General features: G+C 36.2%; 107 protein-coding genes, 6 tRNA genes, 1 other RNA gene and 1 pseudogene (2 of these 115 running past the window's edge). 54 read left to right on the forward strand and 61 right to left on the reverse strand.

Features of this window, described 5'->3' with window-relative positions; genetic code table 11:
• Positions 1–1,128: the 3' portion of a hypothetical protein gene (locus tag STA7437_RS09205; protein WP_015193113.1), read on the forward strand. 999 nt of this gene lie to the left of the window's left edge; 1,128 of the gene's 2,127 nt are visible here — the last part of the coding sequence; its start codon lies beyond the left edge, outside the window; it ends in the stop codon at positions 1,126–1,128.
• Positions 1,129–1,180: 52 nt separating this feature from the next.
• On the opposite strand, the gene rpsU is transcribed toward STA7437_RS09205, so the two are convergent.
• The 7 genes from rpsU to ftsH form a co-directional block, all read right to left on the reverse strand.
• Entirely contained in the window at positions 1,181–1,387 is a 207-nt protein-coding gene (gene rpsU, locus STA7437_RS09210) for a 30S ribosomal protein S21 (RefSeq protein WP_015193114.1), read from the reverse strand.
• A gap of 250 nt (positions 1,388–1,637) precedes the next feature.
• A complete protein-coding gene (locus tag STA7437_RS09215; protein WP_015193115.1) occupies positions 1,638–1,958 on the reverse strand; it encodes an RNA recognition motif domain-containing protein in 321 nt (106 codons plus the stop codon).
• Between the two features lie 290 nt (positions 1,959–2,248).
• Positions 2,249–2,785, reverse strand: coding sequence for a tetratricopeptide repeat protein (locus STA7437_RS09220; RefSeq protein ID WP_015193116.1), 537 nt, complete (start codon positions 2,783–2,785; stop codon positions 2,249–2,251).
• Between the two features lie 44 nt (positions 2,786–2,829).
• Positions 2,830–3,660 (reverse strand): transporter substrate-binding domain-containing protein, encoded by an 831-nt coding sequence (locus tag STA7437_RS09225; protein WP_015193117.1) that lies wholly within the window; start codon positions 3,658–3,660, stop codon positions 2,830–2,832.
• Between the two features lie 116 nt (positions 3,661–3,776).
• The gene (gene rplT, locus STA7437_RS09230) at positions 3,777–4,127 is read right to left on the reverse strand and encodes a 50S ribosomal protein L20 (RefSeq protein ID WP_015193118.1); all 351 of its coding nucleotides are present in this window, start codon (positions 4,125–4,127) and stop codon (positions 3,777–3,779) included.
• Positions 4,128–4,206: 79 nt separating this feature from the next.
• Complete coding sequence (gene rpmI, locus STA7437_RS09235) at positions 4,207–4,410, reverse strand: 50S ribosomal protein L35 (RefSeq protein ID WP_015193119.1); 204 nt, start codon at positions 4,408–4,410, stop codon at positions 4,207–4,209.
• Positions 4,411–4,749: 339 nt separating this feature from the next.
• Complete coding sequence (gene ftsH / locus STA7437_RS09240) at positions 4,750–6,675, reverse strand: ATP-dependent zinc metalloprotease FtsH (protein WP_150109050.1); 1,926 nt, start codon at positions 6,673–6,675, stop codon at positions 4,750–4,752.
• Between the two features lie 423 nt (positions 6,676–7,098).
• Here ftsH and STA7437_RS09245 point away from each other — a divergent pair, with 423 nt between their 5' ends.
• The gene (locus STA7437_RS09245) at positions 7,099–8,187 is read left to right on the forward strand and encodes an endo-1,4-beta-xylanase (protein WP_015193121.1); all 1,089 of its coding nucleotides are present in this window, start codon (positions 7,099–7,101) and stop codon (positions 8,185–8,187) included.
• Between the two features lie 190 nt (positions 8,188–8,377).
• Here STA7437_RS09245 and STA7437_RS09250 read toward each other — a convergent pair whose 3' ends face one another.
• The 3 genes from STA7437_RS09250 to STA7437_RS09260 all read right to left on the reverse strand — a co-directional run bounded on the left by STA7437_RS09250 (position 8,378) and on the right by STA7437_RS09260 (position 12,748).
• Positions 8,378–10,012 carry an iron uptake porin gene (locus STA7437_RS09250; RefSeq protein ID WP_015193122.1) on the reverse strand — a complete coding sequence of 545 codons (1,635 nt, stop codon included), beginning with the start codon at positions 10,010–10,012 and terminating at the stop codon, positions 8,378–8,380.
• Between the two features lie 473 nt (positions 10,013–10,485).
• Positions 10,486–11,724: a double zinc ribbon domain-containing protein gene (locus tag STA7437_RS09255; RefSeq protein WP_216087105.1), complete on the reverse strand. Its 1,239-nt coding sequence runs from the start codon at positions 11,722–11,724 to the stop codon at positions 10,486–10,488.
• Between the two features lie 247 nt (positions 11,725–11,971).
• The gene (locus STA7437_RS09260) at positions 11,972–12,748 is read right to left on the reverse strand and encodes a sensor histidine kinase (protein ID WP_015193124.1); all 777 of its coding nucleotides are present in this window, start codon (positions 12,746–12,748) and stop codon (positions 11,972–11,974) included.
• A gap of 390 nt (positions 12,749–13,138) precedes the next feature.
• Here STA7437_RS09260 and STA7437_RS27405 point away from each other — a divergent pair, with 390 nt between their 5' ends.
• The 3 genes from STA7437_RS27405 to nadB all read left to right on the forward strand — a co-directional run bounded on the left by STA7437_RS27405 (position 13,139) and on the right by nadB (position 15,643).
• The gene (locus tag STA7437_RS27405; RefSeq protein ID WP_281169264.1) at positions 13,139–13,270 is read left to right on the forward strand and encodes a hypothetical protein; all 132 of its coding nucleotides are present in this window, start codon (positions 13,139–13,141) and stop codon (positions 13,268–13,270) included.
• 226 nt (positions 13,271–13,496) lie between these two features.
• Positions 13,497–13,913 (forward strand): photosystem II complex extrinsic protein PsbU, encoded by a 417-nt coding sequence (gene psbU / locus STA7437_RS09265; protein ID WP_015193125.1) that lies wholly within the window; start codon positions 13,497–13,499, stop codon positions 13,911–13,913.
• A 95-nt stretch (positions 13,914–14,008) separates the two neighbouring features.
• Positions 14,009–15,643, forward strand: a complete 1,635-nt coding sequence (gene nadB, locus STA7437_RS09270; RefSeq protein ID WP_015193126.1) for an L-aspartate oxidase — start codon at positions 14,009–14,011, stop codon at positions 15,641–15,643.
• Here nadB and STA7437_RS25440 read toward each other — a convergent pair.
• Positions 15,640–15,861 (reverse strand): DUF29 family protein, encoded by a 222-nt coding sequence (locus tag STA7437_RS25440; protein ID WP_083856883.1) that lies wholly within the window; start codon positions 15,859–15,861, stop codon positions 15,640–15,642. The two genes, nadB and STA7437_RS25440, sit on opposite strands and share 4 nt — an antisense overlap.
• A gap of 237 nt (positions 15,862–16,098) precedes the next feature.
• Here STA7437_RS25440 and STA7437_RS09275 point away from each other — a divergent pair, with 237 nt between their 5' ends.
• Positions 16,099–17,100, forward strand: a complete 1,002-nt coding sequence (locus STA7437_RS09275; protein WP_015193127.1) for a glycosyltransferase family protein — start codon at positions 16,099–16,101, stop codon at positions 17,098–17,100.
• Between the two features lie 372 nt (positions 17,101–17,472).
• Here STA7437_RS09275 and dcd read toward each other — a convergent pair whose 3' ends face one another.
• The 3 genes from dcd to STA7437_RS09290 form a co-directional block, all read right to left on the reverse strand.
• Complete coding sequence (gene dcd, locus STA7437_RS09280; protein WP_015193128.1) at positions 17,473–18,054, reverse strand: dCTP deaminase; 582 nt, start codon at positions 18,052–18,054, stop codon at positions 17,473–17,475.
• 82 nt (positions 18,055–18,136) lie between these two features.
• Positions 18,137–18,808: an SRPBCC family protein gene (locus STA7437_RS09285; protein ID WP_015193129.1), complete on the reverse strand. Its 672-nt coding sequence runs from the start codon at positions 18,806–18,808 to the stop codon at positions 18,137–18,139.
• A gap of 28 nt (positions 18,809–18,836) precedes the next feature.
• A complete protein-coding gene (locus STA7437_RS09290) occupies positions 18,837–20,684 on the reverse strand; it encodes a type I polyketide synthase (RefSeq protein ID WP_015193130.1) in 1,848 nt (615 codons plus the stop codon).
• A gap of 422 nt (positions 20,685–21,106) precedes the next feature.
• On the opposite strand from STA7437_RS09290, the gene STA7437_RS09295 reads away from it, so the two are divergent.
• Both STA7437_RS09295 and STA7437_RS09300 read left to right on the forward strand, forming a co-directional pair.
• Positions 21,107–21,490, forward strand: a complete 384-nt coding sequence (locus tag STA7437_RS09295) for a hypothetical protein (protein WP_015193131.1) — start codon at positions 21,107–21,109, stop codon at positions 21,488–21,490.
• A gap of 16 nt (positions 21,491–21,506) precedes the next feature.
• Positions 21,507–22,343, forward strand: a complete 837-nt coding sequence (locus STA7437_RS09300; RefSeq protein ID WP_015193132.1) for a DUF3037 domain-containing protein — start codon at positions 21,507–21,509, stop codon at positions 22,341–22,343.
• A gap of 35 nt (positions 22,344–22,378) precedes the next feature.
• On the opposite strand, the gene STA7437_RS09305 is transcribed toward STA7437_RS09300, so the two are convergent.
• From STA7437_RS09305 to STA7437_RS09325, 5 genes are all read right to left on the reverse strand, one after another.
• Positions 22,379–23,827 (reverse strand): RecQ family ATP-dependent DNA helicase, encoded by a 1,449-nt coding sequence (locus STA7437_RS09305; protein ID WP_015193133.1) that lies wholly within the window; start codon positions 23,825–23,827, stop codon positions 22,379–22,381.
• A gap of 211 nt (positions 23,828–24,038) precedes the next feature.
• Entirely contained in the window at positions 24,039–25,157 is a 1,119-nt protein-coding gene (locus STA7437_RS09310; RefSeq protein ID WP_015193134.1) for a hypothetical protein, read from the reverse strand.
• 8 nt (positions 25,158–25,165) lie between these two features.
• Positions 25,166–26,239 (reverse strand): linear amide C-N hydrolase, encoded by a 1,074-nt coding sequence (locus STA7437_RS09315; RefSeq protein WP_015193135.1) that lies wholly within the window; start codon positions 26,237–26,239, stop codon positions 25,166–25,168.
• Between the two features lie 140 nt (positions 26,240–26,379).
• Complete coding sequence (locus STA7437_RS09320; RefSeq protein WP_015193136.1) at positions 26,380–27,507, reverse strand: aldo/keto reductase; 1,128 nt, start codon at positions 27,505–27,507, stop codon at positions 26,380–26,382.
• Positions 27,508–27,580: 73 nt separating this feature from the next.
• Positions 27,581–28,084 (reverse strand): bifunctional nuclease family protein, encoded by a 504-nt coding sequence (locus tag STA7437_RS09325; RefSeq protein ID WP_015193137.1) that lies wholly within the window; start codon positions 28,082–28,084, stop codon positions 27,581–27,583.
• Between the two features lie 294 nt (positions 28,085–28,378).
• Between STA7437_RS09325 and ribE the strand changes: the two genes are divergently transcribed.
• Positions 28,379–29,068: a riboflavin synthase gene (gene ribE / locus STA7437_RS09330; RefSeq protein WP_015193138.1), complete on the forward strand. Its 690-nt coding sequence runs from the start codon at positions 28,379–28,381 to the stop codon at positions 29,066–29,068.
• A gap of 333 nt (positions 29,069–29,401) precedes the next feature.
• Positions 29,402–29,911: a late competence development ComFB family protein gene (locus STA7437_RS09335; RefSeq protein WP_015193139.1), complete on the forward strand. Its 510-nt coding sequence runs from the start codon at positions 29,402–29,404 to the stop codon at positions 29,909–29,911.
• A 31-nt stretch (positions 29,912–29,942) separates the two neighbouring features.
• On the opposite strand, the gene STA7437_RS26125 is transcribed toward STA7437_RS09335, so the two are convergent.
• Positions 29,943–30,173 (reverse strand): hypothetical protein, encoded by a 231-nt coding sequence (locus STA7437_RS26125; RefSeq protein WP_150109051.1) that lies wholly within the window; start codon positions 30,171–30,173, stop codon positions 29,943–29,945.
• 72 nt (positions 30,174–30,245) lie between these two features.
• Between STA7437_RS26125 and STA7437_RS09340 the strand changes: the two genes are divergently transcribed.
• Entirely contained in the window at positions 30,246–31,403 is a 1,158-nt protein-coding gene (locus tag STA7437_RS09340; protein ID WP_015193140.1) for a glycosyltransferase, read from the forward strand.
• Between the two features lie 110 nt (positions 31,404–31,513).
• Complete coding sequence (gene glgA, locus STA7437_RS09345; protein WP_015193141.1) at positions 31,514–32,986, forward strand: glycogen synthase GlgA; 1,473 nt, start codon at positions 31,514–31,516, stop codon at positions 32,984–32,986.
• A gap of 47 nt (positions 32,987–33,033) precedes the next feature.
• On the opposite strand, the gene ald is transcribed toward glgA, so the two are convergent.
• Positions 33,034–34,119 carry an alanine dehydrogenase gene (ald, locus tag STA7437_RS09350; RefSeq protein ID WP_015193142.1) on the reverse strand — a complete coding sequence of 362 codons (1,086 nt, stop codon included), beginning with the start codon at positions 34,117–34,119 and terminating at the stop codon, positions 33,034–33,036.
• 700 nt (positions 34,120–34,819) lie between these two features.
• On the opposite strand from ald, the gene STA7437_RS26550 reads away from it, so the two are divergent.
• Positions 34,820–34,972 carry a hypothetical protein gene (locus STA7437_RS26550; protein WP_015193143.1) on the forward strand — a complete coding sequence of 51 codons (153 nt, stop codon included), beginning with the start codon at positions 34,820–34,822 and terminating at the stop codon, positions 34,970–34,972.
• Positions 34,973–35,107: 135 nt separating this feature from the next.
• Here STA7437_RS26550 and tnpA read toward each other — a convergent pair whose 3' ends face one another.
• Entirely contained in the window at positions 35,108–35,509 is a 402-nt protein-coding gene (gene tnpA, locus STA7437_RS09355; RefSeq protein ID WP_015193144.1) for an IS200/IS605 family transposase, read from the reverse strand.
• 34 nt (positions 35,510–35,543) lie between these two features.
• On the opposite strand from tnpA, the gene STA7437_RS09360 reads away from it, so the two are divergent.
• On the forward strand, positions 35,544–36,746 hold the full coding sequence (locus STA7437_RS09360) for an RNA-guided endonuclease InsQ/TnpB family protein (protein WP_015193145.1): 1,203 nt from the start codon (positions 35,544–35,546) through the stop codon (positions 36,744–36,746).
• Positions 36,747–36,940: 194 nt separating this feature from the next.
• On the opposite strand, the gene STA7437_RS09365 is transcribed toward STA7437_RS09360, so the two are convergent.
• From STA7437_RS09365 to STA7437_RS09375, 3 genes are all read right to left on the reverse strand, one after another.
• Positions 36,941–37,387 (reverse strand): hypothetical protein, encoded by a 447-nt coding sequence (locus tag STA7437_RS09365; RefSeq protein WP_015193146.1) that lies wholly within the window; start codon positions 37,385–37,387, stop codon positions 36,941–36,943.
• Positions 37,388–37,501: 114 nt separating this feature from the next.
• Entirely contained in the window at positions 37,502–38,560 is a 1,059-nt protein-coding gene (locus STA7437_RS09370; protein ID WP_015193147.1) for a hemolysin family protein, read from the reverse strand.
• A gap of 10 nt (positions 38,561–38,570) precedes the next feature.
• Entirely contained in the window at positions 38,571–41,522 is a 2,952-nt protein-coding gene (locus STA7437_RS09375) for a glycerol-3-phosphate acyltransferase (protein WP_015193148.1), read from the reverse strand.
• A gap of 534 nt (positions 41,523–42,056) precedes the next feature.
• Here STA7437_RS09375 and STA7437_RS09380 point away from each other — a divergent pair.
• The 7 genes from STA7437_RS09380 to STA7437_RS09410 all read left to right on the forward strand — a co-directional run bounded on the left by STA7437_RS09380 (position 42,057) and on the right by STA7437_RS09410 (position 49,324).
• Positions 42,057–42,455: a YtxH domain-containing protein gene (locus STA7437_RS09380; protein WP_015193149.1), complete on the forward strand. Its 399-nt coding sequence runs from the start codon at positions 42,057–42,059 to the stop codon at positions 42,453–42,455.
• 23 nt (positions 42,456–42,478) lie between these two features.
• Entirely contained in the window at positions 42,479–42,928 is a 450-nt protein-coding gene (locus STA7437_RS09385) for a hypothetical protein (protein WP_015193150.1), read from the forward strand.
• Positions 42,929–43,041: 113 nt separating this feature from the next.
• On the forward strand, positions 43,042–43,845 hold the full coding sequence (locus tag STA7437_RS09390) for a TPM domain-containing protein (protein ID WP_015193151.1): 804 nt from the start codon (positions 43,042–43,044) through the stop codon (positions 43,843–43,845).
• Between the two features lie 120 nt (positions 43,846–43,965).
• The gene (locus STA7437_RS09395) at positions 43,966–44,805 is read left to right on the forward strand and encodes an alpha/beta fold hydrolase (RefSeq protein ID WP_015193152.1); all 840 of its coding nucleotides are present in this window, start codon (positions 43,966–43,968) and stop codon (positions 44,803–44,805) included.
• A gap of 57 nt (positions 44,806–44,862) precedes the next feature.
• Positions 44,863–45,348 carry a 2-C-methyl-D-erythritol 2,4-cyclodiphosphate synthase gene (gene ispF, locus STA7437_RS09400; RefSeq protein ID WP_041619914.1) on the forward strand — a complete coding sequence of 162 codons (486 nt, stop codon included), beginning with the start codon at positions 44,863–44,865 and terminating at the stop codon, positions 45,346–45,348.
• A 169-nt stretch (positions 45,349–45,517) separates the two neighbouring features.
• Entirely contained in the window at positions 45,518–46,267 is a 750-nt protein-coding gene (locus tag STA7437_RS09405) for a peptidylprolyl isomerase (protein WP_015193154.1), read from the forward strand.
• A 12-nt stretch (positions 46,268–46,279) separates the two neighbouring features.
• Positions 46,280–49,324: a peptidase domain-containing ABC transporter gene (locus tag STA7437_RS09410; protein ID WP_015193155.1), complete on the forward strand. Its 3,045-nt coding sequence runs from the start codon at positions 46,280–46,282 to the stop codon at positions 49,322–49,324.
• A gap of 164 nt (positions 49,325–49,488) precedes the next feature.
• On the opposite strand, the gene STA7437_RS09415 is transcribed toward STA7437_RS09410, so the two are convergent.
• Positions 49,489–49,698 (reverse strand): hypothetical protein, encoded by a 210-nt coding sequence (locus STA7437_RS09415; protein WP_015193156.1) that lies wholly within the window; start codon positions 49,696–49,698, stop codon positions 49,489–49,491.
• Between the two features lie 202 nt (positions 49,699–49,900).
• On the opposite strand from STA7437_RS09415, the gene STA7437_RS09420 reads away from it, so the two are divergent.
• The 4 genes from STA7437_RS09420 to STA7437_RS09435 all read left to right on the forward strand — a co-directional run bounded on the left by STA7437_RS09420 (position 49,901) and on the right by STA7437_RS09435 (position 52,424).
• Positions 49,901–49,972, forward strand: a tRNA-Lys gene (locus STA7437_RS09420).
• A 228-nt stretch (positions 49,973–50,200) separates the two neighbouring features.
• Positions 50,201–51,052: an S-formylglutathione hydrolase gene (gene fghA, locus STA7437_RS09425; RefSeq protein WP_015193157.1), complete on the forward strand. Its 852-nt coding sequence runs from the start codon at positions 50,201–50,203 to the stop codon at positions 51,050–51,052.
• Positions 51,053–51,094: 42 nt separating this feature from the next.
• Positions 51,095–51,490 carry a class I SAM-dependent methyltransferase gene (locus STA7437_RS09430; protein ID WP_071882331.1) on the forward strand — a complete coding sequence of 132 codons (396 nt, stop codon included), beginning with the start codon at positions 51,095–51,097 and terminating at the stop codon, positions 51,488–51,490.
• Between the two features lie 382 nt (positions 51,491–51,872).
• Positions 51,873–52,424, forward strand: coding sequence for a hypothetical protein (locus STA7437_RS09435; protein WP_015193158.1), 552 nt, complete (start codon positions 51,873–51,875; stop codon positions 52,422–52,424).
• Between the two features lie 120 nt (positions 52,425–52,544).
• Here the strand turns inward: STA7437_RS09435 and glnA are convergent, their stop codons facing one another.
• Positions 52,545–53,966 carry a type I glutamate--ammonia ligase gene (gene glnA, locus STA7437_RS09440; protein WP_015193159.1) on the reverse strand — a complete coding sequence of 474 codons (1,422 nt, stop codon included), beginning with the start codon at positions 53,964–53,966 and terminating at the stop codon, positions 52,545–52,547.
• A gap of 339 nt (positions 53,967–54,305) precedes the next feature.
• Here glnA and apcB point away from each other — a divergent pair, with 339 nt between their 5' ends.
• Complete coding sequence (gene apcB, locus STA7437_RS09445) at positions 54,306–54,815, forward strand: allophycocyanin subunit beta (protein ID WP_015193160.1); 510 nt, start codon at positions 54,306–54,308, stop codon at positions 54,813–54,815.
• Positions 54,816–55,082: 267 nt separating this feature from the next.
• Here the strand turns inward: apcB and psbA are convergent, their stop codons facing one another.
• On the reverse strand, positions 55,083–56,165 hold the full coding sequence (psbA, locus tag STA7437_RS09450) for a photosystem II q(b) protein (protein ID WP_015193161.1): 1,083 nt from the start codon (positions 56,163–56,165) through the stop codon (positions 55,083–55,085).
• Positions 56,166–56,304: 139 nt separating this feature from the next.
• On the opposite strand from psbA, the gene cofG reads away from it, so the two are divergent.
• The 3 genes from cofG to STA7437_RS09465 all read left to right on the forward strand — a co-directional run bounded on the left by cofG (position 56,305) and on the right by STA7437_RS09465 (position 58,336).
• The gene (gene cofG / locus STA7437_RS09455) at positions 56,305–57,279 is read left to right on the forward strand and encodes a 7,8-didemethyl-8-hydroxy-5-deazariboflavin synthase subunit CofG (RefSeq protein WP_015193162.1); all 975 of its coding nucleotides are present in this window, start codon (positions 56,305–56,307) and stop codon (positions 57,277–57,279) included.
• A 43-nt stretch (positions 57,280–57,322) separates the two neighbouring features.
• Complete coding sequence (locus STA7437_RS09460; RefSeq protein WP_015193163.1) at positions 57,323–58,192, forward strand: aldose epimerase family protein; 870 nt, start codon at positions 57,323–57,325, stop codon at positions 58,190–58,192.
• 72 nt (positions 58,193–58,264) lie between these two features.
• Positions 58,265–58,336, forward strand: a tRNA-Lys gene (locus tag STA7437_RS09465).
• Between the two features lie 155 nt (positions 58,337–58,491).
• Here STA7437_RS09465 and STA7437_RS09470 read toward each other — a convergent pair.
• The gene (locus STA7437_RS09470) at positions 58,492–59,037 is read right to left on the reverse strand and encodes a DUF2854 domain-containing protein (protein ID WP_015193164.1); all 546 of its coding nucleotides are present in this window, start codon (positions 59,035–59,037) and stop codon (positions 58,492–58,494) included.
• 75 nt (positions 59,038–59,112) lie between these two features.
• Between STA7437_RS09470 and STA7437_RS09475 the strand changes: the two genes are divergently transcribed.
• Positions 59,113–59,301: a hypothetical protein gene (locus STA7437_RS09475; RefSeq protein WP_015193165.1), complete on the forward strand. Its 189-nt coding sequence runs from the start codon at positions 59,113–59,115 to the stop codon at positions 59,299–59,301.
• A 64-nt stretch (positions 59,302–59,365) separates the two neighbouring features.
• On the opposite strand, the gene STA7437_RS09480 is transcribed toward STA7437_RS09475, so the two are convergent.
• The 5 genes from STA7437_RS09480 to STA7437_RS09495 all read right to left on the reverse strand — a co-directional run bounded on the left by STA7437_RS09480 (position 59,366) and on the right by STA7437_RS09495 (position 61,957).
• On the reverse strand, positions 59,366–59,821 hold the full coding sequence (locus tag STA7437_RS09480; protein WP_015193166.1) for a DUF3531 family protein: 456 nt from the start codon (positions 59,819–59,821) through the stop codon (positions 59,366–59,368).
• Positions 59,822–59,857: 36 nt separating this feature from the next.
• Positions 59,858–60,013, reverse strand: coding sequence for a hypothetical protein (locus STA7437_RS26850; protein ID WP_216087107.1), 156 nt, complete (start codon positions 60,011–60,013; stop codon positions 59,858–59,860).
• A gap of 25 nt (positions 60,014–60,038) precedes the next feature.
• The gene (locus STA7437_RS26855) at positions 60,039–60,242 is read right to left on the reverse strand and encodes an NAD(P)-binding domain-containing protein (RefSeq protein ID WP_041619297.1); all 204 of its coding nucleotides are present in this window, start codon (positions 60,240–60,242) and stop codon (positions 60,039–60,041) included.
• A 111-nt stretch (positions 60,243–60,353) separates the two neighbouring features.
• The gene (locus tag STA7437_RS09490) at positions 60,354–60,575 is read right to left on the reverse strand and encodes a hypothetical protein (RefSeq protein ID WP_015193167.1); all 222 of its coding nucleotides are present in this window, start codon (positions 60,573–60,575) and stop codon (positions 60,354–60,356) included.
• A gap of 380 nt (positions 60,576–60,955) precedes the next feature.
• Positions 60,956–61,957 carry a cohesin domain-containing protein gene (locus STA7437_RS09495; protein WP_015193168.1) on the reverse strand — a complete coding sequence of 334 codons (1,002 nt, stop codon included), beginning with the start codon at positions 61,955–61,957 and terminating at the stop codon, positions 60,956–60,958.
• 607 nt (positions 61,958–62,564) lie between these two features.
• Between STA7437_RS09495 and STA7437_RS09500 the strand changes: the two genes are divergently transcribed.
• Positions 62,565–64,157: a glucose-6-phosphate isomerase gene (locus STA7437_RS09500; RefSeq protein WP_015193169.1), complete on the forward strand. Its 1,593-nt coding sequence runs from the start codon at positions 62,565–62,567 to the stop codon at positions 64,155–64,157.
• Positions 64,158–64,256: 99 nt separating this feature from the next.
• Here STA7437_RS09500 and STA7437_RS09505 read toward each other — a convergent pair whose 3' ends face one another.
• From STA7437_RS09505 to STA7437_RS09520, 4 genes are all read right to left on the reverse strand, one after another.
• Positions 64,257–65,057: an SAM hydrolase/SAM-dependent halogenase family protein gene (locus tag STA7437_RS09505; protein WP_015193170.1), complete on the reverse strand. Its 801-nt coding sequence runs from the start codon at positions 65,055–65,057 to the stop codon at positions 64,257–64,259.
• 143 nt (positions 65,058–65,200) lie between these two features.
• The gene (locus STA7437_RS09510; protein ID WP_015193171.1) at positions 65,201–65,740 is read right to left on the reverse strand and encodes a Dihem cytochrome c; all 540 of its coding nucleotides are present in this window, start codon (positions 65,738–65,740) and stop codon (positions 65,201–65,203) included.
• Positions 65,741–65,849: 109 nt separating this feature from the next.
• Complete coding sequence (gene tenA, locus STA7437_RS09515; protein ID WP_015193172.1) at positions 65,850–66,518, reverse strand: thiaminase II; 669 nt, start codon at positions 66,516–66,518, stop codon at positions 65,850–65,852.
• Between the two features lie 151 nt (positions 66,519–66,669).
• A complete protein-coding gene (locus tag STA7437_RS09520; RefSeq protein WP_041619298.1) occupies positions 66,670–68,256 on the reverse strand; it encodes a peptide ligase PGM1-related protein in 1,587 nt (528 codons plus the stop codon).
• A 314-nt stretch (positions 68,257–68,570) separates the two neighbouring features.
• Here STA7437_RS09520 and rbsK point away from each other — a divergent pair, with 314 nt between their 5' ends.
• Positions 68,571–69,503, forward strand: coding sequence for a ribokinase (gene rbsK / locus STA7437_RS09525; RefSeq protein WP_015193174.1), 933 nt, complete (start codon positions 68,571–68,573; stop codon positions 69,501–69,503).
• A gap of 2 nt (positions 69,504–69,505) precedes the next feature.
• Here the strand turns inward: rbsK and STA7437_RS09530 are convergent, their stop codons facing one another.
• Complete coding sequence (locus STA7437_RS09530; protein ID WP_015193175.1) at positions 69,506–69,721, reverse strand: hypothetical protein; 216 nt, start codon at positions 69,719–69,721, stop codon at positions 69,506–69,508.
• A gap of 113 nt (positions 69,722–69,834) precedes the next feature.
• Positions 69,835–70,806, reverse strand: a complete 972-nt coding sequence (gene nadA / locus STA7437_RS09535) for a quinolinate synthase NadA (RefSeq protein WP_015193176.1) — start codon at positions 70,804–70,806, stop codon at positions 69,835–69,837.
• 370 nt (positions 70,807–71,176) lie between these two features.
• On the opposite strand from nadA, the gene STA7437_RS09540 reads away from it, so the two are divergent.
• The 3 genes from STA7437_RS09540 (at position 71,177) to ndhM (ending at position 73,083) form a co-directional block, all read left to right on the forward strand.
• Positions 71,177–71,920 (forward strand): DUF1995 family protein, encoded by a 744-nt coding sequence (locus tag STA7437_RS09540; RefSeq protein ID WP_015193177.1) that lies wholly within the window; start codon positions 71,177–71,179, stop codon positions 71,918–71,920.
• A gap of 221 nt (positions 71,921–72,141) precedes the next feature.
• The gene (locus STA7437_RS09545) at positions 72,142–72,651 is read left to right on the forward strand and encodes an inorganic diphosphatase (RefSeq protein ID WP_015193178.1); all 510 of its coding nucleotides are present in this window, start codon (positions 72,142–72,144) and stop codon (positions 72,649–72,651) included.
• Positions 72,652–72,726: 75 nt separating this feature from the next.
• On the forward strand, positions 72,727–73,083 hold the full coding sequence (ndhM, locus tag STA7437_RS09550; RefSeq protein WP_015193179.1) for an NAD(P)H-quinone oxidoreductase subunit M: 357 nt from the start codon (positions 72,727–72,729) through the stop codon (positions 73,081–73,083).
• A gap of 128 nt (positions 73,084–73,211) precedes the next feature.
• On the opposite strand, the gene STA7437_RS09555 is transcribed toward ndhM, so the two are convergent.
• Both STA7437_RS09555 and STA7437_RS09560 read right to left on the reverse strand, forming a co-directional pair.
• Entirely contained in the window at positions 73,212–74,102 is an 891-nt protein-coding gene (locus STA7437_RS09555) for a S1 RNA-binding domain-containing protein (protein ID WP_015193180.1), read from the reverse strand.
• 36 nt (positions 74,103–74,138) lie between these two features.
• Entirely contained in the window at positions 74,139–74,885 is a 747-nt protein-coding gene (locus STA7437_RS09560; protein WP_015193181.1) for a dienelactone hydrolase family protein, read from the reverse strand.
• A gap of 620 nt (positions 74,886–75,505) precedes the next feature.
• Here STA7437_RS09560 and STA7437_RS09565 point away from each other — a divergent pair.
• The 3 genes from STA7437_RS09565 (at position 75,506) to STA7437_RS09575 (ending at position 80,872) form a co-directional block, all read left to right on the forward strand.
• Positions 75,506–78,664 carry a DEAD/DEAH box helicase gene (locus STA7437_RS09565; RefSeq protein WP_015193182.1) on the forward strand — a complete coding sequence of 1,053 codons (3,159 nt, stop codon included), beginning with the start codon at positions 75,506–75,508 and terminating at the stop codon, positions 78,662–78,664.
• Between the two features lie 124 nt (positions 78,665–78,788).
• Positions 78,789–80,192, forward strand: a complete 1,404-nt coding sequence (locus STA7437_RS24825) for a hypothetical protein (protein WP_015193183.1) — start codon at positions 78,789–78,791, stop codon at positions 80,190–80,192.
• 122 nt (positions 80,193–80,314) lie between these two features.
• Positions 80,315–80,872, forward strand: a complete 558-nt coding sequence (locus STA7437_RS09575) for an FKBP-type peptidyl-prolyl cis-trans isomerase (RefSeq protein ID WP_015193184.1) — start codon at positions 80,315–80,317, stop codon at positions 80,870–80,872.
• Positions 80,873–81,244: 372 nt separating this feature from the next.
• On the opposite strand, the gene ffs is transcribed toward STA7437_RS09575, so the two are convergent.
• Positions 81,245–81,341, reverse strand: an RNA gene (gene ffs, locus STA7437_RS25445) — signal recognition particle sRNA small type.
• A gap of 148 nt (positions 81,342–81,489) precedes the next feature.
• Here ffs and STA7437_RS27410 point away from each other — a divergent pair.
• From STA7437_RS27410 to STA7437_RS09585, 3 genes are all read left to right on the forward strand, one after another.
• Positions 81,490–81,621, forward strand: a complete 132-nt coding sequence (locus tag STA7437_RS27410; RefSeq protein ID WP_015193185.1) for a hypothetical protein — start codon at positions 81,490–81,492, stop codon at positions 81,619–81,621.
• Between the two features lie 328 nt (positions 81,622–81,949).
• Positions 81,950–83,125: a formate-dependent phosphoribosylglycinamide formyltransferase gene (purT, locus tag STA7437_RS09580; RefSeq protein WP_015193186.1), complete on the forward strand. Its 1,176-nt coding sequence runs from the start codon at positions 81,950–81,952 to the stop codon at positions 83,123–83,125.
• A 204-nt stretch (positions 83,126–83,329) separates the two neighbouring features.
• A complete protein-coding gene (locus tag STA7437_RS09585) occupies positions 83,330–83,596 on the forward strand; it encodes a YciI family protein (RefSeq protein WP_015193187.1) in 267 nt (88 codons plus the stop codon).
• Between the two features lie 215 nt (positions 83,597–83,811).
• Here the strand turns inward: STA7437_RS09585 and STA7437_RS09590 are convergent, their stop codons facing one another.
• Together STA7437_RS09590 and leuC are read right to left on the reverse strand one after the other, a co-directional pair.
• Complete coding sequence (locus tag STA7437_RS09590) at positions 83,812–84,150, reverse strand: P-II family nitrogen regulator (RefSeq protein WP_015193188.1); 339 nt, start codon at positions 84,148–84,150, stop codon at positions 83,812–83,814.
• Positions 84,151–84,371: 221 nt separating this feature from the next.
• Complete coding sequence (leuC, locus tag STA7437_RS09595) at positions 84,372–85,784, reverse strand: 3-isopropylmalate dehydratase large subunit (protein WP_015193189.1); 1,413 nt, start codon at positions 85,782–85,784, stop codon at positions 84,372–84,374.
• 477 nt (positions 85,785–86,261) lie between these two features.
• On the opposite strand from leuC, the gene STA7437_RS09600 reads away from it, so the two are divergent.
• From STA7437_RS09600 to STA7437_RS09610, 3 genes are read left to right on the forward strand one after another with little or no spacing between them, the layout of a single operon-like run.
• Positions 86,262–87,242, forward strand: a complete 981-nt coding sequence (locus STA7437_RS09600; protein ID WP_015193190.1) for a sodium-dependent bicarbonate transport family permease — start codon at positions 86,262–86,264, stop codon at positions 87,240–87,242.
• A 4-nt stretch (positions 87,243–87,246) separates the two neighbouring features.
• The gene (locus STA7437_RS09605) at positions 87,247–87,558 is read left to right on the forward strand and encodes a P-II family nitrogen regulator (protein WP_015193191.1); all 312 of its coding nucleotides are present in this window, start codon (positions 87,247–87,249) and stop codon (positions 87,556–87,558) included.
• A complete protein-coding gene (locus tag STA7437_RS09610; RefSeq protein ID WP_015193192.1) occupies positions 87,555–88,274 on the forward strand; it encodes a carbonic anhydrase in 720 nt (239 codons plus the stop codon). The genes STA7437_RS09605 and STA7437_RS09610 overlap by 4 nt, the downstream gene beginning before the upstream one ends.
• A gap of 77 nt (positions 88,275–88,351) precedes the next feature.
• Here STA7437_RS09610 and STA7437_RS09615 read toward each other — a convergent pair whose 3' ends face one another.
• From STA7437_RS09615 to STA7437_RS09650, 8 genes are all read right to left on the reverse strand, one after another.
• Entirely contained in the window at positions 88,352–90,508 is a 2,157-nt protein-coding gene (locus STA7437_RS09615; protein WP_015193193.1) for a polyribonucleotide nucleotidyltransferase, read from the reverse strand.
• A 132-nt stretch (positions 90,509–90,640) separates the two neighbouring features.
• Positions 90,641–91,891, reverse strand: a complete 1,251-nt coding sequence (locus STA7437_RS09620; protein WP_015193194.1) for a response regulator — start codon at positions 91,889–91,891, stop codon at positions 90,641–90,643.
• Positions 91,892–91,953: 62 nt separating this feature from the next.
• Positions 91,954–92,766 carry a pentapeptide repeat-containing protein gene (locus STA7437_RS09625; RefSeq protein ID WP_015193195.1) on the reverse strand — a complete coding sequence of 271 codons (813 nt, stop codon included), beginning with the start codon at positions 92,764–92,766 and terminating at the stop codon, positions 91,954–91,956.
• A 545-nt stretch (positions 92,767–93,311) separates the two neighbouring features.
• Positions 93,312–93,989 carry a response regulator transcription factor gene (locus tag STA7437_RS09630; protein ID WP_015193196.1) on the reverse strand — a complete coding sequence of 226 codons (678 nt, stop codon included), beginning with the start codon at positions 93,987–93,989 and terminating at the stop codon, positions 93,312–93,314.
• 67 nt (positions 93,990–94,056) lie between these two features.
• Positions 94,057–94,458, reverse strand: a complete 402-nt coding sequence (locus STA7437_RS09635; RefSeq protein WP_015193197.1) for a response regulator — start codon at positions 94,456–94,458, stop codon at positions 94,057–94,059.
• 128 nt (positions 94,459–94,586) lie between these two features.
• Entirely contained in the window at positions 94,587–97,733 is a 3,147-nt protein-coding gene (locus STA7437_RS09640) for a GAF domain-containing protein (protein ID WP_015193198.1), read from the reverse strand.
• Between the two features lie 171 nt (positions 97,734–97,904).
• Positions 97,905–98,384, reverse strand: coding sequence for a nitrate reductase associated protein (locus STA7437_RS09645; protein WP_245562098.1), 480 nt, complete (start codon positions 98,382–98,384; stop codon positions 97,905–97,907).
• A gap of 392 nt (positions 98,385–98,776) precedes the next feature.
• A complete protein-coding gene (locus tag STA7437_RS09650; protein ID WP_150109052.1) occupies positions 98,777–99,577 on the reverse strand; it encodes a septum formation initiator family protein in 801 nt (266 codons plus the stop codon).
• Between the two features lie 181 nt (positions 99,578–99,758).
• Here STA7437_RS09650 and STA7437_RS09655 point away from each other — a divergent pair, with 181 nt between their 5' ends.
• Positions 99,759–99,968, forward strand: a complete 210-nt coding sequence (locus tag STA7437_RS09655; protein ID WP_015193201.1) for a hypothetical protein — start codon at positions 99,759–99,761, stop codon at positions 99,966–99,968.
• Between the two features lie 302 nt (positions 99,969–100,270).
• On the opposite strand, the pseudogene STA7437_RS09660 reads toward STA7437_RS09655, so the two are convergent.
• A pseudogene (locus STA7437_RS09660) lies at positions 100,271–100,486 on the reverse strand (redoxin family protein); the annotation flags it as partial.
• A 35-nt stretch (positions 100,487–100,521) separates the two neighbouring features.
• Here STA7437_RS09660 and STA7437_RS09665 point away from each other — a divergent pair.
• Positions 100,522–100,872, forward strand: coding sequence for a phage integrase N-terminal SAM-like domain-containing protein (locus tag STA7437_RS09665; RefSeq protein ID WP_083856854.1), 351 nt, complete (start codon positions 100,522–100,524; stop codon positions 100,870–100,872).
• Positions 100,873–101,063: 191 nt separating this feature from the next.
• Here the strand turns inward: STA7437_RS09665 and serS are convergent, their stop codons facing one another.
• The 6 genes from serS to STA7437_RS09680 form a co-directional block, all read right to left on the reverse strand.
• Positions 101,064–102,347, reverse strand: coding sequence for a serine--tRNA ligase (gene serS, locus STA7437_RS09670; protein WP_041619922.1), 1,284 nt, complete (start codon positions 102,345–102,347; stop codon positions 101,064–101,066).
• 235 nt (positions 102,348–102,582) lie between these two features.
• Positions 102,583–104,187, reverse strand: coding sequence for a TROVE domain-containing protein (locus STA7437_RS09675; protein WP_015193203.1), 1,605 nt, complete (start codon positions 104,185–104,187; stop codon positions 102,583–102,585).
• Between the two features lie 295 nt (positions 104,188–104,482).
• Positions 104,483–104,612: transfer RNA gene (locus STA7437_RS26130), tRNA-OTHER, on the reverse strand.
• Positions 104,613–104,626: 14 nt separating this feature from the next.
• Positions 104,627–104,753 (reverse strand) — tRNA-OTHER (locus STA7437_RS26135).
• A gap of 96 nt (positions 104,754–104,849) precedes the next feature.
• Positions 104,850–104,980 (reverse strand) — tRNA-OTHER (locus tag STA7437_RS26140).
• 737 nt (positions 104,981–105,717) lie between these two features.
• A tRNA-Arg gene (locus STA7437_RS09680) sits at positions 105,718–105,791 on the reverse strand.
• A 70-nt stretch (positions 105,792–105,861) separates the two neighbouring features.
• Here STA7437_RS09680 and moaC point away from each other — a divergent pair.
• The 3 genes from moaC to STA7437_RS09695 all read left to right on the forward strand — a co-directional run bounded on the left by moaC (position 105,862) and on the right by STA7437_RS09695 (position 106,983).
• Complete coding sequence (gene moaC / locus STA7437_RS09685) at positions 105,862–106,368, forward strand: cyclic pyranopterin monophosphate synthase MoaC (protein WP_015193204.1); 507 nt, start codon at positions 105,862–105,864, stop codon at positions 106,366–106,368.
• A gap of 68 nt (positions 106,369–106,436) precedes the next feature.
• Entirely contained in the window at positions 106,437–106,688 is a 252-nt protein-coding gene (locus STA7437_RS09690; protein WP_015193205.1) for a 2TM domain-containing protein, read from the forward strand.
• Positions 106,681–106,983 (forward strand): DUF3181 family protein, encoded by a 303-nt coding sequence (locus STA7437_RS09695; RefSeq protein WP_015193206.1) that lies wholly within the window; start codon positions 106,681–106,683, stop codon positions 106,981–106,983. The genes STA7437_RS09690 and STA7437_RS09695 overlap by 8 nt, the downstream gene beginning before the upstream one ends.
• Positions 106,984–107,336: 353 nt before the next feature.
• Here the strand turns inward: STA7437_RS09695 and STA7437_RS09700 are convergent, their stop codons facing one another.
• Positions 107,337–107,648 carry a (2Fe-2S) ferredoxin domain-containing protein gene (locus STA7437_RS09700; protein ID WP_015193207.1) on the reverse strand — a complete coding sequence of 104 codons (312 nt, stop codon included), beginning with the start codon at positions 107,646–107,648 and terminating at the stop codon, positions 107,337–107,339.
• Between the two features lie 397 nt (positions 107,649–108,045).
• Here STA7437_RS09700 and STA7437_RS24830 point away from each other — a divergent pair, with 397 nt between their 5' ends.
• The 5 genes from STA7437_RS24830 to STA7437_RS09725 all read left to right on the forward strand — a co-directional run.
• Positions 108,046–110,895: a PAS domain-containing sensor histidine kinase gene (locus STA7437_RS24830; protein ID WP_015193208.1), complete on the forward strand. Its 2,850-nt coding sequence runs from the start codon at positions 108,046–108,048 to the stop codon at positions 110,893–110,895.
• A 571-nt stretch (positions 110,896–111,466) separates the two neighbouring features.
• Positions 111,467–112,348 (forward strand): response regulator, encoded by an 882-nt coding sequence (locus STA7437_RS09710; RefSeq protein WP_015193209.1) that lies wholly within the window; start codon positions 111,467–111,469, stop codon positions 112,346–112,348.
• A gap of 34 nt (positions 112,349–112,382) precedes the next feature.
• Complete coding sequence (locus STA7437_RS09715; RefSeq protein WP_015193210.1) at positions 112,383–112,676, forward strand: circadian clock KaiB family protein; 294 nt, start codon at positions 112,383–112,385, stop codon at positions 112,674–112,676.
• Positions 112,677–112,731: 55 nt separating this feature from the next.
• Entirely contained in the window at positions 112,732–114,249 is a 1,518-nt protein-coding gene (kaiC, locus tag STA7437_RS09720) for a circadian clock protein KaiC (protein WP_015193211.1), read from the forward strand.
• Between the two features lie 24 nt (positions 114,250–114,273).
• Positions 114,274–115,343, forward strand: partial view of an ATP-binding protein gene (locus tag STA7437_RS09725; protein ID WP_015193212.1) — the 5' portion only. 838 nt of this gene lie beyond the right edge of the window; the window shows 1,070 of its 1,908 coding nt (coding positions 1–1,070); its start codon is at positions 114,274–114,276; its stop codon lies off the right edge, out of view.

Here is a 115,343-nt window from a genome sequence, read left to right on the forward strand (position 1 = left end):
GCCGAACTATTACGGAAAACAACTGAAATTATTATTGAGGCAGTTAAACAAAACATTATTCAACCAGCAGAAATTGTCATTATTGCTCCTGGTTTAGATGAAATTGCCCGCTATACTTTAATCGAAATTTTGACCGCTAGTGGGATTGCTATCAAACCTCTTAACGAACAACGCCCCTTAATTGCTTCTCCTCTAGTTAGAGCTTTACTAACTTTACTTGCTTTAATCTATCCAGGTTTAGGGCGTTTAGTAGACTCAGATGCGATCGCAGAAATGTTAACTATTCTTAGTTCCTCATCGGTATCAGGTAAATTAGTTCCTGAAATCGATCCTGTTAGGGCTGGTTTACTTGCCGATTATTGCTATCATATCGATCCAGAGCAACCCTATCTTTTACCAATAGAATCTTTTGCTCGTTGGGATCGTTTAGGACACAAAGCAACTAACGCCTATCTAAAAATTGCTACTTGGATTGAACAGCAAAAAACTCAACAACAATCATCTTTTCTCAATCCGACAATTTTGCTAGATCGAGCAATCAATCATTTTTTAGCGCGTGGTAATCATCTTCCCTACGATAAATTAGCTAATCTTAAAGAATTAATGGAAACTACCCAACATTTTTGGGAAGTAGATCGTCGCATCAGACAAAATGAACCAAGTTTCCAAACTCAATCTGATACGATTGCTCAATTTATTTATCTCTTACGCCGAGGTACAATTACCGCTAATCCTCGCCCTACTCAAGAGCTTCAACCCCAACCTAATGCCATTACTTTAGCTACTATTTTTCAGTATCGTTCTTTACGCTCTACTCATCGCTGGCAATTTTGGTTAGATGCAGCTTCTCCTCTCTGGGAACAAGGCGGTGCAGCTACTCTGTTTGCTGCTCATTTATTTCTTAAAGAATGGTCAGGAAAAGTGTGGTTACCTGAAGATGAATACGAAATGAATCGACAGCGTTTGGAGCGCATTTTACAAGATTTAATTGCTAGAGCTTCGGAAAAAATCTTTTTGTGTCACAGCGATCTAAGTGTTAATGGCACAGAACAAACTGGTGCTTTACTGACTCTAGTTCATGCTTCTAAACAAAATCTGAGTAATGTAGCTGAGTTAAAAATTTCTTAGCAAGATAAATAGATGGGCATTGCCCATCTTTATTTAATCAATGTAGTGTTAATTAAGCTTCCTGCTTCTTGCCATAACGAGAAAAGCGACGACGTTGTTTGCGTCTTGCGATCGCTTTACGTTTGCGTTTTTCAATCGGGGTTTCAAAATGACGGTGTTTCTTTAAATCGGGAAAAATACCTGCTTTGGATACTTGTCTTTTAAATCGGCGTAGGGCTGACTCAATCCCTTCATTTTCGCCGATAGTTACTTGAGCCATTAATTAATTCCTCTCCAATAATACAATTGTGTACACTTGTTTTAGCACTTAAATGAAATCTCAAAAAATATACATAAATTCTAAAATTTATGAACAAAGAAAATCAAATAACTGCTAGACTAAAACAATTATTAAATTGAATTAGCCCCAAAAAATCCAATCTACTTTGGCAAAACTCAGTTTGTGGTTAATTTTCCCAACCAATAATCTTAATTGCTAAAAATTTTAACGACAGTAAGAAACAATTGAATTAATAACTGCGATTGTATTTGTTGCCCCAATTGCCACCACCTCTACGGTTGCCACCACCACCTTGACTTTTATTATTGTCACGGTTTCGAGCTTTATTGACTTTTAATTCTCTTCCCATCCATTCCGCTCCGTCAAGAGCTTCAATGGCAGCAGTTTCAGCAGCTTCTGTTTCCATTTCTACGAAACCAAAACCACGCATCTTACCAGTTTCCCGATCAGTTGGTAAATAAACTTTTTTTACCTTGCCATATTCGGCAAAAACTTCATTTAAATCTTCTTGGGTAACTTGGTAAGATAAATTACCTATATAAATGGACATCGAGCATCTCCTGAATCTATAAGATCGGCTTGAGATGTTAGATTCGGAGAAACAATTGTCTGATTAGGAATAAAAACAAAGCTCTAAAACCGAATGTAAATCTCAACTAACAATTATATACTAGCATTTTATTAAAGATTAAACTGTGTCAAAATCTTTTTATAAAAGCCATAGTTTTGACTTGATAACTAAAGTTTTTAGGAGATGAGGAATGTCATTATTAATTTTAATCCTCATTTCCTAATTTTGTGATCTAAAATTATTTAAAATTAGTATTTTTTTGAATTTTGCTATTTAGTATCAGGGCTAACCAATCTTTTTTTCAAAGATTCTACTCGACGTTTAGCAACAGAGTTGTTAGGCTCATATTTTAAAGCTTCTTCATAGCTTTCTAACGCTTTAACTATCATTTGTTTTTTTTCATAAACATTACCCAAATTATTTAAAGCGGTAACATAATCAGGATAAAGTTTTAAAGCTTCTTTATATTGACGAATTGCCGTGTCATATTGCTCTTGAGCAAAGTAAGCATAACCCATTGCATTATGAATTAATGCTTGATTTTCTGGTTCAAGATCTTCTTGAGCTTTTAAAGCTTTTTGAAATATATTAACTGATTGAACAAAAAGTTTTTTATCAAGATAAAGACTGCCCAACTGATAATATTCTTTTGCTGTTCCTTTTTCTTTTTTTAACTTCTTTTGTAAACGAGAAAAAAGATTTTCTTGACGGCGAGTTTTAATCACTTCTATCAAAACAAAAATAGCAGCAAAAAGCAAAATGGCAAGTAAAGCAGAAATATATGCAAGTGGCAATGTTTCAGACATAATTTACTATTTTTGATTTAAATGATACTATTTACTATTAGCAATTATTTTCTCATTGGTTGGTTACTCTCAGGCAAACCCCAATAGTTAATTCTTTCTTGCAACCACCCTGACTCTTGCCAAGCTGCGATCGCGTCTTGAACTTTTTGCCTTAACTCTTGATATTGTAAGCCTTTAGGCATCACTATACATAGAGCTTCACCAGAAAGTCTGACCGGTAATAATTTATATTGGGGATATTCTTGACTCCATCCGGTTAAAACCGTTAAATCGGCAGCAAAAGCGTCAGCTTGGTTCTGTTCTAGTAATTCCAAACCTTCTTGATAAGAATCAACTCCAATTAAGTTAGCATTGGGCAATTTACTTTTAATTACAGCAATAGTTGCCGAATTGTTCAATAAAGCAATGGTGGCTTGTTGAAGCTGCTGAATGGGATTAAGCGATCGCTTCACTGCTACCTTCGGTAGTCGCTTTTTGCTAATCAAACCAGTCCCATCTAAATAATAATAAGGACTCAAATCCACTATGCGTCTACGAGCAGCAGTATCAGAGACTCTAGCAATAACCAAATCAACTTGATCGTCTAAAATTACTTTAAGTCGGTTCTGATTGCTAACAGGTTGAAGTTTTACCGCATTGGCATCACCGAGGATTTCTTGAGCCAAACGATGCGCCAAATCTATTTCTAGACCAACTAAATTACCTTTTTGATCAATAAAACCAAGCGGACGAAGATTATCTTTAACTGCTACGATTAATTGACCACGACTTTTAATTTCTTCTAACTGAGCAGCTACGGTTAGAGAAGCTCTCATTAAAGTCAAAGCTATCAGTGTGATAGCTAAAGTCAAGGCAAATAAAGGTCGTCCTTTCATGAGATTTAGGCGTAGCAAGATTTTGTTGTTCAAAAATGGTTAAAACTCGGCTTATTTGTCAGAGAAACCGAGTTTCATTCATAAATAGTCGATTTTGTTGATTTAAGAACAAGTTTTTATGCCTGTTTGGCTAAGTCTACTACTTTACTAAAAGCTTGAGGATCGACCATTGCTAATTGTGCTAGCATTTTGCGATTCAAACCAATATTTGCTTTTTTTAGGTTACCTGTTAGTTGACTGTAACTCATGCCATGTTGACGCGCAGCAGCATTAATTCTAGTAATCCAAAGACGGCGGAAATCTCTTTTACGTTTGCGGCGGTCGCGATAAGCATTCCGCAATGCCTTCATTACCTGCTGATTAGCTGTGCGGAATAATCTTGAATGAGAACCGCGAAATCCTTTAGCTAGTTTAAGAATTTTTTTGCGACGTTTGCGGGCGACATTACCCCTTTTAACTCTGGTCATAGTTTCTCTTCTTTAGTGAATTTATTTTATTGACGACTATTTCTTTAACTATCAACGTTTGTGTTGGTTTAATAGTTAATTACATATAAGGCATCATCAAACGTACATTTTTTTCATCAGCCTCATCAACTAAAGCAATGTTAGAAAGACGGCGACGAGTACGTTCTTTGCTTTTAGGTTGTAACAAGTGATTTTTAAAAGCTTTCCGTCTAAAAATTTTTTTACCGCTACCAGTAGGACGAAAACGCTTGGCAGCAGCCTTGCGAGTTTTTAACTTAGGCATGAACGATTATTTATAATTCGACACAATTTACCATTATACCTTGATTTTGCTAGTCGTCAGCAATTTATTTTACTGATTATTTTTGATGAACTAAATGAATTAGCTAGACTTTTATAGCAACCGAACTATAGCTTAAATAGGGGTAATTCATGAATTATCCCTACTGAACTCTCTGTGTCTGGTGTTCGGTCGGCGTTCCCTTGCGTCTTGCGGAGGGGCTGACTCTGGAACTTGATTCCAGAGCTTGTACGCCCCGTCCGACGCGGGTTCCGACCGCTGGCGCGCGAAACTATTCTATCGTCCTAATCTTTAATTCAACTGCTATACCACAACTAAATTCTATGAAGAAGCAACTAATTTAGAGCTATCGGAGGCTGAAAATTTGGCTACTAACTGACGAAATTCGTCTCCAGTGATGGTTTCTTGCTCGATCAAAATATCAACAATGCGATCAACGGTAGAGCGATTTTGACGAATGATATTTTTGGCTTTTTCATAAGCATGAATCAGGATTGAGCGGATTTGATCATCGATTTGGTATTCTGTAACCTTAGAATATTCTGAGCGTTTCATCGAATCTCCTCCCAAAAACACTGGTTGTTCTTGTCCTTCTAAAGCAAGAGGACCAAGATCCGACATTCCAAATTTAGTTACCATTTGCCTTGCTAAAGAAGTAACTTTTTCCAGGTCATTACTTGCACCTGTGGTAATTTCGCTATCACCGAAAATAATTTCTTCTGCTGCTCTACCTCCCAAAGTAGAAGTTATCATTGCTAAAATTTGGTTTTTGGTGATTAAACCTTGTTCTTCATCAGGAGTAAACCAAGTCAAACCCTTTGCTTGTCCGCGAGGAATCAACGTAACTTTTTCTAAAGGATCGTGGTCGGGAATGAGAGTAGCAACCAAAGCATGACCAACCTCATGATAAGCAATTAAACGTTTCGCTTTACTATCTACTAAAGATGCACCTTCCATACCTGCTACTACCCGATCAATGGCATCATTGATTTCTAACATGGTAATGGCATCTTTGCGTCTTCTTGCCGTCAGAATAGCAGCTTCATTGAGGAGGTTGGCTAAATCTGCACCAGAGAAACCAGGAGTTCGACGAGCGATCGCATCTAAAGAAATTTCTGGAGCGACTTTTTTATTACGAGCGTGAACTTCTAAAATCCCTAATCTACCTTCAAAATCGGGATAGTCTACCATTACTTGACGGTCAAAACGACCAGGACGAAGTAAGGCTGAATCTAGGACATCGGGACGGTTGGTAGCAGCAATGACAATAATACCTGCATTGCCTTCAAAACCATCCATTTCAGTTAGTAATTGATTAAGAGTTTGTTCTCTCTCATCGTTACCACCACCAATGCCTGCACCTCTTTGACGACCTACTGCATCAATTTCATCGATAAAAATTAAACAAGGTGCATTTTCCTTCGCTTTCCTAAACAAATCGCGGACACGAGATGCACCGACACCAACAAACATTTCGACAAATTCCGAACCAGAGATGCTAAAGAAAGGAACTCCAGCTTCTCCTGCGATCGCTTTAGCTAACAAAGTCTTTCCTGTACCAGGAGGGCCTACTAATAACATTCCTCTTGGTATTTTTGCGCCTATGGCAGTAAATTTTTCTGGTTGTTTGAGAAAAGTAACAATTTCTTGCAATTCTTCTTTAGCTTCTTCAATTCCAGCTACATCTCCAAATTGGATTCCTGTTTTCGCTTCCATTTGAAATCGAGCGCGAGATTTGCCAAAATTAAAAGCTTGACCAGAAGCAGAAGCAGAACGACGAATAATCATCACTAATCCTGCTAGCAACAAAAAAACAATGAAGAGATTGAGAAGAATACCAACCGCAGCCGTGCGATCGGCAGAGTTATCAATTTCTAATTCTGCATTATTGGCTCGAATTTTAGGAATTAAGTTTTGGTCTTGATTTTGATTGAATAAAATTACAGTTTTGGCAGGTTCGTCTGCAGTTTGACCTTTGAGAGTAACTTTTGCCCGATTCGTAGTTTCATCTAATTGAACTTTGTCAATTTGTCCTTGTTCAAGTTGTTGCAAAAACTGACTGTAGCTAAGGGTGTTTTTATTTTCTTGTCCCAAAGCTGGTGTTGTCAAAAGAACAGTTTGTAGAATCATCCAACCAGCAGCAAGTTTTTTCCAAGCAGCAGAACGATGTTTCGGTTGATTTACTACTACAGTAGATTGATTTGATTGATGGTTACAATCTACCTCGGCTGGATTATTTCTGTTCATCTGACAAGTTTTTTTCATATACACAGTGACACTAATTAGCTGAAGTATCTTAAGCCTAACTAAAAAATTCCTATTTCTGCCAGTAATGCTTTCTTAATACTTTTAAAAACAAAATATCTAGATTATATTTCTAGTTTGACACGTTGATCGTGATTTAGAAAAGCTTTAGTACAACTCAAAGCCAGAAGAATTCAAAAAGGCTAAGAGTCAGTCGAGGAGATTATCAGGCGCGAAGCGCTTCGCGCCTTGGCTGCGCCAAGATCGCGCGTGCATCGTGGGGTTAACAAAAATCAAAGAGAAAAAAGTGTTTCAGGTTAAAGAAATTGCTTAACCTATTTTAATTGATTGGATCGTGTTTTATTTTGCACGTATCTCCTATTTGGTTGATAATACTAAATCAAAAAAGCTAGGATTAGATGTAATATGATTACCCGACGTATTTTTCTAAATTATTCCACAATTGCTGCTATATCATACAGTTTGACAATTAATAGTTGTTCTAAAGTTTCTAACCCTCCCAATAATACTCTTAGTAATATTGCAAAAATGAATCAGCGTCTTTATGGTTCAGCGATCAATAGCAGCTATATGAATGATGTAACGTATTTGCAACTAATAAAAGACAACTGCAACATTATCACTCCAGAATGGGAAATGAAATGGGCAGAATTAGAACCAACTCCTGGTGAGTTTAATACATATAATCTTGATAAAATTATCGATTTTGCTGTTACCAATAACCTTAAAGTGCGCGGACACACTCTTTTTTGGGATACTTCTCATCCTAAACACCGCAGTTTTCCTCCCAGCGTACAAGAATTTAGCGATATGTACGAGCAAGTGATGAGAAGATACGAACAAAAAAACGTTATCTTTTGCTGGGATGTGATTAACGAAGTTCTAATCGATCCACAAATGAATCCTAGCGATACTACAGATAATCCAGATTGGAGTTTATTGAAAGGTGTCACACCAGAATTACTTAGGGATATTGTCCAGGTTGTTAATCGCAGATCGCCGAATTTGGAAACTTATATTAATGATTTTAATATTGAACAAGCAGGTGACAAACAAGATAAATTTTTAAAATTAGGTCAATATTTGGCACAAAATACCAACTTAACAGGGTTAGGTATACAATCTCATCTCATTTTTTCTAAAGAGAATCCCTTTCAGATTGACGAATTTGAAGATTTATTAAAAAAAATCAAAGATATTGGACTAAAACCAGTCATTACTGAACTTGACGTGATTATGTATCCACCATTTCCGAATTCTATTGAGGAAATTGACCATATAATAGGTGATTTGTATCAAAAATACTGTGAAACTGCTATCAATAATGGTGTAGATACAATTGTTACCTGGGGAATAACAGATAAATTTTCCTACATATATGATTTTACACAACAGCAACGAGAACAAACGCGCCCACACCCATTTGATAGTCATATGAATCCCAAAAAAGCTCGAGATGCAATAGCAGAAGCTTTATCAATGCCAATCAAATGAGAAAGGGCTACAAAAAATTAATGTTATATGAAATAGAAAAAAGAATGCTACACATCAATCTCCGCGTCGCCGAGTTTCCTTCTTCTCTCCTCAGCTATTCGTAGTAAACATTTAAGTATTTCATATTACTACCTTTTTCAAAAATGTTTCAAAAATGGGAGGAGAGCGATAACAGGGGAATTGCTAATATTTAAAAACTAAAAGTAGTGCGAATAGTACCAATAACTAGATCATCATTATCCTGATTATTATCAGGGGCAGAAACCCACACCACCCCAGGAGTAATCGCAATATGATCCGTCAGCATGTACTGATAAAACGCTTCAACGTGTAAGGAAGTATCCGCATCATCTCCAATCCCTTCAATACTTGAATCAGTTACCCACGGTTCCATCCCTACAATGATTCCTGCTAAATTCCCTTCTTTACCTAAATCAGGCAATGCTAAAGTCGCTGCCCAATTCCACACATCCTGTGTACCTCGGTTCAATTGTTCTGCTAAAGAATCAAGAGTGGTAACTTTACTCAACGTACCCCAACCACCGACAATCAGGCGCGTGCTTATACTATAGGAAAATTGTAAGCTATAGGAATTACTCACTGTGGGTACAGCTTGCCCAAATAAATCTTCAGTTAAAGATTGGATGTTAGCTAGATTACTACCTGTTTCGGTATCGCTTTGGTTATAACCATGCACATAGGTAGCAGCAATGGTTAAACTTTCACTAGGAGTAAAAGTAATTTGTCCCAGGGCTGAAAAAGGGCCATTCAATAATCCATTTCCTTGAGTTGCCTCATTAGCAGGAGAAGCTAAATAACCAGCACTTAGTTCTAATGTATCTGCTAAACGATGAATAATTCCCAACCCAGCATCTCCTGGAGGTAAATAAATCGGGTTGCGAGTGCCAAAAGCAGAAATTGCTCCAGAAGCAGCATCGCCATCGAGGACACTCACGGTATTGGCAATGTCATCGGCTGCGATTCCTGCTGGACCTAAAATTATATTAGTCTTGTCTCCCAGAGGAAAGTTATAAAAGAGTACTTCTAAACCCAAATCATTATCGGCGGGTTCGGCAAAGGCTAAGTCTCCTGCGAAGGTGCCAGTTTCTTCGGCAAAGGAGGGAAAGTTGCCTGTGGAAAGACGGGTAAAGAGTAAGTCTTTTCCTGTGAAGCTGGTTTCTAGTTCGAGGCGGGTACGATTGCCTAAGACGGCTACTTGATCTGCCTCTCCTGCCAAGACGCTACCTAACCCAAAGATTACTTCTCCTGCTAGTTTGGTGGTGGTGGAGAATTGAGTCAATTCTAACTCGCCAATTCTAGCTTGTATTCCATCAGTTCTTCCCTTTAAAATAGCTAATTCTTCTTGAAATTCTTGCATTAACCGTAAAATGGTGTTTAGCTCTTCTTGCGACATAGTTTGGCTATCAGCAAGCAAACGTTCAATTTGATTTAAACAAGCATTTAATCCTGCTGCAAATTCGTAACGAGACAAAGCTTGATTGCCCCGATAAGTTTGATTGGGATAACCTACAATACAACCGTAACGGTCTACTAAACTTCTTAATGCTTCATAAGCCCAATCTGTAGAAGAAACATCTCGTAGTTGGTTGACATTTGTAACTTGATCCATTGAATGCTCATCATTATAGTTTTCTATAATTCTTAAACTATCTTTCTCCGCATTTCTTTGATTTGCTCTTATAACATTTGAACTGAAGTCTTGATTAGCTGGTTGTTCAAAAGCTTTAGCTTCTGTAAATAAAGTAAAAGAAACAACAATTACAGTTAAAGTAATGGTTGGAATTTTGCATAATATATTTAACATTTTTTTCAATACCCACACCAAATTTGTCAAGCAAGCTCAAAAGAATTGCTTTTGTACAGTAGTTTTCTACAGCGTGGTTGGATAGACCAAGATTGATTCTGTTAGGGAACAGAAAAAAATAAGCAATAGTTCAATTCAATGAATTTTGTAGTCTATTCAACAGCATTTATCGCAGTAAAATACAGATTCTATTTTGACATCTTCTCTCAAAAATAAAATTAAAAAATTTCAGAAAAATTAGTTTTGTTTCTAAATTGACTAAAACTTTTTGCTAAATTATTTTGATAATTTTAAACTAAATACAGATTTAAATTTAATATACCTTTATTAGCTGTGTGCTGAATTTAGGAGGTCGCGTCTACGGAATTTATTTCCGCCGTTTAAAAAACGACCGTTTCAGCACAATAACAACGCCCCATCCCTCCAGTAAACTGGGAGATTTCTTACGGAAGAAAGTTAAAAAGGTTGAGACATTAATTTTGTTCGAGTTGATGACCACAAACACGACAAAAATTAGTTAATTTATAAGTTTTTTGGTTGCAATTAGGACAATTGGTATACTGATTGAAACCGCAATAGTGACAAAAGCGATCATTTAGACGTAGTTGAGAATTACAATTAATACAACGAATTTTTTCGATTCTTTTTTTAGCTTGAATTCGTTGATTAAAAACAAATCGTTGCAAAAATTTAATTAAGCCAAAACCCAACAAAGGGATAATTAAAATTAATACATAGTTAGAAACAAATAATAATCCACCCAACAGGGTAACAATCGATTCAATCGCTATCCTAATAAGATTGCCAAACTGAATAAATTCAAAAACTTTAATTAATAAAGGAATGCAAAAAATTAAGAGTAAATGCCAACTCAGTAGTGCTTGTAAGCCTTGATTTTTTATAGTTGCATTTTTGTGCCAAAAGTAAGCCCCGATAATTAATGGTAAAAGAAATAAAGTTTGTAAAAGTAATTGTTTGTTAGGATACCAAAACTGAGCAGATTGATAAGCTTTTTTGATTTGTTTGTATTCTGAAGTATTATTGAGAAGTTTAAGATAAGCATCGGCAGCAGGAACTTGAATTAATCTTGTTTGCTTCTGTAAGATTTGTTGTTTCTTGTTGCTAATTTGATTTGTTTTAGTATCAATCTCAGATTTTATTTGGTCTGCGGTTGTTTGATTGATAGAGTTTTGAGGAGTTTGACCCGCTATTTTTTCAAGTAAGGTTGAATCGTACTGACTTTGTAGAGTTTGAATTTCTTGATTTAGATTAGAAATCTCTGTTCTAATCTGCTCAATATCTGCTTTAATTTCGATGTTATCTGGAGTATTGATCTCTTTTTCTAAACGCAAATAATTGTCACATAATTTGGAAACTTTTCCCAATTTATTTTGATTATTAAAATGAGAAAAATTATTATGGTTAATTAAATTTTCAATTGTTGCTGCTTTTAAAGCAAAACTTTCTTTGTTTGTTGCTGTGTAATAATTTTCAATAGTCGAAAAACAAGGAATTTCTTCTGATGGATTAAATATCCATTGAGAAATATTATTCAAGCCACTAAAGACATTAAACAGAACAAAAATATCGATTAAGATGAGAATAACAAGACTAACTTTGTTAAGCGATTCATGATGAATATAAGTAGATTTACGAATTAACTTTCGGGCAATTTTTTTAATAAAAGAGAACATATATATTTTATAAAGCATCCCAAATTAATAAAATCAGCATACTTTGCTCATCCATTACATGGCTGCTGATGTTGCGAATTTGCAATCTTTAGCAAAAAACCTGAAAAATATTTGTGATCTTGGCGTAGCCAAGGCGCGAAGCGATCGCTACCAGAATGAGAGCTTATTCATTAGTTTTTAATAAGCTAAAAATAAGCCTCGCTCAAAAAGTGTTTTCTATCTAACCCAGCAAAATTATTTGTATATTTTCTTTTAGTTAGATAATTTAAGAGGTTGTTGACAAAATAAGATTTATTTGGGTAATTTCCTGGGATAAATCCAGAAATTCTAAACGCCCATTCATAGTTTCAACTAAAGTTTGAGATAATAATAATCTCATTCCTGGAGATAGATTAATTTCTTGAATTAATTTCTTAATCTCATCTCTACTTAAATTATTGACTGCTGGATTTATCTCATTATTTTTTTGCCAAAGTTGAGCAGGACAATCAAAGTTTATTTCAAGCTTGATTTCATTAAATTTAGGCTCACAATTACTAACAACAGTAATTTTTCCTTCATTCATTAAAGAAATTCCACTGTCAATTAAATTAACAAGTGCTTGAATTAAACGAGCGCGATCGGCAAGTACATAACAAGAAGAGTCACAGGGCTGGATTTCTAATTGCAGATTACGATTAGCAGCTTGTAAATGAGTTAAATTATATACACTATGAAAAACTTCGGCTAATTGAAGAGATTCCAAATGAAGTTGATTAGTGCCGTATTCTGTTTTAGCAACACTAACAATTTCATCGATTAATTTCATAAGCTTTAAAGCAGATTTATATGCTTGAGAAATAAACTCTTTTTGCTCTTCTGGACTGTCACACAAATCCGACAAAATTAATTGATGAAGACCGATTAAACTACTCAAAGGAGAACGTAATTCATGAGAAGTCCGAGCTAAAAAACCCGCTTTAAACTGACTCATTTGTGCTGCCATTTGATAAGCTAGCTGAGTTTGTTTGAGTTCTTCTTTCAAGTCGTCAATTTCGTTCATGGCTAAATTATAAAAATAGAGTAGATTTAGTTTGCTACTACCTAACTGCTGAATCAAACTTTATAAATATCAAGATTGTGCTAGTAATTATATATAGCGTTTCTTATAGTTGTGAAGTACAGTCAACATCTTGGTTGTTGTTGATGGTTGATAATTGATTGGTAATTGCTATTTGCTACTTTATAACTGGTAACTTGTCACTGGTAACTGATAATGGTGTACCTCATGAATCTAAGAATTGTTATGGCTTCTTTAAAGAATTACAAATCAACAACTCATCATAGCTTAGGATTTTTGAGGTTACCACCATCAAAAGAATTAAAAATCGTGAGAGGCTGAATCTCTCTCTAAGGGCAAGTAGGGCTGTTTCAAACTGAGATAAGTTAAGGAATGAAAAATGCTCAGGAAGTGGTGGCACAGAAAAATCGGGCAATGAGACACAATTTGCTGAAAAACAAGCCTATTTTAGTGTTAACCAAAATGTCAGCCAGAATTCCCTATCCTTACTTTACAGCGGGGTAGTTCATAACTGACGAATTAGCTAAAAGCTAAAAAGGTATTGCTGTAATTAAAGCAATACAAAAACATTGATCAGACAGTAAACTTTTGAACTGGAATCAAGTCTCTTACGAATTCGATCCGTCCGTCGCATCCTCTTTGATAAGATGGGATGATAGAAAACAAAATTAATTGTTATAGAGAATCCCCTCTGTAAATTTAACAATTTGGATTAGGAGGAATGAAGTTGATGAAGAGATTGATAGGCATTTTAGTTACTTTGTGTGTCATAGTAACTTCTTGGGGCGTGACAGGAGTTGCTCAAGCTCAGGCTTTAAATTTAAGCTCCGTTAATTTGCAATCATCGTCTATTTTGGCAGTTCGTCGTAATATTGCTGACGATAAATTAAGCGAAATCCAAGGAAAATTAGACTTAAATAACAGTGATGTTCGGGATTTTCGAGGACTACGTGGATTTTATCCTACCCTAGCTTCTAAAATTATTAAAAACGCCCCTTATGAAAAAGTAGAGGATGTTTTATCAATTCCTGGTTTAAGCGAAAGTCAAAAAGAAAGACTCCAAGCTAATTTAGATAACTTTGTTGTTACTAAAATGTCTGAGGCTTTCAATGAGGGAGATGATCGTTTCAATCCTGGAGTTTACTAAATAACGATAAAAAAAATCCTTTGTTTTACCCTCACCTTCTGTTGGTGTGGGTTTTTTGTTAATATTAGTAAAATTTGTTAAAAAATTGATTCGACTTGAAGGACTTTTTTTTTGATGTTGTTGTCATAGGTTCTGGTGCTGCTGGACTATACGCTGCCTTATGTTTGCCAGAAGAATATCGAGTGGCTTTGGTTACCAAAGATGAGCTTAAAACGGGAGCAAGTGATTGGGCGCAGGGAGGTATTGCAGCAGCAATTAATCCTGATGATTCTCCATTATTACATCTAGAAGATACTCTCAAAGCAGGAGCAGGTTTATGCGATCGCACTGCAGTACAATTTTTAGTAGAAAATGCTGCTAGTTCGATTCAATCTTTAGTAGCAATGGGAGTGGCTTTTGATCGCCACAACAATCATTTGGCAATGACTTTAGAAGCTGCTCATTCTCGTCCTCGTGTACTTCACGCTGCTGATACTACAGGAAGAGCGATCGTTAGTACTTTAACTGAACAAGTTTTACAAAGAGCTAATATTGAAGTTTTTGCTCAAGCTTTTGCCCTCAGTTTATGGCTTCATCCCGATACTGGTGATTGTCAAGGAATTAGTCTACTTCATCAAGGAGAAATTAACTGGTTACAAGCAGCAGCCGTAGTTCTTGCTACTGGTGGTGGGGGTCAAGTTTTTGCTCATACAACTAATCCGACAGTTAGTACGGGAGATGGAGTTGCTTTAGCTTGGCGTAGTGGTGCAATTTTACGAGATTTGGAATTTGTGCAATTTCATCCTACTGCTTTAAGCAAACCAGGCGCACCGCGTTTTTTAATTAGTGAGGCAGTCAGAGGAGAAGGAGCGCATTTAATTGATTCGCAAGGAAAACGATTTGCTTTTGATTATCATCCTGATGGTGAATTAGCACCTAGGGATGTAGTTAGTAGGGCAATTTTTACTCACTTGCAAAAGACTAATCAAACCAATGTTTATTTGGATTTAAGACCAATTCCCGTCGAAAGAATTCGCTATCGTTTTCCGAATATTATTCGTGTCTGTCAAAAATGGGGAGTTGATTTGTTTCAAGAACCAATTCCTGTAACGCCTGCTGCTCATTATTGGATGGGTGGAATTGCTGTTGATACAATGAATCAAACTTCTATCCCTGGTTTATATGCGATCGGAGAAACAGCTAGTACGGGTGTACATGGTGCAAATCGTTTAGCGAGTAATTCATTACTAGAATGTCTTGTTTATGCAGCCCAATTGTCAAAACTGGTAATTAATCACACAACACCCTTACCAAAAAGTGAGGTACTCAAAGTGATTGAAGAAGATTGGCAAGGGCAATGTAACGTAGTAGTTACTATTAGAGAAAAACTACCTGATTTAGTTTGGCAAAGTGCAGGCATCTGTCGCACACAGGAGATTATGACAAGTGCGATCGCTCTAATTGAATCATGGCGCACTCAATTAGCTTCTCTTTCTTTCAATCAATATGTTGAAAAATTATCTCCTTGCGATCGAGTTAAATTGATTTCTCCTAATGCCGAACAACAATTGCGTCTGTATACTGAAACCTTAAATTTGCTTGATATCGCTTATTTAATCTTGAAAAGTGCCATATTTCGGACTGAAAGCCGAGGTGGACATTATCGTGATGATTATCCTGAGCCTGACGCTCATTGGCAGGTACATACAATGGTACAGCAAGATAGTTGGTACACTGCTTCACTCGATTAATCAGCTAAAAAATATTCATCAAGACATTCCGCTATAGAAAAAGGACATTTTTCAGGAAAAGCCACTACAGACAATCCTGTTTCATCACTAGCTTGTTTTTTAGCAGCTAAATAACAAGTAGTAATTATTTCTGGTAAGTAATTTTTGAGACTAGGACTATCAGAGAATAATCTTTCAATTCTGCGTCGATGTTCTCTAATACTAGATTTCCAAATAATGTTACTTTGGCAAAAGTCCTCATTTCAGGCTGAGGATTATTGATTTAGTATTGACAATGTTTAGTTATATATCAGTTTTTGCAGTTAATGAGGTACAAAGTTTTTTGTAACAAAGGCAAGAGCTGTTTCAGTTATCTATTATCAATTATTTTTTGTTTTCTGTTTTCTACTTTCAAGTGGCAGGCGCTGACTGCATCTGCACAGTTAACTGAGGAATTCTATAGCAGTTACTATCTCATGAGAAAATTATACTTTCTTGTCCCAGGCACAACTAAAAAATTCGGTGGTGGCGGACTATGGGCAGAGCTAAAAATTTTGCAACTAGCTCAACAAATTTGCTCGGCAGAAATTGTTACTTATCGTCAACGAGAAGAATCATCTTTATTTTTGGAAGATTTACTCAAAAATGAGCATTTAAATGATTGTATTTTTGTAGTTAGTTGGGGTTTTGACGTACCAAAATTAATTAAAAAACTGAAACCATTACCTATTATTTATCATGCTCATAGTGCAGGTTATGGTTTTGATTTACCTTCAAATATTCCAATTATTGCCGTTAGTCGTAACACAATGGGTTATTGGGGACAAAAATCTCCTAATTCTTTAATTTATTATTTACCTAATCAAATCGATCCAGGTTTTACTAATTTTAATCAGCCTAGAGATATTGATGTTTTGGTGCAAACCCGCAAGTCTTCTCAATATTTACTTGAACAATTAATTCCTGCTTTACAACAACATTTTCAGGTTAAAGTTTTAGATGGTTATGTTGAAGATTTAGTCGGATTATTTAATCGCACAAAAATTTATCTTTATGATTCGGCTGAATACTGGGTAGTAAATGGTGTAACTGAAGGTTTTGGTTTACCGCCTTTGGAAGCTTTGGTTTGTGGATGTCAGGTCTTTTCTAGTGTTAATAGTGCGTTAGCCGATTATCTCGATCCCAGTTTTAATTGTTATAAAATTGCTGGTTATGCTTTAGAATTTGACCTTAATCGAATTATGTCAGTTTTAAATTCTTCAGAAAAATTTCAATTATCAGAATCATTTTTTGAACAATATAGAGCAGAAAATATTCTGAAAAGATTAGAGGTAATTTTGACAGAAGTTAATTACTTTTTTGATCATGAGCAAAAGTATCAAACTCAGATTGCAGGATTAAGTTTGTGGCGAATTCAACAACGATGGAGTCAGAAAACTTTGCAGAAAATCGGTAAAAAATTGTCTTTTAAAAAATAATAAATATAGCGTTTCTCATCTTGGTAAGGTACGCCAGTTATCAGCAAGTATAGCAGTACAAAGAAAGATTAGGACATTATTGTAAATCGTAGGGGCGATTGGCCAATCGCCCTGACAAGATTTGCGTGTCCTAACCTAAATACGTAGTGTTATAAAAAGTAGAGACGTAACATGTTACGTCTGTACAAAAGCGCGAAGCTTCAGAAACGTGAAACGAAAGATCAAAAAGTTGATCTGCTATTGGCTGTGGACAAACAATTAACTCCGATGATGACGCGTCATCATCAGCCGAAGGCGCGCAGAGCGATCAACCATTAACGCTCAATCAGGAGCGAACGGATGTACCTTATAGAGCGTGAGAACTGCTATAAATTAAACTTTGGAAAAAACTACTTGTTGTGGTTGGTCTTGATACTTACCTTGACGAGTATCATAACTTACATCACAGCGATCGCCTTCTAAAAATAATAATTGTACCACTCCTTCTGAAGCGTAGATGCGACAATCAGCACTAGAAGAATTAGAAAATTCTAAAGTTAGATGTCCACGCCAACCAGCTTCAGCGGGAGTGAGATTGGCAATTAGTCCGACACGGGCATAAGTACTTTTTCCTATGCACAATACAGTAATATTGTCAGGCAAAGCAAGTTTTTCTAAAGCTACTCCCAAGCCGTAGGAATGAGCAGGCAAAATAAAATAACTACCATTTTTATCTTGATGTAGAGATGTCGGTTCTAAGTTATCGGGATTAAAGTTTTTTGGATCGACAACTGTACCTGGAATATGACGGAAAATACGAAATTCTGAGGGAGAAAGGCGAATATCGTAACCAAAACTGCCTAAACCATAGGAAATTACTGGTATATCTTTGATTTTGCGAATTAATTTTGGTTCAAAAGGAGTAATCATCCCTTTGTTTGCCATTTCAGTAATCCAGGTATCGTTTTTAATCACGGTAATAATCAGCTTATGGTGAGAATCGATTTACTAGGATACCGAATAACGTTCTTAGTAAGAATATTTTCACCATTATTTTCTAAGATTTGGCTTGAAGAAAACGTAATTCTGTTTCTTGTTTGATTGCTGCTAAAGTTTTTTGTAAGGTATCTTCGTAAATGCCATAGAATATACTACCACCAGCATTAGGTTGAACAGAGACTTGATGAGTAATTAAAACTTGATCGGCGGGTGCGCTAGGATAAGGAGAAACTGGTTCAATTGTCCACTTGCCATTAAGCGATTTGAGATCGCCATTAACTATTTGAAAACTAATTTGCTGAGGATAGACTTCAGTTACAGCAATGCGGATGCGAGTTTTTTTGTTAATTACTAATACCTGAACGGAATTAATTTGTTCAAATACCTTTTTATTGCCATTAGCTTGGATTAATTGGCTACTAGCAACATTAGGTAAGAATTGCTCAAAATTATTGTAATCTGTTAAAACTTCCCAGACTTTAGCTGCGGGAGCTTTGATTAACACTCTAGCTGTATAGTTGCCTTCTTTTCCTGCTAAAGTTACTTTGCCATCTCTTAAAGCTGCTCTTTCTAAGGCAGGAAGTTGATCTACTGGGCCATCAAATAGTTTAGCTGAAACCGAAGGAACGTAAATCGTCAGCAGTAAAATAGCGATCGCTATTGAGCAATATTTTTTCAGGTAAGGAGTAATTGGCACTGGACAACACCGTGATAAATAAACTTTGCCCATTCTAACCTCAGTTTTAATCTTGGCTAGACTATTGATACCAATAGGTTTGTCGCTGAAAAGGATAAGTTGGTAGTGCGACTTTGCTATAGTCAGAATTTTGATAAAAACTGAACCAATCGAGAGTTTTACCCGATACGTATAATTGAGCTATTTCTACTAGAGATGCTTCAGTAGTAAATTCAATTGGATTGAGTTTAATAACATTATTATCAACTTTTTTGGTAAATTTACCAGACCATACTCCCGATTGCAATTCTTCTCTTAAGAAAGCTGTTAATTTTCTCTCTAATTCTTGGATTGAAATAGCCATAACTGCCAAACGATGGTTAAAATGCGATCGCCCTACACTGGCAGTAAAGCACACATCTTCTAACGAAAGATCGTGATTACTCTTGAAAAATTCTAGATATCTTTGAACTAAATCTTTTAAAGCGCGATCGCTTTTAGCCGAAAGAACAAATAATTGACATAATGCCTTTTGACTTTCGCCTTTTGTAGAGACGTAACATGTTACGTCTCTACTTCTATTAACTGATTCCTGAATCACTACATGAGCATTAGTACCACTGAAACCAAAGGCACTCACTCCCGCCATTCTAGGTTTGTTCGTATTTAACCAAGGCATCATTTCTGTAGCGACTTGAATAGGTAACTCATGCCAATTAATTTGGTGGTTGGGTTGCTGAAAATGAAGATTAGCAGGGATTTTTTGCTGTTGGAAAGATAATACTACTTTAATTAAACTGGCAATACCAGCAGCAGCTTCGGTATGACCGATATTAGTTTTAACTGAACCCAGAATTAAAGGTTTTTCTCTCTTATTAAATACTTCCCCTAACGCATTAACTTCAATCGGATCGCCTAACGCCGTACCCGTACCGTGAGTCTCTAAATAATCAATTTGACTCGGTTCGATCTGACTCTTTGCCAAAGCTTGACGAATCACTGCTTGTTGAGACAAACCATTAGGCGCAGTTAAACCGCTAGTACGTCCATCCTGATTGACTGCCGAACCAGAAATAACAGCTAAAATCTGATCGCCAGATGAAATTGCATCACTAAGACGTTTTAAAACAATTACCCCACAACCTTCCGAACGCACAAAACCATCCGCTTTCGCATCGAAACTGTGACAAAATCCCGTTGGTGAAAGCATTTTTGCTTGAGAAAAGTTGATACTAATTTCTGGAGAAATTAACCGATTGACACCACCAGCTAAAGCTAAATCGCATTCGCGATTCCGCAAACTCTGACAAGCTAAATGAACTGCTACTAAAGAAGAGGAACAGGCCGTATCTACTGCGATCGCAGGGCCTGTTAAACCTAAAGTATAGGATAAACGACCTGCTGCCACACTATGAGTATTACCCGTAGTTAAGTAAGCATCTATTTCTGTATTATTCCTACTCAATAACTGATGCCAATAATCAATACTACAGATACCTATAAACACACCTGTAGCAGAACCACTCAAACTATCGGGTGCAATGGCAGCATTTTCTAAAGCTTCCCAACTTACTTCTAACAATAATCTCTGTTGCGGATCGAGACTAATTGCTTCCCTTGGTGCAATACGAAAAAATTGAGCATCAAATTCTTTTAGATTAGGAACAAATCCTCCTTTGCGACTACAAATTTGCTTGGGATAATAAGAATCGATTTGCCAATGTTGAGGCGGAACTTCTGTAATCGCATCAGTACCACTACAAAGTAACTGCCAAAAAGATTCTGGACTATTGACACCACCAGGAAAACGACAACCCATTCCGATAATTGCGATTTCTTCAGACTTAGCATTTTCTAAAGCTTCTAGTTTTGCCTGCATTTGTTTTAAGGCAAGTAAGGCGCGTTTGGTGGGAGATAAATTATCTGTCATTGAAAATTGAAGAATACTTAATAAAAAGCGATCAAGTTTAATTGATTTTTACTTGATTTATTGTTTAGTTCCAAAAATTGAATATAAGAATTTTAGTTCAAATTGCTCGTATACTTTCTCGTACAATATTTATGCCAAATTTAATCTGAATCTAAGTTATAGCAGTACAAAGAAAGATTAGGACATTATTGTAAATCGTAGGGGCGATTGGCCAATCGCCCTGACAAGATTTGCGTGTCCTAACCTAAATACGTAGTGTTATAGTTGCTAGATTAGGCTTACAAATTCAAGCTCCCATTGGAACTCCTCAAATTATTGAAATATCGCAAGAAATTATAGATATTGAACCAAATCTTGAAAGTTTTGTTGCTGGAACAGCACATGGTACAGAATTTATTCCTGGTTGTATCGATCAATGGACTTTGATTGCAACTAGCGAGCCTGCAAATAGACCAAGATTAGTTTCTCTAGCTGTGTTGTTTGGTTGGACTCACGCAAATGATCGCCAATTTATTTTTCAAAACATTCCGCCACGCATAATTTACTCAGTAGATCACGGACATTTTTTTCCTAATCCCCCAGATTGGAAAATAAAAGACCATGAATGTAATTTTACTAATGCTGAATTAAAGCAGGTATACGATATATTAATAAATGTAACAGAAGAAATGATTGTAGAAGTAGTTGCTGTTCCACCAAAGGAATGGGGAATCAGTTTAAAAGAAAGATTGGGAATGATAATTTATCTAACCAAAAGAAAAAAAGAATTACAAAATCATTTAGAATCCCGTTTAAGCATTAGCTAAGACAAAAGTAAAATCAATGGCTAGTAGATATAGCATAGTCCAATACGTTCCAAATCCTATCGCTGACGAAAGGATCAACATTGGCATTGTTGCTTTTAACGAACGGTTAGTACGAACTCGTTTTTTGAAGTCTTGGAAGCGTGTACGTCACTTTGCCATTGAAGATAAAGATATTGATTTTTTACAAGAGTTTAAAACTCATCTTCAAAAATCAACTTCTTTAGGATTATTATTTTCCGAAAATATAGAAGATAGAGAATCAAACTACGAGCGTTTAAATAAAATTGCTCAATCATGGGGTAATAGTATTCAATTCACTGAACCTAGAGGTTCTTTAGACGATCCCGATACGTTATTGGAAAATATTTTTGATATTTTATTAATAGAACCAATTACTTCAGAAACCCCATTTCGCGATCGCCAAGCTGCTGCAAAAATTGCGACAAGAAAAGTTAAAAAAGTTTTAGAAAAATTTGGAGAAGAAGCGAAAAATCTTTTAAAGAAAGATTATAAATTAGCAGGTCATTACGCTAAACATAAATTTGATGTTGCAGTAGCTAATGGAAGACCTTTTTTTGCTGCTCAAGCAATTTCTTTTGAGATACAGACTACCGAACAGTTAATAAATTCTACCTCTTGGATGATTGCTGATGTTAAAGAAATCCAACCTGCTACACCGTTAGCTGTAATCGTATTACCTCCAAAAGAAGAATCTCCTCATTATAAGCAGTTGCAAGCTACTTATCAAGAAACAATGTCTACTTATGCTTCTTTAGGAGCAGAAATTGTTCAAGAAAATGAGATTGAAGCTTGGACATCTGAACGTTTAGATAAAGAATTGATAAGCCTTTGAGCTTAGATATTGGTTAGTTATTATTTAATCGCTTTCTAAACACGCAGACAATTATCACAATGACCACAACTAAAACCTTTTGCTTCGCTACTAAACCCAAATGCTGCTAATAAAAATTGCCACCGGCATTGTTTAGTTTGTAAAAAAGCGTGTCTTTGTTTTTGCCAAGCTTGTTGTTGAAGATCGCTACGATTTAATTTGAGACTAGTAGATTGTTTTTGATAGGTAAAAGGATCTTGCCACCTTACTAAACCTTCACTGTAAAGCAAACTAAGAGCAAGATCACCTCCAGAAAATTGACGCGCGATCGCATTTATCTCGCCTTGAGATGGTATTTGTTTAATTAATTGCTTTGCTTGAAGATACTGTTTTTCCAGTTTTTGTGTAAAAAATTGACTGCGTTGTTTGTCTTCTGGGTTAAACCATCCAGTTGGTTCACTAATTAAGGTTAAAGCATCTGCTGGTTTCCCATCTCTTCCTCCTCTTCCCACTTCTTGCATATATTCTGATAATAATTCTGGTGCATGAAAATGAACGATCCAACGAACATCACTTTTATCAATTCCCATCCCGAAAGCTGAAGTACAAACAGTAAATTGAATTTTTCCCGTCAACCAATCCTGTTCGATAGTTCTTCTGGCTTGAGTAGGTAATCCTGCATGATAAGCTTGAACTGCATAGCCAATTGATCGCAACCATTGAGTTAACTCTTCACTATCTCGACGAGAACGAACATAAACTAACCCAGCTTGATTTTTTCTTGCCCCAATAAACTTTAATACTTGTTGTTTTCTTCCTCTCGGAGTCCAAATCGTTTTAACTTGCAAATTGAGATTAGCGCGATAAGGATTAATTAAAAAAACTTCTGGTCGATCTAACTGTAACTGTTGCGTAATAGTTTTTTGAGTAAGAGGATCGGCAGTTGCCGTAAACGCTGCGATCGCCATTTTAGTTCCTGGTGGTTTGTGTTTTAATAAACTAGGACGAACAATTCCTAAACGAGTATAAGCAGGACGAAATGTTGTTCCCCACTGGACTAAACAATGTGCTTCATCTAATACCAAACCATTAATTTTAATTTGCGGTTGACTAATAATTTCCCAAATTGAAGGACTTAAAAGAGTTTCAGGGGAAAGATAAACTAATCGCAGTTTTTGTCTTGTTATAGCTTGTAAAGTTTGCTTTTTTTGTTCCCTTGATAATTCACTATGAATTAAAGCAGCAGGTAAATTTTTTTGTTGTAATTGATTGACTTGATTTTCCATCAAAGCTACTAAGGGAGAAACAATTAAAGTCAAACCAGTTTGTAACAAAGCAGGTAGTTGAAAACAAATTGATTTTCCTCCGCCTGTAGGCATTACGATTAAAACATCTTTGCCTGTTAAGAAACTATCGATTATTTCTGCTTGAGGATAACGAAAATCTTGATAACCCCAAATTTTTTGTAACTCAGTTTGAATTAACTGGCGATTGAATAAAGACATGAACTATATAACGTAGAGCTTTCTGAATCAGTTATAACTCTTTGGTTTTTAATTAAATCTATTATTTGAAGTTTGATACGCTACCATTACTTCAAACCAAATGTTTATACGCCCAGTCCCCTACGATTCAATATCCTGTCTTAACTTATAGTAGGGATAGTTGAAAATCAAGAGAAAAATTGTCTGATTTTAGTTTCATTGTATTCTTATTTTAGAAGCGGAACTGTAAACCCAGCCACAACCCTTGCTGCTGCAAATCCAGACCTAATCTTTCAGTCCCTGTTCCATCTAAATACTCAAACTTGTTAAATTGATAAGCAAACTGAAGTGCGGTAAGGCGAGAAAATCGATATTGACCACCAATCAGTAATTTCCAGGCTAAGTTTTGATCGGCATTAATATCAAACCCAGAGATATCTCCTCGAAAACCCACAGCCCAACGTTCAGATAGTTCCAGTCCGATTTGAGTTCCAATCATGGGTTCAACGAAGAAAGTAGAAAGCTCAACATCCTGGTTGGGAATATCTATGCCACCAATGTTAATTGCGTTGATTTGTGTATCTTGACCTAGCCAATTCATTCGTAATCCTAAAATCGGATCAACAACAAGATGAGGATAAGAATTGGATGTAGTGTCATTTTTGCCTAAATACTCATCGACAACCCGATAAAAAACTGCCAAATCCAATACACCCTGACGAGCATCCAAACTGACTTCTGCATTAACGTTGACATCGGTATTGATGCCATAAGCTTGAAGAAATGCTGCTGGTATCGTTATATCAAGATTACCATCTTTGCCAATTGAGAGATAAGAGCCATCGATGATGAAACCTAAGCGGTTTTTTTGCGCCTCCAGTCTTAAAGATGTAGCAAAAATGCGATCAAGGTTAAAAATATCACTAAAGCCTGCTTCAACAAATGCGCTGCGTCCTCGAACTGTAATGTCGGCTTCAACATCAAAAGGAACAAACAAGTATGGTTCTACTGAAAATTGCCAGCGATTATCTGATGGATTGTTAATAGTAGAAGCTTTTTTAGCAGACAGAAAAGGTTGGGATAAGTCTGACTTGACTTCTGAAAGTTCGTCTAGTTGTAGAAACGCTTCTGTTGAAAAAGATAGAGGTGATTCTTGGGTAATAACCTCGATATCTTCTACCGTCATAGACGAAACAAATATTGGTGTTGAAAACATCTCTAACTTTGTGCTTGGTAATGACTCACTTGCCCAAACAGGAAAGCTAGCAAATGCGATCGCTAATGAAAGAGTCTTGCTAGTAAAAGACAACCAACTAAAATTCTTTAAGCTTGGTTGAGTGGAGATTTGCATGGCTGCCCCTAATTTTCATCTGAGGAAAGAAACTTAGAGGGAAGAAAAATAAAAGGTTCAGCAGGTTGGAATTGTTCTGCTACATTGCCTGAATAAAACACACCATCTTTGAGCGTTAGCTTCATGGTTGATGCTCCTTCTTCAAAATCAAGATCGGATAAATTGACCCAGAATACATTGGGGCTACGAGTTGATTCAAAGAAATAACGCTTGTTTTTCTGATCAGCCACAGTACGCCAGAGTGTAGAAGAAATATTAGGCTGTCCAGGAGTATTAATTCCTCTAGGAACGGAGACATTGCGAATCACTGAAAAAACACTAGCAGTAGCCTCATCAACGTCAGATGTTTGTGGAATTGCATTAATATAAAATGAAGCGCGAACAAAACGATCAGCAGCACGATTCGTTCCTGGCAACATCGTTGTACCGCCAATCTGTTTCCAGTAATCATTGAGAGCAAGCTGCTGCTCATAGATAGGAGAGTTTGTCATCACCTGATATTGACGGTTATGGTGAATCTGAAGTTTTCCATCCACATATTCAAAAATGGCCGAGTCACCTGTGGCATCAGAAATAGACAAGTGCAACTGACCAGGTTTTCCGTCTGGAGTCATTGTCGTAACTATATAAAAGGGTTCTTGGCGCATCGCTTCCACTGCTTCTGCTACAGTGGCGTAGTTGTCGAGGAAATACTGCGCCCATAAAGAAATCGATAGGGGTTTACGGGAGTCATTTTCAGTCGGGGTAACATATTCAGACTCAACCAGATAAAGTAGGTTAGCTACTAAACCTTTTTCATTCATGCCGTCTGCTGTGCCAGCATCAAAACCCGATGCGATGACACTACCGTATTTGGAAGTCCATTCAATTGAGTTTTCACCAGCAACACCATTACGTTCTACACCTCTTGGTAAAGCCCAAAGGTTTGTTAACATTTCGGTTTGCCAGTCCATAGTGCGTGCAGTAAAAATCGTGTCATCTGGCCCTAGATAAACGACACGAGTGCAAGCGATCGCAGCAGGTATTGGCAACGATCCAATCATCAATGCAGTTACTGCGCTGACTAGAGAGCGATGAGTCATAATTCCTCTTATGATGAATGAATCTCTGCTAAATGCATCTATGTTTAGTAGAGATCTCAATAAATTGGATTAAAATCTAGATTTTATTTGATAATAAGTGGTTCTTTAAAGAAATGATTGGAAGAGAAAGTGAAGAATAATTATTCTTCCCATAATCGACGACGAGGTGAACCATTAAGCCGTTGATGAGTATCTTGTAATAAAGTAGGTATATCCAAATTTTCTGGGCAACGAGGCAGACAATCACCGCAGCTTGTACAACGATTGCCTTTTTTTCCTGGAAACCAATGACCAGCATTTTCAAACATTCGATAGCGGTATTGTCCGTAATCTGTCATGTCATAAGCTACAGCTAGGTTACGTAGGCGCAATACTTCAGGAATATTAATTTGTTCTGGACAAGGCAGACATTGATAGCATTGGCTACAGCGAGTATCAGTTAGGTTTTGGTTGAAATGCGCTTCTAAACGTCTAAATACTGTTTGTTCTTGTTCGTTTAAAGGCTCATCTCGGTCTGCTATTTGTAAAGGAGTGATTAATTCTTCAGGTTTAGCAGCACCCACACTTAAAGTAGTAATTCTGCGATCGCTTAATAAAAACCGATAATTTAATTCTAAAGGTGAAAAGGGTCGACACAAATTTTGTAAGGTTTCTGAAGGAGTATAGAGTTTTCCTCCTTTATCGGCTGGAGAAATAATAAAAACTCCCATGTCTTGTTGATGAGCTAAAGCGATCGCAGCTTGATTACGTTGCCAGAAATAGTAATAGTGGAGATTAACAAAGTCAAATAAATTAGTTTTAATCGCAGCTAAAATTAGTTCTAAGGAACCATGGGTAGAAAAACCAAGATACCTGACTTTACCTTGACTGATTGCTTCTTGTATCGCTAACAAACAGCCTTCAGACTGAACCCAATCAAGATGTTCCCAAGTATTAATCCCATGAATTGCCAAACAATCAAGATAATCTAGCTTTAATCTTGTCAAAGATTGATCGAGCCATTCTTGTATTTGCGCTTGTTTGGGAGTTGGCGGTAGCTTAGTAGTAAGATAAAACTGGTTTCTTGGTAAAGCTAAGGATTGTAAAGCTAGTCCCAAATATTCTTCACTTTTACCATAAGCTTTGGCGGTTTCTAAATGATTGATTCCAAGTTCAATTGCAGTTGCGATTGTCTTTTGTACAACTTCAGCAGACTCCAGACAACGCATGGTTCCAAGGGAAAAAACAGATAAATTGAGATTAGTTTTACCAAACCGCCGATAAAGCATGAAATTATTTTAAATTCAGAACTCAGTCTCAAGGAATTCAAAATTACTATTTCATACTAAGCTAATTAAGTCTTTATTGATCGCTACTACTATAACCACCCCTTTTAATCAATTCTTCTGGACTCAAACCAGCGACAAAATCTTTAAAAGCTTTTCTTTCTTCTTCATCAGCATCTCGATCAACGGGAATAGAAGCATCTGCAACTACTTCTTCCATCACCCAAATTGGACTATCTGTTCGTAAAGCGATCGCGATCGCATCACTAGGACGACAATCAATTTCTTTGGTTACTCCTCCTAAATTTAGACATAGTACAGCATAAAAAGTATTATCTTGAAGAGAATGAATAATAATTCTCTCTAAATCGATTTCCCAAGCGTCAAAAATATTAGTAATCAGATCGTGGGTGAGAGGACGGGGTGATTGCTGTCTTTCTAACGCATTAATAATAGCTTTGGCTTGATCCTGTCCAATAAAAATAGGCAATGCTCTTCTTTCAGAACCATCCTTTAAGAGTATGATAGGACTACGAGTCATCGCATCGAAAGCAATCCCAGCAACTTTCATTTCAATCATTGATTTAGCCTCTCAGTTAACATCGGCAGTAGTAAAACCAGAACAAAAGGATAAACAAGACAAATTTAATTGAGCTTGAGATCCGAAACTGAATTTAACTTTTTTTAACAACCTTATTAGGAGAAAATACTTAATCAGGTCGCTTAAAATGGTACTGTTTAACACAGTATGCCCTAATTTATAATTATTGCCTTGGCTGTTCAAGAAAAATTACAGCTATCGGCAGGCAAAAGCCATAGTAAATATTTAATTGTATTAATCAACGTTTAGTTATATTGTCTCAAATTTAAGAATATGTTTACAGGATTAGTTCAGACTTTGGGAGTCATTAGTAGTCAGGGAAAAGATCTCTTTAAGATCGATATTAAGGGTAATTATTCTGACATAGTTTTAACAGATTTGGCTATTGGTGACAGTGTTGCAGTCGATGGAGTTTGTTTGACTGTAGAGACAATTTTATCTCAAGGTTTTGTTGCCACTGCTTCGCCAGAAACTTTAGCAAGAACAACTTTAGGAATGCGTATTGAAGCAACAGATTATGTAAATATAGAAACCTCTTTGCGCGTTGGCAGCAAAATTGGCGGGCATTTTGTAACCGGTCACGTAGATGGAATTGGCTGTTTAATTGAATCAGTTTCTTGTCAAAAATCTTGGGAGATGATTTTTGGTCAACCTTCTAATTTAAACGATCAATGGCAGAGTAGAATTGCGCGTTATCTGGTGACAAAAGGTAGTATTGCGGTGAATGGAATTAGTTTAACTGTAGCTGATTGTGCTACTGATGGAAGTTGGTTTAAAGTTGCTGTTATTCCCCATACTTACACAGAAACTAATCTTTGTTATCTTCAACCAGGAGATTTAGTTAATCTTGAGGGTGATATTTTAGGTAAATACGTTGATAAACTGCTCGGTTTCGGTTTGCCAACTCAACATCAATCCGAAGATATTAGTTTAGCTTTTCTTGCGGAAAATGGTTATTTTTAGTAAAAATTATTTGAATTAAAAACAATTTTATTTTTGTCTATTTTAGTTAGATATTTCAAAATTTTCAGTAGTTTTATCGATAATAATTATCTCGGCTTCTTAATTTCAGTTTATCTTCTTCAAAATTAGCTATTTTTACTATTAATTAATTTAAATTTGCGGTTTAAAATAAGCGTAATCTCAGCTTATTAATATAAATTTATAGTAAATTTTACTGAATAATAGAGATAAAGTATAGCCGATTTTGTCAATCTATGTATATATAGAATAAGAGTTAAGCTTCAATTGATTTTCTCTAATTTAATTTTTATTAATAATTTAAACTTAAGAGCCGTGAATAAAGAAAAGAAAGACCAAATTACTCGTAATGTTATGGAGTTACTTGTAGAAGAGGAAATTGAACGACAAATCAGTCGTCTTCCTGTTCCGATTAGTCAATATATTAATCGTGTTGAAGTAGCTACCTATGCCTTAAATAGATTACCTCCTTTATATGCTTCTTCCCACGAAGGTTTTAATAAACAAAAGTTAAAAGGTAAAGCAGAATTTAGTGCTGATGTTACTAAAGCAGTCCGACAAGGATTTGCTGCGGTACAAAAAGATTTATTGCGTAATTCTACGCCTTTAATTGCAGAAGAATATCGAGAATTAGAAGAAGCTAAAAAAGCTTTACAAGAGCTAATAGATTTTCTGCCTCATCGAGAGTTTTCTTGGTCAAATCTAGTTAAAGTAATTAAACCTGTTCTGATTAAATTAAACCAACAACAAAAACTGAAGCAAGAATTAGTTAAATCTAAATCTACTTCTAGTCCTTTGTGGGATGATTCGGTTTATCGAAAATAAATTTTCTTTAATTAAGATAGTTTTTATTGGTTTATTTGGTTGTTTCTGGTTTTACAGCTAAAGTGCGATCTCGCCTAGGCGCGAGGCGCGTAGCGAGAGGTTCGCTCTTGAGGAACGCGATCGCCTGTACAACGTCAAACAACCGCGAGACATTTGAACAAATCGCCCAAGAATATATATAAAAGATTAGAATTATTAAACAAGATACAGCAGTAACTGTCGGTTCTGATTTTGAATAATTAGACCAAACAAAAGATAGCATGATGAGGATTTTGTTTAAGACTACTCGAATGTTATTTTACGAGTTAGTCAAGCAATTTTCTGAAACAGAATGATGATTTTACTGACAATATCTTTAATTTCTCTAGGAATTTGGCTTTATTTACTGGGTTTTTGGGGAAACTTTTGGCGAGCAAAGGAACGTTTAGAAACACAACATATTAAGCTTGAATCATATCCTTCCATCGCTGTTATTATTCCTGCCAGAAACGAAGCGGAATTATTACCCCAAACCTTGCGATCGCTCTTAGTACAGGATTATCCAGGAGATTATTCTATTGTTTTAATTGATGATGGCAGTACCGATGGCACGGCTCAAATCGCTCAAGAATTCTTCAAAACAAACAAATTAAAAATTATTGAAAGTCAAGTTTTACCTCAAGGATGGACAGGTAAACTATGGGCAATTCAACAAGGAATTAGTTATGCTCAACAACAAAATCCCACACCAAAATACTTCTTACTAACCGATGCGGATATTGAACATAGTAAAAACAATTTACAACAGCTAGTAATCAAAGCTGAACTAGAACAAAAAAATCTTGTTTCTTTAATGGTTTTACTACGCTGTCAAAGTTTTTGGGAAAAACTATTAATTCCTGCTTTTGTCTTTTTCTTTCAAAAACTCTATCCTTTTGCTTGGGTTAATGATCCTCGTAAGCAGATTGCAGCAGCAGCAGGAGGATGTATTTTAATTAACGCTCAAGCTCTCAATGAAATTGGCGGTATTGAAGTAATTAAACAAGCTTTAATTGATGATTGTTCCTTGGCAAAAGTCATTAAACAGAGCAACTTTCAAAATAAATCGATTTGGCTTGGATTAACCAACTCTACCCATAGTTTACGTCCTTACAATCATTTAGAAACTATTTGGTCAATGGTAGCTCGAACTGCTTATACTCAATTAAATCATTCTCCTGCCCTACTCATCGGAACAATGATCGCTATGAGTTTAGTTTATTTGATTGCTCCTGTGAGTTTGACTACTGGCATTGTCACAGCAAATTGGCTTTTAACTATTATCGGTTTATTAACTTGGCTTTTAATGTTAATTGCCTACTTACCAACCATCAGACTTTATCAAATCTCATTATTCTGGGCATTAAGCTTACCCGCGATCGCTTTACTTTATACTTTAATGACAATTGATTCAGCAATTCAATTTTGGCAAGGCAAAGGCGGTAATTGGAAAGGAAGAGTTTATAAAAATTAATCTATTTTGAGCTAAAGAATTAGGTTTTAATACTCAGATAATTCACAAGCTACGCTAGTATTTTAAAGAAAATATATAAAATAAAGTTTTATTAAGCGAGGATCTAAATTATGTACATCGTGCAGATTGCCTCTGAATGCGCTCCTGTAATCAAAGCTGGTGGCTTAGGCGACGTAGTGTATGGACTCAGCAGAGAACTAGAAGTTCGGGGTAATTGCGTTGAAATTATTCTGCCCATGTACGATTGTATGCGCTACGACCATATTTGGGGTCTGCACGAAGCCTATCTCGATCTGTGGGTACCTTGGTATGATGGTGCAATTAACTGTTCAGTGTATTGTGGTTGGGTACACGGACGATTATGTTTCTTTATTCAACCCAATTCTCAAGATAATTTCTTCAATCGGGGTAATTATTATGGTAGCTCAGACGATAACCTCCGTTTTGCTTTCTTTAGCAAGGCTGCTTTAGAGTTTTTATTAGTAAGTAATAAACGTCCCGATATTATTCATTGCCACGACTGGCAAACTGGTTTAGTTCCCGTCATGCTTTATGAAATCTATCAATATCATGGCATGAGTAACCAACGGGTATGTTATACCATTCACAACTTTAAACATCAAGGGTTTGCAGGGAATGAGGTTTTACGAGCTACAGGTTTAAATCAAGAATCCTATTATTATGACTACGATCGCTTGAGAGATAATTTTAATCCTTTTGCCATTAATTTCATGAAGGGCGGGATTGTTTATTCTAATTATGTCAACACTGTTTCTCCCCATCACGCTTGGGAAGCTCATTATGGTGAGGAAGGTTATGGTTTAGGGCATACTTTAGAACTTCATCAAAGCAAATTTAGCGGTATTCTGAATGGTGTCGATTATGATGTGTGGAATCCTGAAATTGATAAATATATTCCTCACCACTACAATATCGATCAGTTAGAAAATAAAGCCAAGAACAAAAAAGCTTTACGGGAAAAATTATTACTTCAAGATGTAGATAAACCGATCATTGCCTACATTGGTCGTCTCGACCAACAAAAAGGTGTACATTTGGTTCACCATGCTATTTATTATGCGATCCATCATGGAGCGCAATTTGTTTTACTTGGTTCGGCAACAGAAAAAGCAATCAATGACTGGTTCTGTCATGAAAAAGCCTTTTTAAACGATCATCCCGATGTTCATCTAGAACTTGGTTTTAACGAAGAATTAGCTCACCTGATTTATGCAGGGTCTGATATGATTATTGTGCCTAGTAATTACGAACCATGCGGATTAACTCAAATTATTGGCATGAAATACGGTACTGTTCCAATTGTCAGAGGAGTAGGGGGATTAGTCAGCACAGTCTTTGACCGTGACTATGATCAAAATCATGCTCCAGAAAAACGCAATGGTTATGTTTTCTATCAAACCGATACTCCTGCTTTAGAATCGGCAATGGAACGGGCAATTAGTTTGTGGTATCAATATCCCAAAGAATTTGAACAACTGATCCAACAAGGAATGGAATATGATTTCTCGTGGAATAATCCAGGGGCGCAATATATGAATGTTTATGAATTTATCAAGGCGTAGATAAAAACAAAGAAATCCTGGTAAGGGCGAATAACTACTCGCCCCTACTAAGCTAAATCGGGAAAAACTTCTTGGACGGCAGGATGAATAATTTGATAATTTTTGATATTCAAACCTTTAGCTAATGCAGCGTCTTTACTCAAAGCATTTAAGCCAAAATTAGCCAATTTCAACACATAGGGCAAAGTACTATTATTTAATGCTTGTGTAGAAGTCCAAGGTACAGCACCAGGCATATTGGGAACGGCAAAATGAACTACTTCTTCTTCAATATAAATAGGATTAGTATGAGAGGTAGGGCGTAAAGTTTCGACACAACCACCTTGGTCTACTGCAACATCAACAATTACCGAACCTGGGTACATTTGTTTGACTAAATTACGATTAACTAAAATAGGTGCTTTTTTACCTACTACCAATACCGCACCAATTAATAAATCTGCTTCAGGAACAACTGCTTCAATTTGAGCAGGACTACTATAAAGTAATTCTACGCGAGAACCAAACAGCGTTTCTAAATAAGCCAAACGCTCGACATTAATATCAATAATTTGAACTCGCGCTCCCATCCCCACCGCAATTTTAGCTGCTTCTGTGCCGACTACTCCACCACCCAGAATAACTACTCTACCAGGACGTACTCCAGGAATACCTCCTAATAAAACACCTCTTCCTCCCTGTTGTTTTTCTAAATATCTTGCACCAAACTGCACTGATAAACGTCCTGCAATAATACTCATAGGAGTGAGTAAGGGTAATCTGCCATCATCAAATTCTACTGTTTCATAAGCGATCGCAGTTACTCCTGATTTGACTAAACATTCAGTCAAAGCTCGATCTGCTGCTAAATGAAGATAGGTAAACAGTAATTGTCCTGCTTGAATATATTGGTATTCGTTTTTAAGAGGCTCTTTTACTTTAACTACCAATTCTCGATCCCAAGCTATTGCAGCACTATCTACAATTTTTGCTCCTGCTGCTAGATAATCGCGATCGCTAAAACCAGCACCCATACCTGCACCAGTTTCAACAAAAACGACATGATTGTTTTGAGTTAGTAATTTTACACTACTCGGAGTCAAGCCAACGCGAAATTCTTGGTCTTTAGTTTCTTTGGGAACGCCTATTTCCATCTGTTATTTCTCCTCAATGCCTTTAATGGTGTCTTAGCAAAATTAAAATTGCTGTTGTTTGTATTACTTTAAACGTTTATTTTTAAAGGACTACCGAGCAGCTTGATTATTTTCTCCTTCAGTTTGATGCGATTTGCGCCTTGAGCTATCCAGTTGAATAAAGTTCAAGCTTAATTTAATTTATGGCACAATCAAAGTTTGATGACATTGGAAGAAAGATAGATATTTTCTGCTTTTTTCCCAAATTGTCATGATTTTTTGTCGATATGAAACAGTTCTCACGCTCTATGAGATACACCCTAAGATAGTGGTTTTTGTTGATAGTTGATTGCTGATTGCTGATTGTTGATTACTACTTTTGATCCTTGGTTTCACTCAGGACGCCGAAGCGCTTTTTACTTCCTGCTCACTGATAACTGGTAACTGAAAAGAGGCTTACCTTACCAATATGAGCAACGCTATAATTTCTTTTTTCAAAAAAACTTGATTAACAGAATTAACTTTACTATATTTTATAATTATATTAATTTAAATTTCAGGTTAATTGTATACTTTTTTGTACCTTAATTAAGGTTAAATGAATTTACAATACATAAAGTTAATAAGCTATTATTTTCATAAATAACTCTCAGAAATGGTTAAACTAATTATTAAAATTTAAGTTAGTCAAAGTTTGTCATAGATGAGAGAGGTAATAATTATGAGAAGCATGATTTGGCATCCTGAAGAAAAAGACCAACAAGTTAATCAATATTTAGACCAGACTAATCATGCTCCCTATGCAACCATCATGGCTTTGTTAGTAGTTGGAGTTTGTCTATTTACATTTGTAGTGTTGTTTGGCATTGTTTAAAATTATTGCTCTGTAGTTGACCAATAAAACCTGAAGTTCGCAAGCCCCTAAATTCATTGATGGGGACGGGGCTTTCAAGGTGGCGAACCAAGTTCGCCACACAGCCCCTCATAAGGACAAAAAGCAATTTATTGCTTACCTGCTTCTTTTCTGATTCCGAACATATTCTTTGATTTTCTCTAAAGGTGCGCCTCCAGTTGTACAAACAAAATAACTATTAGTCCACAACGTAGGCAACCTTTGAGTTAAATGCGGGAATTCTTGTCTAAGATACCTCGAAGTTGCTCCTTTGAATCTTTTAACTGCTCGATGCACTCCATACTGTGGGTCTAGAGATATGGCTAGATGGACATGGTTCATTTCCCCTACTTCCATCTCTAGTATTTCGACTTTAATTTCTTTTGCTATTTGAGTTAAAAGTTCTTTTAGTGGTATTTGTATTTCCTCAGTTAGTACTGGACGGCGATATTTAGTAACCCAAACTACGTGGTAATTACAGCAAAATACTATATTTTTATTGGTTTTGTACTCAACCATTGTATTATACAGATGCTTGCTGTATAATCATACCATGCCTAATTACTTTGTTCGCAAACTAAAACTAGAAAAAACTCCACAACTAGATTCTTTGGCTCGTGCTGCTGGTGAATTATATTCTCGTACTTTAGTTTCCTTCTGGCGCACGGTACGTAAAAAAGATATCTGGTTGTCGGGTTACATCATGGAAAGATGGCACACATCTTCTTCTCTCCATGCTCATAGTTCGGATGCAGTAACTCAATCTTTCTATGGTTCGCTCAAGTCATGGAGGACTAGAAGAAAGACCGACCCTCATAGCAAACCCCCAAAGAGAAGGCGTTGGTACTTCAAGGTTACTTGGAAGAAGGCAGCTATTAAATTAAAAAACGGCAAGTTGTTTTTATCCAACGGTAGGGGTAATAAGTCTCTGGTAGTAGATTGGCGTTGGAAAAAACCTAAGACGGTTGAGTTGGGTTGGAATAAAGCATCGCAGTGCTATGAGCTTAGAGCTTGTTATTCCGACACAATACCCAATACTGGCGAAGCTAAAGGGGTTGCTGCTGCGGACTTAGGGGAAATTCACCCTATGGTAATCGCGGACGGAGTTAACACCGACATATTCAATGGGAGGTATTTACGCTCTGTTCGTCGCTATCAAAACAAAGTTAAAGGTAAATTAGCTAAATTAATCGATAAAAAGAAGCGAGGTAGCAAACGCAGGAAAAGACTGATTAGAAGTAAACAAAAACAACTAGCAAAATTCAACAATCAGATTAAAGATATCGAGCATAAACTAACTAGTCGTGCTGTTTCAATGCTGAAATTAAGGGGCATTCAAACACTAGTAATAGGAGATGTGCGAGATATAAGAGACGATTTGGACGATGGAAAAAAGAATAACCAGAAACTGCATCAATGGAGTTTCGGTTCTATCAGGCACAAGCTGGAATACAAGTGCGCGAGAGCAGGTATAAAGACGACTTTAATAACGGAAGAATACACAAGTCAAGAGTGCTTATGCTGTAGGACTAGAAACAAGCCCAAGAAACGTAACTACTTATGCAATAGCTGCCATGCAAAGTTTCACCGCGACCAAGTCGGCTCGAACAATATACGTGCAAAGTACCTGGGGGAAGTCCCAGTAGTTGGAATTATGGCTGTTCCCTCTGGAGTGCGTTACCATTCGCATCTTCAGTGTAACCTAAGCGAAGCAATTCTGTTAGGGAATCCCCTAGCTTCTAGCTATGGGGAGTAGTCAAAGCACGATGTTTTATTTTAATGAAGCGTAAATTTTGCTTTTAGCTACAGGGATTATCTTGCTTATAGCTACCAAAAGTTTTTAATCACTAAATATTTTTCGGAAATAAAAATAAACTAAAATAAAATCCCCTAAGCTTTAAAAATGCCAGGGGGTTTTAAAAAAGTAATCAAGAGAAACTGAATTTAATACTAGTTATTAAAAACATCTTTGATGCTATCAACAGTACGTTCAACAATATTTTTAGTATCGTCTACAGCTTTCTGAGTTCTAGCTGCATCTTCTTCTGCTCTTTGTTCAATTCGAGATGCATCTCTCTTAGCCTTGCGCTCAACAAAGCTACCATTATCTGTTGCATCATCGACCTTAGCTGCATTTTTCTTAGCAGTTTGCTCTACTTTATCTGCTGTATCTCGGATAAAATTCTTGGCTCGTCCAGCATCTTCACTAGTCTTATCTTTGACTTGATCACCTGCATCTTTGGTGGCAATCAAATTGTCAATAGGATTAGCCATTGCTACTGGGTTTGAGTAAAATCCACCTTGCCAAACTAAAGCGATCGCTATTAAACAAAATAAAGTTGTAGCTATCCAGCGTTTTACAGTTGAAAGTCCTTTCATAAAATAATTTAGTGTCATAGAAGACAATTTCTATATGATTGAGTATTCTAATTTTTACTAGATTTCATGCATCAGCTAAATCGCTCCCTAGATAGAACTTCTTTTATTCTCAACAGAGTAAAAATAATGAATTTAAATTTCTGGAGTTTCGTTGATTATTCCCCGAGACTGCAATAAACGCTTTCTTTTTTGACGAGCAATTTCTTGTAAATCGACACTGCGATCAGTTTCATCGACAATTTCACCAGTCAATACTTCTAAAACATCTTCTAAAGTTACTACACCAGCAACACCGCCATATTCATCTAAAACTACAGCTAAATGTTCTCTAGTTTCTTGAAAAACTTTGAGTAACTTATCCGCTCTAATTGTTTCTGGAACAAAACGAACTTGACGTGATAAACTTGCGATCGCTTGTTCTTGGTTTCCTTCAATCATTGCAGTTAGTAATTCATCTTTTAATACCAAACCAATTACATTATCAATTGAACTTTCAATGACTAAAATACGAGTGTGTTGAGATTCAATAATGTCTTGTTTACATTCAGCTAAAGTTAAACCACCTTTTAAAAAGGTAATAATAATTCTCGGGGTCATTAAATCTGCTGCGGTTAAATCATTTAACTGAAAAACTCGTTGAATCATCTCTGCTTCATCATCTTCGATAACTCCTTCTTGATAACCAATTCTAGTTAAAAATTTAATTTCTGCCTCATTAGTTGTAGGAAGAACTCTTCCTTTGGTAAAAGGTGCGGTAATATGCTCAACTAACCAAACTAAAGGAGTAAATACAATTGTGATAAATTTAACAGGAATAGCAATCAATAAAGAAATATTTGTCGAATAACGTTCCCCTACAGTTTTAGGAATAATTTCCCCAAAAATAATAATTAAAAAAGTTAAAATTCCAGAAAATAAACCTAACCAGGCATCACCTAAAGCATCTGCTGCTAAAGAACCAATTAAAATACTACCAACAATATTAAAAATATTATTTAAGATAACAATTGTACCAATTGGTCGATTAATTCGATTACGAATTCCGAGAAGAGCTAATGCTGCTGGTTTTTTTGACTGAGCAAGTTGCCGAACTCTAATTAAAGGAACAGACAAAATTGCAGCTTCTGAAGCGGAACAAATTGCCGAACCAGAAATAACTATCACAACCGCAATAATAAGAGTAATAAGCATATAAATTGATTTAACTTATAATTTCAACGATTCCTGTATAACCATTGATTCTAACTCGCTGACCGGTTTGTAAAAGTTGAGTAGCATGAGGAATATCCATCACTGCGGGAATCTTATATTCACGAGCAATAATCGCACCGTGAGAAAGACGACCTCCAACTTCAGCAATTAACCCTCCTACACGAGCAAGTACTGGTGACCAACCAGCATCAGTATACGGTACTACCAAAATGGTTTGTTTATCTACATCAATATTGCTATTGAGACTAGATAAAACTTTAATGTATCCTTCAATTTCTCCTCCACTACCACCAATTCCTTTAAATCTTGGTCGCTCAAGAGAAGAAAGGGAAAAATTATTCAAAACGGTAGAGTCTGGATAGCCGTAGACTAAATAAGGTATCTGGTTTAATTCTCGCTCTTGTTGCCATTTTTGTTGTCTTTGTTCAATCAATTTGAACAATTGTTGATGAGCATCTGAAGATGGTTCTTGAATAAAAGAAATAATTTCGTCAAATTTCAAAAAAAAGATGCTTTCTGGGGTTAAGAGTTTACCTTCTCTAAGCCAAATTTGTTCTAATGCTAAAAAACTCCAACGCAAATGAGCAAGTAATTTATTGTAAATTTCACTAGAGTGATTTTTGAGATTTAATCTTTTTTGAACTGATTTAGTTAACCAAGATTTGGATGTTTTGTGGTTTAAAGATTGAGCTTGTTTTCTTTTTTCAGCATCGAAGAAAAATTGAGTAAAAATTTCTCGGATCGGACGAGGATTTTCTCGCCAACGAGGAACAGCAATATCAGTAGCAACTTCACTCAAGTAACCATATTTTTCTAACCATTGCTCAAATCTAGTTAAGATGCTTTCTCCTTCAGGATTTTCTGCAATTTGAACAAACAGGGAAGCACAAGAATTTAAAGTGATTTTTTCAGCAGCTAATAACTTACGAGTATCGGCAGCTAAACAAGCAAGAGTTCGCATCGACTCTAATTCTGGGGTTTGACGATGATTCAAACTAGTTTCTGAGATTTGGAAGGTTGCTTGTCTGATTGCAAAACTGAGGGGAGCAAGAATACTATAATAAGTAGCCTGGTCAAGGGCTGCTAGTATCTTGTTAATGCGTTCTAAAATGTCTTGAGCAGATAAATCTTTCGCTGGAGTTGTTTCTAACTCTCTGAGAGTAGGCAGAAAAATTTGTTTGCGATCGCGTTGAAAGTCTTTAGCTAAGTTTAATTCTCGTTGTAGTAATCGCCATAATCCAGGAATATTTTTAATAGTAGATTGTAGTGGTGGTTTGGTAAAAGATTCTCCTCTCGTCAAAAATTCTAAGCTTTCGGGTGGTAAACCCATGCGCAGAAAAATTGTTCCCAATAAAGTAACGTTAAAGTAAGCACGGGAAAAATGCAGGGTAGCAGTTTGATTGAAGTCTAAATCTCGAACTGATTTTTGACCTAAAACTAAGGTAAATAATTTTCCCCACACGCCACAAGTAAGAGGTTGATTGATTGACCAAGTTAAAGGGCGAATTACTCCTGGAATTACTTCTGCAGCAATTTTTCTCGTCCAAATCGGTTGAAGAGTTGTGATTGGACGTACTTGCAACAACCAAATTTTTTCGCCATCATAAGTCCATTCTAAGTCTTGAGGAATACCTTGAAACAATTCTTCCATTTCTTGAGCAAGTAAAGCTACCGATTCCAAAATTTCTGTGGGAATAGTTTGCTCTGTGGAACTAGTTGAATTTTCGTGAATAATCTTAATTGAACTATGATTTCTATCTTTATCGATTACCGATAAAGATAAGTCTGGCATGATCACACGATATCTATAAGGAGTCACCTTACCCGAAACTACTTGAGTTGCATCTCCTGGTAAAACTTCGATCGCAACTCCCTCATTGACACTATCAACAGGATCGCGACTAAAAGCAACTCCTGAATAAATACCTTCGATCTGTTTTTGAATTAATACCCCAAGCGAGCGCTCCTGCTGCTGACGAGTACGACGATACTCTCTAGCAGTCGACTCTAAATAAGATACTTGACAATCAAGGATGGCAGTTTTGAGCATTTCTCTATTAGTAATATTCAGAATACTCAGATATTGCCCTGCTGCCGAATCGCTTTGAGTATCTTCTCCTATGGCTGAAGATCTTACTACCAAAGGTTGTTGAACCGATGGCTCTAAATATTTAACAATTTGATTAGGATCATCTCCAGGAAAAAGTACCCAACCATCAGGAACAGAATAACCAAGTTTTTTCAGTAAAGCTAAATTAGCAGCTTTCTGTCCTATTTGAGTAGCATCGAGTTGAACATCTAAAGATTTAAGATTTTTATCACCGCGAAAGAAACGGAACATGGTTTGTGAATTACTAGTTGCTTGAGTTGCAGATAAATCGAGATCATCAGGTATTTGCTGATAAATCCAGGCGAGTAAAGTAGATAAAGCCAAAGTTGTGATGCCATATTCTGGTTGTTCTGGATGACGCAGAGCAATAATGATAGTTAACAGAACTAAGACACTATATTTAGCCGTTGAGCGATTACGATTAATTGTAAAACTGACTCCAGAAATAAAGAAAATTAATCCTGCTGCGATCGCATCATGAACAACTATTCCCCACACTACATTAGTAGTTCCTGCTCCTTTACTTAACCAATAACGTCCCATCACTAAAGCAATTAAGGCAATTATTTCCCAAACTGAATTAACGGGAAAAAACATCCTTGAGAGTAAAATCGCCACAATTCCTTTCGCTGCCTCGGATAAAACCGCCAGTATCCCTGCTAAAGTGCCACCGTGATAAAAGGCTGCTGACACTGACACATTTCCCGTTCCCAATTTTGTTAATTGACGACCGGTTAAAGCGTAAGTAAGCCAATCGATTAGGGGTAATCCTCCTAACAGAGGACAAATGATAAAAATGGCTAAAGAACCCCAAACTTGTACGAGCGTCATGTCAACAAATCAAAGCTCATCTTGCAATTGTAATCATTACTAAACTATGCTTCATTTTCCAAGGCAATATAAATAAAAATTGATGCTTTTAATCACTATTATTGTTAGTGTTGACTCTAATTAGGCGTATTTTGATTATCTTTAGAATTAATTTGTAACGATTAAGTCAGCAGAGCAGGACTAAATTTTGTTGCAATAAACTTATTTCTAACCTTCTTTGTCAAAAAGTTTTTTCTTTTTTTTTGGGATGGTTACTAGTATGTCAATCAAAACTTTTCTTTCCTCAATTCCTAATTTCAGACTAGATGATAAGCCTCAACTAAACTATCTATCAATCTCAATTTTGTTGGAGCTTGACTAAGGAATGAAATTCGTGGGAAGGCTGATCTTGAATATGATGATACCAGATTTTCCCACAGGATAAATGATTAATAAACTGATTAGCAAAACATTTTCGTAAAACGATGCAGGGATCGATGTCAGACTGATAAGCTAAGGATAAATATCAATCAAGCGAACAGTAGAAGGAAGAAAATGTCAAAGCAAAATCGAGCAAGCGTTTTCGTCAGTGGAATGATTGTCGGTAGTGCGATTGGAACGATTGTAGGATTGTTAATCGCACCTCGTACCGGTAAAGAAACCAGAAAAGTTTTAAAAAAATCTGTTGAAGCTCTACCAGATCTGGCAGAAGATTTATCCTCTAGCTTACTATTACAAGCAGATCGACTGTCAGATTCAGCTTTAAGAAATTGGGATGAAACTTTAATTCGCTTAAAAGATGCGATCGCAGCAGGACTGGAAGCAAGTCAGTCAGACATTAAACCAACTCAGAATACTACCGAACTTTCTCAAGAATCGAACTCTTCTTTAACGAAGTCGAAGCAGTCTCAGTCGTGGCAAGGCGGAGTACCTTCGACTGAGAATAATCCTTAAATTTAACTTACCACGCGCAAGCGATGACTGAACCTTTATTTTGGCTTGGACTATCTCTTTTTTTAGTAGCAGTCAGTCTTACTGCTGTTTTAATAGCTGCTTTACCCGCTCTCCAAGAATTAGCTCGTGCTGCCCGTAGTGCAGAAAAACTTTTTGATACTCTCAATCGAGAATTTCCCCCAACTTTAGAAGTTATTCGCCTCACAGGATTAGAAATTAATCAATTAACCGATGAACTAGATCGAGGAGTAGAAACAGCTTCAGCCGTAGTTAAACAAGTAGATCGAGGATTTAACACCACCAAACAACAAGTTCAACAAGTAACCACCAATACTCACCGTTTAGTTACAGGGGTTAAAGCTGCTTGGCAAGCTTGGAAAAATCCTCGTCGTTATTCTGTATCCTCATTGCAACAGTCAACCAACTCAAATCAACTTAACTCAAAACCTTCTAGCCAAACTAAATCTGTTTAACAGAAAAATGTCTTTTTGACTCCGAATTATTAAAATTAAGTAAACAAGTGTTAAGAAATAATAGTATTAATTAAAACTAATTATTTATGAAGGAGTTTATAAACAAACACATTATGCACAAAAGATTGTCACAGAAATTTTTGGTTGTTCTTGGCAGTTGCTTATTAATTTTTTCAACTTGGTTAATTGCTCCTGCTGCCTGGGCAGTTAATAACCCGGAATTATTACCAGATATTGAAACCCCTGTAGTAGATTTAGCCAATTACTTACCTACTCGCCAAGAAGAATCTTTAGTTGAAGATTTAGCAAGTTTTGAGGCTCAAACTGGTTGGAAAATGAGAGTTTTAACTCAATATGACCGTTCGCCAGGACGCGCAGTCAAAAATTATTGGGGTTTAGACGATAAAAGTATTTTGTTAGTGGCAGATGGTAGAGGAGGGAATTTATTAGCTTTTAGTATTGGGGATGCTGTTTATGAGTTATTACCCCGTACTTTTTGGATCGAACTGCAAGCTCGCTTTGGTAATATGTATTTTGTCAGAGAACATGGAGAAAATAACGCGATCGTTGATGCCTTAGAAACCGTACAAGGTTGCTTGACACAAGGCGGTTGTAATGTTGTGCCTGGTTTACCAAGAGAACAATGGATTTTAACTTTAGTTAGTTCTATTTTAGGTGGAGTTATTTTAGGACTAGCAGCAATACCTCGTAAAGAAGGGCAGATGTTTGCTTGGCAATGGGCATTAATTATGTCTCCTCTGTGGGGAATTTTATTTATTGCTTTTGGCATTGGGCCGGTTGTTACTCGTACTGCTGAGTGGTTACCTTTATTTCGGAATATGATGGGTTTTCTTTTAGGTGTGTTAGTTGCTTATTTAACTCCTACCCTTGGCAGAACAACTACTCCAGAAGCTTAAGTTTAATATTTGAGGGCAATCACTAATGATTGCCTAGATAGCGGGGTTCTCAATTTTTAGAGATACGGTCGAAGTATTGATAAAAAGTCAAAAGTAAAAAACTGATAACTGAATAAATTAATGTCTGTTCGTCAGAGTCTTACTTTAAATGAGATTAAAATTTCTTATTTAGAATGGCATCAAGGCAAAGAACCTTTATTACTATTACATGGTCTAGCAGATCATGCCTTAGTTTGGTCAAGCCTAGGAAACGATTTAGCTGCTGATTATCATATTATTGCTCCTGATTTACGAGGTCATGGAGACAGTAGTAAACCAGCAACAGGTTATAGTTCTGAAACAATTATTGCCGATCTAGAAGCCTTGATGGATCATTTGGGTTGGCAAGATGCTCATATACTTGGTCATTCTTGGGGAGGTAAACTAGCAGCAATTTGGGCAACCAAATCACCGCAGAGATTTCGCAGTTTGATTTTGGTTGATCCTTTTTTTATTGATAAGTTACCTAGTTGGTTTAAATTAACCTTTCCTTTATTGTATCGAGTGCTTCCTTTTCTCAAAGGCATAGGCCCTTTTCCTTCTTATCAAGCAGCCGAACAAGTAGCTAAAAAATTAAAACAATATCGTGGTTGGAGTCCGCTACAGCAAGAAGTCTTTCAAGCAAGTGTAGAACAAAAAAGTGATGGTAGCTGGGGTAGTAAATTTACTGTGGCAGCACGCAATCAAATTTTTACGGATGTGATGGAAGTAGCGGGATTAAGTAAAATCTTAGCTATTCCTACTTTATTGATTAGGCCTCAACAAGGATTAAATCGCACTGCTTGGCAGCTTAAACCATACTATAATTATTTATCTAATTTAGAGGTTAAAACTATTGCGGGAAATCATTGGGTATTTTTAGTTAATCCTCAAAAATTTAATCAAACTATAGTTGAATTTCTAAATCAACAACAAAGTTAACCGAGAAAATCATAATAAAATTCAGAACAGCTAAATTATTCTTACTGATTAATTATGTTGAACATTCGGATTGGTAATGGTTACGATCTTCATCGTTTAGTAGCAGAACGACCATTAATTTTAGGTGGTATTGAAATTCCTCATCATCTGGGATTGTTGGGACATAGTGATGCTGATGTTCTTACCCATGCCATTATGGATGCGATGCTAGGAGCATTAAGTTTAGGGGATATTGGTCATTATTTTCCTCCTACAGACCCAAAATGGGCAGGAGCAAATAGTTTAGTTTTATTAGAACAAGTTCATCAATTAATTCAAGCTCAAGGTTGGCAGATTAATAATATTGATTCAGTAATTGTTGCCGAACGTCCCAAATTAAAACCTTATATCAAAGCGATGCGCGATCGCTTGGCTCTTACTCTTCATCTTACTTCAGAACAAATTGGTATCAAAGCCACTACTAATGAAAAATTAGATGCAGTAGGACAAGAAGCTGCTATTTGTGCTTATGCAGTAATTTTACTGAGCAAAACTAATTCTTAAACCAAAGCTAGAAAGAATTGAAGGTGTCATTCTTAATAAATTAAGTTAAGTTTGAATAGCAAAATTGAAATGCACTTAAAAATCGGCTTATGTCAATCTATCCAAAGCTATAATTATCGGCATTTAATTAAATAATTTTGCTTATTTATAATGGTAGCTTAAATTGAATATGCGTGTAGTTCTAGAAATAGGGGATCGTTCATTTACTGCTGAAGATTTAATTCCGCTAATGAAGCAGTATCAAATGTTGCCCAAGCTAGCACAAGAAATTATTATTGATCGGGCTATAGCTAAGATTGAATATTCTGAACAAGAAAAAACTCTAGCTCACAATAAATTTTGTCAACAAAATCAGTTACTGACGGAAGAACAACTGCAAGCTTGGTTAAAACAACAAGACATGACATCAGCCCAACTCGATCAACTGATTGAGAGAAGATTAAAGATAGAAAAATTTAAACAAGACACTTGGGGTAATAAAGTCGAATCTTATTTTATTAAACGAAAATCTCAATTAGACCGAGTTGTTTATTCTTTGATTCGGACTGATAAGGCAGAAGTTGCTCAAGAATTATATTTTAGAATTACTGAAGGAGAAAATACTTTTAGTGAATTAGCAATGGAATTTTCTCTGGGTTCAGAAGCTCAAACTGGTGGTTTAATTGGACCAGTAGAAATTAATGCTCCTCATCCGCAGATTGCTCGCATTCTTTCAACGTCTAAACCTGGTCAGGTCATTCCTCCAACTCGGGTGGGAGAATGGTTAGTCATCATTCGATTAGAAAACTATATCTCTGCGAAACTCGATCAATCAATGAGACAAAGAATGTTGGACGAAATGTTTCGTGAATGGTTAAACGAAGAAATTAATCAAACAGTGTCTTTTCCAGATAACACGCCCAGTGCAGCAATCAGTTAGGCTTTCGCAACTATGAGCTATACCACCACAATTATTGAACAGTTTTTATCGTTTGTTCCTCAATTTAATCAGCTTCCTCAAGAGGCGATCGCATCTTTAGCTAATAAGTTAAAACCGCTACGCTATCGTATGGGTCAAGTCATGATCATGCGAGAAAAAATGCAAGGGCAGGTATTAATTATTTCTGAAGGACAGGCTCGTTTGCTTGGTTATGATCCTCGTACCAAAATGCCGACGACTTTGGAGTTGCTTAAGCCTGGACAAATGATTGGCTGGGTTAATTTGGCAAGAGGTATTCCTTGTGAAACAGCAATGGCATCAACAGAAGTTGTTTGCTTAACCCTAAGTAATCAAGATTTTGTCGAAATTTTAGAACAATATCCCCAACTTAAGCAAGAATTCAGGAATAAACCTGCTAAGGTAGAAGTATTTGAATTATTAGGCAATCAATTAGAACAATACGCCCAAGGAGATTTGGATTTAAAATCCTTAGCTCAAGAAATGGCGCCTGAGACTAAAATTTATGAGCTTCCTCCTGGAGAACATCCTCTTAAAAGTGAAATTACCGCTCCCTTAGAAGACCCCGACTTAATTTGGTTGGTTAGTAGTGGTGCAATTGAAGATTTTCCTGTCGGTAAGCGTCTAGAATTTACCAAGGATCGACAAACTATTAAAATTACGGGAACAAAACCAGCCCGTTTATTAGCAATTCCTAAAGATAAATGGTTTACTAATCAAAAGTCTCAATCAACAGGTTTATTATCTGTCAAATCTTCAACAGTAGCTGACGATGATGAATCGAACTTAGATGATACCAACAGAGAAGAAATTCCTTATGCAGAGGCAGAACTATTAGAAGACTCTGAAATTACAGACTACTATTCCAGTGAAGGCGATCGCACTACGGCAGCAAAAAACTATCCTTTCTATGGTGGTAAAACTCCTCTAGATGTAGGTGTAGCTTGCTTTCAAATGCTGAGTAGGTATTTTAAAATGCCTTTTCGTAAGGAAGTAATTCGCCGTGTCTTAGGAGAACAAATTCAGCGTACGGGTGGCTTATCTCTACCTTTATCTGGGGCAATTGTCGAATTAATGGGTTTAAATGCTCAATTAGTTACAATTCCTGCTACTTCCTTTACTCGCTTGCAAGGTCCTTGTCTAGTTCGTTGGGACAATAGTTTAGCAGTTGTCTATGAAATTAGTGAAAAAGAATTAATCATTGCCGTTCCCGAATTAGGATTACTACGGCGCAAACCAGAGGAATTTTTTGAAACCTGGGGTGATCGCGGTGAAGTTTTACTGCTACAAAAAACTAAAGAAACTCCCCAAGAACGTTTCGGATTAAATTGGTTTTTGCCAGCTTTAACCAAATATAAGCGCATTCTGATTGAAGTTTTTGTGGCTTCTTTCTTTATTCAGTTATTTGCTTTGGCTAATCCTTTGATGATCCAGATCATTATCGATAAAGTAATTAGTCAAAATACAGTAGAAACTCTTAAATATTTAATTTTCTTCTTAATTGTTCTCAATATTTTTGAAGCTGTACTCACTACACTGCGGACTTATTTATTTGTTGATACTACCAATCGAATTGATATGAGTTTGGGGTCAGAAATTATTGACCACCTACTCAGACTACCTTTACGATATTTTGAAAAAAGACCAGTCGGGGAAATTTCCACCAGGATTAATGAGTTAGAAAGAATTCGTCAGTTTTTAACAGGTACAGCTTTGACAGTAGTTTTAGATTCGGTTTTCTCTGTACTCTACGTTGTCGTTATGTTTTTGTACAGTCCGATTCTGACTTTTGTTACCTTAGCGATTATTCCAATTTTCGTTATTTTAACTTTAATTTTCTCGCCTACGATTAGACAACAATTACGAGCTAAAGCTGAACGTAATGCGGAAACACAATCTTATTTAGTAGAAGTCTTGACAGGGATTCAAACTGTTAAAGCACAAAATATTGAGTTACGTTCTCGTTGGCAATGGCAAGAACGTTATGCTCGTTATATCTCGACCGGTTTTAAAACTGTAATTACTTCTACATTAGCTAGTTCTGCTAGTAGCTTTTTAAACAATCTCTCTCGTGTATTGATTATTGGTGTAGGAGCTTATTTAGTTCTAGAGCAAAAGCTGACATTGGGACAGTTAATCGCCTTTCGGATTATTGCAGGTTACGTAACTTCACCGATTATGCGTTTAGCACAGCTATGGCAAAACTTCCAAGAAACAGCCTTATCTTTAGAAAGATTAGCCGATATCGTCGATCATCCTGATGAAGCAGAACAAGACCGAACCAATATTCCTATGCCCGCAATCAAAGGAAAAGTCCGCTACGATAATGTTTCTTTTCGATTTAAAGCCAATGGTCCTTTACAACTCAGTAACGTTAGCTTAGAATTTCCCGCTGGTAAATTTATTGCTATTGTGGGAGAAAGTGGTGCTGGAAAAAGTACCCTAACCAAATTAATCTCTCGTCTTTATGAACCAGAGATGGGTAGAATTCTGATCGACGGCTATGATATTCATAAAGTAGAACTATACTCTCTGCGTCGTCAGATTGGTGTTGTACCTCAAGATACACTGTTGTTTGAAGGTTCAATTCAAGAAAATATTGCTTTAACTAATCCTGATGCTACTACCGAAGAAATAATTGCTGCTGCTCAAATTGCTGCTGCTCACGAATTCATTATGAGCTTACCCAATGGTTACAATACTAGAGTAGGGGAAAGAGGCTCATCACTATCAGGTGGACAAAGACAGCGTATTGCGATCGCACGTACCGTTCTGCAACAGCCAGCAATCTTGGTTTTAGATGAGGCTACCAGTGCCTTGGATTATTCTACTGAGCAAGAAGTATCGCGTAATTTAAAAGAATCTTTTCAAGGACGTAGCGTCTTTTTCATTACTCACCGTCTTGGAACAATCAAAAATGCTGACATTATAGTGATGATGGATTCTGGTTCTGTAGTAGAACAAGGTACTCATGAAGAATTAATGGCATTAAAAGGTCGTTATTGTTATCTTTATCAACAACAAGAATCCTCGGTGTAAACTACTTATCCCATAAAAAACGGAATAGTAGATTTTTTGCGTCCTTCTCTATTCCGTTTTGCCGTTTGGCGATAGACTTGAGCCACTGTTCAACTACTCCACCCTACTTCTTTTTTAAGACTCTAGGTCGAGCAATTTAATAATAGCGATCGCAATGAGGTTAATTATTGATGACTAATCTTCCATTGAGATAAGAGGCGAAATGCCCAAATGCTCAATGTAGCTGCAATTAAAAGTCCTAACCATGAACCCCAAAGTGGAACTGCAACTGCACCAATTTGAAATGACCAGTGATTAAACAGTCTAACGAAATGTAAGAGTGCAACTATAGCAAAAACAGTTGCCGAAATTAAAATGTAATTTTTTTCACTCATTTTTAAATCCTCCTTGTTGTATCGATTGAGGATATTTTTTTTTGATTCCTATACTTCAATTTTGCACCAAACACAAAAAAGTTGTTGGTAAATTATCATAATCTGTAATAAATAGTTTTATATTTAAATTGAAGATTTTGCTCAATTCAGGCTTTTTATAATAACATTAAGCCATTAATAACAATTTGCTAATTAAAAGATTGGGTCACTAGCTCAATGGTAGAGCAGTGGACTCTTAATCCATTGGTTCAGGGTTCGAGTCCCTGGTGACCCACTGAATAAAAAAGTGTCTCTGGAAGTAGTCGCTGTTAACTCTAGATTTGACACTACCGTCGCCAGAGACGAGGGATTCTTGCTTCAGTAACTCTTAACTAGACTAACTAGGTTAGCCCCCGCTACTAACGTCCTTAATTATAGAAACTTTCTGAATTAGTTTTGAATTTAGGTCACTATAAAAGTTACTCTGACAATATTGATGATATTTTGCTGAAAAAATAGTAATATGCCTAATTCTCTAAAATTAAAATCTCAACATCTTTGTTTTGGGGGGACAGTTGCCTATTATTCCCATCAATCCTCAACTTGTCATAGCGAAATGAATTTTGCTGTTTATCTACCTCCACAAGCACAAACTCAAGCTGTTCCTATTCTCTATTATCTTTCTGGCTTAACCTGTAGTGAGGAAAACTTTACTGTTAAAGCAGGAGCGCAGCGTTATGCAGCAGAATATGGCATCATGTTGGTTATTCCTGATACCTCTCCTCGTCAAACAGGAATTCCAGAGGAAGAAGCTAGTTGGGATTTGGGTAGTGGTGCTGGTTTTTATGTAGATGCCACAATTGCTCCCTGGCAACAGTATTATCAAATGTATAGTTACGTAACCAAGGAACTACCAGCTTTAATCGCTGCTAATTTTACTGTCAATATTCATAAACAAGGAATTTTTGGTCATTCTATGGGAGGACATGGCGCATTAATTTGTGCTTTAAAAAATCCCACTCAATATCTTTCTGTTTCAGCTTTTGCTCCCATTTGCGCGCCTCGGAGTTGTCCTTGGGGAGAAAAAGCATTTACCGCTTATTTGGGTACAGATAGAGAACAATGGCGGGCTTATGATGCTAGTGAATTAATTAAAACACAACAACTTAATTATCCGATCTTAATCGACCAAGGTACAGCCGATCCTTTTCTTAAACAACAACAACTACTACCAGAAGTTTTTGAATCAGCTTGTCAACAAGTAGGTCAACCTTTACAACTTAGATATCAAGAAGGATACGACCATAGCTATTTTACGATCGCTACATTTATGGCGGATCATTTTCGTTATCATTCTACTTATCTATGTCAGTAATAATCTTGATTAAGAATTTTAAAATTCTCTATTTGCCAAGCAATGAAAGACTATTACAAGGAAGATCTTGCTTATATTCATGATATTGGTTACAGCGATTATGCTCTTAAGTCCGCTCCTGAAATACTGAATCTATTGTCTCAAAACAACATAAAAGAAGGTTTAATCGTGGATTTGGACTGTGGCAGTGGATTATCAGCTTTAGAATTCACCAAAGCTCATTATCGTGTTCTCGGAGTTGATATTTCTGAGTCACTGATTGCAATTACTCGAATTAGAGTTCCAGATGCTGAATTTCGAGTCGAGTCAATCTTTAAAGTAGACATTCCCTCTTGTAATGCTGTTATCTCAATCGGCGAATGTTTCAACTATCTGTTTGATGCCGATAACAATGTCAAGTTTTGGTTCAAACCTTTGAGCGCATCTACAATGCATTAACTCCTGGTGGTATTTTCATTTTTGATATTGCAGAGACTGGGCAAATTATACAGGGAAATACAACTAAATTAAAAAGAGTATCACGCGATCGCTATTGCTCTTGCTAAACTGAAACAAACCTTAACTTACTGATAACCCTCCAACTCAACAGCGATATTTCGATTCTTGTTGTCCTACCAAAAAAACCGAGCGGGCATTATCTTTAACTAAAACTGGGAGACAAAAGGTTGTCTAAAGCAGTCAAATATTTATTGAATATTTAAATTATTAAGCTAAAACTTTATTCAATCTTAAAGAACTCTTGCTTATAAATAGATTAAGCAGTAAATAATTTTTATCATGATTGCTTTTCTAGTTAATTAATTATGTATTACTTGGTCTTATGTCCAACACATTCGTTATTCATCCTTTAGGAACAATTTTACAAGAAGCTGATTTAATTTCTTCTCCCCAACTTCAATTAGCTTTACAAGACCAATCTTATTATCAAGAAATGCGGATTGGAGAAATTTTAGCTTTAAGAGGATGGTTAAAACAAGAAACTGCAGATTTTTTTGCCGAAGAATGGGTGAATTTAGTTACTGATAATCAAAGATATCCTCTAGGGTTTTATCTTCAAAAAGCTGCCTTATTGAATCAAGAACAAATTCAAGAAATTATTTGCGAACAAAAACAATGTTTGCTGCGTTTCGGTGCCGTAGCCGTCTTAAAAGGCTGGGTTAAACAAAATACTATTCATTTTTTCTTACAAAATTTATTTCCTCAAGAAGTCAAAGCTACACACTTTATCAAAACAACTGACCATAATCAAAATAATCAAAGCGATCGCCCTTTAATTTTGATAGATGAAATAAACACTTTAGCTAAAGAAAGTGAATTATATTTTACTAACCCTATTCCCAAAAAAACTAAAAAGTTTTTCACTTTATTTTAAAAAATAAGACCACCTAGAACATTTGATTCTATGGTGGTTTACTCTGTTGAATAAACGACTATTGTTGAGTAAATTATGACTACAAACAACAGTGTTTTTTTTTAGCTAAATAATTAGCTATTAGCAATCATAATACAAAGAAAATTCGTAAGGATGAGGACGTAAACGCATTGGGTTCACCTCATTGTCTAGCTTGTATTCAATCCAGTTTTGAATAAAATCTTCGGTAAAGACACCAGTATCAGTCAAGAAACTATGATCTTTTTCCAAAGCTTCTAATGCTTCTTCCAAAGAACCAGGAGTAGAAGGAATCTTACTCAACTCTTCAGGAGATAAATCGTAGATATCTACATCTAGTGGTTCACCTGGATCAATTTCATTCTTAATTCCATCTACCGCAGCACAAAGCATTGCAGCAAAAGAAAGGTAAGGGTTAGAAGTAGCATCAGGACAACGAAACTCAAAACGTTTTGCTTTCGGATTGCTACCAGAAAGAGGAATCCTAACCGATGCAGAACGATTACCTTGAGAATAAGCTAAGTTTACAGGTGCTTCAAATCCAGGAACAAGACGCTTGTATGAGTTGGTAGTAGGGTTAGTTATAGCTAGTAAAGCAGGTGCGTGCTTCAAAATCCCACCAATCGCATTGAGAGCCATTTTACTCAAATTAGCATAGCCATCACCCCAAAATAGAGGCTGTCCACTTTTCCAAATAGACATATGGGTATGCATTCCAGAACCATTGTCGTTAAACAAGGGTTTAGGCATAAAGGTCACACTTTTACCATATTTTTTAGCGACGTTTTTGATAACGTATTTGTAAATCATCAAATTGTCAGCAGCTTCGATAATTGGCGCAAAGCGAATACCAAGTTCGTTTTGTCCTCCTGTAGCTACTTCATGGTGGTGTTTTTCAATCGGTACATTGCAATCTGCCATAGTTAGCAGCATTTCTGTCCGCATATCCTGTAGAGTATCGGTAGGCGCTACAGGAAAGTAACCTTCTTTGTAACGAGGTTTATAACCCAAATTACCACCCGCTTCCTCACGACCGCTATTCCATCGACCTTCTACACTATCAACATAGTAATAGCTTTTGTTTTCAGCTTGATCGAAGCGAACATCATCAAAGACGAAAAATTCTGCTTCAGGCCCGAAAAATGCTACGTCGCCAATACCAGTGTTGTTAAGAAAATCAAGAGCTTTTTTGGCGATTGAACGAGGATCGCGACTATACCATTCTCCAGTACGAGGTTCTTTAATACTACAGATCATGCTGAGAGTTGGTTCTGCGTAAAAAGGATCGATCCAAGCAGTTTTAGGATCGGGAACCATTGACATATCAGATTCGTTAATTGCTTTCCAGCCTCTAATACTAGAACCATCAAAAGCAACACCATCAACAAAGGAACTTTCTTCAATTTGGTCGTAGTAGAAAGAACAATGTTGCCAGATACCTGGCATATCAATAAATTTGAGGTCGATGATTTTGATGTTATTATCCTGAATCATTTTCAAGACTTCTTGGGGAGTCTCAGCCATAGATAGCTCCTATTGATTAGTTTTTTCTCTTGCCTCGGAATCATCCTAGAGAATTGCGATGCCAAGATTTTGTTTTCATTGCTACAGAAATACCATGTCTGAATTGAATAATAATCTGTAGATTTACCAAAAATGTGTCTAATTTAACAAAATATTCAAGTATTTATAAATAGTCTTAAATTTATTTAAGATTTTGATGGTGTTTTTTGTTTTAAATCTTCAAAATACTGATGTATTCAAGATTCCTGTCGCTTCTTGTGGGATTATAAATAAATAGAAAATAAAATTAGGCTATTGTTAAGCCAAGTAAGACAATCGCAGTTGGGAGAAATTATTATAATGCGAGACGCGGTTACCAAATTAATTAAAAATTATGATGTTACTGGTCGCTATCTTGACCGTAACGCAATGGATACTCTTAAAGCTTATTTTGAATCTGGTACAGCTAGAGTAACGGTAGCTACTATGATTACTGCTAATGCAGCAGCTATTGTTAGACAAGCTGGTTCTAGCTTGTTTGAACAAGTACCAGAATTAATTCGTCCAGGCGGAAATGCTTATACTACTCGCCGTTATTCTGCTTGTTTACGAGATATGGATTATTATCTGCGCTATGCTAGTTACGCTTTAGTTGCTGGTGATATGAATGTTCTCGATGAAAGAGTGCTACAAGGTTTAAGAGAAACCTATAATTCCTTGGGAGTACCTATTGGTTCTACCGTAATAGGAATTCAAATAATGAATAATTTAGTTAAACAAATGGCTACTAATGCTGGAATCAGCGATACTAATTTTATTGATGAGCCTTTTGAACATCTAACTCGGGAATTAAGCGAAGTTTCAATTTAGTTGATACTTTGCTTTAAAGCTTTCTCAGCAAAGCTAAGGCGCTTATGTGATCAGCTTTGCGCTGCTGTGGAGCAGATTGCTATTTGCCTTGGTTTTGCTAAAACTTCATCTTGTTATTTGAATAATTAGTTTCATTATTAATCGATTAAAAAAATTACTCCTGTTCCTAAATAAAGGTCAGAAGTGATTTTTAAGCTTAATTTGGTTAATACTAAAAAACGCCCCCCATTTCTGGAGAGCGTTTTTAATTAAAGATTAACGTCGGTCTTAGCCATTGATAGCAGGAGCAGTTAACGCTACAGGAGCGATATCACCACTAGCTAAGTCTAAGGGGAAGTTGTGCGCATTACGTTCGTGCATTACTTCAAAACCGAGGTTAGCACGGTTGAGAATGTCTGCCCAAGTATTGACTACGTGTCCTTGAGAATCCATGATGGATTGGTTGAAGTTGAATCCATTGAGGTTGAATGCCATGGTGGAAATACCCATTGCAGTAAACCAGATTCCGATTACAGGCCATGCACCTAAGAAGAAGTGCAAGGAACGGCTGTTGTTGAAAGAAGCATATTGGAAAATTAATCTTCCAAAGTAACCGTGAGCAGCTACGATGTTGTATGTTTCTTCTTCTTGACCGAATTTGTAACCGTAGTTTTGAGATTCAGTTTCTGTTGTCTCACGAACCAAAGAAGAGGTTACTAAGCTTCCGTGCATGGCGGAGAATAAAGAACCACCGAATACACCTGCTACACCTAACATATGGAAGGGGTGCATTAAGATGTTGTGTTCTGCTTGGAACACGAACATGAAGTTGAATGTACCACTGATTCCTAAAGGCATTCCATCAGAGAAAGAACCTTGTCCTAATGGATAGATTAAGAATACTGCTGTGGCAGCAGATACTGGTGCGCTGTATGCTACACAAATCCAAGGACGCATTCCTAAGCGGTAGGATAGTTCCCACTGACGACCTAGGTAAGTAAATACTCCAATTAAGAAGTGGAATACTACTAACTGGTAAGGGCCACCGTTGTATAACCACTCATCTAAGGAAGCTGCTTCCCAGATGGGGTAGAAGTGAAGACCAATTGCGTTCGAGGAAGGTACTACTGCACCAGAGATGATGTTGTTTCCGTAAAGTAATGAACCTGCTACAGGTTCACGGATGCCATCGATGTCTACTGGAGGCGCAGCGATGAAGGCGATGATGAAACAAGTAGTTGCGGTTAGGAGGGTTGGGATCATCAGGACACCGAACCAACCGATGTAGATACGGTTGTTGGTGCTGGTAATCCACTGACAAAAGCGTTCCCAAGCTCCTAAGCTTTCGCGCTGTTGTAATGTGGTAGTCATGTTTGTATGATTCCTATTTATTTAGTTGTCAAGGTACAAATGATTGACACTTTTTATATTAAGCAAAATATTTTTTTTTGTAAAGCTTTTTTAATCAATATATTCTTATATAAAGTATAAATAAACATAATCATTACTCATGAACAAAACTGTAACTTATAGTCCTGCCTATACTTTGGTTCCTACTTACCAATGTTTTAACCGTTGTAGTTATTGTAATTTTAGGACTGATATAGGTCAAAGTGATTGGTTAAGTGTTAAAAAAGTAAGAGAGCAATTGCATCAGCTTAAATTAAAAAATGTATCAGAAATTTTGCTTCTTAGTGGAGAAGTTCATCCTCTAGCTCACAATCGTCAATTTTGGTTTGAAAGAATATATCGACTATGTTTATTAGCATTAGAACTAAATTTTTTGCCTCACACTAATGCAGGGATTCTTAGTTGGCAAGAAATGGAACAACTTAAACAAGTTAATGTGTCAATGGGTTTAATGCTAGAGCAGTTGACACCAAAATTATTAAGTACTGTTCATAAATATGCGCCTAGTAAAGTTCCGCAATTAAGATTACAACAGTTGGAGTGGGCAGGAAAACTCAAAATTCCTTTTACTACTGGATTATTATTGGGAATTGGTGAAACAGAATCAGATTGGTGGGATAGTTTAAAAGCGATCGCAGATATTCAACAAGAATGGGGTCATATTCAAGAAGTAATTCTTCAACCTCATAGTTTGGGAAATCAACAAGTAATAAGTACAACTTCTTTTTCTCTGGAGCGATTACCAGAAGTTATTGCTAGAAGTAGAGAAATTTTACCCGATAGCATTAGGATTCAAATCCCACCTAATTTAGTTGTAGAGCCAAATCTACTCTTAAAATGTTTGGATGCTGGTGCTAGAGACTTGGGAGGAATTAGTCCAAAAGACGAAGTTAATCCTGATTATCCTCATTTAACTGCCGAATATTTACAATCTGTTTTAGAAACTGCTGGTTGGCAATTAGTTCCTCGCTTACCTGTTTACCCACAATATTATTCTTGGTTGTCACCACCTTTACAAAAATTGGTTAAAGCTAAAGAAAAAGCTTTAAGATGCAATAAATTAATCAATCGATAGTCACAATAAAGCCATCTATTCAGGTGATTGAGGTAATAAGACTGTGTTTGAGATTACTCAGAAACAAGAACAGTATCAAACCTATGTAATGACTGATGTACAAGCTCAGTCTCAAATTGAAGTAGTTCCAGAAAGAGGCGCAATTATTACCCGTTGGCGTGTTAAGGAAGAAGAAATTCTTTATTTAGATCAAGAAAGATTTACTCATCCTGAGCTTAGTATTCGTGGTGGGATTCCCATTCTGTTTCCTATTTGTGGAAATTTACCCAATAATAGCTACACTTATCAAAATCAAACCTATCAACTCAAACAACATGGTTTTGCGAGAGATTTGCCTTGGAAGGTAATTGAGACTAACGATCATGATTGTGCCAGTATGACGTTAGCTTTACAAAGCGATGAGCAAACGTTGATGGTTTATCCATTTGAGTTTGAAATTACATTCACTTATCAACTCAAAAGAAATAGTTTAAGAATTTTACAAACCTATCATAATCAATCGGAAGCAATCATGCCTTTTGCGACTGGTTTACATCCTTATTTCCAAGTAGAAGCTAAAAATCAATTACAATTTGAAATTCCTGCTACTTTTTATCAAGACCAAGTTAGCAAAGAAACCTATCCTTTTAAAGGGAAATTTGATTTTACCCAAGCAGAAATAGATGTTGCTTTTACTCAAATCGACAAACATCATACAGCGATCGCGGATTTAAACAAAAATCATAAAATCAGTATTAATTACTCCGATTGTTATTCCACTTTGGTATTTTGGACAATCAAAGGTAAAGATTATGTTTGTTTAGAACCTTGGACTGCGCCTCGCAATGCTCTCAATACCCAAGAAAAATTAATTTGTCTCGAACCAGGAAATACTTTTGACTCTGTTGTAGAAATCAATTTAAGCTATTTTTGATTTTTTACTTGTGTTTGTCAAAAATCTCTGTTATATTGATAAACCGTGTGAACAAAAAGAAAATTTGTTCTTGGGTCGCTAGCTCAGCGGTAGAGCACTCGGCTTTTAACCGATTGGTCCTGGGTTCAAATCCCAGGCGACCCATTTTATGTATTATGTTATGCGCCTGACCTTGAACCCACAACTAACCAATTTACATCCTCATCTCCCCTAAAAATACCCTTAAAAAAATGGAACTAAAAGATGATTAAAAACTCTTTTAAATCCCATTAATCATAGTTATTAAAATTAATTAAATTTTAGTTTTGTTTAATTAAAGCCAAATCAATAAATTGCTCTTCAGATTGAGTAATTTTTGCTTTAATATTAGGACCAAAAAACTTTTCAATTTTTTCTTGTTTATTTTGCCATTGTTCTAAAGAAATAAACGGCGAAGCGAATTCTAATATTAAAGTATAAGCCCCATCAGTAGCAGTTTCTCGTAATCCAATTAATTCTGGTCTTTCTTCATCAGTTGGACTTAAACCAATTTTTTCTAAAGATTCGTCCAAATGAGCTTCTTGTCCATAACGAAAACGAGTTACATCTTGTCGCAACTGATTTTGAGTGGAAGTTGCTTGCTGTTCCCTTAGTGAAATAATTTCTGGAGAAGTAGGAACACTATAGGGTGTGGGTTTTAATTCGGCAGCTTTGAGAGCAAGACCGCCTAATAAAATAGGAACACCATAAAACAACCCAGCTAAATTTAAAGTAGCATTCCCAGTGGCATAAGCAATAAAACCAATTACAGTCAAAATACTGCCTACAGTTAAACCAAGAGAACCCAAAGATATCTTACGGAACATTAGAATTGTACTTAATTACCTATTTTAGTCAATATTGTTTATTCTAGAGCTAGAAAAAGCTTTATCAGCAAACCTATGGATCAATCTACTTTAAAAGCACGAATCATTCAAATCGAAAGCAAAAGAGAAGTATTACTCAAGCTGTTAGAACAACCTAATTTAGGAACAATTCGAGTTGACGTTAATCAAGCTTTAGAAGAGCTAGATGAGTTAATTTTTGAATTTAGAGAGATTTTTCCCGAAAATAAGCCTGAATTTAGCTAATTTTCTTCTGTAATAGTTGTTAAGGTGGGTAAAATCACCCACCAATACTTATCAAAAAATAGCTCTAAAAATCAGAATTATCAGCAAAAATTGTTTGGGTTTTCCTGTTTACTTGCCAATCTTGATTTTCGCCACCAATAATTAATTTATTGATTTTGACGTATTCTTTACTAAGTTGATAAAGAGCATTGATTAAAATATCGATCGCAATTAAATCACTAGTACCTAAATCGAACCAGCAACGTCCCCAAGTACCTAAATATTCAAATTCACTCATATTGTGCATTGGCGACATCAGCATATTTTCTGCTTCTTCATTGTTATATTCCATGTAGCTGATTTCTATGCCAGTATCTTGTACTTGAAGATTTTCCGCATTAAAACCACCTAGTTTACCTAAATAAAACCAAGAGTTAAACAATTCTTCTATATATTGTTGCTCCATCATTGAGGGAGCAGTTTCAAATTCTAACCAAATCCACAAATCGAAGGGATTAAATTCACGAAACTGTACTTCCATGTAGTTGTGTGAACAAGAGGACAATAGTTTTTTATTTTAATCTGGATTAATCGCTGAATAAATAGCTGAATAATCAGCTTCAGCTAAACCCATTTCCATCGCGTGTTGAATAATTTGTCTTATTCCTACCAAACCATCGGTATTTAGACCCAAATTGTGCGCCTGAGTTAAAAATAAATCGGTATCTTTCAATAAATGTTTAGTAGGAAAATTAGGATTATGATAATTGCGACATTAAAATAAGACAATCACAAGCTGCAATAGCTGCTTCTGGAGAGTTAACAATAGTTGCACCAGCTTGTTGGAGAGATTCTAGTTTAGAAGGATTACGATTATAAGCTATGACAGAAAGGTTAGCCTCTAACAAACGAAAAGCCATTGGCTGACCCATTAAACCTGTTCCTAATATACCTATTTTCACAACTTAATAACGCGATCGCAATATATTTTTTAGCTTAACTTTAGCTTATTTTTCTAGTAAATCGCTGAAAATCCCGAAATATTGTCAAAAAAATGATCTCAGTCAATCGAACTAATTCATTTTTTCCATAAACCAAGGATTTAAACGAATAAAAATCAAAGGAATTGTGGCTACAATCATTTTCAGCAGCCAAGGTGAACAAATCAAAGTAATCACAAAAAACAAGAGTGCAGTAGAATTCATAGCTACTTTAAATACATCATCTTGAATTTTATAACTGATATAAATTGCTCCGGTGGCAATTCCTAAACTAACTAGAGACAGCGCAAGCATATTCAATTTACCTTTTTATAAGCGATGAATTAATTTCCTTCTGTGGATTTTACTGAGTTGTATCTCGCCACGAGCTTTCTGTTGAGAGATTATGGTGAGATAAACCACTGCTGAATACTAAACCCTGTTTATAATACCCAGTTTATTTTTTTCCAAATAGATTGGTTTAGCTTATAGGTTTTATTATTTTAGATGGGTTTTAATCACAGAATTTGGCATAAGACAGTATTAACATATAATAACCAAATATATCAGTGTCAAGCCTCAATCAAAATTAAATAGCTAAAAATACCAAAAAAGAGCTAGTTTGAAACCTAGATCAAGATTAAAAAACCCATCTGTCTCAGATTTATTTATCTATCCCTATTTTTACTAAGCAACTACATAGATGAATCAGGGATATATTCGTAAGCATAAAAAGCAACTCCACCAATTCCTTCCTGACGGTATTGAGGTAAATTGTCGATCACAAAATCCTTTTCTACTGCTGAGGGTGTAAAAAAATGAACATCTAGATTGGTATTGTAAAAGCGATAAATAGGAATTGTGCCATCGGTAGGATTATTATAGGCATAATAAGCTGTATTTTCAAACCGATATATTGCACCAAGTTCGTTTTGAATAAAGTCTTTCTCTGCTTCTGATGAGGTATAAAGATGAACGCCAGTGTTGTTGTTATAAAAACGATAAACTGATTTAGCACCTGTTAAAGGATCTGCGCCTGCACTTGGTTCGGCTGCTGAAGTGTAAGAAGCTCCTTCAAATCGATACTGAGGTAGTTCATCAAGAACAAATTGTTTTTCTACTTCTGAAGTAGTGTAAAAATGAACTCCTAAATTGGTGTTATAAAAGCGATAAACTGCAGAACCTTTAGATCTGGTAATTTTGCCATCATCCAAATCGCTATCACCTAAATTTATTTCTTGGTTATTAATACCTAATTTGGCTGTTTTTAAATCAATGATGCTACTTGAGTTAGCTACAGCATTAGAACTAATTGTAAAATCAATGGTTAAGATATTACCTGAACCTTTGGTTGGCACAGCACCAGGATTAATCAAACTAATGGTAACTTCGCCTGTGCCATCATTAACATTAACAATAGGATTAGGTAATTCTGTATTAGGATTAGTTCCTTCGCCACTAATTAATTTCCAATTGGCTGCAATTCCTGTTCTTTTTACTGCCTCATTATTATCTGTGTTGGGATTAGGATCGATAAGATCTAATAGGTTAGTATCATAATTTAAAGTAAGAGTTAAAGATTGTAGTCCTGTAACATCATTAATTGAAATGGGAACAGTAACTAGCTCTCCTAAACCACCTATTAATGTATCGCTAATACTTAGTTGCAAGTTATTTGTATTGGCAGGGGTGTTCATTTCGTCTTTCCTATAAATTTAATCAATTTAAATGTTTGGCAAAATAGAATTAATTAACTAAGTTTTTGTGCCTAAAAGCAAAAGATTTTCCAAGTTAAATTTCCTTGCATACTATTTTCTTAATCGATTCTAATCTTAAATAAAAAAAATTTTATATTTAGAGGGAATGATGAATTACTGGTCTTGCTTTGTTTGTGTATTTTTGACTAAACACTAAATCTAATTTAAATGAATGTTAAGTGGCTTAGTTAAAAATTGAGTAATAAATTTCTTGATTTTTATAAAAAATTGATAAACATCAGAAAAACTTGTAGATACTTTCTCTTGAGAAAATATTTAGCACTATTGATGAATGGGTTTTATTAAACTTTGACAACTGTGTTAAGTCTTTTTACTGAGACAATCATGAATTGGCTACTAAACTTCTTTGCCTGATTGTTCGTAACAATCAGAAAATTAAAAAAAACTCTGCTAAACAAGTTAGAAAAAACTAAAAGCTAACAAAGGCTAGAGATAGCGTAAATTAAACTTACAGGAGGAAGAAACTTCAGTGTTATTAGCAAAAGCTTCTTCCAGTTTGTAAACCTCGCGCTTAAATTAATAGATTATGAATACTGCTGAACTTTGGCAACGCTATCAAGACTGGCTTTACTATGACGAAAAATTAGGATTTTACCTTGATGTCAGCCGCATGAGCTTTGATGATGCTTTTGTTGAAACCATGAAGCCAAAGTTTGACAAAGCATTTAAAGATATTACCGCAATTGAAGCAGGAGCGATCGCAAATCCTGATGAAGAAAGAATGGTTGGTCACTATTGGTTGCGTGACCCCGATTTAGCTCCTACTGATGAATTAAAACAAGATATTATTGATACCAAACAAAGCATTATTGATTTCGCTCACAAGATACACAGTGGCGAAATTGCTCCTCCTAGTGGCGGTAAATTTACTCAGATTTTGTCGATTGGAATTGGTGGTTCTGCTTTGGGGCCTCAGTTTGTTGCTCAAGCTTTAGCAACTTTGGATGCACCCCTCAAAATCTATTTTATTGATAATAGCGATCCCGAAGGAATAGATCAGATTTTAGCAACTATTAGCGATCGCTTGGATACTACCTTAGTTTCTGTGATTTCTAAATCAGGAGGAACACCAGAAACCCGTAATGGGATGTTGGAAGTCAAACAAGTTTATGAAGACCGAAATTTGAATTTTGCTGACCACGCTTTCGCGATTACAGGTAAAGGTTCTCAGCTAGAAAATCAAGCCAAGTCAGAAGGTTGGTTAGCTACTTTTCCGATGCGAGATTGGGTAGGAGGACGCACTTCAGAATTATCTGCCGTTGGTTTAGTTGCTGCTGCACTCCAAGGAATTAATATTCAGGCGATGTTGGATGGTGCTAAAGCAATGGACGCTTTAACGAGAAAACCTGACCTGAAAAATAACCCCGCAGCTTTACTTGCCTTGTCTTGGTACTTTGCTGGTAATGGCAAAGGAGAAAAAGATATGGTAATCCTTCCCTACAAAGATAGTTTGTTGCTCTTTAGTCGTTATTTGCAGCAGCTAATTATGGAATCGTTAGGAAAAGAAAAGGATTTGGATGGCAACATCGTTAATCAGGGTATTGCCGTTTATGGCAACAAAGGTTCAACGGATCAACACGCTTATGTTCAACAACTGAGAGAAGGAGTTAACAATTTTTTCTTGACTTTTATTGAAGTGTTAAAAGACAGAAATGCCCCATCAGTAGAAATAGAACCAGGTATTACTTCAGGAGACTATTTAATTGGTTTCTTACTGGGAACTCGTCAAGCATTATACGAAAAACAACGAGATTCAATTACAATCACGATTCCAGATGTCAACGAAACTACTGTTGGTGCTTTAATTGCCCTCTACGAACGAGCAGTTAGTTTGTATGCTTCTTTAATCAATATCAATGCTTATCATCAGCCTGGTGTAGAAGCTGGCAAAAAAGCAGCAGCGTCAATCTTATCATTACAAGAGCGTGTGGTCGAAGTCCTCCAAAAATCCCAGCGCGCACTTTCTTTATCAGAATTAGCAACTCAAGCTGAAGCACCAGAACAAATTGAAACCGTTTACAAAATTGTTCGTCATCTTTATGCTAATCAGCGAGGAATCATTTTGACAGGGAATCTTGGTCAACCAAGTAGTTTGAAAATTGCTTGGCAAAGCCACTAAATTCTATACCAATACTAATAAAGCATTAGTAACTGGTGTAGGGGCAAGGCAGTGCCTTGCCCAACTGATAACTGATAACTGATAACTGAAATGACCCCTCTACAAAGATGCTGAGATGGTATAGGTAACCATTTGATTAACCTTTGGTTTCCCAAAACGTTCCCAAGCGTTACCACCACGTAAAAATAACTCCATCCAGGTAACTTTTTTGCCGTCACTAGTTTGCCAACCAGAACTACCAGGTGCAAAAGCTAAAGTTCCTTCTGGGACTCTAAAACTTCCATCAGAATAAATGGCATCGCTGACTACATCACCTACTCGAACTATCACTTTAGCGGAGAGAGGTAGATTAAGACTACTTGCTGGTATGGTAGTTTTGATATTGCCATAGCCATCAATCCACACTACACGATCTAAAGGTGGATCCGAAATTTGGGTTGGTAAAATTGTTTCTCCTAGCAAACTATAATCACCAAGAGCGATCGCTGCTGCTGCTTGAGGAAAAACATCACGGGAACGAAATTGAGAACCTCCTCGCGACACTTGAATAGTATTAATTTGTAAAGCTTCTTCTTTAAGGAACGAAAGAGTATAACCCGCTAAAACCCCAACTACTTGAACTTCATTTTTGAGTTTAACGTAGGTGAGTCCTTCTCCTTCATTATCAAATCTGGCTTCGGGATTATCTTGTCGAGGAGCGCAGTTATGATAAATTAGACGTTGTGGCGCACCAGGATTAAGACCGAGTTGAGCATTCCAAAATCCTGTTGCCAAGGTACTAAAAGGAGGAACGCTTAAACATTGAATTTGTGCTGAGGGCAATTTTTGATTTAAGCGTTGGGTTACTTCAGCAAAAGCAGGATCTCCAATTCCATAATCGGCAATTAAATTAATTAACATAAATTAAGATATAGGATTTTTTCTGAGTGTATTCTTTTACTCAGACTAGCCAATTTGTTTGGTTACCCAATCATAATCTTTGTTTTTTTTAAGCATGAAATTTATCTATAGTTCTAGATGATTAGTTTTTACTAATAATTGAATTATTGCCATTCCGTATTAAGACTACGATAATCCAATTGTTTTGCACCTGGATGACAAATGAGACAACTTTTATGAGTGACTGGTTGGGGTAAATCTACTTGGGGATGAAGAGCTTTGAAATAACGAGAGTTAGTTACATACTCTGGTTGAGGTTCACCTGGTAGTAACGGACGAGAAAATGTCTTTAAATAATTCCACATTAACCGAAGGGAAATACGGTCTATTGACGGTAAAGTTTGTCCATAATGTTGTTGTGGTTGTTGAAGAATTTTTTGCCAAGTTTCTGTTGGTAAAACCTCAGCAGGAATAGGGGTATGGCAGCTAGCACAATTTTTTAAATATACTTCTTGCTCGATTTGAGAATTATTATTTTGTACTATGAGCAAATTTTGAGCTTGAGAAATTTTATTTCCTAAACAAATACTTCCTACAATTACTACTATTGAAAACAGAAAGAAAAATAAACGTTTTAATATTTTTTTGAGGGAATAGTTCTGAGTTAATTTAAATTTAAGCTGAGATATTTTCAACTTTGACATATAGAATTGCTATAGTTTTAAGTACCAAGACAAAATTAAATATAAAATAAATATCTTATTGCTTTCCTCTGCATTTTTTCGTTTTATAACTATGAATTAGCTTACCTATTTATTTTATTGACCATGTTTCTAATTGTTCAGAACTATGCCAAAACATCCATTCAAATTGAGATGCTCGATAAAAAGCTTGTTCCATTAATTTTAGTTCTTGAACAGAAGCTATTTTAGCCTGTTGATCTACTACTTGAATAATATAATTAACTGAAGCTTCAAAATCAGGATCAGCATAAGTCTCAATCCATTTTTGATAGGGATTATTGTCAATTTTAGCTGTTTGATAAATATGTTTACCCACTTCGGAATAAATCCAAAAACAAGGTAAAACAGCAGCTACTGTAACGGCAAAGCTATCCCGATAAGCAGTTGCGATTAAAAAGTTAGTATAATTCAGGCAAGTAGGAGAAGGTTCTGTCGCCAAAGCATGATCAATTGTAATACCAAATTTTGCAAAAAAGTTTTCATGTAAACTACGTTCAACAATAATAGCTTCTCTAACATTATTAGCGAATTGTAACTGTAGATCTGGTTCTGGTGCTTTGGCGGAAATAATTGCTAATACACGAGCAAATTCACCTAGATAAATAGCATCTTGAATCATGTAATGTTGAAAAATTTCTCTTTTTAATAAACCTGACTTAAGCTCTTGAACAAATGGCATGATTAAAATGGAATTATAAATATTATCAATCTTGTTCCAGACTTGAGCAGAAAAATTCATATTATATTTAGCTAAAAAATGTTAGTGAAGTTGATTAAAGATTATTAATGTTGTTTCTTGGATTGATTAGATGCAGTCAAGAGCTTGGTTTTTTGTTGATAGTTTATAGTTAATTGGGGTCTCGGAAATTTTTGTTTTTTGATGTTTGATTTTACCAATTAATAGGCAAAATAGAAGGTTTGGGTTGGGTTTCTGACATTGACTGAGTTTCTTGGTCTAAAACTTCTTCAACATGACGATAAATCATTTCTGCTTCTGCTAAAGAATTACCAATACTAGTTAAGCCTAATTTCCCAAATTCTGATAAAGCTCCCATCAAATGAAACACACTACCTGTACGATTACTACTATCAAAATGAAGTCGATGTTGGGCAATAATATCCATTAAATCGTTAGGTAATAATCCTCGATATTGAGGCTTTTGTAAATTATCAGTAGCCAAATAATATTTGGGTTGATTTTGTTGCGTTAAAAATAATCCTGTTGAATAATCATAATAACCATTAGTAAGCAATTTTAAAGTCATAAAAGGATGAGTAGTCCCACCTTTACGAAGATTAATTTCGATCGCTTGAAGCTCCCATTTTTTACTATCTTGATGATGTACAGCAATAAAATCTACGCCATATCTTTCCATCGCGCCTTTAGCAGCTAAAGCTTTGCCAATTTTTAGTCCTAACTCTTGTAATTCCATTCGATAAGCTTCGTCGGCAGGAAAATAACAACCCAAGTAAATTTGACCGTCAGGACCACCTAAAATTTGGTCATGGGTAGAAAGAATTTCTATTTCTCCTGATGGTTTAATATAGCCTTGTACGCTGGGAGAACGTTTTGTTTCTCCTTCAATAAAAGCTTCGACAATTGCACCTAATTCGGGAATGCGACGCGAAAAATTTGCCCAGGTTTCTCCTTCTGACTGAAAACTTAAATTTTCTAAATGCTTTTCTAGAACTGCCATGGTTTCAGCTTCACTGACTAGATGGGGAGCATAATTTTGAATTGGCTGTAAATTTAATAAAGCATTTCCCTCACCAGAAAAGCCTTCATTAAGTTTAATCACCATTCTTTTTAAATCGGGCTGTCTTTGCCAGAGCTTTGTTACTTCAATTAACAATTCTTTAATATTATTTACTTGTTGACTGCCATCGGGATGAGGAATCTTACACTCAGAAAAAATTTCTCTGCTACCACTTTTAGAACCCCAATAAAGTAACTCTGGAGAAGCAGCTAGTAAAGGAATTCCTAATTGAAGTGATAATTCTTGTTCCAAATAGGTAGAATTAAAACAGACCATATAAGCCTTATCTGGTCTTAAAGCGCGACGAATTCTTTCAACTAAACGAGGTCGCTCTAAAATTTTTTGAGTTAAAGGTTTCAGCGAAGCGTCATAAGTACTAGCAAGTAACAAGCGATCGCGTGCGTGAGAAAACGGAATTCCTGGTAATAACTGAAGATAATAATCAATAATTATCGGATACAAAGGCAATGCAGTAACATAGATTACCCTAGTATGAGGGTTGCGTAAACGAATTAAAGAAAATAATAATCTTTCCTCGTAATGTAGAAAACCAGGGACTTTTTGCCCAACTTGCTGATCGATGCTATAAGAAGGAACGACTAAAATATCATAATCATCCTGATCAAAAATATCAATGCTTGAATAGCGATCGCGTAATTGAGCTTGTAGTTCTCTAAATCTATGTTGGTTTTCGGAGGTAAAATAGCTTACAGTCTGCATAAATAATACCAACCCCATTAGCGATGACTTCTCAGTCATCCTATTTCTTAAGGAGTGCCTCTGATTTTATATAGTACTTTTTTTTTAACCAATGAAATGCTAATTAGTATTAGAGTTCATCTAACCAAACCAATATGTTTCAGTGCAACTGTTCAAGATGTTCTTACCTTGTTCTTAAAGATGATTTATCAAACTAAAAAACAATATTCTCTTGACAGCAGGGTAAAATTTCACCATACTTCTTGTCGAGAAGAATAGTCAACATAAATATTTACCTCTGTTCATTGCATTAAAAATTCAAATTTCAAAACAGAATGACAGTTGTTGTCTTTGGCAGTATTAATATTGATCTAGTTGTAGAAGTTCCTCGACTACCAAGCAGGGGAGAAACAGTGATTGGGCATCGTTTTTTCACCGCCGGAGGAGGAAAGGCAGCTAATCAAGCAGTGGCAGTAGCCAAATTAGGTGTTCCGACTCATTTAATCGGTCAAATCGGTGATGATGAATTCGGTCAAATTTTGCTAAAAAACCTCCATAATCTGGGAATAAGCACCGAAGGAGTTGTAATTAACCCCCATACTCACTCGGGTGTAGCTTCAATTGTAGTAGAAGAAAGAGGAGATAATATCATTGCCTGTGCTGCTGGGGCAAATAATTTAGTCGGAGAAGCAGAATTGCGACAATTTCAGACTTTACTACCCCAAGCAAAAGTAGCTTTATTAGAATTGGGCATTCCTCTCTCTACTGTCATAGCAGCAGCCCAAACTGCTAAAAATAGTAACTGTTGGGTAATTTTAGATCCTGCACCAGCCCAACCTAATCTACCTAACGAATTGTATTCTCTGGTAGATTTAATAACTCCCAATGAAATAGAGGCTAGTCAGTTAGTAGGTTTTACTGTTGATGGCGTAACTACGGCTAGACAAGCAGCTACTTTTTTACATCAAATGGGAGCTAAAAATGTAGTAATTACCCTTGGTAACCAAGGAGCTTTTTGCAGTACAGGAGACGAAAATTATTGGGTGAAACCAGTCTCTGTAAGAGTAGTCGATACTGTCGCTGCTGGAGATGCTTTTAATGGGGCATTGGCTGCTGCGTTAGCTTCAGGCAAATCATTAAAAGAAGCCGTACAGTGGGGTAATATTGCAGGTGCTTTAGCAGTTACTAAACCAGGAGCGCAGCCTTCTCTTCCTAGTCGAGATATTTTTATGAAAATGCTTGCTGAACAATCTCCCTATTTTGATTAATTCTAGGCATCTTCGGGATAAATTGCCAAATAATCAGCTATTTCGTCAGGAGAAACAAGATGTTTTAATCCTTCCTGACGAGAGAGAAGCACGGCTTGAGTTAGTCTTCCTGCCTCTCCATCTCCTAAATTTGCCTGAGCAATTTCATCAAAAAAGCGATGATAAATTGTTTCTAGTTCGTGATAAAACCGATATCTTAGTTCTTGAGTTTGGCTCATTGTTCACACTAGTTTACAATTTTATAGATTATAAGGTGCTTCGCCTGTGTTGAGGAAAAAATTATTTCAGTTACCAGTGACCAATCAACAATTAACCATATTTTGGCGAATTGTTAAGACATTGCCAGCATTTTTTGGATTGGTTTTAATGCAGCGAGCCGAATATCCTCTGGAATAATAATTTCTGGCGTTTTGTTTTTCATTGCCAAATATAACTTTTCTAGAGTATTGAGGCGCATATGAGGACATTCGTTACAAGCACAATTGTTGTTGATTGCTGGTGCAGGAATAAAGTGTTTTTGGGGTGCTGCTTTTTCCATTTGATGAATAATGCCTGGTTCAGTGGCGACAATAAATTCTTGATTTTCACTGATTTGACAATATTTTAATAAAGCGGTAGTCGAACCAATATAATTAGCGTGACGAAGTACAGATGGTTCGCATTCGGGATGAGCGATTATTTCTGCTTGAGGATGTTCTAGTTTTAATTGAATAATTTTCTTTTCAGAAAAAGTTTCGTGAACGATACAGCTACCTTGCCACAAAACTAAATCTCTGCCTGTTTGTTCCATGACGTAGCGACCTAAATTTCGGTCTGGTGCAAAAATAATTGGTTGTTGTTGAGGAATTTGGTTGATTATTTTAACTGCATTAGAACTAGTACAGATAATATCGCTCATTGCCTTAATTTCGGCAGTACAGTTAATGTAAGAAACTACTAAATGATCTCGATGAGCTTGTTTAAAAGCTTTAAATTCTTGTGGTGGACAACTATCTGCTAGAGAGCAGCCGGCATTTAAATCTGGTAGTAAAACTAACTTGTTGGGGTTTAGAATTTTAGCTGTCTCTGCCATAAAATGTACCCCAGCAAAAACAATTACTTCGGCATCAGTCTTAGCTGCTTGTTGCGATAAACCAAGGGAATCGCCAAGATAATCAGCAATATCTTGAATATCTGGGTCTTGGTAATAGTGAGCTAAAATAACGGCATTTAATTCTTGTTTTAGTTCGTTAATCGCTGTAAATAAATCGTTAGGAATGTTCTGTAAGTTAGAGTTGGGTTTGGATGACGCGGTTGCGAACACAGTAGTTAAAAATCCTTTCTTAAGATTAAGTTTAGTTTTTAATTATAGTTAGTTTTACCAAAATCATTATAGTAGATTTTACCAAAAAGGAAAAGCACTTTGTCAGTTTGATTGGTCTGGGGCAATAGAAAAGCAAAAGAAATGAGTTCAGCAAAATCTTAAGCTTGCCAAGGGTTTAAAAATCTATCATGACAAATGACTAATATAGCAGTCGAAGGAAAGATCAGGACTCACACATACATCTTGTAAGGGCGATTCGCGAATCGCCCCTACGTTAAATACTTTGCCCTAACCTATAATTCGACTGCTATGACTAATAACTGATAACAAAGTAAAGTAAAAATGACTTAGATCAACAAACTTTTTAACTATGAATAAGTTTCCTACCTCTTTAGAAGAAGCTGTTACTCAAGCCAAAGAAGCCACTTTAGCTGCTCTAGCTGATGGTTACAATCGTGTTCAAGTAGAACTAGTTATTCCTGAAATTACTCTTCAAGCTCAGGTATTGGCTCTAGAATTTGCGACAATTTTTGCCGAATATGGCTCGGGGTTAAAAGTGATGTTTCCTGATTCGGGAGCAGCAGCACTAGCCAAAAGGGATTGGGGAGAAGTTCCGTTTCAAGTGACTGATTTGGGTAGTCGTTATACGGCTGTAGAGACACAAGTAAGCGAACAAGACCAGATCTTCATTGTAGTTGCTCCTGCTGCGATCGAAGTAGAAAAAGTAGAAAAACTGTGTAACGTGGCAGAGGATCGACCTGTAGTTTTATTGATTCCTCAATTAGAAGATATTGCCTTTGTAGGGATTGGTTATACTGCTCGTCAAATGAGAGAACGTTTTATTAAAAGTCTTTATTCTTGCTATTATCTTCGTCCTTTGGAAGAAGCTGCGATTTTACGTTGTCATCCTTCTTCATGGCAGATTTGGTTAGAAAAAGAGGAAGAATATCAACTAGCGATGGAGTTAGCTCATCAACCGATGGGGGAAGATTTAGAGCGTCTGTTGATGAAATTAACTAATCCTAATCCAGAAAACAAGAATGAGGTTGCTTCACGCCAAAAACCCAGCTTTTTAGGTAATCTGCAAAAGTTTCTTAGAACTTTAAGTCAGTAAAAATTAAGTTAGAAAAGAGCAAGAAAGAGCCAAGCTGAGATGGATTTTAACTAAGATTGATTCAACATCTCAGCCTCAACAATTTCAATAAAATCTAATGTAAAGTTTGGTTAGTAAGCATCTCTTCAGGTAGAATGCTTCATGATGATTAAATAATTCAGTCATCATCTTTTGGAAATTACTCCTATTATCAATCAGTAGTTAGCATTCGGAGAGACTGCGTGGATTTAGCTCGTATTCCTGCTCAACCAAAGCCTGGTTTAATTAATGTTTTAATTGAAATTCCAGCCGGTAGTAAAAATAAATATGAATTTGATAAGGATATGAACGCTTTTGCTTTAGACCGCGTTCTGTTTTCCTCTGTACAATATCCTTATGATTATGGTTTTGTGCCTAATACCTTAGCAGATGATGGCGATCCTTTAGATGGAATGGTATTGATGGATCAAGCAACTTTCCCTGGATGTGTTATTGCTGCTCGACCCATTGGTATGTTAGAAATGATTGATGGTGGCGATCGCGATGAAAAGATTCTCTGCGTTCCCGATGCAGATCCTCGTTATCGTAACGTTAATTCTCTTAAAGATGTTGCACCTCATCGTTTGGATGAAATTGCCGAATTTTTCAAAACTTATAAAAATTTAGAGAAAAAAGTCACCCAAATTCTTGGTTGGCAGGATGTAGACCAAGTTAAACCCTTGGTAGAACAGTGCATTAAGGCTTACAAATAGTTTAAAGTTCAATATATATATGGGTTGGGTAATTACCCAGCCTAGTTAGTTCAATTTTTTTCTTTTAAAATAACTATGCTCGTTAAATCTACTACCCGCCACGTTCGGATCTACGCTGCCGAATTACAAAATAACGAATTAGTTGCTAGTGATAGCGTTTTGACTCTCGATATCGATCCCGATAATGAATTTAACTGGGAAGAGGATGCTTTACAGAAGGTTTATCGCAAGTTTGATGACCTTGTTGAAGCTAATAGTGGTCAAGATTTGAGTGAATATAATCTTCGTTTAATTGGTTCTGATTTAGAGCATTTTATTCGTTCTTTACTGCAAAAAGGCGAAATTTCTTATAATTTGGGCAGTCGCGTGCGTAATTATAGTATGGGCTTACCCAAATTAGATAGTCCTGAAACAGAAGGGAAATATTATTAGAATTTGGATGCAGAGGAGCAAGGGTGCAGAGGTGATTTGATTAATAATCATACTAGGTTTCCCCAGACCCTTCACTGCGTTCAGGGCTTCGCTGCGCTCGTCTCCTTTTCTGCCTGTCTCCCTATCTCCTACTCTTGGGATTGTTCTTTAGCTTTCTGCCAGCGTTCCTCCGCAGTTGCCATAACTTGGTCTAAATTTTCGACGATTTCTCCTGGATACTCTTCTAAAACTTTAATAGAAAGAGATAATCGGTTTTTGTATTCGTCTACTTCGGCAATGACAACTTTGATGATTTGACCAATTTTAAAGATTGTAGTTAAAGAATTAATATGAGTGTTGCTGACTTCTTTGATATGAAGTAAACCAGTTGCACCATCAAGATCGACAAAGACTCCATAGGGTTTAAGGCTGACGATTTTACCTTCCACCAAAGTTCCTTGTTCAACTTTAGCCATTGCTTTGGCTTGAATTGCACCACGTTGAGAAAGTACTAGTTTTTTGTCGTCGGGATTGACTTCTAAAAAAGTAGCGGTTAGCAGTTGCCCTACTAAACTATCCAGATTATCTCTTTGTTCTAGGTGCGATCTCGGGATAAATCCTCTTAATCCTTCGATTTCTCCTGTTACTCCTCCTTTATTGACTCCAGTAATCCTAACCTGGACTGATTTACCGCTTTCGGCAATTTCCGCTACATTATCCCAAGCAGCTTGAAGTTGCAGTTGACGGCGAGATAGAGTAACTTGCCCTTCATCATTTTGTTCTCTGATAATCAAAAATTCTAATTCTTGATTGAGGGGTAAAACTTCGGCTAAGTTGTCAATTGTTCCTAGGGCAGCTTCTCTGGTAGGAACAAAAGCTGGAGATTTGCCACCAATATCTACATAAGCCCCTTCCGACTCGTATTGAACGACTGTTCCTTTAATTACTTTTCCTTTGCTAAATTCATAATCGTATTGTTCTAAAGCTTTAGCAAAATCATCCATCGAAAAGGATTGTTTAGTGGAGATTGAATCGCTCATGGCAATATTTTTTGATCTGATGTGATAAATTATCTTTTATTTAAGAATTTGGCTAAACAAGTCTAGCACTTTCTGCCACGCAGATTGGGCAGCTTTAGGATTATAACTACTACGCTGATCGCATACAAAACCGTGAGTTGCGCCTTCATAACGAAAAACTTGATGAGGAATTTGGTTTTGGTTCAATTGGGCTTCTATTTCATCTACTTGTTCGTTGGGGATTAACGGATCTTCTGTGCCAAAGAAAGTATAGATTGTTCCTTTAATATCTTTGGTTCGAGTAATAGTTGGTTCACCACCGCCAGGGCAAGAGTTTGTAATTCCTGCACCATAGAAAGATGCTGTTGCTTTAATATCTTCTAGGGTAGCAACTAAATAAGCTACGTGTCCGCCAAAACAAAAACCAATCGTTCCTACTCCTTCTGGTTTCACTTGGGGCAAAGCATAAAGATAATCAATGGTTGCTTGAATATCACTGATTAATTCTTGTGCTGTGGTTTGTTCTTTATATTTTCTACCGATTTGCATATCTTCGTCGCTATAACCTACTTCAAAACCAGGTGCTTGACGCTGATAAATGGCAGGTGCGATCGCAACATAGCCAGATTTGGCTAATCTTTCAGTAATGTCTCGAATATGGGAGTTAACGCCAAAAATTTCTTGTATTACCACTATCCCTGGATATTTTGTCTCTGTTTCAGTGGGATTAGCTAAATAAGCATGAATTTTTAAATCGCCATTGACAATTTGTACGTTAGCGGTAGCAATTTCCAATGCTGTCATTTATCTTTACTTGATTTTTGTTTCTATTGTGTAAATTTTAAGTCGATTAGATACGTTTAAGCCTGAAAAGTTTATTGCTCTGAAGTTGACGTTCTCCCCTGCTATCACGGCGAGGGGATTCTAAAAATCACTTTTTAGGTTTTCTCTTTCTTAGAGTTACCTTACTAGAGTGTGTTTCCAAAATGAGAGCAGAGGGGAATCTCTCCAGAGACTTCAAATTCCGTGCGCCCCAAGGTATTTGCCCATTGTTTCAGGGCTTGTTTTAAAATATTTCCAATTTCAGATTGTGATTGATTAAGCTTTTCTAGGATAGAGAAGTTAATTAGTTATAAAATGTTGATTAGGTATTTGTATTCCTTGCTACTTGGAAACTGTTAATTAACTAAACTTCATTCAATACAGTAGACCCAGTAAAGGAAACATCTAATCTTACTCTTGTTCAATATGAAGTAAGAGAAAAACGATTCTGGATTTTATTTAAGGTTTAGTTTCGTAATTTGGAGTTGCTTAATTATTTTAAATAACAATGAGTAATTTTTTTATTAATTAAGCTGCAAACTTACTCTATTTAATAATTAAAATTTAATTTATTTTTGTTCGTAATATTTAGGTTATAGCTAATGTCGATTCTTCATGGTAGTTGGATTTTACAGTCAGAGCAAAATTATTTTTTTGTTTGGGGAGAAGCTTGGCGTTCTTTAGTTAATGTAGAATTTACTACTCAAGATAAAAATTTAGTTAACCCTTTTTGTTTACCAGCAGAACAACTAGTAAATTTACTAAATAATAATCATTTTAATCTAGATAAAATTTTAAATAAAGAAATTAACTTAAATAATAGATGGCTTACTCAACAAATAGCTATTCCAAGTGTTATTGATTTTAAAAATCAGACTATTCAACCAATATTTTCTAAAAATATCTCAACTGAAACAATTTTAGAATTATCTTCTTGGCAAGTTGAAGGATTTTATCTGACCGAAACAGAAACTATTAAATTTTTACAGTCATTACCTCTTAATCAAACTAATAATTTTTTAGGAGGAGAATTGAATTTTTGGTCACAGATATATCGTTGGATTCTCGATCTAATTGTCAGGGGAAAGTTTTTACCAGGTATTAATTCCAAAAATAAAGAAAAAATTCAAGGCAATTGGCAACCTTTATTAGATAGTATTATTGACCAAGCCAGGTTGGCTAAATTTATTCAATTAATGCCTTCTGCTTGTCTTAATTATCAAGTTGAGCAAGAAAATTTAACTGCCCAAGAATTATTATTAAACTTTTTAAGTAGTATCCTTGATGCTAACTTACGTAATTGGATTGATTATAATGTTAGTGCATCTAAAAATTTAAATATTCAACCTTATTTACTTTCACTTTCTGAATTAAACTCTACCTTAGATACTGAACAAAAAAATCTTAATCGTCTCGAAAATGCTCTATATAATTGGACATTACCAATTCAAGAATATTTAGTAACTTCAGAAAATAACAATCTTGGACAAAATCAATATCACGCTTGTTTTACTCTTCAACCACCCAGCCAAAATAGCAAAGATGAAGAACAAAATGACTGGCAATTAAAATATTTTCTTCAAGCATTAGATAATGCAAACTTTATTATTGATGCCGAGATAATTTGGCAACACGATGCTGAAATTTTATCTTATCAAGGCAGAACTATTCCCAGACCTCAAGAAATTTTTCTTAAAGGATTAGGATTAGCTAGTAGAATTTATCAACCAATTGCTGATAGTTTACAAACAAGTACTCCTCAACAATGTAACTTAAATCCAATTCAAGTTTATGAATTTTTACGCTCAATTGCTTGGCAATTACAAGACAATGGTTTGGGAGTAATTTTACCTCCTGGTTTAACTCCTGGTGAGAATGAACAAAGATTAGGTGTTCAAATTACTGCTGAAGTTGCCCAGAAAAAAGGTGAACGTTTAAATTTACAAAGTTTGCTTAAATATAAGTTAGAAATTTCTGTTGGGAATCAAACAGTTTCTAAACAAGAATTTGAAAAATTATTAGCTCAAAAATCTCCTGTTGTAGAAATCAATGGACAGTGGTTAGCATTACAACCTGCCGATGTTAAAGCAGCACAAGCTGTCTTAAATCAGGCTAATGAAGCAATGAATTTATCTGTAGAAGATGCACTACGTTTGTCTACAGGAGACACCAAAACTTTAGCCAAATTACCAGTAGTTAGTTTTAAAGCAACAGGTGTTTTAGAAGAGTTAATTAATAATTTAACTGATAACAAATCCGTCGAACCGATTACTAATATTCCAGGATTTATTGGTGAATTACGTCCTTATCAAGCTAGAGGAGTTGGTTGGTTAGCCTTTTTAGAAAAGTGGGGTTTAGGTGCTTGTCTTGCAGACGACATGGGATTAGGAAAAACACCGCAACTAATTGGGTTTGTTCTTCATCTAAAAGAAAACTATGATTTAAAGAAACCTATTTTAGTAATTTGTCCTACTTCAGTTTTAAATAATTGGGAAAGAGAAGTTAAAAAATTTGCACCTACTTTATCTACTTTAATTCATCATGGTGATCATCGCAGTAAAGGTAAAACCTTTGCTAAAGAAGTTAACAACAAACATTTAGTAATTACTAGCTATTCGTTAGTTCATCGTGATTTAGAAACTCTTAAAAATATAGAATGGGAAGGAATAGTTTTAGACGAAGCTCAAAATATTAAAAATTCCTCAGCTAAACAATCTCAGGCAGTAAGACAATTACCAGCCAAGTTTAGGATCGCTTTAACAGGAACTCCTGTAGAAAATCGCTTGTCAGAATTATGGTCAATTTTAGATTTTCTCAATCCAAGTTTTTTAGGAACAAGGGCATTTTTTCAAAAAAGGTTTGCTATTCCGATTGAAAAATATGGTGACAGAGATTCTTTAAAAATTTTGCGTTCTTTAGTTCAACCTTTTATCTTACGTCGTCTCAAAACTGACAAAGAAATTATTCAAGATTTACCAGAAAAACAAGAAATGAATGTTTTCTGTGGTTTATCTAGTGAACAGGCACAACTTTATCAACAAATAGCAGAAGAATCTTTAGTACAAATTGAATCTTCAGAAGGAATTAAACGCAGAGGATTAATTTTAACTCTACTATTAAGATTAAAACAATTGTGTAATCATCCAGAATTATTAACGGCTAAAAATACTTCAATTAATCCGACTAAAAATATTCATCAATTTGGTAATCGTTCGGGTAAATTATTGCGTTTAGAAGAAATGTTAGAAGAACTAATGACTGAAGGAGATCGCGCTTTGATTTTTACTCAATTTTCTGAGTGGGGTAAATTATTAAAACCTTACTTGGAAACCAAATTAAAAGGAGAAGTTTTATTCCTTTATGGTGCTACTCGTCGTCAACAAAGACAAGAAATGATCGACCGTTTTCAAAATGATCCTAATGGGCCACAAATCTTTATTTTATCTCTTAAAGCTGGAGGTACAGGATTAAATTTAACTAGAGCAAATCACGTTTTTCATGTAGATAGATGGTGGAATCCTGCGGTAGAAAATCAAGCTACAGATCGTGCTTTTAGGATTGGTCAAAAACGAAATGTTCAAGTACATAAATTTATTTCTACGGGAACATTAGAAGAGAAAATTAATGACATTATTGAAAGTAAAAAAGAACTTGCTGAACAAACCGTAGATGCAGGGGAAAACTGGTTAACAGAATTAGATACTAATCAATTGCGTAATCTTTTATTATTGAACCGCGATAGTATTATTGATGAAGAATAAAAACGTTAAAAAAATTGGTTCTAGACAACCAAGCCAAGTAACAATTTATTAATATCCGCGATCGCATTTTCTGAACTGAAAAACTATATGCTAAAAATCTTGTTTACAGTAGGACTTAAGTGCTATGACCTCAGAAGATTATTCAGATAAATCAATCGATAGTAATCAAACCTCTTCAGAAAACGATATTTCTCAACCAGAGACAATTAAATTACTGACAGAAAGTATTCTGAAACTAGAAAGAATTGTCGAACACTTAAAAGTAATATCAACTACTAATAATTTACCGTCAGCTTCTATTAACAATTTGGTAGAGCTAACTGAAACATTAGCAACTACAGTAAATAATTTAGATAATACTGAAGAACTAAAAACAGTTACAGTTTCCTCAACTACTCCAAAAGTAGTCAAACCAAAATCTGCTCAAGTAAAATCAACAAAAAAGGTAATTAAACAAGATCAATTATCCAATAATTGGTTAAATAAAATTCGTTCTAATTTAGTCGGAATAGGAATTGTTGCTACTACAATAATCTTAATTATTTCTGCTTCAGTATTTTGGTTATCTCATCAATCAACTGAAACAAAAGTGGCAGTTAAACCAATTACAATAGAAGAAGAAAGTTCTACTACAGTTGAAGAATTAGAAATCCCTACAAAAATAGAAATAACTCCCTCCGAGGAAATTATTTCAGAAACAGAAGCAAAATCGACAGTAGTTATCCCTGAAGTAACTATCCCTTCTCAACCGATAACAGTTACAACAAATACTCCAGAAATTATTGATACATCAGAAACAGAAGCAAAATCAACAGTAGTTATCCCTGAAGTAACTATCCCTTCTCAACCGATAACAGTTACAACAAATACTCCAGAAATTATTGATACATCAGAAACAGAAGCAAAATCAACAGTGGTTATCCCTGAAGTAACTATCCCTTCTCAACCGATAACAGTTACAACAAATACTCCAGAAATTATTGATACATCAGAAACAGAAACAGAAAAACCCATAGTAATTATTCCTGAAACAGAAAAATCATCTCAACCAGAAATAACTAAACCTAGCACTGAAATTCCTCCAAAAATTGTTACTTTACCCGAAGTGCCAGTCGAAACAGAAACTATTCCTGACATTGAAACCTCAGCAACAGAACAATTAAAACAACCTCAATTACCACCAGAAAATTTAGTTCAACCTCAACCATTCCCATTAACTCCAGAACAAAATTTAGTTGCAGCTATTCAATCTAAATTATCAGAAATTACTAATCAATATTTTGATGATTTAATTCTATCTATCGAAGCTAATTTGTTACAAAATAATTTACTTGTTAAATTAAGCGATCGCTGGTATAATCTCAATCAATCAGAACAAGATAAATTCGCTAGCGAAATTTTGCAAAAATCTCAACAGTTAGACTTCAAAAAATTAGAAATAATAGATACTAATGGTAAGTTAATTGCCCGTAATCCAGTGGTAGGTAAGCAGATTATAATCCTACAAAGAACCAACAACAAAGTTTAATTAATTACAAACAAAAAATTTTTGAACGCCAAAAGTAAAGATTAATTAAATTAACAGTTAACCAACGACTTGCTATTGGTTACTAAGAACTGTGTACAATATCCCTGGATAAAATTTAGGCGATGACAAAGGTGGTCAAAAAATTGAATAATCAAATTATTGTTAGTGTTGGAATAATATTCATCTGTGCTTTAGTTTTAATTGTCTCTTCTCTAGTTGGTAGTGGCAATCAATCAAACGCAATTGCATCTGAATTAAACCAACCGACTACCACTTCATCTCAATTAATTGCTGAAAATATTAAATCAAAACAGGAAAATAAAACTATGGATTTGTCCAATGCTGTTAGCACTCCTTCGGGACTACAGTACGTCGTCGTTAAAGAAGGAAATGGTGCAACACCACAACCAGGTCAGACAGTAACAGTTCATTATACAGGAACATTAGAAGACGGAACTAAATTTGATAGTTCTCGCGATCGCAATCGTCCTTTTTCTTTTAAAATTGGTGTAGGACAAGTCATTCAAGGTTGGGATGAAGGAGTTGGTAATATGAAAGTTGGTGAACAACGTACTTTAATCATTCCTCCTGACTTAGGTTATGGTGCGCGAGGCGCAGGTGGAGTAATTCCTCCTAATGCTACCCTCATTTTTGACGTAGAATTGCTCAAAATCGGCTAAATTAACTTAAAAATAGGAGCAGTTGTTGACTGCTCCCGTTAGCTCTTAATGTTTGTCGAAATTAGCTCATTCTCATTGCACATGATTAAGATAAGTAGTTGGACTTCTCAATTTATGTAATTAATCTTGTCTATCTACTTAAACTTTGAGCATCAATCATTTCATGTGCTAATTTTCCTGAAGCAATCCCTGCTTTGACATTTTTTAGTTTGAACATTAAATAAAAATTCTGATTTCTTTGTAATTATTAGATTAGAATCGTTGACTATACTGACAAAGAAATGAGCAATAGCTGAAAAATCAATAATGGTTAGATGAGAAAACTGAGGATTAAATAAGAAAAAGTAGAGATTTTTTAATCTACAGATACTCAAAGACCCGAATTTCAAGCCTGTCATAAGCATCCCGTATTGCTGCTACCTTCCGGTTCTGACAAGGTTTGGGCGTTACAACCGCATGAGTCCGGGTCAACTACTAGAATAACATACTTTCTAGTGCATTCAAGCAACAAAGGCAAACTCATTCAGTAGATTAAATAATTAAAAAGATTATCAGTAACAAATTTCGTTTTGTGTCAAGTATAAATTAGAGGTATAGTGAGCAAGGACTAATGAATTATGCTTTGTACAAAATGCCAACGTCAAGTAATTTGCATGGTCTATCAATTAGGACAAGAAGACTCTCGGATCAAGCAGATGCTTTCTCAAATGAATCGCTGTGAACAACGCCAGCTAGTGAAATCCCATTAAATTACACTTTGAGCTTGAATTGAGGAGAATACTTTAATTAAACTGATTTGCATAGAAAACTGCATATTGTTTTCAAGCTTCTGCCTTTTCTCAACTAGTAACTTTAAGGCGTGAAAGCTTGTATTTTGGTGCAAAGCTCGGGTAATCAAAAAGTTTGCTCAAGCAATCTAAAAATATAATTGACTTAACTAAATATTATCAATTTTGCAGCATCGCGATCGCACTTTTCCAAAAAATGCTTTAATAAATAATAAATATTTTTATTTTTCTGCTTCTGAATTTGCCTTACAATATCACCTCGGATTGTTGTAGGTGCATCGGAAGCGAAATGAAAAAAAATCTTAAATTACCACAAAAAATTATGTTACTTGGTTCAGGAGAACTAGGTAAAGAATTTGTAATTGCAGCCCAAAGATTAGGTAATTTTGTGGTAGCAGTAGATCGTTATGCTAATGCACCTGCCATGCAAGTTGCTGATCGCTCTGAAGTAATTTCGATGTTAAATGAAGATGATCTAGAAAGAGTGGTGCAACAATATCAACCAGATTTTATTGTTCCTGAAATTGAAGCAATTCGGACAGAAAAATTACTTGAATTTGAACAACGAGGCTTGACTGTAATCCCCACAGCAGCAGCAACTAATTATACCATGAATCGCGATCGCATTCGCGACTTAGCTCATCATCAATTAGGAATTAGAACTGCTAAATACGCCTATGCTTCTTCTCTAGAAGAATTGAGCAAAGTTGCAGCAGAAATTGGTTTTCCTAATGTAATTAAACCCGTGATGTCTTCTTCAGGAAAAGGTCAATCTGTGGTAGCTTCTGCCGATGAAATCGAACCAGCTTGGCATTATGCGATTGAAGGTGCAAGAGGCGATACCCAAAAAATAATTATTGAAGAATTTATTGATTTTGAAATTGAAATTACTTTACTTACTATTAAACAATGGGATGCACCAACAATTTTTTGTCCACCAATTGGTCATCGTCAAGCAAGAGGAGATTATCAAGAATCTTGGCAAACTGCGGAAATCTCTGAAGCAAAAATCAAACAAGCAGAAGCAATTGCGACTAAAGTTACTGATGCTTTAGGTGGTGCAGGAATTTTTGGTGTCGAGTTTTTTATTACTAAAGACGAAGTAATTTTTTCTGAACTTTCTCCTCGTCCTCATGATACAGGAATGGTAACTTTAATTTCCCAAAATCTCAATGAATTTGAGTTACATTTGCGAGCAATTTTAGGCTTACCAATTCCCAAAATCGAAGTATATTCTCCTGCTGCCAGTGCAGTAATTTTAGCTAGTGAATATTCAGATCAAATTAGTTTTGTTAACGTTGCCGAAGCTTTAGCAACTCCAGATGCAGAGATTAGATTATTTGGGAAACCAGATTCTCGTCCCTATCGTCGCATGGGAGTAGCTTTAGCCAAAGGAAAAACTGTAGCAGAAGCGAGAACCAAAGCAAACAAAGCAGCTAAAACCGTCAATATTGTTAACAATTAATGTTAATTTTTACTTTGATCAAACTCTAATTATTTTATTAGTTGAAAATACTTTTTTTTTAATAATTATCAGCTAAAATAGCTTAACTAAAATTAAATAACTGTACAGACTACGCCATGCTTGTACAGACGTTCCATGGAACGTTTCTACTGATAACTGTTGTACGGGCAAGGCAGTGCTTTGCCTCCTACTAATAACTGAAAAATGCCTACATTTGTCAAAATAGAACAAGGAATTGTTGATAAAAAAACTTTTGATCGATACGTCCCTGATCATAAAGAATACGTTCGTAATTTAATTATTAAAGGACATAAAGCTCGTACTGGATATTGGGCAGAATTTGGTGGAGGAATGTTAATTTTTGAAGCTTCATCTTTAGAAGAGGCAAAAGAAATAGTGGCGAATGATCCTCTAATTAAAAATAATTGCGTCAAATACGAACTACATGAATGGAAAATTGTAGTTGAGTAAAACAAAAACTATTAAATTACCAATTGTTTAATTTGTTTGAGAATTAAGCCCAAATGAATTGAACTTTAAAAATTTGGAGATGAGATTGAAACATAACTTCTCATCCCCACTGATTATGGTCACTTTGATGAACTACATCGATCAGCTTATTTTGATTGAGTTGCCTGTAATTAATAAACTTAATTGAAAATGACGTAGTTCACTATAACTAATCACTAAACCGCTTCGAGATTTCTTTCTCCTGTACGAATACGAATAACTTCGTCGACGGGATGGACAAAAATCTTACCATCACCAATTTCACCTGTTCTAGCAGCAGCGATAATTTTATCTACCACCATATCTACTTGGTTATCTTCGACTACTATTTCAATTTTGAGTTTTTGAAGAAATTCGACAGTATATTCTGAACCACGGTATCTTTCAGTTTGTCCTTTTTGTCTACCAAAACCTCGCACTTCAGAGACTGTCATACCAACAACCCCTGCATTGACTAAAGCGATTTTCACTTCATCTAATTTAAAAGGACGAATAATTGCTTCGATTTTTTTCAATTTATTATCTCCTTATTGCAGTAATTTTTTACTCTAGATTTATTTATAAGGCTAGGTTAGGATTTTAGCGCGATTGAGATCGAAAAATTTTGTAAAAATAATATCCTGTTTCTCAGGTAAGAGCAACTAAGATTTAGAAAACGAGAGGTTAGAACTGTTATAGTTAACCCAATGGTCAATTTCCCCCATTTAAATTGCTCTAAAAGTTTATTTGTCTTTGATTAGCTAACTTGTTCTAATTTCCTGACATCCGTTACCTCTCCTGTGACGGCAGCAGCAACTACCATTGCTGGACTCATTAACAAAGTTCTACCAGTAGCTGAACCTTGACGACCTTTAAAGTTACGATTAGAAGAAGAAGCACTAATTTGATCCCCTTGAAGTTTATCGGGATTCATTGCCAAGCACATCGAACAACCAGGTTCACGCCATTCAAAACCAGCTTCGGTAAAGATTTGATCTAATCCTTCTGCTTCTGCTTGTTGTTTGACTCGTTCTGAACCAGGAACTACAAAAGCTTTTACTCCTGCTGCGACATGATGTCCTTTGGCAAATTTAGCAGCTTCTCTGAGATCGCTGATTCTACCATTAGTGCAACTACCGATAAAACAGACATCTATTTTTGTACCTTTAATAGATTTGCCTGGAGTCAGTTGCATATATTGATACGCTTCTGATGCGATCGCTTTTTCACTATCGGCTAAACTTTCGGGGGTGGGAACAGTTTCACTAATACCAATCCCTTGTCCAGGAGTAATTCCCCAAGTTACAGTAGGTTCGATCTCAGCAGCATCAAAAGTAACGACATCATCATAAACAGCATCTTCGTCACTACAAATACTTTGCCACCACGCCACCGCCTTTTCCCAGTCTTTGCCTTTTGGGGCAAAATCTTTACCTTTGAGATAATCAAACGTAACTTGATCGGGATTGATATAACCGCAGCGCGCACCACCTTCAATTGACATATTACAAACAGTCATCCTCTCTTCCATATTCATGGCAGTAAAGGTACTTCCTGCATACTCGTAGGCGTAACCAACACCGCCGTTAACTCCTAGTTTACGGATGATATGAAGAATGACATCTTTGGCATAGATTCCTGGGGGTAATTCGCCGTTAACCTCAATTTTACGGACTTTGAGTTTAGATAAAGCTAGAGTTTGAGAAGCTAAAACATCCCTAACTTGGGACGTACCAATCCCAAAAGCGATCGCTCCAAAAGCACCATGAGTAGAAGTGTGGGAGTCACCACAAGCAACTGTCATGCCTGGTTGAGTTAAACCTTGTTCGGGTGCAATGACATGAACGATGCCTTGATTACCAGAACCAACATTATAAAATCTGATCCCAAAATTTTTGGTATTGTGTTCTAATGCTTGCATCATTTCTTCTGCTAAATCGTCAGCAAAAGGACGTGCTTGATTTTCAGTCGGTACAATATGATCTACTGTCGCTACGGTACGTTCTGGAAATAATACTTTTAAGCCTCTTTCTCGCAGCATGGCAAAAGCTTGAGGACTAGTAACTTCATGAATTAAATGTAAGCCAATCAATAGTTGAGTTTGACCTGAGGGGAGTGTACCAACTGTATGTAAGTCCCAAACTTTATCGAAGAGTGTTTTTGAAGACATAAAACCTTTGTGTGTAAGTACTTTTCAAATTTCTCACTGGAGATTTTTCTTACCAGTTTTTTAACTTTGTCATTCAAACAACGATTTTATAAATATTTGCTCGTTTATTATCAGACCAAGGTTTTGAGGGATTTAGAGAACTATGTATTGTATCATGATAAGTACCATTACATAATTATTTAGATATTTAAAATTTTTTCCTGCCTTCTGCCTTGTCTATATTAAGTAAGCCGATGTTGTTCAGGGCAAAAGATCAGAACTTTTTGTGCTTAAAAGAGCAGTTAAGAAAAAAAAATACCATCAAAATTGAGATTTAGCTAATTTTCTTAACAAATTGGTTGTTGGTAGCTACAAAATAATAAATTTAGTGAAAGGAAGCACCAAAAATTCAATTTTTTTCTTAATGTTGAATACTTATACCTTAGATGATAGAACAAAATTTCGTTATTTATATAGTTGTGGTGAGGAGGAACGGACATGGATACTAGTCTGATCGTATCTAATATCCTCAATCCGCCAGTTTTATTTTTCTTTTTAGGAATGACTGCGGTTTTAGTTAAATCCGATTTAGAAATTCCTCCTCCAATTCCCAAACTATTTTCCCTTTACTTGTTGTTTGCGATTGGATTTAAAGGAGGAGTAGAACTAATTAAAAGTGGTATTACCCAAGAAGTAATTTTGACTCTAGCAGCAGCAATGTTAATGGCTTGTGTTGTACCGATTTATACCTTTTTTATTCTCAAGTTCAAGCTAGATACTTACGACTCTGCTGCGATCGCAGCTACTTATGGTTCAATTAGTGCTGTTACTTTTATTACCGCTAGTGCTTTCTTAAGTGAATTAGGAATTGACTATGATGGATATATGGTAGCAGCCCTTGCTCTAATGGAATCTCCCGCAATTATCGTTGGCTTAATTTTGGTTAATCTATTTGCTTCAGAGGCAGGAAAGCAAAGCGAGCGTGACTTTGTTTGGTCAGAAGTTTTACGAGATGCCTTTTTGAATAGTTCTGTTTTTCTCTTAGTTGGTAGCCTAATCATTGGATTTTTAACGGGAGAACATGGTTGGCAAGTACTAGAACCCTTTACCCAGGGAATGTTTTATGGCGTTTTGACTTTCTTTTTATTGGATATGGGACTGGTTGCTGCTAGAAGGATTAAGGACTTACAAAAAACTGGAATTTTCCTGATTTCTTTTGCCATACTGATCCCCATAGTCAATGCAGTAATTGGACTAGTAATCGCTTGGTTTATCGAAATGCCGAAAGGAGATGCTCTTTTATTCTCCGTACTTTGTGCTAGTGCCTCTTACATTGCTGTACCTGCTGCCATGCGTTTAACTGTTCCAGAAGCTAATCCTAGTCTGTATGTGTCTACTGCGTTAGCTGTGACTTTTCCGTTCAATATTATTGTAGGAATTCCTATTTATCTGTACGGAATCAATCTCTTTTGGAGTTAAGATCATGCATTTAGTTAAAAAAATTGAAATAATTGCTAATTCATTTGAACTCGCCAAAATTTTAGATAGTTTGGATAAATCTGGCGTACATGGTCATGCGGTAATTCGCAATGTGGCAGGTAAAGGATTGCGAGACGGAGCAGAAGATTTAGATATGACCATGCTGGATAATGTCTATGTGATTGCTTTTTGTATGCCAGACCAACTTAAATCGGTAGTGGAAAACATTCGACCTCTACTCAATAAATTTGGAGGCACTTGCTATGTCTCCGATGTAATGGAAATTCGCTCTGTTAAATGTGTCGCATCTTTATGACAAGCTCTATGAAACAAGAAAGTAACTTTAGCGACCGCCGTAAATTTTTGCAACTAGGAACGGTAACTGCTCTAGGTTTGTTAGTTAGTGCTAGCGATCTCGTATGGGATGTAGAACAAGCTCAAGCTGATACTCTACAGCCTACTCCTGATCAAGCTTTACAAAAGTTAATCGAGGGGAATCAGCGATTTGTTAATCATTTGATGAGAAGACCTCATCAGGCTTCAACTCGTCTACAAGAAGTTTCTCAAGCTCAACATCCCTTTGCAACTATTCTCAGTTGTGCTGATTCGCGAGTTTTGCCAGAAATGCTGTTCGATCAAGGTATCGGAGATCTTTTTGATGTTCGGGTTGCCGGTAATATTGCTACTCCCGAAGTTTTAGGAAGTATTGAATATGCCGTAGCTTTGTTAGAAACCCCTTTACTGATGGTACTAGGGCATGAACGATGTGGTGCGGTAACTGCTGCGGTCAAAAATGAATCTCTAGCAAATAGTCAGATTGACAGTTTTGTTAAAGCAATTAAACCCTCAGTAGAAAGAGTAAAACAACAACCTGGAAATTTGGTAGACAATGCAATCATTGCTAATGTCCAAGACCAGATCGAGAATTTAAAAACCTCTCCAATTTTACGCGATCGCACTGAATCAAACAAATTAAAAATTCTCGGAGGTCGTTATGATTTGGATACTGGCAAAGTAACCATTATTACTTAATTTGCTCAAGGTTAACAATTTCAATTTATAAATTATTTAACGTAGGAGCGAACAGCCGTTCGCCCTTACTTAATCAGTTATTTAACAGCAACTGTTGCTCTTGCTGCTGCTGCTTCTTCGGGATGAATACCCAATCGAGTCAAATTAAGACGACCTTTATTATCAAAGCCTCTAACTTTAACTACGATTTCATCTCCCACAGCAACTTCATCTTCAACTTTGCCTACTCTACCTTCAGCTAATTGAGAAATATGAATCATCCCTTCTTTACCAGGTAAGATTTCTACAAAAGCTCCAATGTCAATGATTCGGGTAACTTTGCCAACATAGACATCCCCTTCATTTAATTTACGAGTCATACCAGAGATAATACTTCTGGCTCGTTCAGCTTTTTCGGCTTCAACGGCTGCAATAACCACTGTTCCGTCATCTTCGATGTCAATTTTTGCTCCTGTTTGTTCGGTAATTCCTTTAATTGTTTTACCCGCAGGACCGATCACTAAACCAATTAATTCAGGATCGATTTTAATAGTCAGCAACCTCGGTGCATAAGGAGACAACTCTGAACGAGGTTGGGTGATCGCTTTAAGCATTTCTTCCAGGATATGCATTCTGGCAGGTTTGGCTTGTTGGATAGCTTTAGCTACTACATCCATTGATAAGCCTGTAATTTTCATATCCATTTGCAGCGCAGTAATGCCTGTATCTGTACCTGCAACTTTAAAGTCCATATCTCCTAAGAAATCTTCAATCCCTTGAATATCGGTGAGAATTCTAACTTCGTCGTTTTCTTTGATTAAGCCCATTGCTGCACCACTAACGGGTTTAGTAATTGGTACTCCTGCATCCATTAAAGCCAGAGTAGAACCACAAACCGAACCCATCGAAGTCGAACCGTTGGAAGATAAGACTTCCGAGACAACTCTAACTACATAAGGAAATTCTTCTTGGGGTGGTAAAACTGGTACAATAGCACGTTCTGCTAAAGCACCGTGACCAATTTCTCTACGTCCAGGAGAACGCATTGGCTTCGTTTCCCCGACAGAAAAAGGTGGAAAGTTGTAATGATGCAGATAGCGTTTTTCGTCTTCGGGATGAAGATCATCAGCTAAATCTTGAGCATCACCTGAAGTTCCCAACGTAGCAATTGACAAAACCTGAGTTAATCCTCTTCTAAACAAACCGCTACCGTGAACACGTTGGGGTAGTAGTCCTACTCGACAAGAAATGGGTCTAACTTGGTCTAATGTACGTCCGTCAACTCGAACACCTTGTTCGATAATTTGCGCCCGCATCAATTTTTTCGTGACTGCCTTAAATTCATTCGCGATCGCCTTAGGATTTTCACTAGTCGCAATTTTGATCGGCTCTTCTTCTGGCAGTTCAGCGATTACTGCTTCAATTTTAGTTTTTTTGATCTCATCTAAAGCTGCGTCACGAGCATTTTTATCGAAATCGTATTGAGAGAGGACTTGTTTGATGGCTTCGGATGCGCGATCGCTAATAAAATTCGTCAAGGTTTCATCTACGACAGGTGGTTCAATCGTGGGCATTTCAATACCCAACTGTTGAATTAATTGTCTTTGAGCTTGAATTAATTCTTGTACCGCTTCGTAACCGAAATCAATCGCTTCAATAATATCTTGTTCTGGTAATTGATTTGCCCCGGCTTCAACCATCACTACACCGTCGGGACTACCAGCTACAACTAAATCTAAATCTCCCTGTTCAATTTCTTGATAAGTAGGATTGATAATAAAATCATCACCCACTAAACCAACTCTCACGGCTGCCATTGGACCATAAAAAGGTATCTGCGCCAATAAAACAGCCACCGAAGCACCTGTTACTGCCAAAATATCAGGAGGTACTTCGTGATCCATCGATAGAGTAGTAGCAACGATTTGAATATCATCTCGCAACCAACCAGGAAAAAGAGGACGTAAAGGGCGATCAATTAATCTACTCGTCAGAATCGCTCTTTCTGGAGGTTTTCCTTCTCTTCTTAAAAATCCACCGGGAATACGACCGGCTGCATACAACCTTTCTTCGTAATCAACGATCAGAGGTAAAAAATCAATCCCTTCTCTTCCTTCTGCTCTCGTCGCCGTAACTAATACTGCTGTATCTCCTGATTGAATTAAAACAGAACCGCCTGCTTGTGGCGCGAGCAAGCCTACTTTAAGTCTAATATCTCTTCCATCGAAAGATATCGACTGATCGAATTCTTCCATTCAGTTTTTTGTCCTTTATTTTTTCACTTTCTCTTTTCTGTGGCGATCCTAACATTTCTAAAGTCCTAAGTTTGACTAGGTAAGGCATATTCAAATTTTGTAATTAACTGCAACGTTATTATATATAGATGTCTAGTTAAACGCGATCGCGCTTAGATTGGTAAGATTGTGATTAGATACTTGAGAGGATTTTTCAGAAATATTTTCTGATAGCAAATCTCTTACTGTGGCTAAAATTTTTTCACTTTCAATTGGTTTAGTAACAAAACTGGAAGCACCGACCATTTTTGCTCTCATTCTATCTATAATCCCGTTATTGCCTGTTAACATGACTACAGGTACATTTTTTAGCTTAGAAACTCGTTGTAATTGACTACAAACTTCGTAACCATTGATCATAGGCATTCCAATATCCAAAAAAATCAGACCGGGTTGACAAGGAACTAATTTAGAAACAGTGTGAATAGGATCTTGAATACCCATAAATTGATAGCCTGCTGTAGTTAAAATCTGCTCCATAATCTGTAGCACCTGGGGACTATCATCAATGCAAACAACTAATGGTTGCTTTGTTGGTTGTGGTTTTGCAATAGATGATTGATCGATTTGGTTGGTTTGACAAATACTTTGCTTGGAAGTTGATGGCAAGATTACATCAGGAATGTCAACTAATTCAATTAGTCCTTGGTCAATATAAGATTTAAGAGAATAGGTCAGTTCTACAACATCTTTATTCATTTTAAAGGCGAGATCGCGCAAGGTATTTTTTCCATTGATTAATTGAACAAAACGTTCATAAATTAAATTTGGAACTAAACTTTGCAATTCTTCTTGCTTTTTAATTATTGGTGTGAAATTAGGTGAACAAGATTGAAGACCTTTTTGCATCCATTGTAACCAAATTTGATAACTTTGTTGATAGATAGATTCAGCATTTACCAGCGTTAAAGGAATCTTAAAATCAAACTTTAAAAAAGAACTAAGAGATTCCGATTCAATATTGTATTGTAATAAATTATTATTTTCAATCAATAATATATCAAATAAATTTTCTTGAATTTGATTTTCAATTAACAAAAGCAATTGTTCTTTTTTTACTATTTTCTTTTGATACAAAACTGTCAAGAAATTATAGCTTTGACTATCAAAAGATTCTAAAGTAAGTGAAGCAACTTCATTAAAATTGACTTCAGAACAGTATTTAGCTAAATGTCTTTTCCAAGATTTATCTGGAGAATAACCACCAACAGCCCAAACTAATCTACCTTGACAACAATAAAAAGTCCAAGTGATATTTTTTAAATTATTTACTTTAACTTTACCTGTAAATTTTTGTGCTTGAATTTCTTTGATTTGATTAAATAAATTAGTTGTGTGTCCCATAATTAAATCAATGTTGTAAAAATAAATTTTAGATGTATTTAAATTCTTTCTGTTTTGATTGATTAAAAAATGATTTTTTCGTGGTCAATCAGATAAGGAAACTCTCGAAATATATTAGAACAATGGTTAATAAAATTAATCATCCATTGTTGAGCAAAATGTCGTTGTGAATTTTTAACATTCATTCCCGCAACTCCAGAAAATGTAATTTGTCCAGACGCATTAACTATGAATCGATTTAAGCAAGGAGATTCTGGACGAGAAGATTGCCAATTTTTAGCAGTCATCATTGGTCCTAAATAACGACTGCCATACTGAGTGAGATAATTAAATTTTTGAAGTAAATCTTCTACAGAAATTTTTGCTTCTAATAATGTTTCTTGGTTAATAAAATTACAATTGTCTGGTAAATGAGTATTATGGTCAAAGTATACTTTGCTTAGGTTTGTTGGTTCTAAATCGGCACCTACTAGATAAGTCCCTCTTAAATCAGCACCTTCTAAAATAGTTCCTTTGAGGGTTGTAGCGTCTAAACTAGCATGACGTAAATCGGCATCCCGTAAGTTGGCATTACTTAAATGACCACAAACAATGGTTGCGTGAGCTAAAAATGCTCCTTGTAATTTAGCTTCATTGAGCTTAATACAATTTAAGTTGGTATTCTCAAGATTAGCTCCATAGAGAATAGCCTCACTTAAATCTGCATTGCTTAAATCTGCGCCTTTTAGATTAATATATCGAAGGTCTGCGCCTTTTAAATTAACACCTGTCAAAGTAACTTGTTCAAAATTTCTTTGTCCTGATTCGTATCTTTGTTGTAATTCTTTGAAGTTTAATCTCATAGAAGTTGAGGGAAAAATTGCTGAGCGAATCATAATTTGACCTCTTCAAAAAGATTGTTAACAAATTAATTTATATAAGCTTTAAAGAAAAATATTTATACTTTGATGTGAACAGTCCCTCGGCTTGGGTTCACGTCGTAAATCTACACATCTTTTAACTATTGTTAATTTAATTCCCCAATCTATTATTTCGTTTGTGCTTCGATCTCGATAACGAGATTTGTTTTAGCATTGATTTTAGATAGAAAAGGAATTGTTTGTGCAATCATGACTTCAGATCGGTTTATATCTCTAAAATAAACGGGTTAAGTGAAAACAGTAGGTAGAGAATCGGGATAAAATCGGGAATTTTTTAACTTTTCAATTTATGTAATATAGCAGTTCTCATATTGGTGAGGTACAAAGTTAGTCGTTTTGAGGCAGAGGGCAGAAGGCAGGTATTAGTTGTACTTCATGAATTTAAGCAACGCTGTATTAGGCGCATAGTAAACCCATCCCCAGATCTGAAGCAAGGGGTATCAATCACGCAAATTAAGCTGATGAAAGGAAAATCTATCGCCAAGCGCGACGAGAGAACGTCAATCTTTGGATTTGAGGCGGTAGCCGACACCTCGAATTGTTTCAATAATATCTTGGGGTGCGCCTGCCATTTTTAGCTTTTGACGTAAATACTTAATATGAGCTTTAACGGCTTCTTGGCTTGGAGGTTCTTCGCTAGCCCAAATATTATTAATAATGGCTTGACGACTTAAGACTCGTTTACCACTACGTAGAAAAAGTTCAAGCAGAGAAAATTCTTTCGGAGTAAGTTCTAAAACTTGACCATTATAGGTGACTTCATGACTACTGGGTTCTAAGACTAAATTATTCCAAACCAAGTTAGATTCGGCACAAACAGTTCCACGCCTCATTAAAGCTCGAATTCTTGCCATTAATTCTAATAAATCGACTGGTTTGACTATATAGTCATCTGCACCAGCATCTAATCCAATTACTTTATCTGTATTGGCATCGCGACCCGTCATCATTAAGATTGGTACTGTAGAGCCATGAGAACGAAGACGTTGGCATAAGCTAATCCCATCTAATTTAGGTAGCTCAACATCCATAAGAATAGTACTATAGTCTTCACTAATTGCTTGTTCCCAAGCTAATTCTCCATCATCAACAATATCAATAGCATATCCATAATGTTTTAAAGCTTCTGCTAAAACTTCAGCTAAATTAATGTCATCTTCAACTAATAGTAATTTCATTATAAAAATCTTTTTATTAACAAAAAATTGATAGGCTCAAGCTCAATAATCAAAATTATTTTGGTAACTAACTTTTTTCTAAACCTAACCCTGATAGAATTACTGTTAATAATTCTTCTTCTGTCCAAGGTTTATACAGACAAGCATATAGATTAGCCTCTTGTTTGGCACGAGCGATCGCATTTTGATCGGCTTGTCCAGTCAACAAAATACTTACAAGTTGAGGAAAACGTTGATGAACTTGGATCAAAAACTCATCACCTTTAATCCCAGGCATCAACCAATCTGAGACAATCACTACAATTTGTGTTCCTTCTTCTTGTAATAGTTCAATTATTTCCCATGCTTCTTCAACACTTTCTGCAATTTCATAGCAATAGCATTTCCCAAAGCAACGAACAAGTTGTTCTTTAAGTGTTTCTAGTATTGCAACTTCATCATCTACACAGAGAATAGCAGAATGAGACATGATAAAATTTCTCCAAAGTTTTAGAAATAAATACTAATATTTACAGCAGTTTTCAATTGGATAGACCAGATTAATCTAATTAACCTTGTAGTTTATTCAACTGAAAAGCGCAGTAAATTAACTCTGCATTATTCAGTAATCTGAAACGGTAACCACACTGTAAATATCGTTTGTCCTGGTTGAGTGTCAATTTCAATTTGTCCTTGATGCTTATCAATAATTTTTTTGCAAATGTATAAACCAAGACCATTTCCTTCGCCAATAGGTTTAGTTGTAAAAAAGGGATCGAAAATTTTGGCTTGAATTTCTGGTGCAATGCCAGTTCCAGAGTCAGTAATTCGGACTTTGATGCCATTGGCTTCTTCAAAAGTGGAAATGGTTAAAATTCCTTGTTTTTTGATAGCTTGAATAGCATTGTGAATTAAATTTGTCCAAACTTGAATTAATTCATCAGGAAAACACCAAATAGGAGGAATGGGTTGATAATCGCGAATAACTTCAATATTTTGTTTAAGCTTATTGTGAAAGAGTTCTAAAGCATTTTCTAAGCCTTCGATGATCTGAACTTGATACTGTTGATTACTATTGTCGTAACGGGCATAGTTTTTGAGTGCAGCTACTATTTTCGTAACTCTTTCTACGGCCGTTTTGATCGCACGACTGTTATTGGGTAAACGAGCTAGATTATAAGCAAGTTGTAAAATAAACTCACTATTATCTTGTTTGAGTAGGGATATAAAAGGTTCAATCTCATCACCATAAATATTTATATCAATCAATCGATCAGCAACCCAAACAGGATCTTTGAGTTGGTATAACTCCAACCGTTTCACCATTGATTGTTTGAGGGTTCGTTTTTGACGACCAGTTACTAAAGTTGGTTGTTTAATTGCTTGCTCAATTAAAGCAAAAAACTGACATTGTTCATTAGAATTAAGCCATTGGCAAAAATAAGGCAGTTGTTCCAAAGCTTCATTGATGCCTCTAGTCATATTTCCCACTGCTGTTTTAATCGTACCCAAAGGAGTATTAATTTCATGAGCAATTCCAGCAATTAACTGTCCTAAACCAGCCAACTTCTCGCCTTGAATAAGTTGGATTTGGGATTGTTGTAAATTCTTGAGGGCTAAGGCTAATTCTTGTGCTTGTTGCTGAGTTTGCTGTAATAGTTCTGCTTGTTGAAGTGCAATGCCTAACTGTACGCCTACTTGGGCTAGTAGATTGACTTCTTCTTGTTGCCAATAACGTGGCTGGAAAGCCTGATAGGCCATGAGCAGTCCCCAAAGTTTTTCTCCTTGCAAGATTGGTACAAAGGTTTCGTTACGAGGATATTGATCGTTTTTACTTTCTGGAATTAAACGATTTTCTTGAATTTGCGCTTGAGTCAATGATGTCCAATCATCAGCGATTGAGTCGGCAACAAACTCACCACTCCAGTCAGAGTGAAAGCGGTAAATAGCTACCCGTTCTACTTGTAGAAGTTGACGGACTTCTTGAGTTGTGGTTTTAAAGATGGTATCGATATCTAGAGAACGACGAATTTTCTCAATAGTAGTTGCTAAAGCTCTCTGACGTTCACTAGCTTTTTCTTGTACTCGTTGAAGATATTCCGCTTGTTGAAGAGCAACACCAAGTTGCCAACCAATCTGACGTAGCAAAGAAATTTCATCTTCTTCCCAATGACGAGGAGAAGAGTTTTGATAGGCAGCTAATAATCCCCAAAGCTTTTCGCCTTGAAAGATCGGAGCGATCGCGTAAGCTTTGGCTTCAAATTGTTTCAATAACTCCAGGTGACATTGAGCATGACCTACTTGATAAATATCATCGACGGCAAAAGTTTCATTGTGAGCATACCTACCACCTTGAGTTTCTTGCAAATGAGTATCACGGATTTTAGGCAAAGTTCCTACTAATGGTGTCCAACCTTCTGTCATCGATTCTGCGACAAAGTTACCGCTCCAGTCAGAGTTAAAGCGATAAATAGCCACTCTGTCGGCTTTAAATAATTGTCGAACTTCCTCAGTTGCGGTCTGAAAAATGATTTTAAGATCTAGAGATTGACATATTTTATTAATCGTAGTGACAATGATTTGTTGGCGTTCGGCGACCCATTTTTGTTTTTCTGCATTCGCCAGTTGAGCGGATTGAAGTTTCATTTGCTCTATATAATCTGATTGTTGTAGAGCCACTTCCAACTGTTGGGCAATCTGTTGAACAAATTCAATTTCAGGCTCTGTCCAAGCTCGAATGCCACTACACTGATGAATACAGAGTAAACCCCATAACAATTTACCTTGAAGCAAGGGTACAATCAAATTAGCTCGAATTTGTAACTGCTGTAAGTTCTCAAGGTGACAATCTTTTGATTGAGTATGATTAACATCTGTCACAGCTTGAATTTTGCCTCTTTGGAAATCAATAATCTCCTGTTGTCCAAAACTGGTAAGTTTTAACGATTTAGCTAACACTGAATTCCATTGCCGATCTACGTCTTCGGCGATGAATTCACCATCATTCCAGTCACTCTCGGGTTGAAAGCGAAACACCGCCACTCGATCAACATCCAATAATTGCCTAACCTCTGTTACGGTAGCCTTAAAAATTTCATCTAAATTGAGAGATTCTCGAAGGTGAGCAATCACCCTTGTCTGCGTTTTTTGCTGCTTTGCTTGCCATTTGGCTTGCATCAACATTTTATTGTGTTGTATGGCAATTTCTAAATGTTCGGCAATTTGTTGAACAAATTCAATTTCAGAGTCTGTCCAAGCTCGAATGCCACTACACTGATGAAGACATAATAAACCCCACAACGATTTACATTGCAGCAAAGGCACAACTAAATTAGCACGAATTTGAAATTGGTTGAGTAGGTTAAGATAGCATTCTTTGAGATTAGAATTGTCAACATCTGCGATCGCTTGTATTTTTCTATTCTGATCATTAATGGCATACTGCTCTACAAAACATTGACCTTGGACTTGTTGTTCCAAAAGAGAGTTCCATTGCGGGTCAACATCTTCTGCTATAAATTTTCCATTATTCCAAATACCATCAGGTTCAAATCGAAACACTGCTACTCGATCAACTTGGAGTAATTGTCTAACCTCTGTTACCGTAACTTGAATTAAATTTTCTAACTCCAGAGATTCTTGAATCCTGGTAATTATTTTTGTCAAAGCTTTTTGCTGCTCAAGTTTATGCGACTCTAAAAGACAAATGAAACTATCGATGTCTTGTATAGAAAAAGGTTGATTTTGGTCAAGAATATGTTGCATTTATGTCACATTTAAAATTAGCTTTGATGTACTAAGATTTAGGCAATATTAGTTGTAAATTTTAGTATTCCCAAGGATAGTCAAAATCTAACTTTAAATTGTGGAGCTTATTAATTATCAGTTATTAGTAGAGACGTAACCTGTTACTTCTCTACTACACCAGTTACCAATTTAGATTAATTGAAATTCTTTCAATGCTGGTAAAAAGTTTTTATTTTCATGACTGGGACGACTCAATTTAATCAAAGCAAAACGTTGTACAGGAGTGAGTTTAGACCATTGTTCAATAGTTATGTTTAAATTAGATTCTGCTAGTTTTGTTTGCAAATCTTGAGGAATTGAAGTTTGATCTAACCAAGCAGGATGAGGATCGAGGGGTAATTCCCCTGCTGGTGCGCCACTTTTTTCTTGAACTAGATTTTGTAAAAATTCGCGATATTTTTGAGCTTCTGTTTCAGTTGAACAAGGCAAAGAAACTAATGCTTGACGTTCTTGTTGATCGAATTGATGCCAATGAGAGAGTTTGAGTTTGACTCCGCAGGTATCTAGTTTTATCCTGACTTGCATAGGAATACAACGCAAAGATTCAACAAAGTCTGCTTCAAATTGGAAAAATTGGTTGTTAGTCATGTGTTGTAAGCTTTTGTTCATTTAAAATTGCATATTCAACCTCTGCTTCTGCCCTCTGTCTTTTCTCAACTAATAAATTAGATGCACCAGCAGCTTAGTTAAAAGTTTTTACTAACTAATTTAAGCTAAGTTATTTGCCATATTTTCCAGTCAACAAAGCTATTAAAGCTAAATTTAATAATAATTGTTTTCTAGGTAAGAAATTTATTTAATTCGTAGAATAAGAAGATGTCAACTAAATAGATAATTTATTTTTATTGATGCATTAACCTAGAATTTATCCTGAAAGCGATCGCTTTTATTGTCAAGATTTAATGATGTTGGGTTAAGTCAAGCGCAACCCAACCTACTAGTTGATAACTACTTTAACCAAATTCCAATTTCTCTGTATATATATAAATGTTCGCCCTTCCTCAATCTATTACCGAACAAAATTCATCTCGAACTGTCAGTTTCGGCAAACCCATTTCACGCCTCCTGATTACTTCTTCAGAACGTAGAATCGGCAGGGTTAGTTTTTCTGCTGGAATTGGTTTTTTTCTGGGGCGAGGTGGTTGAATTTGATCTAGAGGTATTAGTTTATCTGGTGGAAATATCTCATCTAGATACCAATTGTCTTGGGATAAAACATCCCAAATATCGACTAAACGGCGGAATTTACGCGCTTTGTCACCCATTTTTAAGAGCCAGCCTCCGACAGTACGCTGTACATCCATGCAAGCTTGATGGGCAAGTCTGATAACTCTTTTGAATGATTGACGCACGATAGGAGATATATCTCTGGCACGACGAATGATGTTTTTGGCTTTGTTTAATTCTTCTGTAAGTTGCTCGTTTTCTTGTCTGAGTCGAGCGTTTTCTTTTTTCAGGGCGATGATTTCTCTTTCTAGTTCGGTTCTAGTTGGTTCGGGTGAATCGCAAAAAGGTATTTCTTCTGTATTTGATTCAATTTGATACTGTATCAGGGGAGTAATATCGTTGATGATAGGGCAATCGTAGCCACCTCGATCTAATTCTACCGACCATCTAGGTGGATAGGTGCGCTCTACTGGACGAATAAGTGTTCCACTAAATTGGGTGTCTCCGTAGAGATAGACTCGTTGTTCTGGTTGTAAGGTTGTTTGGCTCTGTAGTTGTCTGTTTGAGGTTGAATTTATCTTTAGTTCTTGGCAAGTGGATTTATCTTGTTTTATATTTATGGGTAAGCTCGCCATATTTTTGTGAATGTGAATGAGACTCGACGGTTGAAGTTTGTCCGACTGGCAACCGTCTTCAAATAAACAATACAGCAATTCTCACTCGTATACAAGTGAAAATTGTTTTTATTTATGTAACTTAATACTTTTAGAAGTAGCTCTGGACAACAATATTTAGTGTTCAAACAGGTTAAAAATTGTGAGCAAAAAATACAACATAGAAAATTTAACTCCATTTGAGCCTGAAGGAGAGAAAGCACTAAGTAAAAAACCCCTTCAGCTTAGAGTAGAACAAGAAATTTACGATACGGTGATGTCTCTACCAAAGCAAAAAAGACTCAAGCTTTTGCGTCAGTGGATTAAGGACGGAGTAGAGAGTTTGGACAACGACAATATTAAAGCAAGTTGAAAATAGTTTTGCTAGAGAAATAAAAAAATAGAGATCGCAGTTTGAGCGAGATATCTTAGTTTTGCCATAAGTTTTGGTTAAGGTGAGCATCCAATTAAAAGACGCGATCATACTTTAGAACAGTATTTAAAAACGATCGCCATAAAAACTCAAATTACTCCAACAAGCGATCGCTCTTAAGACTTAAGCGAACATCGATTATTACGAGGTATTTAAAATTGTTAACGTTCCCGCTCACCCGCCGTAGATAACCTGTGCATCATGACCGATTAAATTTCGGCGGTCGGCGTGCATGGGCGTTGTTATACGGCGTGTTCTTGAAGCCAATCAATAACTTCATCGGCGTTTCTATCGGGTGGAAAAACTGGATAGAAGACTTTGACAATTTTCCCATCTTTAGCAATCAGTGTCACTCGTTTAACAAGATGCTTGCCTTCTATTTCAAACATTGGCAACTTCAGCGTATTGGCAAGGCTCAAGTCACAATCACTCAAAAGATCAAAAGGTAAATGTAGGCGCAATCTTATTTCATAATAAACGGCATCCTAGAGAAATGAGTGGAAGAGAAATTGAAGAATTTCTCACTCACTTAGCCGTAGAGGAAAATGTAGCTGCATCTACTCAGAATCAGGCATTAAATGCGATTTTATTTTTGTATAAGGAAGTTCTCAAGCAAGAATTAGATTTACAAGTTGACGCAGTACGAGCTAAGAGAAGTAAATATCTGCCAACTGTCTTAACGAAAGAGGAAGTTCTATCTATTATCAATAATTTATCGGGCGTTTATCAACTTGTGGTTAAATTGCTTTATGGTACTGGATTGCGACAAACTGAATGTCTACAATTACGAGTCAAAGATCTTGATTTTGCTCAAAAACAACTTATTGTTAGAAGCAATTTTTAATCCATGTTTAGTCAGATTAGCAAATTTGTAACATCAATAACTATCATTAAATCTAACTTCAATTTAAAGTAGCGATCGCTTTTTGATAAATAGTAATAAATTTATTAATACTGTGGTAGGAACAATTTATAAATTGGAGAGGCTGTGTTTCGAGGTAAACTCGAAACCTTGTACGCCCTGTTTTTTATTATTTAAAGCACTTCTCGTTTTAGATAAGGTTGTAAAACTTCAGGAACTGCAATTGTGCCATCTGCTTGTTGATAATTTTCTAAAACAGCAGCCATTGTTCTCCCTACAGCTAAACCCGAACCATTGAGAGTGTGGACAAATTGTGTTCCCTTCTTACCAGCTTCTTTAAAACGAATATTTGCTCTTCTGGCTTGAAAATCCTTAAAATTGGAACAGCTAGAAATTTCCCGATAAGTTTCTCCTGAAGGTAACCACACTTCGATGTCATAACATTTGGCTGCACCAAAACCCAAATCTCCCGTACACAATTCAATCACGCGATAGGGTAACTTTAAAGCTTGTAAAATTGCTTCGGCATTGTTAACCAAAGCTTGATGTTCTGCTTCTGAAGTCTCAGGATGAACAATTTTAACCAACTCTACCTTATTGAACTGATGTAATCGAATCAAACCTCTAGTATCCTTGCCATAACTGCCAGCTTCGCGACGAAAACAGGGAGTATAAGCACAGTGATAAATTGGTAATTGAGAGGCTTCAATAATTTCGCCACGATACAAATTCGTTACAGGTACTTCGGCAGTAGGAATTAACCAAAGGTCATCCTCTTGACATTTAAAACTTTCTTCGGCAAATTTAGGTAACTGTCCCGTACCAGTTAAAGAATCGCTATTAACTAAAATGGGGGGCATTACTTCAGTGTAACCAGCTTCAATTTGGCGGTCTAACATAAAGTTAATTAAAGCCCTTTCCAAAGCTGCACCAGCACCGATTAAATTAACAAAGCGACTTTGAGCAACTTTAACCGAACGAGTAAATTCTAAAATACCTAATCGTTCGCCAATTTCCCAATGAGGCAAGATATCGGGATTATTAGGGATATATTCATCGCCCCAGCGTCGAATTTCGACATTTTCTGTTTCATTTTTACCAATCGGGGTAGATTCACTCGGTAAATTGGGTAATTGGAATAAAAGAGTTTCTATTTGGGCTTTTAAATCTTTTTCTTGAGGTTCTAATTCGGCTAGTTTAATTTTAAGCTCGTTTCCTTCTTCTTTTAAGCTATTAATCTCTGCACCATTGGGATCGCTACCACCTCGAATTTTTTGTCCAATCAACTTACCAATTTCGTTACTTCTAGCACTGAGTTGACTGCGATTAGTTTCTAATTCCCTCTGTTGTTGGTCTAATTGTAAAATAGGTTGGAGGTCGTATTCTCCTGCACTACGACGATTAAGTAATTCTTGGATTTGGTCTGAATTTTCTCTGATTTGTTTGAGGTCTAGCACCGCTTTATCAACCTTTTGGTTCATATTTCCCAAAGTTTAGGATATCTTCTTTTGGGTAGATTTAGGTTAACGAAATTAAAAAGGGACGCTATTAAAAACGCCCCTAAAATTGCTTAGGACTATTTCCTGTTCGTCAAAGATAAATGGGGAGAGAAGGAGATAGGGAGATTTTTAGCTCAATATCTGCTTATTGCAGTCTAAAATTGCCCTAGCCTCAAGTGTCTGGAAGACAATTTTACAATTCACCATTTGCCAACATTTGAATTAAACGAGGAACACCAGGATCGAAACCAGCCAAATCCCAAGAATTTTTGTCTTTGGGGTCTACTAAACTGATTTGATAAGGAGTAAGGGTTACGTAAACTGCCTTGACATTAGGATTTACTTTCTCGCGATACTCCTTCAACGCTACAGAAGGATGTTTTCTTCCTGCCCAACTTTCATTGTCTGTCCAAAAACAAATCACATCTGCTTTGAATCTATTTTTAATCGCCCAATCATAGGCAACCGAAGCATCTGTCGCCCCAAAATTATTGTTACTCGCTTTTTTAAGAGCAGAACTAAAAGAATCTCGTCGAGAAATCCCTAGATCAATAAATTTAGTAGAAAAACCACGTATCTCATAGTTTTTCTCTGCTTTTGCCGTAACCAATGCCATAGTAGCAGCAATTTCGCAGCAGGTTAAACCAACTGAACCAACTACACCGCAAGACATCGAACCAGAAATATCAACAGCATGGAGAAAGACTTTATTCGTAGGTTCGACTACATCAAAAGCCAATTCCAAAGCTTTTTCTAAGATATCCACAATCCGAGGTACAGGAGTCCAAGTTTTTTGGCTACGTCCTACTTTTCCCCCAGATTTGTAAGTTTTTAAGGCTTTGAGGACATCGATAGGATGAATACGTCCGCGACGCAGATGGTTTTTATTATTTAAAACTGCTTCAAGGCGGTCTAAATTCTCCCGACTATCAGCACGCAACACATCTAACTGAGTTAGAGAACCTAAATTTCGCAGCATTGCACCGATAGGCATTTCGTTAAACAACAACTGCCATGCAGCTTGATCCATCTTGCCCACAGGCGCACACATTTCATGAGTAAGTCTACCTTGAGTAATAGCTTCATGGGTTTGTTCGGGATGACGTTTCAACCATTCATACCACCAGATTTGAGTTAAAGTATCATCGGGATTATATTCTGGTAATCCTTCCCAACCACTAACCGCCCATTTAAACAAGCGATCGTGATCTACTGTAGGTGGTTTAACATGAAATAGTCTCAAGGCATCTCGGTGTTGGAAGCCATGACGTTGTTGGTATTTTAGTAATTGATAGGCTAAAGCTCTGACATCTTCTCTAGATAACCAAGCTGTACCAGCTTCCCGAATTACCTTACCAAAACCTCGGATCGACTTAGTATAGTTCAACCATTCATAGAAATGGTTACCAGTACGTACTACTTGAGGAAAGATTTCTAAGAAAGCTTTTTTGGCTGCGGGTGTTTCTCCCATCGATAGCAATACTAAAGCTAAGATAGGCGCGCTGTTATTAATTGAACGTCCATCAGAAGCATAGAGAATTTCTTCAGCAACTCGATGAGGATCTTCCGCTACTGCCTGTTTAATAACTCCAATAAAGTCTTGAGTTAATTCTTTTTTATCTGCATAATAGGTACTTTGTGCCGTACCAATCAACAGACAACGGCGTAACATCTGCCAGATCCCAGCATCAAACATATAACCACCAGAACGTCCTTGGATCATTTCTGCTTCTCGTCCTGGAATTGGTTGATTTTGAGGTGTATTTTGGGATTTATTAGTAAAAAAGCGGTAATTCATTTTATTACCTCCAGCCCTTACGGGCAAAGTTATTAACAGTTATCAGTAAACAGTAATCAGTTAACAGTGATTATTGTCAGCTTGTTCGCTATTCACTGATTTAAAATTGGTTTGGTTATTTTTGATTAACCTCACCAGGGGGCGGTATAGGAATCGAACCTATGTAAGCCAACGATAACCCTCGTTCTTCGACCCCATTGGGATAAGATTATGAACAAAGATTTTTCTTTGTCAATGGTTGAGTAACCATCGACAAAGTACCGCCCCAAGAGTAAGAGAAGTTTTTAAAAATTATTGGTGCGTTGGGTGGGATTTGAACTCACGACAATCTAGATTACGATCTAGTTGCTCTTACCGATAACCTTCACTCTTCGACCCCAGAGGATAAAATACGAATAAAGATGTTGATACTGAGCTACCAACGCTTGTTTTTATAATTTGGTGCAACGGGTAGGACTCGAACCTACGACACGCCGATCCCTAATCGATAACCCTCATTCTTCGACCCCAAAGGGATAAGTTTATGAACAAGGATAATGCTGCTCTACCAACTGAGCTACCGTCGCTTGTGAGACAAATTGACAAAAGTAATGAGAGATAAAAATAGATAATTAGAGATTAGAACTAAGTTTTCACTTATTACCTATTACTTTTATATATATTGGTGCGTCGGGCAGGAATCGAACCTGCGATCGCCGACTGCTAATGGAGTAATCGATAACCCTCATTCTTCGACCCCAGAGGGATAAGATACGAACAAGGAAATGCTGCCTTACCACTTGGCTACCGACGCTTGTATTTATAGTAATCTTGTTTAATTTGGAGCAGTGGACGGGACTTGCAGCTGTGTCTCTCGCCTTGGAAGGCGATAACCCTTATTCTTCGACCTCAAAGGGATAAGGGAGGACACGTCGGGTGAACTTGGTTTACCCGCTTGTTTCCCGCAGGGCAACCGAAGGTTGGATGTCCGTTATGAACAAAGATATAAGGCGTTCTAGGCTGCTAAATTACCACTGCCTTGAGATTACTTTTGTAGTATATCAAGTCAAAAGCATTTTTGCAATATTTTTGTAGTATAAATAGATTGCTCTCTTTTTATCAAAAACTGTATTCTATGGTTTCTAATTTTCGTTTGGGAAAGGAGCGATGTTGAGAGCCAACTAAGACATAGGCTTTGCGTTTCCCTGTTTGGTAATTTCGATAATCATTACCTGACTCGATTACTTTCTGGTGGGTTTCGGCATTCTGGCCATAGAAACGAATAATTTGATTGCGAGTACGGCGGATCAGAACATGAGATAGTAAATCTTGTCAATTGCGGTCGCATTTTTCTACTCCACGAAAGTATTCTTTTAAAATGGGTGGATTGATTGGTAAATCAATTAGAGCGTCTTGATGAATTTAAAGAGTTGAAGAAGTAGCTTGATTTGAGTTTTTAGGTAGGAGTAGAGTGAAGGTAATTGAGGGAACTTTGACCAAGGAAACATGGTGTTAGGGCGAGAACTCCCGATCATAAAGCGTTACATCTAACGGGCGAGAAGGGATTCGAACCCCTGACACCGTGGTCCGTAGCCACGTGCTCTAGTCCACTGAGCTACACGCCCTTGAGTGGTTAATTAGCAATCTGCTAAATTTACTCAACAGTATTTGATAATAGCACAAGCAAATTTAATTATGCAAGAAACATCTCAAAATCAACAGCTTTCCCATCTGAACGAAAGTGGAGAGGCTCAAATGGTCGACGTTTCAGGCAAACAACCTACTCGTCGTCAAGCAGTAGCAGCAGGGAAGATCAAAATGTCTTCAGCAACTTTTGCAGCAATTGAAGTAGGCAATACACCCAAAGGAGATGTTTTAGGTACAGCCAAACTAGCAGGGATTATGGCAGCTAAACAAACAGCCAATTTAATTCCTTTGTGTCATCCTCTCCCTTTACATCAGATTGAAGTACAAATTATTCCCGATCAAGAATTACCTGGTTATCAGATTCTTGCTACAGTGACTACTAAAGCAGAAACAGGTGTGGAAATGGAAGCCTTGACTGCGGTTTCGGTAGCAGCCTTAACTCTTTATGATATGGCAAAAGCTTTGGAAAAAGGCATGGTTATAGAATCAATTAGTCTTGTCAGTAAAACAGGAGGAAAATCAGGAGACTATCTTGCGATCCCAAAGCCTAGATAAACCTTTACAATTAGAATTAGTTTGATTTGTCTTGATAACTTAATAAATTTTTGAATTTTTAACTAATTATGCCTCCTCGTTGGCCTAGAAAACCAGACCGTAAAGACCCTGCTTATCGAAAATTAGATGACCGCATGAATTTTGCTGTTCATGTTGCTGTTTATGCTGCGATTAATTCCGGTTTATGGTTTGTCCATAATTTTAAACATACTACTTGGTCTTGGCTAACTTGGGTAAGTTGTGTCTGGTTAGCAATCTTATTACTTCACTTAATTTATCTTACAGCGATTGCAGACTATTCAGTGGAAACAAATGGCTAATACAACCGAAGCAATTGAAACTTTAGCTGCCGAAATTGGCGAAAATATCTACATTGATGTGGCTAAATGGCATCTTTATCTAGCTGATGCTCATTTACATACTGTAGTAGCAGAACGGGTTTTTACTTTAATTGAAAACGATCAACTGAGTGAAAATGCCGTTTTGGATATTCTCAAAGCTATTCCTGTCAAACTAGGTGGTGGTAAAACAGAAGTTCCTTTACTCGATCTTTTACCAATGCAATCCCAGGTACATTTGTTAGATTTGTTAGAAGAATTTCAACGAAAAATGTAACAAGAATTAAAAAATTAAAACTGTTATATAGCGGTTCTCAGATTAATGAGATACAGTTCATTTTCCTGGTTGAGCGTTGGTGGTTTCGCGCGCCTTCGGCTGATGATGACGCGTCATCATCGGAGTTGATTGTTCATCCCTCATAATTAGTAATTAGTAATTACTAATTAGTAACTGGTAATGGTGTACCTCACCAAGAGCGAGAAAGGCTATAGCTAAAAATCACAATCAAGAAAGTTGGGTTAATGGGGAGATAGACAGAAATTAGCTTGAGAAAATATCCAGATAATTTGTCTGAAAAATTTCTTCTAAAACCCCATTGCTCTTTTACGAAAAGGAAACAGCCCTAAAATCTAGAAGTGGCTGGTATGAGCTTTGTGAAATTTTGGATAAAGCATCTCTTTGATTGGATGTTGTTCTTGTAAATGCTGCTTAATAATTAAAGGAACTTCATCAGGACTAACTTGCCAATACCAAATTTGTTCAGGTTCAACTAAGATCATTGGGCCGTTGCCACATTGTCCTAAACAACTAATTGGAATTAATTCTACTTCGCAATCCAAATTAGATTTAAAAGCATCCCAAACTGATTGGGAATGATATTTTCGACAAGCGCGACCCAAGCAGATGATTAATTTTTTCTTACCATTTACTGGTTGATTCATATTAATTAGAAGATAAATTTTTCTAAGCCATACTCTTTTTAATGTTTCCTTTATTGTAAAGACTTTATACATTAGAAGAAAAGTCAGACCAGAAAGCCTTTCCAGGGTGCAGAATTTATAGCAGTTCTCACGCTCTATGAAGTACACTCTAAGACCGAGTTTGATTAAATAGTTAAATACTTTGTCTGATCGAGAATTAGGAAAACGAGCGAAGCCCTGACAGAAGCGAAGGGCCTGAAATTGGGGAAATTTTATTTAAAGTGCTGATCCGTACTCTAAGATAAGATACTGGTTTTTATTAATTGTTACTTTATAACTGATAACTGGTCACTGGTGTAGGGGCAATTCATGAATTGCCCCTACTGGTCACTGATCAAGCGAGCTACTTTAAACTAAGATGACTAATCATGCTAGTTCACCCCTTCAATCATCGTCAAGGCAAAATTTTGCGAGTCAACTCAAGTTTGCTGCTATTGTCACCAGTCTTCTTGTGATTTGCTTGGGTTGTGCTGGTATTTTAGGCTGGGTGTTTGATCTAACTATTTTTAAAAGTATTTTTCCTCAACACGTGACCATGAAAGTTAGTACTGCTCTAGGTTTTATCTTAGGAGGTATTTTGCTTTTATTGTGGCATCAACAACAAAGCCATTCTCGGAACAATCATGCTTTAATTTTATGTTTGTGGCAGTATTTGTTACCAAGTTTGATAATTCTATTCAGCCTGCTAACTTTGGGTGAATATGGCTTCAATCTAGATTTAAGTACAGATTGGCTTGCGTTTCCAGAACCAGACAATCCTACGGATTTGATCACAAGAGGAAGGATGACACCTTATACGGCTTTGAACTTTTTCTTGTTTAATTTGGCTTTTTTACTTTTAATTCAAAAATACTATCTTACTGCTCAATTACTGATTGTTTTGGTAATAGCGATCGCGACTGTTAATTTAGTTGGTCATACTTACAACATCACTATATTTTACGAAGTCGTCTCGGGGACAGAAATGGCAATTCACACTGCCTTTGGTTTTATTTTGCTAGCTTTTGCTTTTTTAGGTAGTTGCCCCGAACGAGGCTGGATCAAAGAGATCGCTACAGAAAAAGCTGGCGGGTTGATGGCTCGTTGGTTATTCCCGATTTTGCTGCTTATTCCACCCTTCTCGGGCTGGTTTTTTTGGTGGTGGTTACAAGGAAATGTTTACAGTGTCAGATTAATTATTGCCCTGAGAATTTTATTGGAGATGGTATTTTTTGGGGTAATTGTCTGGTGGAGTGCCAAAAAGTTAAATGAAATGGACCGCCAACGACAACAGGTTTCTCAAGCATTATTAGATACTGAAAAGCGATTTCGCGCTATTTTTAATCAAACTTTTCAGTTTATTGGTCTACTTGCTCCTGATGGTACACTTTTGGAAGCAAATCAGACAATTTTGGATTTTGGTGGCATTAGCCTCTCAGAAGTAGTGGGCAAACCTTTTTGGCAAACCTATTGGTGGCAAATTTCTGAACAAACTCAATTAGATTTACAAAGTGCGATCGCACTGGCTAGACAAGGAGAATTTATTCGTTACGAAGTAGATCTTCAAGGTGCTAACAAACGAATCATTACTATCGATTTTTCTCTACGTCCAGTGATCGATGAAATAGGTGCAGTAATTTTATTGATTCCCGAAGGAAGAGATATTAGTGAGCGCAAACAGGCTGAAAAAGCTTTGCAAAAAAGTGAATTAAGATATCGAGCGATCGTAGAAGATCAAACGGAATTGATCTGTCGCTACTTACCAGATTCAACCATGTTATTTGCTAATGATGCCTACTGTCGTTATTTTGGTTTAGATAAAAATACTTTAATTAATCAAAAATATACTCCTGTAATTTATGAAACAGATCGTCAACGGGTAGATCAACTGGTTGAGTCTATGAACATCGATCATCCCAGCGTTATGATTGAAAATCGGGTTTGGGCAAAAGGAAAAGTGCGATGGACACAATGGAATAACAGGATGATTTTTGACCGACAAGGACAATTTTTGGAATATCAATCAGTAGGAAGAGATATAACTGAGCTTAAAGAGGTCGAAGAAAATTTAAGAGCAACTGAAGAACTTTTTCGTCAACTCGCAGAAAATATTAAAGACATCTTTTTTCTCTATTCTGCTGATGGCAAACTCATCTATGTTAGTCCAGCCTATGAAAAAATTTTGCATCAGTCTTGTAGCAGTTTATATGAAAATCCTGAATCTTGGCTAGCAATGGTTCATCCTAATGACCGCCCAATTTTCCAACAAGCTTTAGCTCAATTGAACCAAGGAGATCAAACCTATGAATACCGCGTTATCGCTCCAGATGGTGAGGAAGCGTCTCCCCGTGAGGGGTCGTCCCTGCCGTCGAACGGCAGGGCTTGTGAACTCCGTCAAATTAACTGGATTAGAACTAGAACTTTTGTGATCCAAGATGAGTCGGGCAAAGTTTACCGCATTGCTGGTATTGGTGAAGATGTAACAATCCAAAAACAAGCAGAAGAAAAATTTAACGCTTTGATTCAAGAATTGAAGCGAAGTAATGAAGCTTTAGAAGAATTTGCCTATGTAGTTTCTCACGATCTACTTTCTCCTTTGCACAAACAGCGAATGTTGAGAGAATTACTTTTAGCTCAGTATGGTGAAATTTTAGACGAGCAAGCACAAGAATATCTAGACAGCATGGCACAGCTAAACCAAAAAATGCAAAATCTCGTTCGAGGTTTATTGGCGTTTGCTCGTGTCACTACTCAAGCACAGCCATTTGTTTTAGTAGATCTTAATTCTGTAGTTCGAGAAGTTATTGAGGAATTTGAGGCAGAAATTGCCCAAGTTAACGCACAAATCGAAGTAGGAACATTACCTACGATTAATGGCGATCGCTTGCAATTATATCAACTATTTCATAATTTACTAGAAAATGCTCTTAAGTTTCGTGCTGTGGAGCGACAACTAAAAATTAAGATTTATCAGTTATTTACTACTCAAACACCATTAGATACTCAAATGTGTCAAATTATGATCGAAGATAATGGAATCGGTTTTGAAACTGAAGCAAGAGAAAAAATTTTTGCTCCTTTTCATCGTTTACAAAGTTATAGAAAATATAAAGGTACGGGTTTAGGTTTAGCAATTTGTCGTAAAATAATCGAACGTCATCAAGGCACAATTACTGCTCAAAGCCAGCTACAACAAGGAGCAAGTTTCACGATTTGTTTGCCATTCTAAAATTTCCTTGATTATATATATTAATTAAAATTTAAATTCAGATGCTGCGCTTATAAATTTTATTCTGTTCTGTTGAATAGTTATGTTATTAGTAAGGTAAGGCAGCGATGCGACCGCCTTTTAGGTTTCACGGGGCGTACAAGCTTTTGAGGAAACCTCGTGCATACAGCCGTTTCTCAAAGGACGCAAGCGAAGCGCATCAAGGCAGAGGGCAGAAGAAAGTAAAGTTATTATAGTGGGTTAACAAACTTAATTTTACTGCTTATTTTTGCTGAGTAACAGTAATATTTTTGGGTTTGTCTTAATGAAAAATTTAAAATTTTCCCAACTTTAATTTGTTGAAAAAAGATTTTGAGCAATTATCTATAATTAGTTAGAGTCAAATATTTTTACCTAATTATAAAATCAAATTAATATGGTATTTCACATATGAGAAAATATAAAAAGTTTTCTCATCTATTGTTCTTGTCATACTTTATTCTAATAGTACTATTGTTTGTTTTCTAAAATTTAATATACTTGTTATTTTGTTTAAAACTATTTCTTTCAATACTTTATTTGTAGTTTTCTTATGTTAAATCATCCCTGTCGAGTTTTATTGGTAGAAGATGAACCAGAAGATCTCGAAAAACTAAAAACAATATTGACTAATGCTCGTTCGGCGTCTTTTCGACGTGGATTTAATTTAACTCGGGCTGAAACCTTAGCTGAAGGCAAACAACTAATTGCTCAAGCAGAATTTGAGGTTGTAATTCTCGATCTGATGTTGCCAGATAGTCGTGGGCTTAATACCCTCCGAGAAATGCAATCTTTAAACTCTAAAGTTCCAATTATTGTTTTAACTTCAATAGAAGATGAAATTGTTGCTGTTAAAGTTTTAGAATTAGGAGCTTGTGGCTATTTACCTAAAAATGTTTTGGCTCAAAATTTATTAATTTATGCAATTCGCACTGCGATTGAGCGTAAACTTCAACTAGCCAAATTTGAAGAATGGCAAAAGCAACAACCAGCCCAAGAAATAGCTTTACTAGAAAATTTTTTAAACGAGCAGTTATTAAGTTCAGAATCTCTGCATAAAAAAATGCCAGACATCGTAGCAGAGATAAAAGAACACTATCATGATTTGCTTGATCGCTTTGTCGAACAAAAACTTTATCAAGTGCAATATCAAATAGCTTGTCAAATCGATGTTTTAGTCGAACAACTAGGATATCTTCAAGCTACTCCCAGAGATTTAGTTGAGGTTCATAGCGCAATTTTAAAACAAAAACAAGCAACTCTGGGTCATCGACAAGCTATGACTTATACCATAGAAGGACGCTATTTACTGTTAGAAATGATGGGTAAATTAGCAGCTTACTATCGTAAATATTATATTGGGTTAAATAAAATTAATCTTGCCCAAAATTATAATAACGAAGTTTCGAGAAGTAATCAAATATCAAATACTTAAACGATTTAATTAATGATGTTTTAATTTTTTTTTAATGTGTATAAGATATTTATTAAAACTATATGTCAGTGGAGATACTGCTCGAACTCGGAAAGCGATCGCTAATTTACAAGAGTTTTGTCAGCAACAATTGCCTGAACAAACCAAAATTGAAATTATCGATATTTTAAAAAATCCTGAAATTGCAGAAGAAAAAAAAATTTTAATTACGCCTACTCTAATCAAAGAGTTTCCTTTGCCTCAAGAGCGAATTATTGGCGACCTTGCTAATCGAGAGGTCGTTGCTTTTGCTCTTAATATTCAATTAAAATACCCTCAATCTGATTAATTAATGCTCTAAAACTAATCAATTATTATCTACAATTCACAATTGAGAGCGAGGCATGAACCAACCACCAGAACACGACGTGTTAGCAAAAATCGAAACAGGAATTTCTGGTTTTGATGTTTTTTCGGAAGGGGGATTGCCGAAAGGAAGAACAAGTTTAGTAACGGGAACTGCTGGCAGTGGTAAAACAATTTTTGCCTGTCAATTTTTAATCGAAGGTATTAAAAGAGGGCAAAACGGAGTTTTTGTAAGCTTTGAAGAATCACCAAAAATGTTGCGTAAAAATATGCGCGGGTTGGGTTGGGATATTCAAGCTTGGGAGCAAGAAGGTAAGTGGAGTTTTGTTGATGTTTCTCCTCAAGACCGTAATCTTCCTGTGGTGAGCGGTGAATATGAACTAGATCCTCTAATAACTCGCTTTATTTATGCCATTGAACGGGTCAATGCTCAAAGAGTAGCAATGGATTCTCTGGGAGCAATTTTTAGTTATGTGCCGAATATCGGTCAAGTTCGGAGTGTTTTGTTTAAACTAGCTCAACTGCTTCGAGAAATGGAAATTACGGCAGTATTAACCTCAGAACGTACTGCTGATTATGGAGAGATTAGTCGTTATGGGATTGAAGAATTTGTTGCCGATAATGTCATTATTCTCCGTAATTCTCTAGTTGAAGAAAAACGTCGTCGCACGATTGAAATTCTGAAGTTTCGGGGTGTATCTCATCAACATGGTGAGTTTCCTTTTACTATTGTCCCTGAGCAAGGAATTGTGGTAATTCCCTTTTCTACAGACGTATTAAAACGCAAATCCTCAAGAAACAGAATTACTTCAGGCAATCAAGAACTTGATGCTATGTGTGGAGGTGGTTGGTTTGAGGGTTCAATTATTTTGGTGTCGGGTGCGACTGGTACAGGTAAAACTCTGATGGCAACAGAATTTATCAAAGGAGGCGTGAAAAACGGCGAAAAATGTTTATTATTTGCCTTTGAAGAAAGTCGAGATCAACTTTTAGGTAATGCTTTGGGTTGGGGTGTCGACTTTGAGCGGATGGAAAGAGAGAACCAACTCAAAATTGTTTGTTATTATCCAGAAATCACTGGTCTTGAATCTCATTTTGTCAAAATGAGAACACAGATTGAACAGTTTCAACCCCAAAGGATAGCAATTGATAGTATTTCTGCACTAGAAAAAGTTTCGACTCTCAAAGCTTTTCGGGAATTTTTGCTAACTGTTAATACTATGATCAAAGAAAAAGGGATTACCTGTCTCTGTACAGCAAATACTCCAAGTTTAGTTGGTAGCGAGTCGATTACAGAATCAAATGTTTCTACTAATACAGATTTGATTGTGTTATTGCGCTACGTAGAAGTATATGGAGAAATTCGGCGAGGATTAGCTGTATTAAAAATGCGTGGTTCTAAACATGATAAAGATATTCGGGAGTTTTTGATCGATGATCGGGGAATGCATCTAGGACAAGCTTTTCGCAATATTACAGGCATTTTGGCAGGAAATCCTAGTTTAGTAAATTCTGATGAATTAGACCGCCTCAACAACTTATTTAAAGAAACGTAATAATTTGAGGAGGGAGTAATTAAAATGAAATCAAGCGAAACACAAAATTTAACTTCAAAATCTACTTTACCAAAGATAGAAATTTTAATCGTACAGGATTCTTACTCCTCAGCAGAAGCGATCGCATCTTTACTTATTAAAGCTGGATTTAAATTGATTTGGCATCAAGTAAGCACTCAAGCTGATTATCTTGCTCATTTAAGTCGTGATCTTGATTTGATTTTGGTTGATGATTGTCAGACTCAATTGCCAAGTAAAGAAGCATTAAGATTATGGGTCGAAAAAAAGCTAACCATACCTGTATTAATTATCAATGGGGAAGGTAAAATACCAGATGCAGTAGCAGCGATTAAAGCAGGAGCTAGTAATTATTTAACTAGCGCAGAAATGAAGCAATTGCCTTTAGCGGTTGAGCAAGTTTTACAAGAGCAATTTCATTTTTGTGTTCAACTAAGAAAATGTGTTCACGAAAGTGAGCAACAGCTACAAAAGCTAATTACTGAAAATGCCGATGGCATTATTGCAGTTGACGAACAAGGAATTGTTCAGTTTGTTAATCCCGCAGCACTTCAACTCTTACAAAAATCATCCACTCAGCTACTTGGCGAGTCATTCGGTTTTCCTGTAGTTAATGGAGATTATTTAGAAGTAGATATTCCTCAAACTCAAGGACATATTTTAGTTGCCCAAATGCGTGTGAGTCAAATTCTTTGGCAAGGGACGACTGCTTATCTTGTTTCTCTGCGAGATATTACCAAACTCAAACAAGCAGAGGAAGAAAAAGTCAAATTGTTGGCAGAAGCTCAAGCAGCTAATCGTGCTAAAGACGAATTTTTAGCAATTTTGTCTCACGAACTAAGAACTCCTTTGAATCCAATTGTAGGATGGTCACAGCTTATTAGTGGCGGGACACTTAATCAAACTCAAATTGAGCAAGGAGTAGAAATTATTCACCGCAACGCGATGTTGCAAGCTCAACTAATTGAAGAAATTTTAGATCTTTCTCGCATCGTTCGTGGCAAGCTGCAATTGGAAATATCAAAGGTAAATTTGAGCAAAATTGTCACTTATGCCCTTGAAAACTTGCATTTGGC

The organism is Stanieria cyanosphaera PCC 7437 (genome assembly GCF_000317575.1).
In the GTDB taxonomy this organism is placed as follows: Bacteria; Cyanobacteriota; Cyanobacteriia; order Cyanobacteriales; family Xenococcaceae; genus Stanieria; species Stanieria cyanosphaera.

Coding starts and splice junctions, on each gene's coding strand:
- rbsK (WP_015193174.1), top strand. CDS start 68,571: ATGACAGTTGTTGTCTTTGGCAGTATTAATATTGATCTAGTTGTAGAA.
- STA7437_RS26550 (WP_015193143.1), top strand. CDS start 34,820: ATGAGAAGCATGATTTGGCATCCTGAAGAAAAAGACCAACAAGTTAAT.
- tnpA (WP_015193144.1), bottom strand. CDS start 35,509: ATGGTTGAGTACAAAACCAATAAAAATATAGTATTTTGCTGTAATTAC.
- STA7437_RS09285 (WP_015193129.1), bottom strand. CDS start 18,808: ATGGGCAAAGTTTATTTATCACGGTGTTGTCCAGTGCCAATTACTCCT.
- STA7437_RS09585 (WP_015193187.1), top strand. CDS start 83,330: ATGCCTACATTTGTCAAAATAGAACAAGGAATTGTTGATAAAAAAACT.
- STA7437_RS09615 (WP_015193193.1), bottom strand. CDS start 90,508: ATGGAAGAATTCGATCAGTCGATATCTTTCGATGGAAGAGATATTAGA.
- rpsU (WP_015193114.1), bottom strand. CDS start 1,387: ATGGCTCAAGTAACTATCGGCGAAAATGAAGGGATTGAGTCAGCCCTA.
- STA7437_RS09225 (WP_015193117.1), bottom strand. CDS start 3,660: ATGAAAGGACGACCTTTATTTGCCTTGACTTTAGCTATCACACTGATA.
- apcB (WP_015193160.1), top strand. CDS start 54,306: ATGCGAGACGCGGTTACCAAATTAATTAAAAATTATGATGTTACTGGT.
- STA7437_RS09260 (WP_015193124.1), bottom strand. CDS start 12,748: ATGAACGAAATTGACGACTTGAAAGAAGAACTCAAACAAACTCAGCTA.
- STA7437_RS09565 (WP_015193182.1), top strand. CDS start 75,506: ATGTCGATTCTTCATGGTAGTTGGATTTTACAGTCAGAGCAAAATTAT.
- ftsH (WP_150109050.1), bottom strand. CDS start 6,675: ATGAACAGAAATAATCCAGCCGAGGTAGATTGTAACCATCAATCAAAT.
- STA7437_RS09375 (WP_015193148.1), bottom strand. CDS start 41,522: ATGACGCTCGTACAAGTTTGGGGTTCTTTAGCCATTTTTATCATTTGT.
- STA7437_RS09245 (WP_015193121.1), top strand. CDS start 7,099: ATGATTACCCGACGTATTTTTCTAAATTATTCCACAATTGCTGCTATA.
- psbA (WP_015193161.1), bottom strand. CDS start 56,165: ATGACTACCACATTACAACAGCGCGAAAGCTTAGGAGCTTGGGAACGC.
- moaC (WP_015193204.1), top strand. CDS start 105,862: ATGCAAGAAACATCTCAAAATCAACAGCTTTCCCATCTGAACGAAAGT.
- STA7437_RS09605 (WP_015193191.1), top strand. CDS start 87,247: ATGCATTTAGTTAAAAAAATTGAAATAATTGCTAATTCATTTGAACTC.
- ndhM (WP_015193179.1), top strand. CDS start 72,727: ATGCTCGTTAAATCTACTACCCGCCACGTTCGGATCTACGCTGCCGAA.
- STA7437_RS09635 (WP_015193197.1), bottom strand. CDS start 94,458: ATGTCTCATTCTGCTATTCTCTGTGTAGATGATGAAGTTGCAATACTA.
- STA7437_RS09415 (WP_015193156.1), bottom strand. CDS start 49,698: ATGAGTGAAAAAAATTACATTTTAATTTCGGCAACTGTTTTTGCTATA.
- purT (WP_015193186.1), top strand. CDS start 81,950: ATGAAAAAAAATCTTAAATTACCACAAAAAATTATGTTACTTGGTTCA.
- STA7437_RS09645 (WP_245562098.1), bottom strand. CDS start 98,384: ATGAACAAAAGCTTACAACACATGACTAACAACCAATTTTTCCAATTT.
- STA7437_RS09630 (WP_015193196.1), bottom strand. CDS start 93,989: ATGAAATTACTATTAGTTGAAGATGACATTAATTTAGCTGAAGTTTTA.
- STA7437_RS09385 (WP_015193150.1), top strand. CDS start 42,479: ATGACTGAACCTTTATTTTGGCTTGGACTATCTCTTTTTTTAGTAGCA.
- STA7437_RS09495 (WP_015193168.1), bottom strand. CDS start 61,957: ATGAACACCCCTGCCAATACAAATAACTTGCAACTAAGTATTAGCGAT.
- STA7437_RS09315 (WP_015193135.1), bottom strand. CDS start 26,239: ATGACTCATCGCTCTCTAGTCAGCGCAGTAACTGCATTGATGATTGGA.
- ald (WP_015193142.1), bottom strand. CDS start 34,119: ATGGAAATAGGCGTTCCCAAAGAAACTAAAGACCAAGAATTTCGCGTT.
- STA7437_RS09405 (WP_015193154.1), top strand. CDS start 45,518: ATGCGTGTAGTTCTAGAAATAGGGGATCGTTCATTTACTGCTGAAGAT.
- cofG (WP_015193162.1), top strand. CDS start 56,305: ATGAACAAAACTGTAACTTATAGTCCTGCCTATACTTTGGTTCCTACT.
- psbU (WP_015193125.1), top strand. CDS start 13,497: ATGAAGAGATTGATAGGCATTTTAGTTACTTTGTGTGTCATAGTAACT.
- fghA (WP_015193157.1), top strand. CDS start 50,201: ATGCCTAATTCTCTAAAATTAAAATCTCAACATCTTTGTTTTGGGGGG.
- STA7437_RS09695 (WP_015193206.1), top strand. CDS start 106,681: ATGGCTAATACAACCGAAGCAATTGAAACTTTAGCTGCCGAAATTGGC.
- STA7437_RS09505 (WP_015193170.1), bottom strand. CDS start 65,057: ATGTTAATTAATTTAATTGCCGATTATGGAATTGGAGATCCTGCTTTT.
- STA7437_RS09395 (WP_015193152.1), top strand. CDS start 43,966: ATGTCTGTTCGTCAGAGTCTTACTTTAAATGAGATTAAAATTTCTTAT.
- STA7437_RS09715 (WP_015193210.1), top strand. CDS start 112,383: ATGTGTATAAGATATTTATTAAAACTATATGTCAGTGGAGATACTGCT.
- STA7437_RS09490 (WP_015193167.1), bottom strand. CDS start 60,575: ATGCTTGCGCTGTCTCTAGTTAGTTTAGGAATTGCCACCGGAGCAATT.
- STA7437_RS09290 (WP_015193130.1), bottom strand. CDS start 20,684: ATGACAGATAATTTATCTCCCACCAAACGCGCCTTACTTGCCTTAAAA.
- STA7437_RS09255 (WP_216087105.1), bottom strand. CDS start 11,724: ATGCTTTATAAAATATATATGTTCTCTTTTATTAAAAAAATTGCCCGA.
- STA7437_RS09220 (WP_015193116.1), bottom strand. CDS start 2,785: ATGTCTGAAACATTGCCACTTGCATATATTTCTGCTTTACTTGCCATT.
- ribE (WP_015193138.1), top strand. CDS start 28,379: ATGTTTACAGGATTAGTTCAGACTTTGGGAGTCATTAGTAGTCAGGGA.
- STA7437_RS09650 (WP_150109052.1), bottom strand. CDS start 99,577: ATGGCGAGCTTACCCATAAATATAAAACAAGATAAATCCACTTGCCAA.
- STA7437_RS09710 (WP_015193209.1), top strand. CDS start 111,467: ATGTTAAATCATCCCTGTCGAGTTTTATTGGTAGAAGATGAACCAGAA.
- STA7437_RS09575 (WP_015193184.1), top strand. CDS start 80,315: ATGACAAAGGTGGTCAAAAAATTGAATAATCAAATTATTGTTAGTGTT.
- STA7437_RS09325 (WP_015193137.1), bottom strand. CDS start 28,084: ATGATTGAAATGAAAGTTGCTGGGATTGCTTTCGATGCGATGACTCGT.
- STA7437_RS09370 (WP_015193147.1), bottom strand. CDS start 38,560: ATGCTTATTACTCTTATTATTGCGGTTGTGATAGTTATTTCTGGTTCG.
- STA7437_RS09305 (WP_015193133.1), bottom strand. CDS start 23,827: ATGTCTTTATTCAATCGCCAGTTAATTCAAACTGAGTTACAAAAAATT.
- STA7437_RS09700 (WP_015193207.1), bottom strand. CDS start 107,648: ATGAATCAACCAGTAAATGGTAAGAAAAAATTAATCATCTGCTTGGGT.
- STA7437_RS09435 (WP_015193158.1), top strand. CDS start 51,873: ATGTCCAACACATTCGTTATTCATCCTTTAGGAACAATTTTACAAGAA.
- STA7437_RS09430 (WP_071882331.1), top strand. CDS start 51,095: ATGAAAGACTATTACAAGGAAGATCTTGCTTATATTCATGATATTGGT.
- STA7437_RS09320 (WP_015193136.1), bottom strand. CDS start 27,507: ATGCTTTATCGGCGGTTTGGTAAAACTAATCTCAATTTATCTGTTTTT.
- STA7437_RS09690 (WP_015193205.1), top strand. CDS start 106,437: ATGCCTCCTCGTTGGCCTAGAAAACCAGACCGTAAAGACCCTGCTTAT.
- STA7437_RS09675 (WP_015193203.1), bottom strand. CDS start 104,187: ATGAATTACCGCTTTTTTACTAATAAATCCCAAAATACACCTCAAAAT.
- STA7437_RS09480 (WP_015193166.1), bottom strand. CDS start 59,821: ATGGAAGTACAGTTTCGTGAATTTAATCCCTTCGATTTGTGGATTTGG.
- STA7437_RS09665 (WP_083856854.1), top strand. CDS start 100,522: ATGAGTGGAAGAGAAATTGAAGAATTTCTCACTCACTTAGCCGTAGAG.
- glnA (WP_015193159.1), bottom strand. CDS start 53,966: ATGGCTGAGACTCCCCAAGAAGTCTTGAAAATGATTCAGGATAATAAC.
- STA7437_RS09610 (WP_015193192.1), top strand. CDS start 87,555: ATGACAAGCTCTATGAAACAAGAAAGTAACTTTAGCGACCGCCGTAAA.
- STA7437_RS09470 (WP_015193164.1), bottom strand. CDS start 59,037: ATGTTCCGTAAGATATCTTTGGGTTCTCTTGGTTTAACTGTAGGCAGT.
- STA7437_RS09620 (WP_015193194.1), bottom strand. CDS start 91,891: ATGGGACACACAACTAATTTATTTAATCAAATCAAAGAAATTCAAGCA.
- STA7437_RS09475 (WP_015193165.1), top strand. CDS start 59,113: ATGGATCAATCTACTTTAAAAGCACGAATCATTCAAATCGAAAGCAAA.
- STA7437_RS09520 (WP_041619298.1), bottom strand. CDS start 68,256: ATGCAGACTGTAAGCTATTTTACCTCCGAAAACCAACATAGATTTAGA.
- STA7437_RS27405 (WP_281169264.1), top strand. CDS start 13,139: ATGAAAAATGCTCAGGAAGTGGTGGCACAGAAAAATCGGGCAATGAGA.
- STA7437_RS27410 (WP_015193185.1), top strand. CDS start 81,490: ATGCTTTGTACAAAATGCCAACGTCAAGTAATTTGCATGGTCTATCAA.
- glgA (WP_015193141.1), top strand. CDS start 31,514: ATGTACATCGTGCAGATTGCCTCTGAATGCGCTCCTGTAATCAAAGCT.
- STA7437_RS09360 (WP_015193145.1), top strand. CDS start 35,544: ATGCCTAATTACTTTGTTCGCAAACTAAAACTAGAAAAAACTCCACAA.
- STA7437_RS09250 (WP_015193122.1), bottom strand. CDS start 10,012: ATGTTAAATATATTATGCAAAATTCCAACCATTACTTTAACTGTAATT.
- STA7437_RS09555 (WP_015193180.1), bottom strand. CDS start 74,102: ATGAGCGATTCAATCTCCACTAAACAATCCTTTTCGATGGATGATTTT.
- STA7437_RS09340 (WP_015193140.1), top strand. CDS start 30,246: ATGATTTTACTGACAATATCTTTAATTTCTCTAGGAATTTGGCTTTAT.
- STA7437_RS09600 (WP_015193190.1), top strand. CDS start 86,262: ATGGATACTAGTCTGATCGTATCTAATATCCTCAATCCGCCAGTTTTA.
- STA7437_RS09640 (WP_015193198.1), bottom strand. CDS start 97,733: ATGCAACATATTCTTGACCAAAATCAACCTTTTTCTATACAAGACATC.
- STA7437_RS24825 (WP_015193183.1), top strand. CDS start 78,789: ATGACCTCAGAAGATTATTCAGATAAATCAATCGATAGTAATCAAACC.
- STA7437_RS09380 (WP_015193149.1), top strand. CDS start 42,057: ATGTCAAAGCAAAATCGAGCAAGCGTTTTCGTCAGTGGAATGATTGTC.
- leuC (WP_015193189.1), bottom strand. CDS start 85,784: ATGTCTTCAAAAACACTCTTCGATAAAGTTTGGGACTTACATACAGTT.
- STA7437_RS09625 (WP_015193195.1), bottom strand. CDS start 92,766: ATGATTCGCTCAGCAATTTTTCCCTCAACTTCTATGAGATTAAACTTC.
- tenA (WP_015193172.1), bottom strand. CDS start 66,518: ATGAATTTTTCTGCTCAAGTCTGGAACAAGATTGATAATATTTATAAT.
- STA7437_RS09530 (WP_015193175.1), bottom strand. CDS start 69,721: ATGAGCCAAACTCAAGAACTAAGATATCGGTTTTATCACGAACTAGAA.
- STA7437_RS09390 (WP_015193151.1), top strand. CDS start 43,042: ATGCACAAAAGATTGTCACAGAAATTTTTGGTTGTTCTTGGCAGTTGC.
- STA7437_RS24830 (WP_015193208.1), top strand. CDS start 108,046: ATGACTAATCATGCTAGTTCACCCCTTCAATCATCGTCAAGGCAAAAT.
- STA7437_RS09310 (WP_015193134.1), bottom strand. CDS start 25,157: ATGCAAATCTCCACTCAACCAAGCTTAAAGAATTTTAGTTGGTTGTCT.
- STA7437_RS09300 (WP_015193132.1), top strand. CDS start 21,507: ATGGCTAGTAGATATAGCATAGTCCAATACGTTCCAAATCCTATCGCT.
- STA7437_RS09275 (WP_015193127.1), top strand. CDS start 16,099: ATGAGAAAATTATACTTTCTTGTCCCAGGCACAACTAAAAAATTCGGT.
- STA7437_RS09500 (WP_015193169.1), top strand. CDS start 62,565: ATGAATACTGCTGAACTTTGGCAACGCTATCAAGACTGGCTTTACTAT.
- rpmI (WP_015193119.1), bottom strand. CDS start 4,410: ATGCCTAAGTTAAAAACTCGCAAGGCTGCTGCCAAGCGTTTTCGTCCT.
- STA7437_RS09560 (WP_015193181.1), bottom strand. CDS start 74,885: ATGACAGCATTGGAAATTGCTACCGCTAACGTACAAATTGTCAATGGC.
- STA7437_RS09510 (WP_015193171.1), bottom strand. CDS start 65,740: ATGTCAAAGTTGAAAATATCTCAGCTTAAATTTAAATTAACTCAGAAC.
- STA7437_RS09215 (WP_015193115.1), bottom strand. CDS start 1,958: ATGTCCATTTATATAGGTAATTTATCTTACCAAGTTACCCAAGAAGAT.
- kaiC (WP_015193211.1), top strand. CDS start 112,732: ATGAACCAACCACCAGAACACGACGTGTTAGCAAAAATCGAAACAGGA.
- rplT (WP_015193118.1), bottom strand. CDS start 4,127: ATGACCAGAGTTAAAAGGGGTAATGTCGCCCGCAAACGTCGCAAAAAA.
- STA7437_RS09410 (WP_015193155.1), top strand. CDS start 46,280: ATGAGCTATACCACCACAATTATTGAACAGTTTTTATCGTTTGTTCCT.
- STA7437_RS26125 (WP_150109051.1), bottom strand. CDS start 30,173: ATGCTATCTTTTGTTTGGTCTAATTATTCAAAATCAGAACCGACAGTT.
- STA7437_RS09365 (WP_015193146.1), bottom strand. CDS start 37,387: ATGACACTAAATTATTTTATGAAAGGACTTTCAACTGTAAAACGCTGG.
- STA7437_RS09540 (WP_015193177.1), top strand. CDS start 71,177: ATGAATAAGTTTCCTACCTCTTTAGAAGAAGCTGTTACTCAAGCCAAA.